84 protein-coding genes (2 of these 84 running past the window's edge) are annotated in these 115,343 nt (G+C 35.2%); 39 read left to right on the forward strand and 45 right to left on the reverse strand.

What is annotated here, in order from left to right:
* A protein-coding gene (gene ftsH, locus CLU83_RS01840) for an ATP-dependent zinc metalloprotease FtsH (RefSeq protein WP_100430042.1) crosses the window boundary here: on the reverse strand, window positions 1-1,709 show its 5' portion. Its footprint begins 214 nt before the window's first position; only the first 1,709 of its 1,923 coding nucleotides appear in the window; its start codon is at window positions 1,707-1,709; the stop codon falls past the left edge of the window.
* A gap of 15 nt (window positions 1,710-1,724) precedes the next feature.
* Entirely contained in the window at window positions 1,725-2,096 is a 372-nt protein-coding gene (gene rsfS / locus CLU83_RS01845) for a ribosome silencing factor (RefSeq protein ID WP_100430043.1), read from the reverse strand.
* A 96-nt stretch (window positions 2,097-2,192) separates the two neighbouring features.
* Here rsfS and CLU83_RS01850 point away from each other — a divergent pair, with 96 nt between their 5' ends.
* On the forward strand, window positions 2,193-2,921 hold the full coding sequence (locus CLU83_RS01850; protein ID WP_100433575.1) for a biotin--[acetyl-CoA-carboxylase] ligase: 729 nt from the start codon (window positions 2,193-2,195) through the stop codon (window positions 2,919-2,921).
* A 53-nt stretch (window positions 2,922-2,974) separates the two neighbouring features.
* On the opposite strand, the gene CLU83_RS01855 is transcribed toward CLU83_RS01850, so the two are convergent.
* Both CLU83_RS01855 and pyrE read right to left on the reverse strand, forming a co-directional pair.
* On the reverse strand, window positions 2,975-3,367 hold the full coding sequence (locus CLU83_RS01855) for an orotate phosphoribosyltransferase (protein WP_100430044.1): 393 nt from the start codon (window positions 3,365-3,367) through the stop codon (window positions 2,975-2,977).
* A 40-nt stretch (window positions 3,368-3,407) separates the two neighbouring features.
* Window positions 3,408-4,049 (reverse strand): orotate phosphoribosyltransferase, encoded by a 642-nt coding sequence (pyrE, locus tag CLU83_RS01860; RefSeq protein WP_100430045.1) that lies wholly within the window; start codon window positions 4,047-4,049, stop codon window positions 3,408-3,410.
* 7 nt (window positions 4,050-4,056) lie between these two features.
* On the opposite strand from pyrE, the gene CLU83_RS01865 reads away from it, so the two are divergent.
* The 3 genes from CLU83_RS01865 to CLU83_RS01875 all read left to right on the forward strand — a co-directional run bounded on the left by CLU83_RS01865 (window position 4,057) and on the right by CLU83_RS01875 (window position 6,823).
* Window positions 4,057-4,650 carry an NUDIX hydrolase gene (locus CLU83_RS01865; RefSeq protein WP_100433576.1) on the forward strand — a complete coding sequence of 198 codons (594 nt, stop codon included), beginning with the start codon at window positions 4,057-4,059 and terminating at the stop codon, window positions 4,648-4,650.
* A 147-nt stretch (window positions 4,651-4,797) separates the two neighbouring features.
* Window positions 4,798-6,147 carry a DEAD/DEAH box helicase gene (locus CLU83_RS01870; protein ID WP_100430046.1) on the forward strand — a complete coding sequence of 450 codons (1,350 nt, stop codon included), beginning with the start codon at window positions 4,798-4,800 and terminating at the stop codon, window positions 6,145-6,147.
* Between the two features lie 235 nt (window positions 6,148-6,382).
* Window positions 6,383-6,823 (forward strand): hypothetical protein, encoded by a 441-nt coding sequence (locus CLU83_RS01875; protein ID WP_100430047.1) that lies wholly within the window; start codon window positions 6,383-6,385, stop codon window positions 6,821-6,823.
* A gap of 101 nt (window positions 6,824-6,924) precedes the next feature.
* Here the strand turns inward: CLU83_RS01875 and CLU83_RS01880 are convergent, their stop codons facing one another.
* The 8 genes from CLU83_RS01880 to CLU83_RS01910 form a co-directional block, all read right to left on the reverse strand.
* Entirely contained in the window at window positions 6,925-7,503 is a 579-nt protein-coding gene (locus tag CLU83_RS01880; protein WP_100430048.1) for an alkylphosphonate utilization protein, read from the reverse strand.
* Between the two features lie 183 nt (window positions 7,504-7,686).
* Window positions 7,687-7,944, reverse strand: coding sequence for a hypothetical protein (locus CLU83_RS01885; RefSeq protein ID WP_100430049.1), 258 nt, complete (start codon window positions 7,942-7,944; stop codon window positions 7,687-7,689).
* Between the two features lie 542 nt (window positions 7,945-8,486).
* Window positions 8,487-8,984: a hypothetical protein gene (locus CLU83_RS01890; RefSeq protein WP_100430050.1), complete on the reverse strand. Its 498-nt coding sequence runs from the start codon at window positions 8,982-8,984 to the stop codon at window positions 8,487-8,489.
* 45 nt (window positions 8,985-9,029) lie between these two features.
* On the reverse strand, window positions 9,030-9,494 hold the full coding sequence (gene coaD / locus CLU83_RS01895; protein ID WP_100430051.1) for a pantetheine-phosphate adenylyltransferase: 465 nt from the start codon (window positions 9,492-9,494) through the stop codon (window positions 9,030-9,032).
* Between the two features lie 82 nt (window positions 9,495-9,576).
* Window positions 9,577-10,155: a TMEM175 family protein gene (locus CLU83_RS01900; RefSeq protein WP_100430052.1), complete on the reverse strand. Its 579-nt coding sequence runs from the start codon at window positions 10,153-10,155 to the stop codon at window positions 9,577-9,579.
* Window positions 10,156-10,208: 53 nt separating this feature from the next.
* Window positions 10,209-10,823: a zinc-ribbon domain-containing protein gene (locus CLU83_RS01905; RefSeq protein ID WP_157801965.1), complete on the reverse strand. Its 615-nt coding sequence runs from the start codon at window positions 10,821-10,823 to the stop codon at window positions 10,209-10,211.
* A complete protein-coding gene (locus CLU83_RS22215) occupies window positions 10,798-10,950 on the reverse strand; it encodes a hypothetical protein (RefSeq protein WP_198512231.1) in 153 nt (50 codons plus the stop codon). Before CLU83_RS22215 ends, CLU83_RS01905 begins: the two co-directional genes overlap by 26 nt.
* A 78-nt stretch (window positions 10,951-11,028) precedes the next feature.
* Complete coding sequence (locus tag CLU83_RS01910; protein ID WP_100430054.1) at window positions 11,029-12,000, reverse strand: D-alanine--D-alanine ligase; 972 nt, start codon at window positions 11,998-12,000, stop codon at window positions 11,029-11,031.
* A gap of 282 nt (window positions 12,001-12,282) precedes the next feature.
* Here CLU83_RS01910 and CLU83_RS01920 point away from each other — a divergent pair, with 282 nt between their 5' ends.
* Window positions 12,283-12,903: a PASTA domain-containing protein gene (locus CLU83_RS01920; RefSeq protein WP_100430056.1), complete on the forward strand. Its 621-nt coding sequence runs from the start codon at window positions 12,283-12,285 to the stop codon at window positions 12,901-12,903.
* A complete protein-coding gene (locus CLU83_RS01925) occupies window positions 12,893-13,936 on the forward strand; it encodes an RluA family pseudouridine synthase (RefSeq protein ID WP_100430057.1) in 1,044 nt (347 codons plus the stop codon). Before CLU83_RS01920 ends, CLU83_RS01925 begins: the two co-directional genes overlap by 11 nt.
* Before the next feature lie 244 nt (window positions 13,937-14,180).
* On the opposite strand, the gene CLU83_RS01930 is transcribed toward CLU83_RS01925, so the two are convergent.
* The 3 genes from CLU83_RS01930 to CLU83_RS01940 form a co-directional block, all read right to left on the reverse strand.
* The gene (locus CLU83_RS01930; RefSeq protein WP_100430058.1) at window positions 14,181-15,167 is read right to left on the reverse strand and encodes an SPFH domain-containing protein; all 987 of its coding nucleotides are present in this window, start codon (window positions 15,165-15,167) and stop codon (window positions 14,181-14,183) included.
* Between the two features lie 408 nt (window positions 15,168-15,575).
* Window positions 15,576-16,802 carry an ATP-binding cassette domain-containing protein gene (locus CLU83_RS01935; protein WP_100430059.1) on the reverse strand — a complete coding sequence of 409 codons (1,227 nt, stop codon included), beginning with the start codon at window positions 16,800-16,802 and terminating at the stop codon, window positions 15,576-15,578.
* A gap of 133 nt (window positions 16,803-16,935) precedes the next feature.
* Window positions 16,936-18,354, reverse strand: coding sequence for a hypothetical protein (locus CLU83_RS01940; RefSeq protein WP_100430060.1), 1,419 nt, complete (start codon window positions 18,352-18,354; stop codon window positions 16,936-16,938).
* 257 nt (window positions 18,355-18,611) lie between these two features.
* Between CLU83_RS01940 and yaaA the strand changes: the two genes are divergently transcribed.
* On the forward strand, window positions 18,612-19,370 hold the full coding sequence (gene yaaA, locus CLU83_RS01945; RefSeq protein ID WP_100430061.1) for a peroxide stress protein YaaA: 759 nt from the start codon (window positions 18,612-18,614) through the stop codon (window positions 19,368-19,370).
* A gap of 23 nt (window positions 19,371-19,393) precedes the next feature.
* On the opposite strand, the gene CLU83_RS22755 is transcribed toward yaaA, so the two are convergent.
* Both CLU83_RS22755 and CLU83_RS01950 read right to left on the reverse strand, forming a co-directional pair.
* Complete coding sequence (locus CLU83_RS22755) at window positions 19,394-19,873, reverse strand: hypothetical protein (protein WP_369828747.1); 480 nt, start codon at window positions 19,871-19,873, stop codon at window positions 19,394-19,396.
* A gap of 294 nt (window positions 19,874-20,167) precedes the next feature.
* On the reverse strand, window positions 20,168-20,608 hold the full coding sequence (locus tag CLU83_RS01950; protein WP_100430062.1) for a helix-turn-helix domain-containing protein: 441 nt from the start codon (window positions 20,606-20,608) through the stop codon (window positions 20,168-20,170).
* A 111-nt stretch (window positions 20,609-20,719) separates the two neighbouring features.
* Here CLU83_RS01950 and CLU83_RS01955 point away from each other — a divergent pair, with 111 nt between their 5' ends.
* The 5 genes from CLU83_RS01955 (at window position 20,720) to CLU83_RS01975 (ending at window position 24,901) form a co-directional block, all read left to right on the forward strand.
* A complete protein-coding gene (locus CLU83_RS01955) occupies window positions 20,720-21,520 on the forward strand; it encodes an SDR family oxidoreductase (protein ID WP_100430063.1) in 801 nt (266 codons plus the stop codon).
* A 64-nt stretch (window positions 21,521-21,584) separates the two neighbouring features.
* Window positions 21,585-22,532 carry an NADP-dependent oxidoreductase gene (locus tag CLU83_RS01960; RefSeq protein ID WP_100430064.1) on the forward strand — a complete coding sequence of 316 codons (948 nt, stop codon included), beginning with the start codon at window positions 21,585-21,587 and terminating at the stop codon, window positions 22,530-22,532.
* Window positions 22,533-22,540: 8 nt separating this feature from the next.
* Entirely contained in the window at window positions 22,541-22,924 is a 384-nt protein-coding gene (locus CLU83_RS01965) for a DUF4345 family protein (protein WP_100430065.1), read from the forward strand.
* A gap of 45 nt (window positions 22,925-22,969) precedes the next feature.
* Window positions 22,970-23,884 carry an alpha/beta fold hydrolase gene (locus CLU83_RS01970; RefSeq protein ID WP_100430066.1) on the forward strand — a complete coding sequence of 305 codons (915 nt, stop codon included), beginning with the start codon at window positions 22,970-22,972 and terminating at the stop codon, window positions 23,882-23,884.
* A gap of 12 nt (window positions 23,885-23,896) precedes the next feature.
* The gene (locus CLU83_RS01975; protein WP_100430067.1) at window positions 23,897-24,901 is read left to right on the forward strand and encodes an NADP-dependent oxidoreductase; all 1,005 of its coding nucleotides are present in this window, start codon (window positions 23,897-23,899) and stop codon (window positions 24,899-24,901) included.
* Between the two features lie 503 nt (window positions 24,902-25,404).
* On the opposite strand, the gene CLU83_RS01980 is transcribed toward CLU83_RS01975, so the two are convergent.
* From CLU83_RS01980 to CLU83_RS01995, 4 genes are all read right to left on the reverse strand, one after another.
* The gene (locus CLU83_RS01980; RefSeq protein WP_100430068.1) at window positions 25,405-26,994 is read right to left on the reverse strand and encodes an MDR family MFS transporter; all 1,590 of its coding nucleotides are present in this window, start codon (window positions 26,992-26,994) and stop codon (window positions 25,405-25,407) included.
* Window positions 26,995-27,083: 89 nt separating this feature from the next.
* A complete protein-coding gene (locus tag CLU83_RS01985; protein ID WP_100430069.1) occupies window positions 27,084-28,163 on the reverse strand; it encodes an HlyD family secretion protein in 1,080 nt (359 codons plus the stop codon).
* 14 nt (window positions 28,164-28,177) lie between these two features.
* Complete coding sequence (locus CLU83_RS01990; protein ID WP_100430070.1) at window positions 28,178-29,491, reverse strand: TolC family protein; 1,314 nt, start codon at window positions 29,489-29,491, stop codon at window positions 28,178-28,180.
* Window positions 29,481-30,107, reverse strand: a complete 627-nt coding sequence (locus tag CLU83_RS01995; RefSeq protein ID WP_100430071.1) for a TetR/AcrR family transcriptional regulator — start codon at window positions 30,105-30,107, stop codon at window positions 29,481-29,483. The genes CLU83_RS01990 and CLU83_RS01995 overlap by 11 nt, the downstream gene beginning before the upstream one ends.
* A 258-nt stretch (window positions 30,108-30,365) precedes the next feature.
* On the opposite strand from CLU83_RS01995, the gene CLU83_RS02000 reads away from it, so the two are divergent.
* The 3 genes from CLU83_RS02000 to CLU83_RS02010 all read left to right on the forward strand — a co-directional run bounded on the left by CLU83_RS02000 (window position 30,366) and on the right by CLU83_RS02010 (window position 36,529).
* Window positions 30,366-30,932, forward strand: a complete 567-nt coding sequence (locus CLU83_RS02000) for a DUF4494 domain-containing protein (RefSeq protein ID WP_100430072.1) — start codon at window positions 30,366-30,368, stop codon at window positions 30,930-30,932.
* A gap of 274 nt (window positions 30,933-31,206) precedes the next feature.
* Window positions 31,207-33,222 carry a PAS domain-containing protein gene (locus CLU83_RS02005; RefSeq protein ID WP_100430073.1) on the forward strand — a complete coding sequence of 672 codons (2,016 nt, stop codon included), beginning with the start codon at window positions 31,207-31,209 and terminating at the stop codon, window positions 33,220-33,222.
* A 385-nt stretch (window positions 33,223-33,607) separates the two neighbouring features.
* Entirely contained in the window at window positions 33,608-36,529 is a 2,922-nt protein-coding gene (locus CLU83_RS02010) for a PAS domain S-box protein (RefSeq protein WP_100430074.1), read from the forward strand.
* A 25-nt stretch (window positions 36,530-36,554) separates the two neighbouring features.
* Here the strand turns inward: CLU83_RS02010 and CLU83_RS02015 are convergent, their stop codons facing one another.
* The 9 genes from CLU83_RS02015 to CLU83_RS02055 form a co-directional block, all read right to left on the reverse strand.
* Window positions 36,555-38,798, reverse strand: a complete 2,244-nt coding sequence (locus CLU83_RS02015) for a HEAT repeat domain-containing protein (protein WP_198512232.1) — start codon at window positions 38,796-38,798, stop codon at window positions 36,555-36,557.
* 139 nt (window positions 38,799-38,937) lie between these two features.
* Entirely contained in the window at window positions 38,938-39,117 is a 180-nt protein-coding gene (locus CLU83_RS02020) for a hypothetical protein (RefSeq protein ID WP_100430075.1), read from the reverse strand.
* A 100-nt stretch (window positions 39,118-39,217) separates the two neighbouring features.
* Entirely contained in the window at window positions 39,218-39,532 is a 315-nt protein-coding gene (locus CLU83_RS02025; RefSeq protein WP_232726932.1) for a cupin domain-containing protein, read from the reverse strand.
* A gap of 187 nt (window positions 39,533-39,719) precedes the next feature.
* Window positions 39,720-40,016 (reverse strand): thioredoxin, encoded by a 297-nt coding sequence (gene trxA, locus CLU83_RS02030; protein ID WP_100430076.1) that lies wholly within the window; start codon window positions 40,014-40,016, stop codon window positions 39,720-39,722.
* A complete protein-coding gene (locus CLU83_RS02035) occupies window positions 40,013-40,216 on the reverse strand; it encodes a hypothetical protein (RefSeq protein WP_100430077.1) in 204 nt (67 codons plus the stop codon). The genes trxA and CLU83_RS02035 overlap by 4 nt, the downstream gene beginning before the upstream one ends.
* Complete coding sequence (locus CLU83_RS02040; protein WP_100430078.1) at window positions 40,213-40,806, reverse strand: methyltransferase domain-containing protein; 594 nt, start codon at window positions 40,804-40,806, stop codon at window positions 40,213-40,215. The genes CLU83_RS02035 and CLU83_RS02040 overlap by 4 nt, the downstream gene beginning before the upstream one ends.
* A gap of 81 nt (window positions 40,807-40,887) precedes the next feature.
* Entirely contained in the window at window positions 40,888-42,297 is a 1,410-nt protein-coding gene (locus CLU83_RS02045; RefSeq protein WP_100430079.1) for a rhodanese-like domain-containing protein, read from the reverse strand.
* Between the two features lie 68 nt (window positions 42,298-42,365).
* Window positions 42,366-43,151 (reverse strand): sulfite exporter TauE/SafE family protein, encoded by a 786-nt coding sequence (locus tag CLU83_RS02050; protein ID WP_100430080.1) that lies wholly within the window; start codon window positions 43,149-43,151, stop codon window positions 42,366-42,368.
* A gap of 97 nt (window positions 43,152-43,248) precedes the next feature.
* Window positions 43,249-43,875 carry a Crp/Fnr family transcriptional regulator gene (locus CLU83_RS02055; protein WP_100430081.1) on the reverse strand — a complete coding sequence of 209 codons (627 nt, stop codon included), beginning with the start codon at window positions 43,873-43,875 and terminating at the stop codon, window positions 43,249-43,251.
* A 207-nt stretch (window positions 43,876-44,082) separates the two neighbouring features.
* On the opposite strand from CLU83_RS02055, the gene CLU83_RS02060 reads away from it, so the two are divergent.
* The 5 genes from CLU83_RS02060 (at window position 44,083) to CLU83_RS02085 (ending at window position 55,475) form a co-directional block, all read left to right on the forward strand.
* The gene (locus CLU83_RS02060) at window positions 44,083-44,388 is read left to right on the forward strand and encodes a rhodanese-like domain-containing protein (protein ID WP_100430082.1); all 306 of its coding nucleotides are present in this window, start codon (window positions 44,083-44,085) and stop codon (window positions 44,386-44,388) included.
* A 66-nt stretch (window positions 44,389-44,454) separates the two neighbouring features.
* Window positions 44,455-46,035 (forward strand): NADP-dependent glyceraldehyde-3-phosphate dehydrogenase, encoded by a 1,581-nt coding sequence (locus CLU83_RS02065; RefSeq protein WP_100430083.1) that lies wholly within the window; start codon window positions 44,455-44,457, stop codon window positions 46,033-46,035.
* 456 nt (window positions 46,036-46,491) lie between these two features.
* Window positions 46,492-53,208 (forward strand): PKD domain-containing protein, encoded by a 6,717-nt coding sequence (locus CLU83_RS02070; protein ID WP_100430084.1) that lies wholly within the window; start codon window positions 46,492-46,494, stop codon window positions 53,206-53,208.
* Between the two features lie 8 nt (window positions 53,209-53,216).
* Complete coding sequence (locus tag CLU83_RS02075; protein WP_100430085.1) at window positions 53,217-54,209, forward strand: PorP/SprF family type IX secretion system membrane protein; 993 nt, start codon at window positions 53,217-53,219, stop codon at window positions 54,207-54,209.
* A gap of 864 nt (window positions 54,210-55,073) precedes the next feature.
* Window positions 55,074-55,475: a cytochrome c gene (locus CLU83_RS02085; RefSeq protein ID WP_100430087.1), complete on the forward strand. Its 402-nt coding sequence runs from the start codon at window positions 55,074-55,076 to the stop codon at window positions 55,473-55,475.
* A gap of 234 nt (window positions 55,476-55,709) precedes the next feature.
* Here the strand turns inward: CLU83_RS02085 and CLU83_RS02090 are convergent, their stop codons facing one another.
* On the reverse strand, window positions 55,710-56,624 hold the full coding sequence (locus CLU83_RS02090; protein ID WP_100430088.1) for a right-handed parallel beta-helix repeat-containing protein: 915 nt from the start codon (window positions 56,622-56,624) through the stop codon (window positions 55,710-55,712).
* Between the two features lie 737 nt (window positions 56,625-57,361).
* On the opposite strand from CLU83_RS02090, the gene CLU83_RS02100 reads away from it, so the two are divergent.
* On the forward strand, window positions 57,362-58,015 hold the full coding sequence (locus tag CLU83_RS02100; protein ID WP_232726933.1) for a TetR/AcrR family transcriptional regulator: 654 nt from the start codon (window positions 57,362-57,364) through the stop codon (window positions 58,013-58,015).
* A 100-nt stretch (window positions 58,016-58,115) separates the two neighbouring features.
* Window positions 58,116-58,928, forward strand: a complete 813-nt coding sequence (locus CLU83_RS02105) for an SDR family NAD(P)-dependent oxidoreductase (protein ID WP_100430091.1) — start codon at window positions 58,116-58,118, stop codon at window positions 58,926-58,928.
* Between the two features lie 325 nt (window positions 58,929-59,253).
* On the opposite strand, the gene CLU83_RS02110 is transcribed toward CLU83_RS02105, so the two are convergent.
* The 7 genes from CLU83_RS02110 to CLU83_RS02140 form a co-directional block, all read right to left on the reverse strand.
* On the reverse strand, window positions 59,254-59,802 hold the full coding sequence (locus CLU83_RS02110) for a transposase (RefSeq protein WP_100430092.1): 549 nt from the start codon (window positions 59,800-59,802) through the stop codon (window positions 59,254-59,256).
* 425 nt (window positions 59,803-60,227) lie between these two features.
* Entirely contained in the window at window positions 60,228-60,902 is a 675-nt protein-coding gene (locus CLU83_RS02115; RefSeq protein WP_157801967.1) for a hypothetical protein, read from the reverse strand.
* 164 nt (window positions 60,903-61,066) lie between these two features.
* Window positions 61,067-61,576: a hypothetical protein gene (locus tag CLU83_RS02120; protein ID WP_100430094.1), complete on the reverse strand. Its 510-nt coding sequence runs from the start codon at window positions 61,574-61,576 to the stop codon at window positions 61,067-61,069.
* Window positions 61,573-62,403, reverse strand: a complete 831-nt coding sequence (locus CLU83_RS02125; protein WP_100430095.1) for a DUF4747 family protein — start codon at window positions 62,401-62,403, stop codon at window positions 61,573-61,575. The genes CLU83_RS02120 and CLU83_RS02125 overlap by 4 nt, the downstream gene beginning before the upstream one ends.
* Window positions 62,404-62,704: 301 nt before the next feature.
* Complete coding sequence (locus tag CLU83_RS02130; protein WP_100430096.1) at window positions 62,705-63,793, reverse strand: efflux RND transporter periplasmic adaptor subunit; 1,089 nt, start codon at window positions 63,791-63,793, stop codon at window positions 62,705-62,707.
* A complete protein-coding gene (locus tag CLU83_RS02135) occupies window positions 63,783-67,067 on the reverse strand; it encodes an efflux RND transporter permease subunit (protein WP_100430097.1) in 3,285 nt (1,094 codons plus the stop codon). Before CLU83_RS02135 ends, CLU83_RS02130 begins: the two co-directional genes overlap by 11 nt.
* 196 nt (window positions 67,068-67,263) lie before the next feature.
* Window positions 67,264-68,649, reverse strand: coding sequence for a TolC family protein (locus CLU83_RS02140; RefSeq protein WP_100430098.1), 1,386 nt, complete (start codon window positions 68,647-68,649; stop codon window positions 67,264-67,266).
* A 162-nt stretch (window positions 68,650-68,811) separates the two neighbouring features.
* On the opposite strand from CLU83_RS02140, the gene CLU83_RS02145 reads away from it, so the two are divergent.
* The 3 genes from CLU83_RS02145 (at window position 68,812) to CLU83_RS02155 (ending at window position 71,256) form a co-directional block, all read left to right on the forward strand.
* On the forward strand, window positions 68,812-69,846 hold the full coding sequence (locus CLU83_RS02145) for a sensor histidine kinase (RefSeq protein ID WP_100433578.1): 1,035 nt from the start codon (window positions 68,812-68,814) through the stop codon (window positions 69,844-69,846).
* A complete protein-coding gene (locus CLU83_RS02150; RefSeq protein WP_100430099.1) occupies window positions 69,846-70,547 on the forward strand; it encodes a LytTR family DNA-binding domain-containing protein in 702 nt (233 codons plus the stop codon). The genes CLU83_RS02145 and CLU83_RS02150 overlap by 1 nt, the downstream gene beginning before the upstream one ends.
* A 382-nt stretch (window positions 70,548-70,929) precedes the next feature.
* Window positions 70,930-71,256 (forward strand): GIY-YIG nuclease family protein, encoded by a 327-nt coding sequence (locus CLU83_RS02155; protein ID WP_100430100.1) that lies wholly within the window; start codon window positions 70,930-70,932, stop codon window positions 71,254-71,256.
* A 332-nt stretch (window positions 71,257-71,588) separates the two neighbouring features.
* Here the strand turns inward: CLU83_RS02155 and CLU83_RS02160 are convergent, their stop codons facing one another.
* Entirely contained in the window at window positions 71,589-72,314 is a 726-nt protein-coding gene (locus CLU83_RS02160) for a DUF4386 domain-containing protein (protein WP_100430101.1), read from the reverse strand.
* 138 nt (window positions 72,315-72,452) lie between these two features.
* Window positions 72,453-73,013, reverse strand: coding sequence for a 2'-5' RNA ligase family protein (locus tag CLU83_RS02165; RefSeq protein WP_100430102.1), 561 nt, complete (start codon window positions 73,011-73,013; stop codon window positions 72,453-72,455).
* 304 nt (window positions 73,014-73,317) lie between these two features.
* Here CLU83_RS02165 and CLU83_RS02170 point away from each other — a divergent pair, with 304 nt between their 5' ends.
* From CLU83_RS02170 to CLU83_RS02230, 13 genes are all read left to right on the forward strand, one after another.
* Window positions 73,318-77,391, forward strand: a complete 4,074-nt coding sequence (locus CLU83_RS02170; protein ID WP_100430103.1) for a hybrid sensor histidine kinase/response regulator transcription factor — start codon at window positions 73,318-73,320, stop codon at window positions 77,389-77,391.
* Window positions 77,392-78,216: 825 nt separating this feature from the next.
* Window positions 78,217-79,611 (forward strand): hypothetical protein, encoded by a 1,395-nt coding sequence (locus tag CLU83_RS02175; protein WP_100430104.1) that lies wholly within the window; start codon window positions 78,217-78,219, stop codon window positions 79,609-79,611.
* 140 nt (window positions 79,612-79,751) lie between these two features.
* Window positions 79,752-82,784 carry a TonB-dependent receptor gene (locus CLU83_RS02180; RefSeq protein WP_100430105.1) on the forward strand — a complete coding sequence of 1,011 codons (3,033 nt, stop codon included), beginning with the start codon at window positions 79,752-79,754 and terminating at the stop codon, window positions 82,782-82,784.
* Window positions 82,785-82,795: 11 nt separating this feature from the next.
* Window positions 82,796-84,403: a RagB/SusD family nutrient uptake outer membrane protein gene (locus tag CLU83_RS02185; protein WP_100430106.1), complete on the forward strand. Its 1,608-nt coding sequence runs from the start codon at window positions 82,796-82,798 to the stop codon at window positions 84,401-84,403.
* Between the two features lies 1 nt (window position 84,404).
* Complete coding sequence (locus CLU83_RS02190; protein ID WP_100430107.1) at window positions 84,405-86,048, forward strand: glycoside hydrolase; 1,644 nt, start codon at window positions 84,405-84,407, stop codon at window positions 86,046-86,048.
* Window positions 86,049-86,238: 190 nt separating this feature from the next.
* Window positions 86,239-89,067, forward strand: coding sequence for a LamG-like jellyroll fold domain-containing protein (locus tag CLU83_RS02195; protein ID WP_100430108.1), 2,829 nt, complete (start codon window positions 86,239-86,241; stop codon window positions 89,065-89,067).
* 117 nt (window positions 89,068-89,184) lie between these two features.
* Window positions 89,185-90,768, forward strand: a complete 1,584-nt coding sequence (locus tag CLU83_RS02200; protein ID WP_100430109.1) for a glycoside hydrolase — start codon at window positions 89,185-89,187, stop codon at window positions 90,766-90,768.
* A 189-nt stretch (window positions 90,769-90,957) separates the two neighbouring features.
* Window positions 90,958-92,802 (forward strand): NPCBM/NEW2 domain-containing protein, encoded by a 1,845-nt coding sequence (locus tag CLU83_RS02205; RefSeq protein ID WP_100430110.1) that lies wholly within the window; start codon window positions 90,958-90,960, stop codon window positions 92,800-92,802.
* Window positions 92,803-92,820: 18 nt separating this feature from the next.
* Window positions 92,821-95,037 (forward strand): family 43 glycosylhydrolase, encoded by a 2,217-nt coding sequence (locus tag CLU83_RS02210; RefSeq protein ID WP_100430111.1) that lies wholly within the window; start codon window positions 92,821-92,823, stop codon window positions 95,035-95,037.
* Window positions 95,038-95,154: 117 nt separating this feature from the next.
* The gene (locus tag CLU83_RS02215) at window positions 95,155-97,575 is read left to right on the forward strand and encodes a sugar-binding domain-containing protein (protein WP_100430112.1); all 2,421 of its coding nucleotides are present in this window, start codon (window positions 95,155-95,157) and stop codon (window positions 97,573-97,575) included.
* A 370-nt stretch (window positions 97,576-97,945) separates the two neighbouring features.
* Complete coding sequence (locus tag CLU83_RS02220; RefSeq protein WP_100430113.1) at window positions 97,946-99,583, forward strand: DUF6377 domain-containing protein; 1,638 nt, start codon at window positions 97,946-97,948, stop codon at window positions 99,581-99,583.
* Between the two features lie 198 nt (window positions 99,584-99,781).
* A complete protein-coding gene (locus CLU83_RS02225) occupies window positions 99,782-101,998 on the forward strand; it encodes a glycoside hydrolase family 3 C-terminal domain-containing protein (RefSeq protein WP_100430114.1) in 2,217 nt (738 codons plus the stop codon).
* A gap of 217 nt (window positions 101,999-102,215) precedes the next feature.
* Complete coding sequence (locus tag CLU83_RS02230) at window positions 102,216-103,364, forward strand: acyltransferase (RefSeq protein ID WP_100430115.1); 1,149 nt, start codon at window positions 102,216-102,218, stop codon at window positions 103,362-103,364.
* A 556-nt stretch (window positions 103,365-103,920) separates the two neighbouring features.
* On the opposite strand, the gene CLU83_RS02235 is transcribed toward CLU83_RS02230, so the two are convergent.
* The 3 genes from CLU83_RS02235 to CLU83_RS02245 form a co-directional block, all read right to left on the reverse strand.
* Window positions 103,921-106,179, reverse strand: coding sequence for a GH92 family glycosyl hydrolase (locus CLU83_RS02235; RefSeq protein WP_369828791.1), 2,259 nt, complete (start codon window positions 106,177-106,179; stop codon window positions 103,921-103,923).
* Window positions 106,180-106,851: 672 nt separating this feature from the next.
* Complete coding sequence (locus tag CLU83_RS02240; protein ID WP_100430117.1) at window positions 106,852-107,055, reverse strand: hypothetical protein; 204 nt, start codon at window positions 107,053-107,055, stop codon at window positions 106,852-106,854.
* A 458-nt stretch (window positions 107,056-107,513) separates the two neighbouring features.
* On the reverse strand, window positions 107,514-108,212 hold the full coding sequence (locus tag CLU83_RS02245; RefSeq protein WP_100430118.1) for a DUF1826 domain-containing protein: 699 nt from the start codon (window positions 108,210-108,212) through the stop codon (window positions 107,514-107,516).
* A 553-nt stretch (window positions 108,213-108,765) separates the two neighbouring features.
* On the opposite strand from CLU83_RS02245, the gene CLU83_RS02250 reads away from it, so the two are divergent.
* A complete protein-coding gene (locus CLU83_RS02250) occupies window positions 108,766-109,794 on the forward strand; it encodes a rod shape-determining protein (RefSeq protein ID WP_100430119.1) in 1,029 nt (342 codons plus the stop codon).
* Window positions 109,795-110,046: 252 nt separating this feature from the next.
* On the opposite strand, the gene CLU83_RS02255 is transcribed toward CLU83_RS02250, so the two are convergent.
* Together CLU83_RS02255 and CLU83_RS02260 are read right to left on the reverse strand one after the other, a co-directional pair.
* Window positions 110,047-111,105: a DUF6600 domain-containing protein gene (locus tag CLU83_RS02255; protein WP_100430120.1), complete on the reverse strand. Its 1,059-nt coding sequence runs from the start codon at window positions 111,103-111,105 to the stop codon at window positions 110,047-110,049.
* Window positions 111,106-111,397: 292 nt separating this feature from the next.
* Window positions 111,398-115,343: the 3' portion of an HYR domain-containing protein gene (locus CLU83_RS02260; protein ID WP_157801968.1), read on the reverse strand. Its footprint extends 200 nt past the window's final position; the window shows 3,946 of its 4,146 coding nt (coding positions 201-4,146); its start codon lies off the right edge, out of view; its stop codon occupies window positions 111,398-111,400.

Consider the following 115,343-nt stretch of genomic DNA (forward strand, 5'->3'; position numbering starts at 1 on the left):
TAAGGTTTAGAAAAACTGTATTCGCTCTGTCCGGATGAATCATAATAAGTAACATTTCCTATTTTGTCATTTAAACCATAAATAGTTACCATCGCACGGGCTTGTCGTGTTACTTTTTCTAAATCACTAAGTGCTCCAGTCGAAATTCGGTCGAAAGTAACTTTTTCTGCTGCTCTTCCTCCCATAGTAGCACACATTTCGTCTAACATTTGATCAGTTCTAACGATTTGTCTTTCTTCAGGAAGATACCAAGCTGCGCCTAAACTTTGTCCGCGGGGTACAATTGTTACTTTGATAAGCGGTGCTGCATGTTCAAGCATCCAGCTTACTGTTGCATGACCTGCTTCATGAATAGCAATTGCTCTTTTTTCTTCAGGAGTAATGATTTTGTTTTTCTTTTCAAGACCTCCAATAATTCTGTCTACAGCATCAAGAAAATCTTGTTTGTCAACTGCGGTTTTGTTATTTCTTGCAGCAATCAAAGCAGCTTCGTTACAAACATTAGCAATGTCGGCACCAGAAAACCCTGGAGTTTGTTTAGCTAGAAAATCAAGATCAAGATTTTCTACTTTTTTGATAGGAGCTAAGTGAACTTGGAAAATTTCAGCTCTTTCGCGGATATCTGGTAAGTCAACAAAAATTTGTCTGTCAAAACGACCAGCACGCATCAAGGCTTTGTCTAAAACATCGGCTCTATTGGTTGCAGCTAAAACAATAACATTAGAATTAGTTCCGAAACCGTCCATTTCAGTCAGCAATTGATTTAGAGTATTCTCTCTTTCATCGTTACCGCCAGACATGTTGCTTTTCCCTCTGGCTCTACCAACAGCATCAATTTCGTCAATGAAAATAATAGCTGGAGATTTTTCTTTGGCTTGTTTGAACAAATCACGTACACGTGAAGCACCAACTCCTACGAACATTTCTACAAAATCTGATCCAGATAGAGAGAAAAATGGCACTTGAGCTTCTCCTGCAACGGCTTTGGCTAATAAGGTTTTTCCTGTTCCCGGAGGTCCTACCAGTAAAGCTCCTTTAGGGATTTTACCTCCAAGATTAGTGTATTTTTCAGGGTTCTTAAGGAATTCTACAATTTCTTGTATTTCTTCTTTAGCACCTTCTAAACCGGCAACATCTTTAAATGTAGTTTTGATGTCCGTTTTTTCGTCAAAAAGTTTTGCTTTTGATTTTCCAATATTGAAAATCTGTCCGCCTCCGCCACCTGGACCACCAGACATTTTTCTCATAATAAATATCCAAACCCCAATAATGATTATTATTGGCAATAGGCTTATCAGGATATCTGTCCAGTTACTTTTTGGTAAAAAATTGAAATCTTTCAATTTACCTTCGGCAACAGCTTTTTCTAATTTAGTTTGAAAAATCTGATCATTACCTATGTCAAAAGAATAGTGAGGTCCTTTATTAGTGTTGCCTAATAAATCTTTGGCTACTTTTTTATGTTCAGGATCGTTTAAGGCTTTAGGATTTAAAAAAACTTCGGCTTCGCTTTTGTTATAAACAATTACTTTTTCAATTTGTCCTTTTTCTAAAAAGGAATTAAATTTTGAAGATGTAAGTTGTGCTGGTTCCTGAAAGCTTGATCCTCCAGTTGCAAAACTTATTCCTAAAAAAATTAATATTATTGCAGTATATACTAACCAAGGGCTTACCTTGAAATTTGAGTTTGGATTATTTTCTTTAGCCATTAGAAGATTGTTTCTTTAGTATTTGTTTTCGATTTTAGTGATTTTGGCATCACCCCAAAGACTTTCGATGTTGTAATATTCACGAATGTGTTTTTGAAATACATGCACAACAATATGAACATAATCCATTAATACCCATTCGGCTACATCGGAACCTTCTACATGCCAAGGTTTGTCTTTTAAATCTTTTGAAACTGTTTTTTGAATTGAATTGACAATAGCATTCACTTGAGTGTTTGAGTTACCATTGCATATTACAAAATAGTCACAAACAGCAGTGTCTATTTCTCTTAAATCTAAAATATCGATATCACTTCCTTTTACTTCTTCTATTCCTTTTATGATGTTTGCCAGTAAGGCATCATTGTTTATAATCTTTTTCGCCATGTAATTTTTATATGAATTTGTAAAGTTACCATTTTTTGTGATTAATTTTGAACCTTAACATAATATTAAATTATGTTTTGCAAAAAAAAAGTACAAATGAAGTTAATCAAACTCGATGCCATAGATTCTACGAATGAGTTTCTAAAAGGTTTATCGAACAAGCAGGAGGTTCAAAATTTTACAGTTGTTACAGCTGAAACTCAATTGAAAGGGAAAGGCCAAATGGGGTCAAAGTGGGATTCTGAATCGGGTAAGAATCTTATAATGAGTATTTTGGTTAAGGATTTTCTGTTTGATAATGAAGATGTTTTTAACCTTAATGTTGTGATTTCACTTGCTGTAATCCGTACATTAAAAAAGTATAATATACCTGAATTAAGCATCAAATGGCCTAACGACATTATGTCAGCCAATAAGAAGATTGGTGGCATACTGATTGAAAACAGCATTAAAGGAGAAGGAATAATTTCATCTATTGTTGGATTGGGACTGAATGTAAACCAAGTAAAATTTCAAAATTTGCCTAGAGCTTCGTCATTGGCTTTGATTTGCAGTGTTACTTTTGATAAAGAAGAAATTCTTTTTGGTATTGTTTCAGAAATGGAAGAAATAATAGTTGATTATGCAGTAAAAGCTTCATTTTTATGGGAAGAGTATTCTAATGAATTATTTAAAATTGGTATTCCTACTGCCTTTTCTGATGAAAATGAAATTAATTTTATGGGTATTATAAAAGGCGTTTCGGCTATCGGGAAACTTCAAATTCAATTGGAAGATGATGCTATTTGTGAATACAGTCTAAAAGAAGTACAGATGTTATACTAAAAAAGCCTTTTAGCTAGACTAAAAGGCTTTTGTATTTTGTGAAAAAGTAAGTGTTACAGTTTTGTCATGTTGTTGGCCAAAGTTTCGATAAATTTAGAAATCGGACCTTTTACCATCATTGCCATCATCGCATTAAATTCGCCTTCAAAATCCAGTTTAACAGCACTTGAATTTTCAGAAACGGTGTCAATGTTTGCTATTAAGGTAAATGGAACCTTGTCGCTTGCTGCACCCAAAATAACTTTGCTTGGAGCTACTTTGTCTTTCATCTTTAATTTAATTTCGGGCATTCCTTTTAATCCAAAAATAAAAGCATCTTCGCCAGTGATTTCAAATTTTGCAATATTATCAGGCATTAATTTTTCGAAGTTTTTTACATCACTTAACAAATCGAATAATTCTTGAGCAGATTTTTCAACGGTAACCCTTGGGCTTTCTAAATTCATAGTTGTGTTTTATTTGTATTCTAAAATTAAGCAGTTTAAATTATATATTCCAAGTTGACGGATTAACATTCCATTCTCTCAAGGTTTGCTCTTCTTTTTCGGTTATATAGCTTTTTGCAACTGCCAAATTCAATAAATTTTGATAATTGCTCAGCGTGTATAAATCGATATTGGCATTTTTAAAGTTTTGGTCTGCAACATCAAATCCATAAGTGAATATAGCTGCCATTCCTTTTATAACTGCTCCTGCTTCCCGTAAGCCTTCAACGGCTTGCAGGCTACTGTTTCCAGTGCTGATTAAATCCTCAATAATTACTACGCTTTGTCCTTTCTGCAGGAAACCTTCTACTTGGTTTTGACGGCCATGTTTTTTTGGTTCCGGACGAACATACACAAAAGGCAGTCCCATGCTCTCGGCAACCAGCATTCCGATGCCTATTGCTCCAGTGGCTACACCGGCAATCACATCTGGTTTCCCAAATTGTTTTTCAATGTTCTTAGAAAATTCGTCTCTGACATAATTTCTTATGGCTGGAAACGAGAGGATTAAACGATTATCGCAATATATTGGCGATTTCCATCCAGATGCCCATGTAAAAGGATTTCCTGGATTCAATTTAATTGCATTTATTTGCAAAAGCAATTCGGCTGTTTTGTCGGCTGTATCTTTATTAAAAATCATAATACAAATGTATAAAGTTTTTGTTAACGACAAACCACTTTTTTTGACAAATCAAATTTCTAAAGAGACTGATTTTCAGCTTTTCTTGTTGGATAGTATTGATGTTAAGCAAGTTATTGTAAAAATGTTTCAAAATAAAATTAAGAAAGCCTATCTCTATCACCCAGATGAAAGCGTGATTATGAAAACCTTGAAAGCAAAAATCCCCGTTAATAAAGCTGGAGGCGGTTTGGTTTATAATAAAAAAGGTGAGGTATTGTTCATTTTTAGAAACGGAAAGTGGGATTTGCCAAAAGGAGGTACTGATAAAGGTGAGCTGATTGAAAAAACGGCTATGCGCGAAGTCGAAGAAGAAACAGGCGTAAATGAATTGCAAATTGTTAAAAAACTCCAAAAGACCTATCATGTTTTTAAACGAAACGGGAAATACAAATTAAAAATCACCCATTGGTTTGAAATGCAGTCTACATTTGAAGGAACTCCAAAAGGTCAAATAGAAGAAGGAATTGAAAAAGTTGCCTGGCTGGGGCCTGATCAAATAAAGGAAGCTCTTCAGAATTCTTATGAGAACATAAAACTTTTATTTGAAGAAGAAAATTGATTAAATAAAGTGATAAAATGGCAGACTTTTTTCTAAACAAGTATTCGTATTTAGTTTAGAATAATCGATTTTTTTTAAAGACAGTTAATTTTTTTTCATGAATTAAAGGTCTAAAAACAAAGTGTTATTTTTGATTACCTTTGCAAAATGAATAAGAAACACCATTCCAACAATATATTACTGAATTTAGGTATCGATAGCCTAAATGAAATGCAGGAAACTGCACAAGACGTCATCCTAAATGATAATAATGTTTTACTGCTTTCTCCAACAGGTTCCGGAAAAACATTGGCTTTTTTATTGCCGATTTTCGAAATGCTGCAGCCTGAAATTCTGTCTGTTCAATGTTTAATTCTGGTTCCGTCACGCGAATTGGGACTGCAGATTGAACAGGTTTGGAAAAAAATGGGAACCGATTACAAAGTAAATGTGTGCTACGGCGGGCATTCTATTGATACCGAAATTAAAAACTTGAGCAATCCTCCAGCTGTTTTAATTGGAACTCCTGGCAGAATTGCAGATCACATTGACCGAGGAACTTTTAGATTAGATAAAATCCAAACTTTAATTCTGGATGAATTTGATAAATCCCTGCAGTTGGGCTTTCACGAGCAAATGTCTTTTATAATTGGAAAGCTTTCTAAACTGAATAAACGTGTATTGGTTTCGGCTACATCAGATATTGAAATTCCAAAATATACCCGAGTTGTGAACCCGACAATCTTGGATTTTATTCCAAACGAGGAAGAACAGGAAAGTAACTTGGCTACCAAAATGGTAGTTTCCAAAGAAAAAGACAAGCTGGAAAGTTTATTTAACTTAATATGTTCTTTAAAATCGCAGCAGGCGATTGTTTTTTGCAATCATCGCGATGCAGCCGAACGAATTAGCGATACTTTAAACGAGAAAGGAATTTATTCTACCTATTATCATGGCGGAATGGATCAGGAAGAAAGAGAACGTGCGCTAATTCAATTCCGTAACGGGAGCATGAGCTATTTAATCACTACCGATCTTGCAGCACGTGGTCTTGATATTCCCGAAATGAAGCATGTTATTCACTATCATCTGCCATTAAAGGAAGACGAGTTTACCCATAGAAATGGTCGTACGGCTCGTATGCAGGCTTCGGGTACTGCTTATGTGATTGCTCATGAAAGTGAGAAAAAAATGGATTATTTGGATTATGGAATGGAAGTATTTAATGTAGAAAATACAGTGACACTGCCAAAACCTCCCGAATTTCAAACCATTTACATTAGTGGCGGAAAGAAAAATAAATTGAATAAAATTGACATTGTAGGATTCTTTTCCCAAAAAGGGAAACTCGAAAAAGGAGATTTAGGGCTAATTGAAGTGAAGGATTTTATTTCGTTTGCTGCCGTAAAATTCAATAAGGTAAAAGACTTGCTGCATAATATTAAAGAAGAGAAGATGAAAGGCAAGAAATTTAAGATTGAAGTTGCCAGAAAAGTTATCAAGAAGGAGGAAGAGTAGGTTTTAGATTTTTGTTTATTTCTTTACTCGAATGAATCAAAATTGAGAAATCAATAAATAAGGAGAGATTTGTGAAAACTTATAATTTTGTTTGCTGCTTCTTAAATTACAAACAAAAAAAAAGTTTGAATGTTAATAAAAAAAAGGAACAACAAAGGAGTTGGTTTTTTTTTATTATTATGTTTGCTGGCAAATACTTACCAAATTGAGTATATCATTAAACCCCAAATAAATTATGAAAAAAGTTATTGCGATTGCTATTTTATTTATTAGTTCTATTGGATTTAGCCAAATTAAAGTTCTTGAAACTGTGCCTGTTGAGAAATTAGGCAGAGTAAATAATAATTTTTATGTTCAAAAAATTGGTGATGAGTTTACCTTTTTTTACACAACAGTTCAATCTGATGATGCAGAAGCAGCTTTAAAAGCTTTTTCATTCAAGAATGTTGATAATGCTTATCAAAGTCTTTATGGAATCATCACAAAGGGATTTACAGCAAGTCCTTTGAATGACGTGAAATTAGAATTGCCTAATAATTTTGTTTGGCTGCACTATATCGCAAGCTCTGACAAAACTACTGTGCAGTTTATGGTTTCCAGCAAAGAAGTGGGTTCTACCCATATTTCTGAGCCATTATCAAAAGAGCAAGTTGAAAAATTATTTCAAAAAAGCTAGTAGAAGAAGAATTAAGATTTTAGAATTAAGACTAAACTAAAATTGCCTGAATAAAAAAGTCCTCGAATTTCGAGGACTTTTTTTGTATAAAAAACTGCAAACTATATTTTCTTAACGTACTGCGTGATAATCACAATCTGCTGACCATCAACTTTTCCTTCAATGTATTCTGCGTTTTCGTGGTCTAAGCGGATGTTGCGTACCGAAGTACCTTGTTTAGCAACCATGCTTGATCCTTTTACTTTTAGATCTTTGATCAAAACTACTGAATCTCCGTGGGCTAATATCACGCCATTTACATCGCGGTGGATGATTTTGTTTTCATCATCTTCTCCTTCTCCTGTGGCTTGTGCCCATGCGAGAGTGTCTTCGTCTAGATACATTTGTTCCAAAAGCTCTTGTGGCCAGCCATTTTTACGCAAACGGCTCAACATTCTCCAAGCTGAAACCTGTACTGGAATATGTTCGCTCCACATACTGTCGTTTAAGCATCTCCAGTGGTTTAAATCTTCATGACCTGGATTTTCAATTTGGTCGATACAAGTAGGACAGGCAAAAATGCTTTCGTCTAATCCGCCTTTTTTGGTAGGCAATACTTGGAATTCTTTAAGGTTTTCGGTGGCAGCGCATAATTCACATTGGGAACCGCTGCGTTTATTTAATTCTCTTTCTAAGCTCATTATAAAGTTTATGTTTTTTAGGTTGCGAAATTACGGTTAAATAGGAGGTTTTGCAAGTTTATGTTTTTTGGTTATTTTTCCATGATTTGAGAAGTTCGGGAATTTGAAACCAAATATTTTTGATTAAAAGAGTATGACTGAAATCGATAATTCAATAAAAGCTCCAATTTTGCTAAACCACTGTTATTGTATTCCTTCAGGTTTATCTAATTCTTCAAAAAGTTCATTACAATCATAATTTCTTAGGAAAAAATAAAATGTTGAATCAATTATTTTTAGAGTCCTGATACTCATATCATAATCAAATATTGGCGGAACAATTGCCCTTTTAATTTGTCCTTCCTTAATATTGTGAAGAAAATTACTCATGTCAGATGGTCTTACATCACTAGGTCTATGATGAATTAATTGAATTTTTTCTTGAATTTCTTTTCTTTTCATTCCATCAACAATATCTTCAAATTTTTCTGTTAGAATAATGGAGATGAAATAATATGCTAAATATAGTGGTGTTTTGTCAGAACTTTTTGCTTTTTGTTGGACAAAGCTCTCAATACTTCTTATATGACGACCACTATAATCTTCTAATTTTTTTTGAACAGCTTTTTTTAAATGTTCTTGTTTTAATAAGACTGTGTTAGTTTGTGTTTCAAAAACACCAGCAGCAATACATGTTTCTTTACATAATTCTTGAAAAACACCAATACTATCGAATGATTCTTTAATGAGTTGTTCAGAAATTTCATCAAAGGATACATTTAATAATGGTTCACCTTCTTTGATTACACGTTTAAAATCTTCATGTTTCCAAGGTTCAACTGGGATTTCAATTAATCGATCTTGTAAATCCCCATTATATTGAGCAAGTCTATTTTTCTCTCTCCAAATTCCCAGAATAACAAATAAGATATTGTAATCTTCAAATAAACGTAAGTGAAAGGATAAATCGCGTTGAGTTTCTTCTTCTAAATAATGAAAATTTTCTAGGACAATTCTTTTTTGAAATCAACCTTTTTTAATATCTCTGAAATATCTTGAGGAAGTTCAAGATTATATTCAATAGTTTTTGTTTTTAAGGTTTTTGTTGTTGATTTATTGCCAGATGCTTCTCCAGACGCTTCTGCATCAACAAGAAATGGAATTTTAACTTTTGCTTTTATTCCTCCTTTTCCACCAACACCAATTGTAGTTTGTGATGATTTTTCTTCTTGAAATTCAATATTTAATTGTCTTAAAAGTGATTTATATATATCAATCGGTCTTGATTCTGGAACACAATTTATCCTTACTAAAGATTGTTCTTGAAGGTGTTTATTCGTCACCGCTGTTTTTCCTTGTTTAGATGAACCAAAAATAATTATATGCTTGTTTTGTGTTAAGCCTTTTTGGAATTCATTATCTACCTCAGTTCTTTCTATATATGATGCAATCTCTTCATTTGAAACTCCAAAGACTTGTGATATTTTTTTTGAAATATTCATATTTTAATTTTTTATTAATAGCGTCTAACTAATTGATAAACAATGCTATTTATGTAATTTTACCCTTACCGCTTCCGGAACCAGCATTTCATATTCACCGTGATTTCGGATAACATCTCTCACGATGCTGGAGCTGATATAAGAAGTTCGTGCAGCGGTCAATAAAAAGACAGTTTCTATTTTGGACAATCGTCTGTTGGTATGGGCGATGGCTTTTTCAAATTCGAAATCGGCAGGGTTGCGGAGTCCTCTCAAAATGAAATCGGCTTTTACTTTTTGGCACAAATCAATGGTTAGTCCTTCGTATGTAATAACTTTAACTTTGGGCTCATTTTTGAATGTTTCCTCTATGAAGCGTTTTCTTTCTTCAAGACTAAACATGTATTTTTTTTCGGCATTGACCCCAATGGCAATTACAATTTCATCAAAAAGCGAAATGCCTCTGTTGATGATGTCTTCATGTCCCAAAGTGATTGGGTCAAACGATCCCGGGAATATGGCTTTTTTCATATTATGTTAATATTTTTTTATCTGAATATGATATCGCCATTCTTTATTCCTATTTGTAATTTGGAATCACGGCGATTTCTTTTTATAATTTATTGATTTGATTTTCAATTCTTCTGTCAGGGATAATCCATATTAATGCTACAAAAATATAAAGGATTCCCGAAATAATAGGAGAAACAAATGCAAGCGGAATGGCTGAAACGTAGCAAACCATTGATATTTTTCCTTTTTTATCGCTGTTGACTGCTTGGTGCAAAACGGATTCTTTGCCTTCGAGCTTAATGATTTTATTTTGAAGCATAATATAGGAAATGGCACACATCAATAAAATAAAACCATAACAGGCAATGGGAACTGTAGCAAAAGACTGTTCTCCCATCCAGCTTGTCGCAAACGGAATTAATGACAGCCAAAATAATAATGCCGTGTTATACCATAGCACCGATCCGTCTATTTTTTTTACTACCTGAAACATGTGATGGTGGTTGTTCCAATAAATCCCAACGTAGATAAAACTCAATACATAACTCAAACAAACAGGAATCAACGGCAATAAACTGGCTAAATCAGAATGCTCAGGCGCTTTGATTTCCAGAACCATGATGGTAATTATAATGGCCATGACGCCATCGCTAAAGGCTTCGATTCTGCTTTTGTTCATTGTTTTATGTTTGAAGATTCTGAGTTGCTAAGATTCTAAGATTCTGAGTTTTTTTATTTTCTTATAACGGAGAATATATCATCGTTATCATATAGTTTTAATAAATCCTTTTTTGAATAATTATTTTTTCTGTTTGTGTAATTTTCTGTTTTGTTTATCTCCTCAACTTCTGACTGTAAATATACTCTATAATCATTTTGCGTGGCATAAACACTGTCCTTTGTCACTTTATCTATCCTCATAGACGAATAATATCCATTTGAAGATTTTATATTATAAATATCTCCAAAAGCTGGAGCTTTCACTAAAGCTTTTGTTTCATTATCTGTTTGATATAAGCTGAAAAAATAAAATATGATGAAACAGACTAATATAATGATACCAGAAAACAGCCAAATTGGTCTTCTTTGATTTGTTTTTTTATTTTCATCGATGAGTTTTATTTTAGTGTTCTCATCTAAATCTTCAAAATTAATTTCTTTTGAACAATTGTTGCATTTTATATATACTGTATTTCCAACAGGGAATAGAGGTATGAATGTTAAAGAGGTATATTTGGTAAAAATGCTATAATCTATTGTTGAATGAATTTTGCAAGTAAGACATTCTGTATTAGGAATAGTTCCTTTTAATAAGCAAGTTTCATTTGTTCCAATCAATACCATCATAAGTTTCGAATATTGTTTTTGTTGATAATCGATTTTCCTGCAAGGTCTTTTTTTTAACCTTGTAGGTATTTGATTTTAAAAGCAAACCTACAAGGTTTTGGAAACCTTGCAGGATTGTATAAAGCATTGAAATGAACTTTTAATAATATTATTTCTTCGGTTCAGGATAAATACTAAAAGCTTAGAATCTTAGATTCTCATCAACTTAATTAATCGCCAATTCAATCGCATTGGTAAACAAATCTGTTAATGAAATTCCGGCTGCTTTTGCTTGTTGCGGAATTAAGCTTTCAGTTGTTAATCCAGGAATGGTATTCATTTCGAGCATGTGCGGTTCTCCGTTTACAAAGATGAATTCACTTCTTGAGAAACCTTTCATTTTTAGCACTTCGTAGGCACGTTTTGCAGCTTCGCTTACTTTTTGAGTCATTTCTTCGGAGATTCTGGCAGGAGTTATTTCCTGTGATTTTCCTTCATATTTGGCTTCGTAATCAAAGAAATCATTTTCAGAAACAATCTCGGTGATAGGCAAAACGATTATTTCTCCCTGATAGTTGATGACTCCAACAGAAACTTCGGTTCCGTCTAAGAAACTTTCAATAATGATTTCATTATCTTCTTTATAGGCCACTTCAATAGCGATTGGCAATTCAGCTTCTGTTTTTACTTTAGAGATTCCAAAACTGGAACCTGATTTATTTGGTTTTACAAAACATGGCAAACCAACGGTTTTTACGATTTCGGCAGTATTGATGATATCGCCTTTATTCAAATAGTAAGAAGTCGCGGTTTTTATTCCGTACGGTTTTAATACAGAAAGCATGTCACGTTTGTTGAACGTTAATGATGCTTGGTAATATTCGCAGGAAGATTGCGGCATCCCAATTAATTCGAAATATGCCTGCATTAATCCGTCTTCGCCTGGTGTTCCGTGAATGGCATTGAAAACACAGTCGAAAGTGATTTTGGTTCCGTTTACGGTTGCTGAAAAATCGTTTTTGTCAATTGGAAATTCATTGTCTTGTTCATCAACATAAACCCATTTTTCTTTGAAAATATGGACTCTGAATCCGTTGTATTTTGTTTTGTCTAAGAATTGGTAAACTACGTTTCCGCTGATGAGTGAGATCTTGTATTCGCTGGAATAGCCGCCCATGATGATGGCAATGTTTTTCATGTTTTTATTTATTTTTTTGCTGTAAATTAGATGAATTGCACAATTTTTTTGAAAGTGTAATACTGTGATTTTAATTTTAAATGCTGTTTTGAAAACTGATGCCCTAGCCCCGATAGTAGTGGAAATCCTTTTTATTTTTTCTTTAAAAATAAAAAGATTGCAACGAATAGCGGGAAATAGCTCCTTGCAAAAATGTTGCTCGGAAGGACAAATACTATTAAACAAAATTATCATTTTTTTTGAAACGAAATAGCTTTATCTTTGCGGGAAATAAAAATATTTATGAGCTTAAAAAAATATCTTACGAGTCGCGTATTTTTTGGACAAGTGGCGATTGCATTTGCAATTATTGCTGTTTTAGGTTATTTATTCATGCATTGGCTGACTTTTACTACCGATCATGGGCATGAAATTTCGGTTCCCGATTTGAGAAAATTGACCGAGGAGCAAGTGGAAGATAAGCTGGATGAATTGGATTTGGATTATGAATTATTGGATAGTGTTGATTTTAGAGGCGATTACCCAAAATACAGTGTTGTAGAGCAAGATCCTATGCCAGGAACAAAGGTAAAGGTGGGCAGAAAAGTATATATTAAGATTAATTCATCTGGGTTTTCGTCTGTGCGGATTCCAGATTTGATTGAAAAAACCTATCGTGAGGCAGTGCCTACATTAAAGGCTTTAGGACTTGAAGCCGGGACTATTACTTATGTCCCTAATTTAGGAAAAGACATGGTTTTGGAAATGCGGTATAAAGGCAGAAATCTGAAAGTAGGGGACAGAGTATTGAAAGCCTCCAAGATTGATTTGGTTTTGGGCGACGGGAAAGAGAGTTATCAAGAAGAAGCAGTGGACAGTACAGCTGTTCCAGCAGAAGAACAAATACCAGCGAATGAACAATAATATTGAACCAATTGAGGATTTAGACGAAGAGTTATTTGAGCATTATCGGTATGAAGTTCCGAAAGGACAGGCGATTTTGAGGATTGACAAATATCTGATGGGTATGATTCCAAATGCCACACGAAATAAAATTCAGAATGCCGCTGCCGAAGGGAATATTTTTGTGAATGACTTGACTGTAAAGTCAAATTATAAAGTGAAACCCCTTGATGTGATTCAGGTAATGCTCACGCATCCGCCGTTTGAAAACAGGGTAGATCCAGAGGATATTCCGCTGGATATTGTTTATGAGGATGAGGCTCTTTTGCTAATTAATAAACCGCCTGGATTGGTTGTGCATCCCGGTCATGGGAATTATACTGGGACTTTGGTAAATGCATTGGCTTTTCATTTTGAGAATTTACCAATGAACAGCAGTGAACGCCCGGGTCTGGTTCATAGAATCGATAAGGATACTTCTGGATTATTGGTTATTGCCAAGACTGAAGCTGCGATGACTCATTTGGCCAAACAATTTGAAGCCAAAACATCCGAAAGAGAATATATTGCTCTAGTTTGGGGAAATGTTGCTCAAGAAGCAGGAACTATTGAAGGAAACTTAGCAAGACACTTAAAAGACCGCATGCAAATGGCCGTTTTTGCCGATCCCGAAATAGGGAAACCTGCAATTACACATTATAAAGTATTGGAGCGTTTTGGATATGTGACTTTGATTTCATGCAAACTGGAAACAGGAAGAACACACCAGATTCGTGCGCATTTGAAACATATTGGGCATCCGCTTTTTAACGATGAGCGTTATGGAGGTCACTTGATTTTGAAAGGAACTACGTTTACAAAATACAAACAGTTTATTGAGAATTGTTTCAAAGCTTTGCCACGTCAGGCTTTGCATGCTAAAACACTTGGTTTTGTGCATCCAAATACTGGAGAAATGATGCGTTTTGATACTGAACTGCCACAGGATTTTCAGGATTGTATCGAGAAATGGAGAGGATATTCAAAATCGCACCATGTTGATGATGAAGATTAGTGATTAGTAATTAGCTCTTAGTGAATAGTTTTTCTTTAGCGGATAAAGACAAAAAAGATAAAGCATAAAAAAAGAGATACTTAAAAAAATATTTTTTAATTATCTCTTTTTTTATGCGTCCTACTAAACTAATTACAGAGTACTAATTACAGAGTACTAATTACAGAGTACTAATTACAGAGTACTAATTACAGAGTACTAATTACAGAGTACTAATTACAGAGTACTAATTACTAGTCACTATTTACTCAGTTTCAGTTGTTGGATTTGAAGTATCCGACGGATTATAATCTATTGAAGTATTATTTGTTTTTTTAACACGTGGTTTTTGTTTTTTCATTTCTTCACCAATGATGTTTGAAGCAGTAAAACTGGTTACCATACTATTTAACATATCGCTTGCTGCTTGCGGTGAATTTGGAAGCAGAATTAAATTAGAATTCGTATCGGCACCAATCGCCTGCAAAGTATCATAATGCTGTGTAATTACAATCAAAGCCGATGCTTCCTGCGAATTAATTCCTACTTGGTTTAACACTTCAACACTTTCTACCAATCCGCGCGCAATTTCTCTACGTTGATCTGCAATACCTTGACCTTGCAGTTTTTTACTTTCGGCTTCAGCTTTTGCTTTAGCAACAATTCTGATTCTTTGCGCTTCAGATTCAAACATAGCTGCGGTTTTTTCTCTTTCGGCCGCATTAATTCTGTTCATGGCATTTTTTACCTGAATATCTGGGTCAATGTCCGTAACCAAAGTATTGATGATATCATACCCATAAGCCATCATTGCCTCATTTAATTCTCTTTTTACGGCAACAGCAATATCATCTTTTCTTGCGAAAACATCATCCAGAATAAGTTTAGGAACTTCGGCACGCACCACGTCAAAAACATACGCTGTAATCTGATCATGAGGATATTCTAATTTATAAAATGCTTCGTATGCATTTTCTGGAATGACTTTAAACTGCACTGAAATTTTCATTTTCACAAACACGTTGTCTTTAGTTTGTGTTTCAATAATTACATCCAGCTGTTGAATTCTAAAGTTCACACGGCCAGCAATTCTGTCAATAATTGGAACTTTGAGCTGTAATCCAGAGTTTCGGATACTCAAAAACTTGCCGAAACGTTCTATAACAACAGCAGTCTGCTGTTTTACTGTAAAAAAGGAAGAAAAAAGAATAATTAGCCCGAAGACTAAAAGAGCAATCATAAATGGACCCATGACTTTTTTGGTTTTAAAGTTAAAGTTATTATACGTGGTGTTCGAATAAAAGTTACAAATTTTATAGAATCATTCTTACCACATAAAGTAGTAATTTTCTATTTGACTGTTGGTTTTCAGTTTTAGCATTGCCTTATTTATGGAGCGGAAGCATAAGGCATTTTTTGGTTAGATGGATTCCTGCTATCCGTTTCAATCTTTTTATTTTTTCTTTAAAAATAAAAAGGATTTCCACTTCTATCAGGGCTAAAGAGAGAGATAAGGCTTGTTTGGTATTAAATACGAATCAGGTGAAATCAAGACAAGAAAATCTGTGCGAATCAGTTTAATCCGTATAATCTGTGTACCATCTTAAGCTCATTACTGAGTTCCTCGAGATGATAACAGTGGGGTTAGATCATTAGTAATTTAAGAAATAAATGACCTTATAATCCCTTTAGATCCCATCGGACTTGAATGCAATTCTAAAACAGAATTGGGAGCAAGATTTGGCTCCATTCGATGCGAAACAAATAGAATGGTAATGTTGGTCTCTTTTTTAATCGTGTTGATAAGCTGTATTACCAATGCAACATTATGATCGTCTAATCCTTCAAGAGGTTCGTCTAAAATTAATAATGGAGGATGTTTGAGAACCGCTCGGGTAATCAGTGCAAGTCTTTGCTGACCAATGGAAAGCCGATTGAAAATTTTATTTTTCAATGGAGTCATTTCAATGAGATCAAGCCATTGAGAGACAATTTTTCGCTGTAAAGTTGTTGGCTGCCTGTACAATCCAATCGAATCAAAGAAACCCGAAAGAATCATTTCTTCCAAAGCTGTGTTCTTGCTAAATAAGTCGGTCATGGATGTTGAGAAATACCCGATTTTCTTTTTGATTTCCCAAATGCTTTCACCGCTGCCTTTTTTTCTCCCAAAGAGTTCAATATCCTGGCCATAACCCTTGGTATTATCTCCCGAAATTAATGATAAAAGAGTGCTTTTCCCAGAACCATTCGGACCTATGAGCTGCCAAAATTCTCCTTGTTTAATAGTCCAGGAAAGATTGTTAATAATAGGTCTTTCGTCATAAGAAACAGAAACTGAATTCATTTTTATTAAAACACCATCTTTAAAAATCTCTTTATGAATAGGTATTTTATATTCGTTATTTTCAAGGGAATGTTCGATTGTGTTTATATTATTCAGTTCAAATATGTTGTCGTTTATTTGCGCTTTATTAGCAATAAACGGAAGTAAATCAACAGTTCGGTTTACTAATTGAATAATGCCAACCGAATGAGAGATGGACTCAATCTCGGCAGTTAATTCGATGCGTGAAGCAATATCTAAATGATCCATAGGATTATCCAGAATAATATAATCAGGTTTTTGCTTTAGGCAATATTTTAAAAACTCCTTTTTTCGTTCTCCCGATGAAAAGGTGCGGAGGTTTCGGTGAAAGTCAGCGGTCGCTTCAATTGAGTCGTGTATGTATTCTTCTTCTATTAATTTTTGAATGGATATATCAGAAAATAAGATTCCTTTTAAATTATTGAAATCTGATAATTTTCCTTGAATTTTCCCTGATAATAAAGTGTCTATAAAGTTTTTTTTGTCAACTTGATTGGATAAAAGAATGTCCCAATGTTTCATTTTGTGTGTATTGAAAGTAAAATATCAAATTTGGTGAAATTAGCCATAATAATGCAAACCTGAAAGAGGATTTATTCATAAAAAAAGCCTCATTTTTGAGACCTTTAATAATTTCGAATTGTGCTGGACTAATTTATTTCGCTGAAAAATTAGCTTCAAAAATTTTGAAACGGACATCTAAATCCTGAAGCAATTGTTTTTTCGCCGCTGGGTCCTGAATAAAACTATAATTGATACTGTTGTAAACAAACTGTTTGATATCATCATAGGTAATGCTGCTGTATCTTTTGGCCAGTAAAACATATTGTTCGGTCATATTGGTTCGCAATATTCCGGCATCGTCGGTACTAATGACAATTGGCACGTTAAATTCTTTGTACAAGAGAATAGGGTGGCGGTTCTCTTTTACTTTCAAAATGAATTCATTGCTAACCAGATTAATTTCTACAGGAATATTATTTTTAGCCATATAACGCATTAGATCATAGCTTTTTTCTTCGTAAGCGATATCAACTCCGTGACCTATTCTATTGGCTCCAGCGGTATAAACTGCTGCGTTGATATGCCAAGTTAATTCTTCAGGGCGAACTAATCCCAAAGTAAGTTCGCCAGCATGCAGCGTATATTTTACTTTTGGAAAACGGCTGTGGCAATATTTGAACATCAGCATGTGTAATTCATAATCTTTCATCGATGTTTCGCCATCTTCGGGCGAAACGATATTGACTCCCGCCATCAGTTGACTGCTGTCAGCCGAGATAAAAGCCACGATTAAATTTTTGAATAAATCCACAGGTTCCATAAAGCGCAAAACAAAATTTTGGTAGCGCATTGTAAATTGGCTGTCATCGATTTTAAGCTCTTTGTGCATTTTGCCAACGAAGTTTACATTAAAATCTGCAGCATATTTTTTGGCTTCTTTTTGAATAAAAATAGTGTATAAAGAATCCAAAGACTGCATAACGGCTTTCTCGTTTTTGGCAACAGTCATTTTTCGTAACTGATTATTGTATTTGGCTAAATCATCTGTTTTTATGGCACAGGGAATTGTTGTTAATTGAGTTTCGATGTAGCTGACATTTTCTTTGACAGCTCTGTTTTTTAGTTCCAATAAACCAGCTTCAAAATTCCCGACAATGGCGGGTTCAAACTTCGTGAAAGACTCAAAAAACTGTTTGTCCGAAGGGTAATCTACATAGTTATAATCCTTAACGGACCACTTTTGCATTACTTTTTGTTTGTAAGCTTCCAGTTCTCCATTCTTTTGCAAAGCAGAGAATAATACCCAGTCAGTGCCAGTTTGTTTTTCTTTACTGACTGTCATGGTTTGAGTATTTAGATATAAATCTTGGGCGATGGCATGAGCCAATAAAGGTTCTGTATAAATTGAACCGGAATAATGATGGTGTAAATCGCCGCCTTTGGGCATTTGGGCAAAAAAAGCAGTAAGTTCGGCTTCGTTATTTCTGATTTTTTCAAAATATTGATTGGCAGATTGTGCTAATCCAATGTGAAACAGGATACAAAAAAGGATTGTATAAAATAATTTCATGTTCTAAATTTCATTCAAATATAACAAATATTGAGAAATTTGTTCTGTCTTGTATTGAAATTGGTTTGAAAAAAATTACCCGTCACTCTGTTTGCTGTTTTTAGAAATGGCTTTTTTTAATAGATTTCAGCAATCCGCGCAATTATTGCTTAGTATTTTTTCAATCTTAATTATCTATTATGGCATTAAACAATTCAATCTATTGTTTCTCAATTCTAGATTTCAATTTGTATTTTTGAAGCAGTAAATAGTCCTATATGAAAATTGTATTATCGCCAGCCAAATCATTAAATTTCGAAAAAGAGTTACCAGCTTCTCAATATACTTCCTCTTCTTTTTTAAAAGAATCCAGACAGGTTCATAAAGTTTTAAAACAGCAGTCACCAAAATCCTTATCCGAGCTAATGTCTATTTCAGATAAATTGGCCGATTTGAACTGGAAACGCAATCAAGATTGGAAAACTCCTTTTACGCCCGAAAATGCACGCCCGGCAGTGTATGCTTTTGACGGTGATGTGTATACAGGACTTGATGCTTACACGATTCCGATTGAAAAATTAGAATTGCTTCAAGACAGTTTACGGATTCTATCGGGTTTGTACGGTTATTTGAAACCTTTGGATTTAATTCAGCCCTATCGACTCGAAATGGGAACGAAATTACCTATTGGCGAAAGCAAAAATTTATATGAGTTTTGGAAAAAGACGATTACCAATTCACTAAATAAAGAACTCAAAAAAGGTGAACTTTTTATCAATTTGGCGAGTAATGAATATTTCTCGGCTGTGGATGTGAAGGCTTTGAAAGTTCCGGTTATTACTCCAGAATTTAAGAATTATAAGGATGGAAATCTTAAGATTATCAGTTTTTTTGCCAAGAAGGCTAGAGGATTGATGGTGCGTTATATTTTGGACACCAATGCCCAAACGCTTGATGATTTAAAAAGATTTAATTATGAGGGCTATCAATTTGACGCTAATTTGTCAAAAGGGAATAACTTGGTTTTTACAAGGTAGAATGTAGAATGCAGAAAGCTAGCTTATTGTTGCAAAATTTTAAGAAAGTTTCTAAGTCTTAATTTATTGCATTCCTGAAGAAAAATGGGGTATATGTTAAATATCGTGTTGAATAGTAATGAACAGAAAAACATGGTGTATAAATCCAAGATTAAAGTTCCAATTTGAAAAATGAGTACAAATATAAATCCGAAAAGATGGCATAGTTCGGATATTGTTATTTCATTAAGCAGTTGGTCAGCTTCATTTATGGATGGTTTTTTTGTTATTTTAATTTTTGTGTTGCAATGTCTAAAGAATGTATTCTTTACGAAGTATGTGAATAAGTCAAGCCTCAAGCGTTTATAAAAGCCAATATTTTTAGTCATTTCAAAATTCTTAACAGAATAAAAAAAAGAGCTGTTTGTTTTTCTCATGATTTGTGCGATCCATAGTCCAGGTAGACCACTATAGATAGGGATTAAAACACTGATGCATAACTGAAATACTAATTGTTCGTTCATTTTATTGTTCAGCAAGATTGTACATAATGTCAGTCATTAAAAAAAAACTTTATTTTTTGTATTCGGATTCTCCTCTTTTTTGAAAAATCTTTGTTTACACGTGTGTCACACTTGTGCCAGCGGGGGAATTACATATAATTCTAAAAATATTTAGGAGAAAAAGTTTGGAGACTTTTATCACGCTCACATCTTAAAAAAACTTTATAAAAAACGCAAGGTCATGAGATTTTACTGAGCTGGATGACAATACTGTGAGGAGCGGGGGAGTATTCCATCAGTTTATGGCGGAGTCTTCTACTCGATTAGGTGCTGTTTTTTCTCGGTAATTTTAATTTTTAATTCTTTCGTTACCTGTTTTACAAATTTGTCTTTGTCTTTTTTGGCTTCTTTGATTGTCGCTTTTAGGGCGACTGGCATTTCATAATATTTGTCCGACCAAATGTAAACTTCCATAATTATCGGCAATAAATCAATTCCTTTTTCAGTCAGTCTGTACAAAATTTTTGCCTTGCTGTCGGGGTGTGCTGATTTCTCAATAATTCCGTTTTCTTCCAATGTCTTTAGTCTTGATGCTAAAATATTGGTGGCAATACCTTCTGCCGATTTTAAAAAGTCATTGTATGTGCTTTTTTTATAAAATATTAAATCCCTGATAATGAGTAAGGACCATTTATCGCCAAACACATCCAATGAGCAACTCAATGGACACTCTGACCTTTTTTTACTTGTTTCCATAAAATAAACTAAAAATATTTCGAAATTTAACTTGCGTTTTGAAAGTTGTTTGTATATTTGCACTTGCAATTCGCAAGCAAAAATACGATTTAAATTTTAAAACAAATAAAAATGAGTAAGAATATTTTAATAACAGGTGCTTCTTCTGGCTTTGGTTTAATTATCGCAAACGAGCTACACAGAAAGGGCTATAATGTAATTGGTACAAGCCGCAACCCCGAAAAGTATGCGTCAAAGTTACCCTTCAAAATGATAGCATTAGATCTTGATTCAGACCAATCAATAAACACTTTGCCTGAAAGAATTTTCAATGAAATAGATCAGTTGGATATTCTTATCAATAATGCTGGCTTTTTAGTGTCAGGTATTGCAGAAGAAACGCCAATTGAATTAGGCAGGCAACAATTGGAAACAAACTTTTGGGGAACCATCAAGGTAGCTAATGCTGTATTGCCCTATTTTAGAAAACAAAAATTCGGTAAAATAATAACTGTGGGTTCAATTGTTGGACTCGTATCCTTTCCTAATGCTGCTTATTATGCCGCTTCCAAACACGCATTGGAAGGTTATTTTAAATCATTACGTTATGAATTGAATGAGTTTAACATCAGTGTTTCTATGATTGAACCTGCTGCTTTTAAAACAAGTATTTTAGATAATTCATCAACAACTTTAAATAAAATTGAAGATTACAATTCATTAAGGAGTAAAATTGAAAAATTCACTAACAATTTAGTAGAACAAGCTGAAGACCCTGCAATGGTTGCAGAAAAAGTGCTTAAAGTAGTTCAAACAGATAAACCAAAATTTAGAAATATTGTGGGTAAAGGCACTTCTGTCTTGATTAATTTACAGCATTTTGCTTATGGAATTTTAGAAAAAAATGTTCTAAAACAATTAAACAAAGCTTAAAACAAACTAAGTACCCAATAATAAATATATAACAATAAAAGTAAACAATTTAAAAAACAACAAAATGAAAGCAATAATTTTAAATGAAGCAGGTGGTGTTGATAATCTAAAATTTGTAGATATAGCAAAGCCAATTATTAAAAATAATGAAGTTTTGGTAAAACCAATTTCATTAAGTATAAACGTAATTGATTATAAAGTAAGGTCAAATAATGGAGCATTAAATTGGATTCTTGGTGCAGATAGACCAGCAATTATAGGTTGGGATTTGTCTGGGACAATAGTTGAAGTTGGTGATGCCGTAACCGATTTCAAAATTGGTGATGCCGTTTTTGGAATGGCAAATTTCCCTGGAAAGGGAAATGCTTATGCTGAATATGTTGCAGTGCCATCTACACATTTAACTTTAAAACCCACAAATATTTCTCATCAAGAAGCTGCATCGGCTACACTTGCTGCACTTACAGCTTACCAAGCTTTGGTAGAAAAAGCTAATGTAAAAAAAGGAGACAAAGTGTTAATTCATGCAGCATCGGGTGGTGTTGGACATTATGCAACACAAATTGCCAAGCATTTTGGAGCTTATGTAATTGGTACTTCATCAGCAAAAAACAGAGAATTTATTTTGCAAAATGGGGCAGACGAACATATAGATTATACAACAGAAAATTTTCAAGACATAGTTTCAGATGTTGATTTTGTGTTAGATACCATTGGAAGTGATACTATTTTAAAATCATTAGATATAACAAAACAAGGTGGAACAATTGTTTCAATTACAAATAGCAATATTTCTAATGAAGAGCTTGAAAAAGCAAAATCAAAAGATATTAATTTATCATTTTTGCTTGTACAGTCATCAGGTGAAAACATGTTGCAACTTTCACAGTTAATGGAAAAAGGAATACTAAAATCATTCGTATCAAAAATATTTCCTTTTGATGAAATGGCTGAGGCTCATTTGTATTTAGAAAAAGGAAGAACTGTTGGAAAAATTGTTGTGAATATTTAAGAATAGAAATGAAACAAATAATCAATATTTTAGTAGTGCTGGGGATTGTCCCTTTGTTTGTGCTAGGTGCAGTAAATGTATTTGCTCCTTTAAGTACTTTTGACTTATATGGTATTAAACCATTAGGGATAATGACTTATAGTACATTTAGAGGAGCCATAGGCGGTATGCTTATTGGTGGTGGTTTAATAATGCTTATGGGCTTAATCACCAAAAATAAAACTTGGTATCAATCTTCTTTATTGCTAATATCTGTAATACTCACTTGTAGAATTATTAGTGTACTATTTGACGGTTGGACAAATGATTTATTACCAGCAGTTATAACAGAATTGTATATAGTTGTTGTAATGTTTTTTGCCTCAAAACAAATAGATGCCTCTAAAAAGTAAATTTTTGATTCAAAACAATTCTTAAACAATTAAACAAAGTTTAAAATGAAAAAATATAGTCTTTCATTCATTATATTAGTTACGGCATTTACTAATGTATTCTCACAAACAAATAATTCTGAAATTATGACTTTTCAAAATGTAAAAACAGAAACCATATCGGTAAATGGCACAAAATTTTATTACCGAAAACTTGGTATTCTAAATGAAAGTGTTCCTGTTATTTTTCTAAATCATTTAGGAGCAACGTTGGATAACTGCGACCCAAGAATTTTGGATGGTATTGCTTCAAAGCACCAAATAATTGCCTTTGATAATCGTGGTGTAGGTGCTACCGAAGGTAAAACTCCAATTACTATTGCTGAAATGGCAAAAGATGCTATTGGCTTTATTAAAGCAATGGGATATGAGAAAGTGGATATAGTCGGTTTTTCAATGGGTGCATTTATTGCACAAGAAATATTATTGCAAGAACCACAGCTTGTACGCAGAGTAGTCATGACAGGAACTGGCCCTGCTGGCGGCGAAGGCATTAAAAATGTTTCAAAAATCACTTATTGGGATATGTTGAGAGGTTATTTAACTTTTAGAGATCCTAAATTTTACTTGTTTTTCAATCAAAATGAAAACGGAAAGAAATCTGCTAAAGAATTTTTAGCCCGAATAAAAGAACGAACTGAAAACCGTGATGAAAAAATTAATCTTAAATCTTTCAGTAATCAGTTAAAAGCCATTCATAGCTGGGGCTTACAAAAGCCACAAGATTTGTCTGTGATAAAACAACCTGTTCTAATTGCCAATGGCGATAATGATAGAATGGTTCCAAGCAGCAATACTTATGACTTGGCAAAACGCATTTCAAATTCTGAATTAATCGTTTATAAAGATGCCGGACACGGCGGAATATTTCAAAATCACGTAGAATTTGTAAAAAGGGCATTAACATTTTTGGCTAAATAAAAACTTAAAATAATGAAAGCATTCATAGTAAAAAGCTACGGAAAAAAAGAAAAATTGCATTTAACGGATTGGGCTGAACCAACAGTAAAAGAAAATGATGTATTGGTACAAGTTCATTCTGCGGGTGTCAATTTATTGGATTCACTTATTAGAAATGGCGAATTCAAATTGTTTTTACCTTACAAGCCACCATTTGTAAATGGTCATGATGTGGCTGGTGTTGTTACCAAAGTAGGGTCAAAAGTTAGTAAATTCAAAGTTGGCGATGAAGTATATTCTCGTGTATCAGATTATCGTATTGGTACATTTGCCGAATTCATTTCTATTGATGAAAATGACGTGGCTTTAAAACCAAAAAATCTTTCAATGGAAGAAGCTGGTTCAATTCCGTTGGTTGGTTTAACTTCTTGGCAGGCACTTGTCGAAATTGCGAATGTAAAAAAAGGCCAAAAGGTTTTTATTCAGGCAGGTTCGGGTGGTGTTGGCACATTCGCCATTCAGTTAGCAAAACATTTAGGAGCTTTTGTTGCTACAACTACAAGTTCAAAAAATATTGATTTAGTAAAAAGTCTTGGTGCTGATTTAATTATTGACTATAAAAAAGAAGATTTTGAAACCAAATTGAAAGATTACGATTTGGTATTGCATAGCAATAGAGACACAAAAATCTTAGAAAAGTCATTACGTATTTTAAAGTCTGGTGGTCAATTAATTTCGCTAGTCGGTCCGCCAACACCTGAATTTGCAAATGCAATTGGTTTGCCTTGGTATTTAAAATTGGTGATTAACCTATTAAGTTTTAGTGCAAGAAAAAAAGCGAAAAAAATGAATGTATCTTTTAAATTCTTATTTATGAGAGCAGAAGGTAAACAATTAGGTGAAATCACAAAATTGATTGAAACTGGGGTCATAAAACCTGTCATTGACATAGTGTTTCCGTTTGAGCAAACTAACCAAGCATTGTCTTATGTTGAAACAGGTCGGTCAAAAGGAAAAGTTGTTGTCAAAGTCAAGTAGTACTGTGTAGAGTGCTCGTTAAAGCTGCAGCTAACTTTGTATAACACGATATAAATTTTCAATATAATACATCCCAAAAGGTTTAGATTGGCGAAAGTTTTTATCGTTTTTATTCTTTTTTCAAATACAGAAAATAATAGTTATAAACCTATAAAGTGTGAATTTTGTTTGTCGTATCCGTTTTTTTTAGACTAACAAAAAAACTCCGAATCTCACTTGTTGATTAGTGAAGTTCGGAGTTCATTTTTTTGAAATATCGGCAAAAAAGCAAAATAGCTCCCTTTAGCCCCGATTGAAGTGAAAACCCTTTTGTGCCGTCTCGCCTCAAAAGACAAGAGGCACAAAAGGTTGTAATGGAAAACGGGACAAATGCCGGCTAAAAATGCCTAATGTTTCTGCTCCAAAAAGAAGCAATCTAACTTAGTCTTATATTTTGACAAAAGAAAAGGTCAGAAACTGGACTTTCCCAATTTCTGACCTTATAATTTCTAATCTCTAACTTTCTAGTGCATTGCTTCAGATGGATCTATTTTGTTTTTTCCTTTTTTGATGAAAAGAATTACCGGGATACAGCATAAAAACAGGATTCCTAAATAAAGGAAAATATCCATATAGGCCAAAACTGTACTCTGCTTCATTACGGAATAATCCATTACCTGATAGGCTTTTTGCAGTGATTCGTTGCTGGTAAAACCTTTGGACATAAAACTTCTCTGCAGGCCAATTACCCGTTGCTGTACTTCATATTTGCTGGGATCCAGATGGGCAACTAAATTTACTCTGTGTTCCTGACTCCAACGTGTGATAAAGGTGGTGATGATAGCAATACCAAATGAACCTCCTAGTTGACGCATCATTCCGGTAAAAGCGGCACCTTCTCCAATGTGTTTCCCTTTTAGGGTAGAAAGAGAGAGCGTTGTTATCGGTACGAAAAGTAAGCCCAATCCGATACCTCTTAGAATCAATGGCCAAAATAAATGTTCTACTCCAGTATCGGGAGTCATATTATTGTACATCGTAAAAGTAAAGAAGAAAAAGATTAAAAATCCAACGGCAACCATATAGGACTGCGGTACTCCTTTTTGAATCATATTACCTACTATAGGCATCATAAAAGCGGTGGTTATCGAACCCGGAATTAGTAGCAATCCAGCATCGGTTGCTGTCCATCCTAAGATTGCCTGCGTATAAATTGGGATAATTAATGTTGATCCATATAGTCCAAAACCAAGGATAAAACACATAACGGTTCCTATTCTCAGATTACCGTCTTTTAAAACACTTAAATTTACAATTGGGTGTTTGTAGGTAAGTTCTCTCCATATAAAAAGGATTAAGCCAAATACGGTTATTACGCTTAAACTTGTAATCAAGCTGTCATTAAACCAATCGTCTTGCTGACCGTGTTCGAGTACAAATTGTAGCGACCCTATGAATGTAGCCAATAGCACAATTCCCCACCAATCGACTTGGTTTGATTTTAATTTTTCTCCGTATTTTGGACTTCTTACGAAAGTAATAGCCAAAACAGTGGCAATAATTCCCAACGGAATATTGATATAAAAAATATACGGCCAAGAATAATGATCGACTAAATAACCTCCCAAAGGCGGCCCCAAAGTAGGTCCCACAATTACGCCCATTCCGTAAATAGCTTGTGCCATTCCTCGTTTGGCTACGGGATAACTCTCGGTGATAATCGTTTGTGCTGTTACTAATAATGCTCCTCCGCCAATACCCTGCACGAAACGGAAGGCTACCAATTCCCATATATTGTTTGCATTTCCGCACAGAAAGGAGCATACCGTAAAAAGGATAATTGAGGCTACAAAGTAATTACGTCTTCCAAATTGCTGTGATAACCAGCTGGTCATTGGAATCACAATAACATTTGCAATAGCATAAGCGGTAATTACCCAGGCTACGTCGGTTAGGGTAGCGCCAAGGCTTCCGCGCATATCGGTAAGCGCCACGTTTACAATGGTTGTATCAACGATTTCCAACAGTGCGCAAAGTACTGCTGTAATCGTAATAATAACGCGTCTAAAGCCGTATTCTACTAAATCGTCGTCTGTTGCTTGTACTTTTGTCATTTGTATGATTTATAAAGTAAGTATTCTAAAAAATTAAATTGATTTTTAAAAGATTTAATGGATCTTTTAAATCTGCAGTCTAAAAAATCTTACTTCAAACGTACGTCCACATCAACATTCATTCCTGGACGCAGTAATTTTACTTTCTCAGGATCATTTGTTGTATCTAAACTGATTTTTACCGGTAATCTTTGAATGGTTTTTACAAAGTTTCCTGTTGCGTTATCTGGCGGAAGCAATGAAAAACGAGATCCGGTTGCTGGTGAGAATGAAGTTAATGTTCCTTTAAAATCATAGTCAGGATAAGCATCTACTTTTATTGTTACTTTTTGACCGATAATCATTTTGTTCAATTGCGTTTCTTTAAAGTTGGCCACAACCCAAGCTTCATTGTTATTAATGATATAGAACAATGATTGTCCTTGCTGTACCAATTGACCTGGCTGGATGTCAATTTTTGAAACTTGTCCGTCAATAGCGGCAGTTACAACTGTGTAAGTCAGATTTAATTGGGCAACTTCGAGTAATGCTTTTGCTTTTTTGATATTGGCAGATGCTACTTCTGTCTGTTTATTGGTGACTCTTGATTTAGCTTCAATTGCTGATTTTTGATAAGAGCTGGCTTTTTGCTGCTGCTGTAAAATACGCACTTGGCTTTCTGCTTCTTGTTTAGCGGCCAATGCTTGTTCAAATTGCTGTTTCGTTATAGAGTGATTTTTGTATAAATTTTCGTAACGGGCATAATCACTTGCGGCTCTTCCCAATCTGATTTTTGCAGTTTCAATATTTCCTCCGGCTGATTGTACATTAGCATCCGAAACAGCAATGCTTGCCAAAGCGCTTCCAATATCTTCTTTGGCTACTTCAAATCCGCTTTCTGCCGCAATCAAAGTAGCATTTGCTTCTTCAATTTTCAATTGATAGTCTCTTTTGTCAATGGTAAATAAAGTATCTCCTTTTTTCACATAATCATTGTCTTTTACGTATACTTTGTTGATATATCCCGAAACTCTTGGGATTATCGGATTCATGTTTTTCTCTATTTGAGCATCATCTGTTTCTTCATGTCCTTGGGAATGAATGTATTTTGTTATTCCGTAAGTTCCTCCTGCAAGGATCAAAACCAATAGGATTATAATGAATTTGGCGTTTGTTTTTTTCTTTTCCATGATATTGGTAGTGGTTATATTTTTGAAAGGTTGAAGGTTTGTGATAATTGACCGGTTGCCGAAAGTAATTCGTAGTATTTTTGAATAACATCCACTTTGGCAATGGTTTCGCTTATTTTAGATTTCAGCTGTTCTACGTCGGCTTCCAGTAAATCATTGGTATCCGAAAGTCCGTTGTCGTATTTGTCTTTTACGATTCGGTAGTTTTCAGCAGCCTGTTCAACAGCTTGATTGTAAACTGTATTTTGTTTTATAGCCAAATCATAATTGGTAATTGCCTGCTGTACTTGAACTCTAATGTTGTCTTTTAAAAGTTCTTCGGTATTTTTTACCTCAAGTGCTTTGCTTTCGGCAATTTTTACCTGAGTTCCGTTTTTTAGGATTCCGCTGACGTCATACGATATACCAACACCAATGAACATTGCATTTTCCAATGTCATAATATTGTTTACGTTCAAAGCGGCATAACCGCCAGTCAAAGCTACACTAGGATAGTAATCACCTTTGGCGATTTTAATGTTGTTTTGGGTTGCTTTTTCCTGAAATTGAATTGCTTCCAGATCTTTACGGTTTTGAAATGCAGGCTGTTCATCTGTAGGAACTGAATTTGCAGAAAAGCTAATCAAATCACTTTCTGTTACTGCTAATTTTGTTTGTGAAGGCAGTTTTAGCAAAGTAACCAAATAGTAATTGATTATTTTTTCATTGTTCAACGCTTCATCAAGCGACAGCTGAATTTTAGAAACCTGAAGCTGGGATTTCAATAAATCATTACGCGGAATGATTCCGTTTTTTTCCAAAGCAATGAAATCAGTAACACGCTGTTCGGCGCTTTTTTGATTTTCTTTCAATAATTCGATGGTTCTTTGTGCTTTATACAGATTAGCATAATAGTTTATAACTCTCATGGCCACATCTTCTTTAGTTTTGGAGGCCATTGCATTTTCGGCTTGGAATAAATTATCCTGAAGCTTTATTCCGTTTTGAATTTTCATTCCTGCAAATACGGGGATTTTCAAACTCGCTTGACCTATGGCGATTCTATCTGGTGCCGGAAATGATCCTGCATCAAGTTCTAAGTGGACGGTTGGCTGCGTTAACTGAAGAAATTGCCCGGTAAGTTTTAAATCGGGGTACTGCGTGTTTTTAGCCGATTGTAATTCTTGTTTCTTGGTTTCTACTTTGGTATTCGCCAATGAGATCTCATTACTTTTTGTCCAAGCCAATTGTATAGCTTCTTCTAGCTTTAAACTGGTTTTGTCTTGGGCATTGATGGATGAAATTCCAATGAAGAACCCTCCAAAGAGCATTAAATAACTAACTTTCATATGTCAAGAGGGCTTTAATGGTTTGTTGAATGTGCATTGTTAAAGTTGTTTTTATATAGGTATTGTATTTTTCTTCGGTATCCAGATCTAACAGCGTTTGATAAAAAGGCCTGTTCAAATGAAAATGAAAATAGGTGCCCAGAATTGTTGTCGTAAGAAGCGGTACAACAATATCTTTTCTGAAAATCCCTTTATCCTGTCCATCTTGAATAATAGTTTCCAGTGATTTTAGATTCCCTTTTTTTAAGTCTGTAAAGGCCTTAAGGTTAATCACTCTTTGGCTTGAGGAAAATTCAAAGTGCATAATTTTATATATGCCTCTGTTGCTGTTTATCTTATCGATGTAAAGTTCAATAAGTTTGTGTATTTTTTGAAGCGGGTCTAAATCTTCAAGAGTCAAAATATCAATTTGTAATTTGATACCCGCTGCACGGTTCATAATGATGGCTTCCAATAATTGTTCTTTGGATCCAAAATAATAGGAAACCATGGCAACATTAATTTTGGCTTCCTTAGCAATGTCCCGTATTGAAGTACCGTCAAATCCTTTTTCTGCAAACAGCCTTTCGGCCACATGCAAAATCTGAATCTGTTTTTCGTTGAAATCCGTTTTCAAAGCTCTATTTTTAAATTCGCCACAAAATTAAACAACTGTTTAAATTAAACGATTGTTTAATTTTTCTTTAACTTATTTTTAACAAAAAATATAAAAATAAGTTTGGCATAAATTTACATAAATTAAACTATAAATTCTTATAAAATAATTGTTATTTATTTGATTTTCAATTTAATAAAAATTGTGAATATCTATTTTGTAAATTGAGCGTTTTTTTTTGTTTAAAATCTATCTTTGGCATCCTTAAAAAAAATCTTTATGAGCACAATTTGGTACGAATGCAAAGTTAAATACAGAAAAACAGATGAAACTGGGGGACAAAAGGTTACAACAGAACCTTATTTGGTAGATGCTTTGTCTTACACAGAGGCAGAGAGCAGAATTACCGAAGAAATGGCTGCTTATATTAGTGAAGAATTTAAAATCACCAATATAAAAATGGCTAATTATGCCGAAATTCATCCTTTTGAAAATACAGACCGCTGGTTTAAAACAAGAGTTTCTTTAATGGCCTATGATGAAGAAAGCGGCAAAGAAAGAAAATCGAATATGTATTTATTGATACAGGCAAACGATGTAAAAGAAGCTTTTGACAATACGGTTCATGTTATGAAAACAACTATGGGCGAATATTCAATTCCTGCTATTTCCGAATCTCCTATTATGGATGTTTTTCCTTATTTTTCGGGTGAGGATGGAGAACTGGAGCAATTAGAAAAGTTTAATGCCCGTAAGGATTCTAAACCAGTAACCGTAAAAGATTCAGATTTTGAAGATCCTATGGAATTTGAAACCGTTTTGGAAGAGGATGAACAGGATGCCTAAATAAATCAGTGCAACAGCACGTTTTTTTGAGCTATCAGACCCTTAATAATTTTTTTAGCAGCTAAGTTTTGAAATGTTTAATTGTATTTTACATTCACAAGACTTAGTTTTTTTATTTTAAGAAATGCACTAAAAAATGGATATAAATAGGGATTTGTCAGTAATAACTTGTACTATTTTTTTTGTTTTGCCATTTGGGTATTTTTTATTTTATCAGACTGTACTATATTTATAAAAAAAACGGATAAATTGGTATTCTAATAAAACTGAATATATGGTAGAGTCAAAAAATGAGTTTAGCTATCAGGAACTGCTTCAAAAAGTTAAGGAGCAGGAATTACTTATAGAAAAGTTAAATGATGAAAAGCAGGATCTGACCAATTTTGAATATTTCGTAAAAGATTCTCTTGATTTAATCTGCATAGCTGATTCCAATAGGTATTTCAAAATGGTTAATGATGCTTTTAGTGAAGTATTAGGATATACAAAAGAAGAATTGTTATCAAAATCATTTCTTGAGTTTATTCATCCGGATGATTTAGAGGCTACTTTAACCGTATTCCAATCTTTAACAGAATCGTCCCGAATAACCGATTTTGAAAACAGATATATTAAGAAGAATGGTGATTTTGTTATTCTGCAGTGGAAAGCCAATTTAAATACTGCTAATGATTTAGTTTATTCAATAGCCAGAGATATTACGGATATTAGAAAAACTCAGGAAAAATTATTATCCAGTGAAAAATCGCTGAATGAGGCTCAAAAAATCGCAAAAATAGGGAGTTGGGATTTTATTCTAATGACTCAGGAATTAAACTGGTCCAACGAATTATATGAAATTTTCGAATTTGAAAAAATACCAAATGATCCACAACTTTATAATAAATACTTATCCTGTTTTTATCCAAAAGATGTCGAAAAATTAAAAAGAAATATTGATAATACTATTGCAAATAAAATGCCTTATGAAATGGAGCATAAAATTATCCTGCCAAATCAAACCATTAAATGGGTATTCTGCACTGGAGTTTCAATAGTTGATAATAATGATAATGTAGTAGCTTTAAAAGGAGTTGTTCAGGATATCACTCAAAAAAAACAAATAGAAAACACAATAAAAGCAAAAGAAAAAGCAGAAGCATCCAATAAGGCAAAGTCTGATTTCTTAGCCAATATGAGTCATGAAATTCGTACCCCGCTTAATGGAATTATTGGTTTTACGGATTTGTTGCTGAAAACAAAATTTGATAAAGATCAGTTAGAATATCTCACTACAGTAAATGAATCTGCCAATACATTAATGGAAATCATTAATAATATTCTTGATTTTTCTAAAATTGAATCGGGTAAGCTGGAATTGATTTCTGAAGAAATTGATATTTATGAATTGTCAAATCAGATAATAAATCTATTCAAATACGAAGCCAATCATAAAAAAATTGATTTGGTGCTTTATATCGATCCTGCTGTTCCGCAATTTATAAAAGGAGATTCTTTTCGACTGAAACAAATATTAGTGAATTTATTGAGTAATGCAATGAAATTTACTTTTTCTGGGCATATCAAGCTAAATATTATACAAACAGAAGAGGATGATGTAATTTCTAAAATTAAATTTTCGGTAGTTGATACAGGAATTGGCATTGAGACACAAAATCAGCAGAAAATTTTTCAGTCGTTTATTCAAGCAGATAATACTACTACAAGGAAATACGGGGGAACTGGCTTGGGCTTAGCTATTTCGAGCCAGCTTTTGGCATTGAAAAAAAGTAAGCTAAAATTGACTAGTTCCTATGGAGCGGGCAGTGAATTCTTTTTTATTATTGCTTTTGAAAAAATCAGTCAAAAGCAAAGCAATCCGTCTGAGACAACGAATTTTGAAGAAAACAAATCCCCAGAATCATCTAATTCTCTCGACAATTATAAAATATTAATTGCCGAAGACAATAAAATAAATATGCTTTTGGCTAAAACATTAGTCAAAAAAATCGTTACCAACTGCACAATAATTGAAGCTGTAAATGGTTATGACGCTGTCGCCATCTCCAAAATTGAACATCCTGATCTTATTTTAATGGACATTCAGATGCCTGTTCAAAATGGTTATGATGCTACTATGGCCATTAGAAAATCCAAAACCATTATGCATATACCAGTTATTGCTCTGACAGCTGGAGTTCTAAATGGTGAGAAAGAGAAATGCATCAGCCATGGAATGTCAGATTACATTACCAAGCCAATAGTACACAATGATTTGGAAAAAGTACTCCATAAATGGCTGAAAAAGTAAGGCCAAAATGCTGTTTTTTGCATTACTACAAAAACGTAGGTTGCTCAAAAGAAAATAATAATAGTAACAGTTTGTTATTTTTGAGGCAATATCTTTATTAATTCTTTTTTTAAGATAAAAAATAACCTATATAAAGATTTCTATTAAAGTAAACGTTTTTTTTAAAGTAAATGGCATTCTAATTGTTTGTTAGTTACTGTATTATGTTGAATTTTTTTTATATCTTTAGTTTCTTGTTTTCCACTAAATTTTATCAAAAATCTCGAATTAGCATTTTGTTATAAATTGTGCATGCCATTTGGAATGCCACTATCTGATGCTTATTACATATACAAATGAAAAAGCGGTTCTATATATGATTTTATAACTAATACATTTTGCAGATATGAAAGAAAAATTACCATCTGTTGAAGAATTGTTACAAAAAATAAAAAAGCAAGAACATACGATTTCGCTACTGCAAAGAAAGATTGATTCTATTGCCAATTTTGAGTTTTTTACCCGAGAAACTTCAGACTTTATTTGTGTCTCGGATTTAAATAGAAATTTGAAAGAGTTTAATCTTGTATTCATTAATAAATTAGGCTACTCCAAACGTGAATTATTGCTGAATAGTTTTCTCAATTACATTCATCCAGATGATATTCCCGAAACAGAGTTGTCGATACAAGAACTTTTAAAAGAAAAGACGTCCATAATTTTTGAAAACAGAATCATTACAAAAAATGGCGAGCTTATAACGGTGCAATGGACTTCTATTATAAATCCTTCCAGAAATTTAGTCTATTCTATAGGCAGAGACATTACTGAAATCAGAAAAATTCAAAAGCAGTTATCGGCAAGTGAGAGTTTGCTAAATGACGCTCAAAAAATTGCTAAAATTGGAAGCTGGGAATTCAATATTGTAAATAGTGATCTGATTTGGACCAATGAATTGTATCATATTTTTGAAATAGAGAAAAGCCTTTGCGGTCCTTTATTTGAGAATTATTTAAATTATTTCACCGAAGAAGATAAAGAGATGCTGTATGGCAAGATAAATGAATGCATCCAAAGTAAAAAACCTTATGAGGTAACTCATAAAATACTGTTTCCAAACAATCGAATCAAATGGATTTATGGAACAGGAATTCCAGTGCTAAACGATAAAAATGAAGTTATAGCTTTGAAAGGAATTGCTCAAGATGTTACCGAAAAAAAACGAATAGAAAGTGAAATTCTGGCGAAAGAAAAAGAAGTTGAAATCATCAAAGACAAAGAGCGGGAACAAAGAAGCAATGCCAAGTTTAGAAACTATGTAGAGAATGCACCCGATGGGGTTATGGTAGTCACCAAAGAGGGACATTTTTTGGAGGTGAATCCTGCAGCATCTAAGATTACAGGATATTCAAAAAACGAATTATTAAAAAAATCACTAATTGACTTAACTCCATTTAATTTTTTGCCAAATATTAAGTCAGTATTTAGTGCTCTTTTTCTGAAAGAAACATCAAAGGATATTATACCTTTTATGCATAGTGACGGAACCATACGGCTCTGGTCAATTGATGCTGTTAAACTTTCAGAAAAGCAAGCTTTATTGTTTGTAAGAGATGTTACCGAACGGGAAAAAGCTGAAATAAAATTAAAAGAAAGTGAGCTGTTTTTAAAAGAAACTCAAAACATTGCTCAAATAGGAACCTATAGCATTAATATGTATACAGGAAAATGGACACGTACCGATTTACTGAATACTATTTTGGGGATTGATGCTGATTATGATCTGGATGAAGAAACTTGGGCGGCTTTAGTACATCCGGCTTGGAGAGAAAGTTTGGCGGCATATTTTCAAGAAGAAGTGATCAATAAAAGAAAGCCGTTTGACAGGGAATATAAAATCATAAGAGTAAACGATCAAAAAGAGCGCTGGCTTCATGGAATAGGAACTTTAAAATGGGACGAAGAAAACAAACCTTCGGTTGTATTAGGAACTATTCGTGATATTACCGAGCATAAATTATTAGAATTAGAATTGATTAGAGCCAAAGAAAAAGCCGAAGAAAGCGAAAATGATCTGTACATAAAATATATTGAACACGAAGAAATAAACGAGCAGTTAAAACAAACCAATAAAGAATTAAAAAAGGCTAAAATTCAAGCCGAAGAAGCTAATAAAGCCAAATCGGATTTTTTATCCAATATGAGTCATGAGATTCGGACACCATTAAATGGGATTGTAGGTTTTACCGATTTGCTGATGAAAGCTGAACTTGATAAAAACCAATTGGAGTATATGTCAACAGTCAATATTTCTGCCAATTCGTTAATGGAAATCATTAATGATATACTCGATTTTTCAAAAATTGAATCGGGTAAATTAGATCTTCATTATGAAGATGTTGATCTCTTTAGACTGCTGCATCAAGTAATCGAATTGTTTAAACACCAAGCGAATCTTAAAAACATTAATTTAACCCTTGCAATTGAAGAAAACATTCCCCAATATATATATGCAGATTCCATCCGGCTGAAACAAATATTAGTGAATTTAATTAGTAACGCATTAAAATTCACTTCTTTTGGGCATATTAGATTGGATGTTGAACAAATTAAAGCAGGCAAAAAAAAGGCAATTATAAAATTTTCTATTAAGGATACCGGTATTGGAATCAAGCATTACAATCAAAAGAAAATTTTTAATTCATTTGTTCAAGAAGACAGTGCCACTTCCAGAAAATTTGGAGGTACAGGTTTAGGTTTGGCTATTTCTAATTTGCTGTTGGGATTAATGAAAAGCAGCCTGCAGCTGAAAAGTAAGTACGGCGACGGAAGTGATTTTTTCTTTTTCATTAAATTTAAAAAAGTGGCTGCCCCAAAAGATACGTTTGCTGAATTGATGCCCCAAAAAACAATTCGGAAAATAGCAAACACAAATAGTTTGGGTACATCGCGCATTTTGATTGTAGAGGACAATAAAATCAATATGTTTCTGGCAAAAACATTAGTGAAAAGAATTATTCCGAATGCAATTATTTTAGAAGCTTCGGATGGGCAGGAGGGGGTTGAGCAATTTGAAATCAATAATCCTGATTTGATTTTAATGGATATTCAAATGCCTATTAAAAACGGATATGATGCCACTATTGAAATCAGGAAACATAAAAAAGGGGATAAAATTCCGATAATAGCTTTGACTGCAGGAATTATGGTTGGAGAAAAAGATAAATGTCTTGAATATGGAATGAATGATTATGTTTCTAAACCAATAATAGAAGAAGATCTGGATGCTATACTTCAAAAATGGATGCTTCAGAAACAGTTGCTATAGCTGTTCTAAAAATTCGATTTTACCGTTATTGCACACCTAAACTTTTAAACAATTCCTGATAATTTGGATTATTCGGATCCATTTGTTTCAAACGGGAAGCTGTTTGCTGTGCTTTTGTCTTATTATCTGCTTGGATATGCACAAAAGTGAGCGCATAGTATAAATCAGGTGTGTCAGAATTTATGGCAATTCCTTTCTGTAAAACAGCTTCGGCTTCTTTGAATTTTTTCCTGCTGTTCAGCATCAAGCCATAATTGTAATAAACTCTTGGATTTTGTGATTTTAAAGCTATTGCTTTGGCAAAAGAAGCTTCGGCAGCTACAGTATCATTCATTTCATTATAAAGCAAGGCTAAATTATAATAAATGCGTTCGTTGTTTGGGTCATTTTTTAAAGCTTTTTGCAATACATGCATTGAAGCATCATTTTTGCCAACGGCATTATAGAGCGAAGATAAATTGAGCAGGGCATAATTCATTAGGCTGTCTTTTTTGAGACCTTTTAGATAGAAAGACTCCGCATTTACATAATCCTGTATTCTAAGATAATAATCGGCCAGCATTATATTTCCTGTCGAAAAATCGGTTTGATATTTAAGAAAGCTAATTAACTCCTGATTGGCGCTTTCAAAAGCATTTGCATATTGGCTTGGAATTTGTTCTTTAGGAATTGTTATAAAAAGGTCAGCTGCAGCGATACGAACAGCTCTTGCTTTATCGGACAGTAAATCTCCTGTTTTTTCAATCCAATTGCTGGGCGGAAAACTGGATAAACTGCGTAAAGCTCTATAGCGGATCTGTGCATCTTTATGGCTTAAACAGGACAGGAGCGTATTTAGGCTGGTTTTGGTATTGAAACTGCCCAAATAGAAAACCGCAGTGGCCTTAATGATATTTGGAGTTGTTGGAGTATTGATTAATTGTATCAGATGAGGTTCGCTGTTATTGTCCAGTTTGCTTCCGGGAATTAAATCATCTGCAAAATGGTACTTTCGGGTAGGACCATACCATTTAATTACCGCATCGGCCAAGGCTTTTTCAGATTTGTCTTTGTGACAGTTACTGCAGGCATTCGGTGTGCCGTATTTGACCGAAAGATCGGGACGGGGAACTCTAAAACTATGGTCATGTCGCAAATCATTGCCCATGTATAATTTTCCGGGCATGTGACAGTTTACACAAAGAGAGCCTTTGGATCCGGTTATATGAAAAGTATGTTTTGGTGTGTCGTATTTTTTTGGAATATGGCATTGCACACACGTTTGATTGCTGATGTGTTTCAGTTTGATACTGTGCGGATTGTGACAATTACTGCATTTAACCCCTTTGCTGTACATTTTACTTTGCAAAAAAGAAGTATAAATATAATCTTCATCCTTTACCTGTCCGTCGGCTTGGAAAAACTCGGTATCGGGAATCTGCGGAATGTAATTATCCATTATTTCTTGGCTCTCGATATGCTTTGGGCTGATTTCGGAAACGCGTGCATGACAAGGTGCACAAGTATTGATTTGTTCCAATTGTCCCGAATTTTTGCCCAGTTTTATAAAACTGCTGGTTATTTTATTTCCAGATTTGTAATCAGAACCGTTTACGTAATTCAAATGCTTTTGACCAGCGCCGTGACAACTTTCGCAGCTTACATTAATAACGCTGTAGCTGGTTTTGTAGGTATCAGTTTTGGTGTCGTAATTTTTATGGAGGTTAGTCGAATGACAAGTGGCACACATCGTGTTCCAGTTTTGGGCATTGCCTGTCCAATGCAGCCAGTCGTGAGAAGGTATTTTTTGACCCGCATACTGATTGAACCATTTTTTTTTATTGACATCCCAACTTAATCGGGGAACCTGCATTCTTCCCCCCGGAAAATGGATCAGATATTGTTGCAAAGGTTTGTAGCCAAAGATATATTTTACTTCAAAATCATGATTTTTACCATCGGATCCTTCGGTATTGATGAAAAATTTAGAGCCTTTTTTAAAGAATCTGCTCGTAATACCATCAGCGATGAAAATTACATTATTGAAATCTCCTTTTACAGTCGAATCATTGGCAGGAAGCATTGACATATAATGGTCGGACTGTTTCCATTGATGATGTTCGGCAGTATGGCATTTTACACAGGATTTGTCACCTGTGTATGCATTGTTGGCAGAGAGAGCCTCGGTATATTCAGTATCTTTTGAACTGCAGCTGTCAACAATGAAAACTCTAAAAATTACATAGAGAATGAGAAGAACTGTTATAACAATTGATGACTTTTTGAGCATAAAAGAAAGGTTTCTCAAAAATATGGAATTATCAAATAGAAGCAAAGGGATTTTTTGCCTGTAATTGTAATAGTTTTGTAAAAAAAAGAGTGCTTTGAATATACAAAACACTCTTTCGGGGCATTATAAATTAATTACATTACGCTTTCTTTGTAGTTGTTTTAGCAGAACAGCAAGACTTTTTAGATTTGTCGCATGCTTTTTTTTCTTTGGCAGAACATTCTTTTTTAGGAGTTTCTTTTGGCTTAGTTTCTTGAGCGCTTACATTCATACCTGCTGAAAAAAGAGCTACTGCTAAAATGGTGATTAGGTTTTTCATTTTTTTGATTTTTGATTTTAAAGTGGTTCAAAAGTATTATTTTTTTTGAATCAGAATCATTAATTAACTTTTTTATAACGTAATGAAATCAACTGATAATCTATTCTTTGGGGTATTTTTGCATTACTAAATATTTCAATTCTGTGTCCCCAGCATTGCTAATTCCATGTTCTATATTGGAGGGACAATAAAAACTGGTGTAAGCTCCTGCAGTTATAGTTTTTCCATTTAAATAAAAAGTGGCTGTTCCTTCTAAAATAAAAAAGAATTCTTCTTGAACATGTTTGTGTGGGGGATGGGTAGACTGATGGGGGTTAACAATACTCATTTTAATTGTATTACCATTAGCAAAATCTTTATCAATAAAACCAGTATTGATATCCGACGTTTGTTTTTTTGGCTTTGTCCAATTCAAAATGATTAACACAGTTTTCGACGGTATATTTTTTTTCTTTTAAATCTGCCACTTTTTTTGTCTCTTGAGCAATGATTGATTGCTGTGCTGCCAAAACTATGATTAGAATTTTAATAAACTGAGTTACTCTCATGGAGTTAATATTTATTTCTTAAGTGGTATCATATCTTTATAGTTGATGCTATATTCAATACTTCTGATTTATTACTTTAATTAGCTCAGAGCTGCTTAGAACGCCAGATTGTCTCCATAACTGCTTTCCGTTTTGGAAAAGAATCATAGTAGGGACTCCACGAACCTGATATTGTGAAGCGATTTGCTGGTTTTTGTCCACATCAATTTTGATGATTGAAATCCGATCGCCCAATTCGTCTTTTACTTGTTTTAAAATAGGTGCTAATGTTTGGCAAGGGCCGCACCATGTGGCAAAAAAATCGACCAGAACTGGTTTTTCAGACTGGATTATGTCGTTGAAAGTACTCATTTTTTATGGTGTTTGTTTTTGGGAACGGCACAGCCTTTTGGTCCGCATCCTGAATTAAATAGTGCTTGAATAAAGAAAAACATCCCAAAGATAATAAAAAACCATTCGTGTGTATTGTAGGCCTGCACGAATAAAAATACGGCAAAAGCTAAACGGAAAATCCGCATGACGTGCCAGTTGCTTAACAGTAATTCTTTCATTTTTTTGGTTTATTTTTTTGAAATTCTATCCATAATTCGGATCCGGCTCTTGGTGCCACGGAGTTTAGGCAAACTTCCATTTTTAGAAAATCGAAATTGTTCTTAAAAAGCATTTCATATTCTTCTTGGCTTCCGCCAAACGGTGGGACATTTTCGAAAGTTCGGTTGAATAATAGTCCAGCGATTTTTCCTTCTTCGGCTAACAGCTGATGCATTTTTGAAACGTATTTTTTACGCATTTCGGTAGGCAAAGCACAAAAGAAAGTTTGTTCTATTATTAAATCATATTCTCCCTGATGTTCAAAAAAGTCTCCTAACAGAATATTGATATTGTGATTGTTTTTGAATTTTATTTTCAGGTTTTCGACCAAGGTAGGAGCGATATCGATAACAGTAATATTTGTAAATCCTTGTTCTAAAAGATATTCGGCTTCGTATGAGTTTCCGCATCCAGGAATTAAGATTCGAATGTTTTTATCTTTTAAAATATCAATATAACTTTTAATTGGAGGAGAAATTGTCCCGAGATCCCAACCTGTTGTATTGTTTTGATATTGATTGTCCCAAAAAGTTTGATTGCTGTTTTCCATTTTTGTTTGATGGTCTTGGGTGTTCTCGCCCTAATTATTCTTTTTATTTTTTGAAATTGCCATTGAAATTGATTTTTGCTATTACAGTTTACTTTGGCATATAAAATCGGTTCTGGGAACATCGGTTTTTGCAATGGCATTGAATCCGCCTTCGATCTCGCTGAAATTTCGAAAACCCCGCGCTTGCAAAATAGACCCTGCAATCATGCTGCGATAACCACCCGCACAATGCATGAAAAAGGGTTCGTTTGGATTGATATCTTTAATCCAATCGTTGATGTTGGCTAGTGGTTTGCAATAGGCTTCGGCCACATGCTCGGCACTGTATTCTGTTTCTTTGCGAATATCAATAATTTTGCTTTCGCCAATTTTTACTTGTTTTTGAAACTCGGCAGCGGTGATTCGGTTTATGGAGTCAATGTCTTTTCCTGATTTTTTCCAAGCTTCAAAACCTCCTTCTAAATGGCCGACCAAATTATCAAAACCTACACGGCTCAAGCGGGTTACGGTTTCTTCTTCCCGTCCCAGTTCGGTAATTAGCAAAATGGGCTGTTTAACATTGGCAATCAAAGCGCCTACCCAAGGGGCAAAATCGCCATCAATACCTATGTTTATGGACTGCGGAATAAAGCCTTTGGCAAAATCACCGTTTTTTCGGGTATCTAAAATCAATGCTCCAGTTTCGTCTGCAACTGACTCAAATTTGGCCACCGATAAAGCGTTCATACCATGTTCCAAAACTTCCTGAAAGCTGTCATATCCTTTTTTATTCATCGCGACATTCATCCCAAAATAGGCTGGGGGAGGAAGCAATCCATCGGTCACTTCGGTTATGAATTCGGCTTCGGTCATGTTGGCTCTCAAAGCGTAATTGTTAGCTTTTTGATTCCCAATAGTCGAAACCGTTTCTTTGCTCATATTTTTGCCGCAAGCACTGCCAGCGCCGTGAGCAGGATATACAATAACGTCATCTGCCAAGGTCATAACTTTGTCTCTTAGAGAATGAAATAGTAATCCAGCCAACTGTTCCTGAGTCATTGAAGCTGCCTTTTGAGCGAGATCAGGTCTTCCTACATCGCCAATAAACAAAGTATCTCCGGAGAAAACAGCATGATCTTTTCCGTTTTCGTCAATCAGTAAATAAGTAGAACTTTCCATCGTATGTCCAGGAGTATGCAGGACTTTTATTTTGATCTTACCTATTTCGAATAATTGATTATCGGTTGTAACGATAGCTTCGAATTCGGGTTTTGCTGTTGGTCCATAAACGATTGGAGCGCCAGTTTCTTTGCTTAAATCAAGATGCCCTGAAACAAAATCGGCATGAAAATGGGTTTCAAAAATATATTTCAGCTTCACGCCATCGCGGGCAATTCTTTCCAAATAAGGCTGTGTTTCTCTTAACGGGTCAATTATAGCCGCTTCGCCATTGGAAGTGATATAATAGGCACCTTGCGCTAAACATCCTGTATATATTTGTTCTATATGCATGATTTTAATTTTATGAGTTACAAAGTTACTCGTGTTTTATGATATTGTCTGTGATAAAAATTACATTATTAAAAAAACATTTCCTTGACAATGATATAAATTCCCATTACCAAAATGAACCAGCCAAAAATAGGCTTGAGTTTGTTTCCGTCTATTTTTTTTGATAATCGTGTACCAATAATCATTCCGATGAAAGCCATGCTGGAAATGCTTGCTAAAAAAAAGTAATTGATAGATGTATTAATGTATAAATCACCTAAAAATCCAATAGCTGAATTTATAAATATAATCAATAATGAAGTGCCTACTGCCTGTTTCATGGGTAAATTAGCAAAAAACAAAAGGGCAGGAATGATTAAAAAACCACCGCCAGCGCCCAGAAAACCAGTTATGATTCCCACTATTGCTCCTATTAGGGCTAATTGCCAATAATTTGTATTTGCAGTTTGTATTTGAGTTTTGGCTTTGGCAATCATCGAAAAAGAAGCCGTTATCATCAGGATTGCAAAAATGATCATGATTAGAAAACCCTTGGTAACTTGAAAATTATTTATGGTAAAAAGTAAATTTGGAATCTTCAAAATGATTACTTCCCGAATAACCAATATCGAAAATACTGAAGGAACAGCAAAATATAATGCCGATTTGATTCTGAGGTTTCCCATTCTATAATGGCTGAAACATCCAGATAAAGCTGTAATTCCTACGATGAATAAGGAATAGCTGGTCGCCAATTTGGGGTCAATCTTAAATAAATAGACCAATATGGGAATGGTCAAAATAGAACCGCCACCACCGATTAACCCTAAAGAAAGCCCTATTATGACTGATGCCAAATAACCAAAGTATTCCATGTTTTGCTTTTATTTCCGGCAAAGGTGCAAAGACTATTGCAGATGTTTGGTAACTTTTGTCACTTTAAAAAAGTTTTTGGAATTTGTTTTTTTTAATCTACATCAAAATCTCGATTTGGCTGCGGTGCAAAACGACCAAGCCTCTTTGCTCCATTTTTTTGAGCAGTCTTGAAATAACTTCTCTGGAAGTATTCAAATCAGATCCAATTTCCTGATGGGAAAGTTTTAGTTCTTTGCATCCACAGGCTTCAACTTGGCGTTTTAGATAAAATTCCAGACGTTCATCCATTGCTCTAAATGCAATGCTGTCAATTACTTCCAGCACTTCTTCAAAGCGATTACGGTAGGAGCCTATAACAAATTCGTACCAGCTTCGGTGCTGCATCATCCATTTGTCCATCATAGTCAATGGGAGCATAATGATTTCAGAATCTTCAACTGCTTTTGCCATGATTTGGCTTTTTTCATTCTTGATTGCACAAACCATAGATAAGGCGCATGCTTGTCCCGGCTGTATGTAATACATGAAAAATTCCCCTCCATCACTGTCTTCACGATAGATCTTAATTGCTCCTTTAACTAAAAGGATAGTATTTTTTATGTATTGTCCAGTGCGTATAATCACTTCTCCAGCATTAAAGGTTTTGATGATTTCACTTGCTTTGATGTCTTGAATCAATTCGTTTGAAAAGGATGGGAATGTTTTTTTTAACAGCTCTGGCATTTTGTTTTTATTTAGAAATTAGTTGGAAATGCAACAGCGTAAAAATACTAAAAATAGAAACTTAATTTATAATTGAAATTCAGTATCATATCCTGTAGAAATATTTTTGGTATCACGAAAACGTTTTCTTTAATTTATTGTATAATTCACAAAAAAGAGGTGTATTGTTTGAGGAAAATCTCGTATTTTTACGAAAAAATATATATTATGAATTTGACACAAGAAGAATGGGTTTCTCAAATGGAAGCCGATGAAAATGCAGTCCTGTTAGATGTAAGAACCGAAGACGAGTGCGATCAAGGCATAATAGAAGGTTCTATTAATATTGATATTCATAAAGGTCAGGAGTTTGTAGACGCTATTGCTGCATTAGATAAAAGTAAAAATTATTATGTGTACTGCCGCTCAGGAATGAGAAGCGCTAAAGCATGTGAGATTATGAACGAGCTAGGTATAGATAATGCCTATAACTTACTCGGCGGCATTATAGAATGGGAAGGTGATATCGTTTAACATCACATAAAGAGGCCGGCGCCTCTTTTTTAAAATTTATTAGGAAATAACCAAAATAACCAAAGAATGAATACAATACCTCAAGAATTTCAAATTACTTCTCTGCTTAATCAAGATACTTATTTGGTAAATGGCGAATTAAAAAAATGGACTGGAAAAACGACACCTGTATATTCAACGATCTCTTCAACTGAAAAGTATGAGCCAACTTTATTAGGATCTATTCCGTTTATGGGAGAAGCAGAAGCGCTGGAGGTAGCAGAATCTGCCAGAGCGGCTTTTGACAACGGACAAGGATTATGGCCAACGATGAAAGTGGTTGACCGTATCAAATGCATGGAAAAGTTTGTTGCACAAATGAAAGAAACCCGTACCGAAGTGGTTAAACTTTTAATGTGGGAAATTGGAAAAACATTGGGCGATTCCGAAAAAGAATTTGACCGTACAGTAGAATACATTCAAGATACTATTGAAAGTTATAAAGAATTGAATAGCCGTTCAGCCTATTTCTCAAAAGTTCAAGGGATAAATGCTATGGTGCGCAGAGGGCCAATCGGAGTTGTATTGTGTTTAGGTCCTTATAATTATCCTTTGAACGAAACCTTTACATTGCTTATTCCAGCTTTGATTATGGGGAATCCTGTAATCTTCAAACCGGCAAAACACGGTGTTTTATTGATATCACCTTTATTAGAAGCTTTTAAAAGCAGTTTTCCAAAAGGAGTAATCAGCATTGTTTATGGCAGAGGAAGAGAAATTGCTTCGCCAATAATGAAATCGGGAAAAGTAGATATTTTGGCTTTGATCGGAAACAGTAAATCGGCTATCGCTTTGCAGGATCAGCATCCAAACAAAAACAGACTGCGTTTAGTATTAGGATTGGAGGCTAAAAATCCAGCGATTATTCTGCCAGATGCCGATTTAGATTTGGCGATTCAAGAATGTATTGCAGGAACTTTATCTTTTAACGGGCAAAGATGTACTGCATTAAAAATTATATACGTTCACGAAAATATAGCAGCTGAATTCAATAAGCGTTTTGCAGAGAAAGTTGATGCTCTAGTTTTTGGAAATCCTTGGGAAAAAGGAGTTTCTTTAACCCCGCTTCCAGAGACCGAAAAACCAGCATATATTCAGGAATTAATTGATGATGCGATCAGTAAAGGTGCTAAAGTGATAAATGCAAAAGGAGGAGAGCATTCTGATAATTATATATTCCCAGCCATTTTGTTTCCAATTAATAAAGACATGCGTGTATATCATGAAGAGCAATTTGGTCCAGTTGTGCCCGTTTTGACTTTCAAAGATATTCAAGAGCCATTGAACGATATGGCCGAATCAAATTATGGACAGCAGGTAAGTTTGTTTGGTAAAAATATCAAAACCATTGCGCCGCTTATTGATACTTTGGTAAATTTAGTGTGCAGGGTAAACCTAAACAGTTCTTGTCAGAGAGGACCAGACGTTTTCCCTTTTACAGGAAGGAAAGATTCTGCTTTCGGGACATTGAGTATACATGATGCGCTGCGTTCTTTCTCAATTAGAACTTTCGTTGCTTCAAAAGACAATGCTTATAACAATGAAATATTGCAGGAATTGTTAAATAGCAAAGAATCGAATTTCATCAATACCGATTATATCTTGTAATCGTTTTTTATACTTTTAAAAAGCCGTCTTATTTTCAGGAATAAGGCGGTTTTTTTTGTCGAAAAAATAAAATTAATGGAGATTGTTGTCAAGCTCTTAATAATCTTCCTTACTCTATTCTGGTTGCGTTTTTTTGATTGTCCGCATTTTGGTTATTATGGATATTAATTGATTTTGAGTGTGTTACTTTAAGTTTTTGTATTAAATTGTTTTATATTTGTAGTAGCCGTCGCATTAATTAGTTTCAAATAAATAGCATTGGATTAATAATGATTGTTCGGCACTTTTGTTTGGAAGATCAAGGAATCTATTATAAATGATCTTTCTCCCTAAGTAACGATTAGAAGCATTCCCCCATTTTAATCGGAGTATCTACCCCCTATAATTTTTTGGATAGCTGTTTAGCATCTACGTACAGAATAATTACAATTAATATTAATTTTTAGTATCTAGATTATGAACCTATGGCTTAAAAACTATTTTGTTTTCTTCTTTCTTTTTCTGTTTATGACTATTCAGGCAAAAAGCTATGGTTCTTTTTTGGCTCTTGACAAAGAGTGGAATAAGTTTAGTTTTGAATTGTTAAACGGCAGCGGAATTATTGGCGATACTATAAAAAATGGAATTTCAACTCAGAAAGAAAATGATACGGTTAAGTCTTTGGTTTCAAAAAATGTCAAAATAGCTTTAGCAGACCCACCTGACGCCTCTCTCGACGGAACTGGTTCAGGTACTACTTATGAAGGTATTCCTGTTTTTAGAAATTGCCTGAATCCTGCATCGGCAATTTTTAATTTTATACAAAATTCAACAACCGCAGCAACAAATGCGAGCTATACAATTCACTGGGGTGATGGGAGTCCTGATTTTACTATTGCAGCTCCGTGGAATGCTATAGAATCTCATACTTATCAGAGAGGATCTTATACTTTGGTATTTACGGTAGTGGGCACAAATGGCGAATCAAGATCAAAAAATTATACTGTTTTTGTTGGGACGGGACCAACTCTTCAATTAAGTAATCCATCAGGGAATGCCATTTGTAAAAATAACGATCTTGCTTTTAGAATTTTTGGAATAGCAGGTAATTCTGCATCTACAATCTACAAAGTATCTTTTAATGATGTGGTTCCTCCAAGTGTGCAGACTTATTCACAACCAGCAGCTGGTGTCGATTTTATAGATGTAACGCATACTTTTGCAAATACTTCCTGCGGGACAAACAGTCAAGTTGGTAATGTTACCTATTCGGATGCATTCTATGCCTCAGTTGAAGGTTCCAATCCATGTGGTGTAGCTTCCAATTTATTAGCGCCTCTTTATGTATCAACAGCTCCAACACCCAATTTTTCGATTTCTGACCCAGCTATTTCTCCAAGTCTAGTACCAATAGGCTGTATTGATAAGACGGTTCGTTTTACCAATACTTCTTTTGGGGGTTCATTGGCAAGTTCACAGGGATGCAATACAAATTCAAAATTTATTTGGACAGTTTCAACTGCTAATTATAGAATAATTGCAGGGTCTCTGGGGAATGATCGAGGTACAATAGATACTGATTTATGGATTTCAGGGACAAAGTTATTGGATTTACAATTTACCGTTCCAGGGACTTATACCATCACTTTGAAAATAGGAAATACATGTGGCACTAGTGAAATAACTAATACCATCTGTATCGAAAGCCCATTGGTTCCCACATTTTCATTAAATACTAATTCCGTTTGCACTACAGCACCAGGTAATGGAGATATAATCGTCAATGATACAACGGATGAGAGCAAATCGTGTAATCCTCCAACGTATAATTGGTCAGTGACTTATTTAGCTTCGAATTGCGGTACGGGTTCTAATTGGAGTTTTACCAACGGAACCAATTCATCTTCCAAAAATCCATCTTTTAAATTTTTGAATCCTGGAACTTATACTTTAAAATTAAATGCAGCCAATGCTTCCTGTGGGACTTTTTCAACATCGCAAGTTATAGAAGTCAAACAGCCGCCTATTGTTACCATAAATGGGCCAGCATCCAAATGTGGAGGATATAATGCAGCATCGCCAGCTTTACCTACGGCAATAGTTCAAAACTGCAGACCAGATTCTAGTACTCTGGCTTATTCTTGGAATTTTCCCGGAGGAAGCCCCGCCAGTTCTTCAAGCCTTAATCCAGGGCCTATAGTTTATCCGCCAAGCACTACAATTCCGGTGGAATACAGTATCGATTTAATGGTAACCAATGATTGCGGAAGCACGACAGCAATAACTTATAAATTTACAATTAAGCCAGTACCACATGTTGCCAATTCCGTTCTTGAACAGACGATCTGCTCGGGTTCAACTTCTACACCAGTAGTGCTAACTTCAGATTATGTTCGAACGCCGCCTGATATTTATTCCTGGACTGCAACTGCAACTGCTGGAGTTACTGGTTTTATAGCTTCAGGAACAGGGGATATTCCGGCTCAGACAATTTCAACCGCTAATGCAAATTCAGGCAGTGTTACTTATGTCATTACTCCATTATCTTTTGGATGCCCTGGACCCGTTACAAATTATGTGATCAAAGTAGATCCCTTGCCTTATTTTACGACACAGCCTGCAGATAATAGTTTGTGTCAAGGAGGTGTAACGAATCCATTAGCCGTTGCTGTTAATGTAACTCCGACTGCTTATCAATGGTATTCGAATACTGCAGATAATACTACTACCGGAATAGCAATTTCTGGGGCAAACAGCTCAACTTTTACGCCACCAAATACATTGGGGATAAACTACTATTATTGTATTGTAACTTTCACAGCAGGAGCATGTACGAGTATAACTTCGAGAGCGGGAAAAGTTGAGGTGGTCGTTTTGCCTGCAATAGATGTGCAGCCTCTTTCGACGCAGAATTTGTGTATAGGCGGGATAACTCCAACACCATTGAAGGTACATTATATTGATGGCTCGGGTACTGCAACTTATCAATGGTACACTAATTCGACCAATTCAAATAGTGGAGGAACTCCTATTGCGAATGCAACTACAGATAGTTTATACGCATCTGCCCAAGCTGTACCAGGGACTTATTATAATTATGTCGTAATCACAATTGCAGGAAATGGATGCGGAACATTAATAAGCAATACAGCAGCAATTGTAACAGTATCCGACCCTGTATTTACTTCAGTGATACCGCTTCCAGATCAGGATGCATGTCAAAGCATTGCACCAATTTCTAATGCATTTCCTTGGAGCGTTACGGTTAGTGGCGGATTGGATATCAACGGAGGCACGACAGGTACTTTTGAGTATAATTATCAATGGTATTTGAATAATAGTTCGTCACCTGTTAATGGAGCAAATTCAGCTAGTTTTACGCCACCAACAGATCAGATAGGGATTTCTGCCTATTCTGTTGAAGTTACGCAATCGAATAATCGAGGCTGTAATATTATAACTCCTTTTACACAAGTGAAAGTCTATCCTCAAGCGGTGATTACTGCTAATCCTGCCTCTGAAAATATTTGTTTCGGAGGTGTATTTTCGCCTTTGAATGTTAGTTATACAGGTTCTTTCGGCACGCCGCAATATCAATGGTTTTCAAATATGACTGCCTCAAATACAGGAGGAACAGCAATATCAGGAGCAAATGCTTCGAGTTATACTCCAACCGATGTTACGACTGCCGTAAAATATTACTACTGTCAAATTTCTTTTCTTTCGGGTGGATGTAACACAATTTCGTCCAATTTTGCAACACTTAACGTTAGTCAGCAAACAACAATTACAACACAGCCCACACCAAGCCAAACCCTTTGCATAGGCGGAACAGCAACATTAATTGTCGTACCAGGAAATGGGGCAGGAACGCCAACCTATCAATGGTTTTCAAATACAGCCAATTCTAATAGTGGAGGAACGGCAATTCTAAATGCAAATAGTGAAAGTTACACGTCTCCTCTATTTACAACAGTGGGATCATTTTATTATTATGTTACCATTCAATACAGCGGAAATGGCTGTACTCTTGTAACGGGTACCGTAGCTGAAATTATTGCAGTTCCAGATCCAACAATAACTGCACAGCCCATAGCAAGCCAGATAATATGTAAAGATGCATTGCCTTTGAAAGTTGTCGTTAGTGGCGGTGCTGGTTCTTATTTGTACCAATGGTATTCAAATGCGGTTAATTCAAACGCAGGAGGAATACTTATAGAAGGAGCAGCTTCGGATACGTTTATTCCTCCAAACGAATCGCCAGCTGAGTTCAGTCCTATAACTAGATACTTTTATTGTGAAATAACACAATCGGGAGTTGGTTGCGGCGTGACTAGCAATACAGCGCAAGTGACAACTTATCCTCTGCCAAAAATTGATGCTCATCCACTATCGAGTGCCATTTGTTTGGGACAAAGCACACCCGATTTATTTGTAACTTCTCATGATGGGGTACGATTTACAGGTTCGCCTGCTTACCAATGGTATTCGAATATAACCAATACAAATAGCGGAGGCACTCCAATTACTGGGGCAAACAATTCGACTTATACTCCTCCTGTTGGAGTCATTAGAACAAATTATTACTATTGTATTATTTCGTTCTTAGGAGGTTGTGGAGATTTAATTTCGAATGTGTGTACAGTTGCAGTAAATCCAGTGCCAGTAATTGCTTCTAAAACAGTGAGTACCTGTGATGGTGTTGTTTTTTTGGCAGAGCCAAATAATCCAATTATAGCGGGTGATACCGTACCTCTGGGGACACTTTATACCTGGTCAAATCCCGTGATAAGTCCTGCAGGAACTATAACAGGCGGAAGCGCACAAGTAACTCCTCAGCCTAATATCAGCCAAACTCTGGTCAATACTTCTGTAAATGCAGCTACGGCGACCTATACCGTTACACCAGTTTCTGGAGCATCATGTGTTGGGGCGAATTTCACTGTTGTTGTAACTGTTAAGCCATCGATGTATGCCAATGAAGTTATTATGAACAGCAAATGCTTTAATGCTCATAATGGTTCTATTGTGACTAATATAACTGGAGGGATTCCCTTTGGCGGAGCCACACCTTATATTCTCTCATGGACTGGACCAAACGCTTTTTCGTCTTCGGCTGCAGCAATTTCATCATTGGCTCCTGGAGTTTATCATTTGAATATAAAAGACAATAGTGGCTGTAAAAATTTTGATAAAGATTACACGGTTACAGAACCTGAAGATATGCTCATCAGTACAGTCAAAGAAAAGGATGTTACTTGTTTTGGATATGGTGACGGCGCTATTGATATTAGCATTACTGGAGGAACTGCACCTTATGTTTATGTCTGGGAAAAAGATGGAGTTTCTTATTCTGTAACTACTGAGGATTTAACAGGTTTAACAGCTGGAAATTATGTGGTTTCAGTAGTGGACAGTAATGGATGTACTCCTGTAAATAATCCAAAAATAGCTTCGTTTACTATTACGCAGCCTCCAGTAATGTTAGTGAGTCTAGTGAGTCAAGTCAATGTAAAATGTTACGGTGATGCCACTGGTGAAATTGTAGTATCGGCAACAGGAGGGACACCGATTCCAGTTGCAAATTATTCCTACGCTTGGACTGGACCAAATGGTTTTACAAGCACCAGCCAGAATTTGACAGGGCTTTTCGCTGGGACTTATAATCTTGTTGTAACAGATCAATTAGGTTGTCAGGTGTTGTTGCAAGTCAGCATTGTCCAAAATAACGAAATTATCATCACGCCAACGGTATCGGCTATCAGTTGTGCGGGTAATAATAATGGTTCAATTAGTGTTGCTGTTAGGGGAGGCGTTCCTCCATATCAATACGTTTGGAGCGATTTTGGCAGTGGCTCTATACGGGATAATCTAGCTCCTGGTAATTATACCTTCACTGTCACTGATGCATTGCTTTGCGCAAAAGAAAAAATGATTAGCGTTCCAGCTCCGCCTCCATTCAATATTAATCCTGTTGTGAGCAATATTTCGTGTTTTGGAATTCACGACGGAAGCATAGTTTTGAATATAAATGGCGGTGTGTCTCCTGTAAAAGTGCTTTGGGACGATAATCCCACGGCTGGGAGCAGTAGGTTTAATTTGGCAGCAGGTACTTATTCGGTTACAATATCGGATGGGCAACCGTGCAGTATTACTGCTTCTTTTGTGATTATAGAGCCTCAGCCTTTAGCGCTTACTGCAAATTTGACGAATGCTTTTGATTGTACCAATGCCAATAGCGGCGCTATAAATCTTTTGGTTTCTGGAGGAACTCCGCCTTTTGCTTATGTGTGGTCAAATGGGGTAACAACCGAGGATTTAGCCAATATTCCTGCGGGAAATTATCTGGTCACTGTTACCGATGCCAGAGGATGCAAAAAACAATCCGAATATGTGATTTATAGACAGCCACCAATTGTAATTGCTGTTGATACCAAAACGAATTATAATTGTGATACCCATCTTGTTGCGCAGACTTTTGTAGCCAAAGTTTCTGGCGGATTACCGCCATATCAATTAACTTGGTCTAGCGGTGTAGTAAGTGGAGCTAATAATGAAATTATGAACACCAGTCAAAATGGTGTGGTTACCCTAACCGCTATAGATGGTTTAGGCTGTCAAGCTCATTATACTTTTGAGGTTAAAATTCCAGAATTGGGTTATCCTGATTTTACGACGAGCTCGTATGCTTATAGTACTTATGGTTTTTATTCTGTGGTGGATCCTATACAATTTAAGAATACTTCCAATGGTGATTTTATTAGTATAGCATGGGATTTTGGAGATGGCAGTGTTTCAAACGAAATAAATCCAACCCATTCCTATTTAACACCGGGACAGTTTACAGTTTTGCAGTCGGTGGCATATTCATTGGGCTGTGTTTATACATATTCCCAAACATTGAATATCGAAAAAGGCTATGAATTAATTTCTCCTACGGGATTTACGCCCAACGGGGATGGGATAAATGATTTTTTTACTCCTCAATTTTTGGGTATGAAGTCAATTAAATTCGAAGTTTACAACACTTGGGGAGTACTCATTTATTCAGAGGAGGGGGAAACTATACGAGGATGGAATGGCTATGTGAAAGATAGGTTTTCAGAAAATGGCAATTACTTCTATAGAATCGTGGCCATTACTTTTTATGGAACCGAAATTAAACAAGAAGGATCTTTTACTTTAATTAAATAAATGAAAACATGAAAATTAAGATACTAGTTTTACTGTCGTCATTCTTTTATACAGTTGCTGTAAGTGCACAAGATCCGGTTTTTACGCAATATTTTATGGTGCCACAGGTTTTAAATCCTGGGTTTACCGGCATGCTTGAAACCACCAATGTCGGAGTGTTGCATAGAACGCAATGGCCGGAATTGGATTTGAGAGTCGATTCGGATTTTGTTTACGCTTATACTTGGAATGAAAATATGAACAGCGGTTTTGGATTGAATGTACTAAGCCAAAGAGAAACATTTTCAGATTATAAATTTTTGGAAGCCAGCCTTGCTTATGCTTATCGGGTGCAGTTGACGGATGAATGGTACTTTCGTCCCGCTGTTGAATTTGGATTTGGATACAAGTCATATGGTTTTCAAAATTTGGTTCTTGGAGACCAAATCAATATTGGATCTGGAAGCATAAATTCAGGAAGTATTGATCCATTAGCATATAATAGGAATCTTAACTTTTTTGATATTTCTGCCGGAATGTTAGTCAATAATGAAAACGGGTGGTTTGGTTTAGCATTAAAACACATTAACAAACCTAATATCTCTTTTGAAAAAGAAGGAAATGTGCCATTGGATCGTTTTTTTTCGGCCAATTTGGGATATGAATTCCTTATTGCCGATTATGTGGATATTATCAGTTTCCCTTATGAAACAAGGCTATTAATGACTACAAATTACATGTCTCAAGGTTCTTTCGACCGTTGGGATTTTGGAACAGGTTTGATTTTTAAAAATTATTTTTTTGGAGTAGGAGCGGCTACAAGTCCATCCAAAAATTCGGTTGACAGCAGTTTTCTGATTTCTATTAATCTTTTTGGAGGATTGCAGTTTGATCATTTTAAATTTGGTTATTCCTATGATTTCAATACGACTCAAATTGGAAAAACGGGAGGGGTTTATGAAATTTCGCTGATGTATATTTTTGATACTGACAGATGCTATAGCTGCCCTAAATATTATTAATTAGTTGGGGGTAATCCATGAAATTTTTATTTAACACATAGAAACATAGGTTTTTATTTAAAAAGAATGCAAAAAAAGAAATACATTTCTTTCACATAGTGAGCTATGTGTATTTTAAAAAAGTGAAACGCCTATTTTTGAGTTTACAAAATCTATGTTTCTATGTGTTGAAAATAATTATACCCAACGGATTGATTATTAAAATAAATATATTCTCGAAAGCATAACTATTATTGCTTAAATTAGTGTTTAATTTCAAAAAAAGGAACGCTATCAAAAAGAAGATAAAAACAGCAGCCAAAACTATCCGCGAACATTTCCATCGCGAGCCTTTTTATGTGCATCCCAAACTGGATTTTATTCCAAATATTGTAATTAACCTTATTACTTTCATTATAGCTTTTGCGTTAATTGGAGGTATCCTTTATTTACTGATAAGCTTTCTTATAAAAGCATTTTATCATTTGTAAACTGTCTTTCAAAATGTTTTTTCGTACTCATCGAACCAATCAAAATGTAAGAGGTTTGTCATTTCTCTCCATGTTATTATTGTTCATAAGAGCCATTTAAAAGATATTCTGCATCAAAACGGGACTGCTCAGGCAATGAATTAACATTTACAGTAAATTCTTTAAAATTGAAAAAAAAATAAAATTCATTTTTGTTAATATTAGTGTGTTTAAGGACGTTACTTCGTTAAATAATATATTGAATAATTGATATTTTGCTTTTTTATTTAAGATTTCTTAATTTTGTCTTGTTATTTTGGTTTTTATTTAAAAAAGTATTGATTTCATGATAATTATCAGGTTTAAGACTATAACGTTTTCTTAAATTTGATGTATAATTAAACAGCACTTAGCCATGAAAACAAAATTTCAATTTTTAGCAATATTAGCTCTGCTAATTGGAACAGGAACAAAGAGTTTTGCGCAGGAAATAAGTTGGGTAGCACCAGAATATTCTAATTCATTGCAAAACCCATTTGTAGGAAATCAAAAAGCAACAGATGAGGGAAAAATAATATTTAATCAGATGTGTGTTTTGTGCCATGGAAATAAGGGGCAGGGGAATGGAGAAGCGGGTCTTACCTTACAGCCGCATCCTGCTAATTTTACTGCTCTTAATGTAATGAATCAAACTGATGGAGCTATTTTCTGGAAAATAACTAATGGTAAAGCACCAATGGCCACTTATTTTGAAATTTTAACTGATAATCAGCGATGGAAGCTGATTAACTATATACGAGAATTAGAAAAAAAATAATTTTGAATTAGTAACCGAATAATTTTTTTTTCACAAACCGTTACCGCTTAAATTTTAAGTGTTAACGGTTTTTTTTCGGATAAATATTTAAATAGATAAATATTTAAATATTAACTAAAAAAAGAAAAAGTTGAGAGATTTTGCAGTAGACAGTCATTATTATAATATGTGCTCCAAAAAAAAGAGGACGCCTAGGTATTAGGCATCCTCAATATATCCAGAAATATTTTTTAATTAATATAGACGTGTAAATAAACCTTTTCCATTTCCAGATCCAGTGCTGCCGGTAATTGTAATGTGACCTGTATTTCCATTACCATCATATCCCCATGCTAAATTATTTGTAGCGGTATTATTGGTTACAGTATGTGCGACAGTTTGTCCAGCACTTCCAAGTTTGAAACCGTTACCATCTCCATTAGTTCCAAAACCATTGTTGCTTGCTGTACAATTTTTGATTGTTACTGTATACGGTTGGCCATAAAGATCCCATCCATCATCTGAATTGTGATTAGCAGTACAGCTTTCGAATACATTATTTTTTCCAGCTGATAATTTACAAGCAAAACCATCTGCATTTTCACCTGCATTTGCAGCATCATAATTGTCATTTGATTTACAAGATTTGATGTAATTGTCATGTGATGCATTGTAGATTTGTAATCCTGAATCTCCATTGGCTGAGGTGGTTACGTTATAGACATAATTATAGCCTCCTGCTTGAAAAACTATCCCGCAATCTGGAGCGTTTTTTACTGTCATATTTGTAATGTTCCAATAGCTTCCGTTTACTTTTACTCCCCAGCTTCCTGATGGTAAGGCAGAACAATTTAAAATACCTCCAGTTAGGTTTATTTTTGAGCTTGAAGTACCGCTTTTTGCTAATTCTAAAGTTTTAGTCAAATTTATTGTGCCGCTAATTGTTATAACATCTCCAGCTGCGGCAGCAGCAACGGCAGTTCTTAAAGCTGCTTCTGTTGTAACTGTTGTCGCTTTTTTAGTAATAGAATTGCTCGAGGTACTGGCTTCCTCTGAATTAATTGTTGTATTAATTGCTGCTTCATTTTCTGTTAATGGAGTGTCGCTGTTTTCACAGGCAGTAAAAGAAATAATTGAAAATAATACTAGTAATTTAAAATTTGTTTTCATAATGGTTACAGTTTTAATTAAATAAATGATTTTTAAAAATTAATATTAGTTATTGGTTGAAAAAATAAAATCAGATTTAATATATTGATTATCAGAATGCAATCGATTACGCAAACTTATGTAAAAAAAATAATACAAACAAAATTTTATGCAAATAAAATGATAAAAAATATTTATTAATAAAATAATTTCATTTAAAAATGAGTATAAATGCAATAAATTAACTAAAAAATATTGTAATTATTAATTATAAGTATTGACCTATATTAAAAAGTAATACAATTGGAAAAAACTTTCAAACGCAGTAATAGCCTGCAATTTTTTTGACTTTGCATTTTTTAAATCATTACAAAATTTTAAATTGAAAAAATTTGTTTTGCTTTTTTTTAATTCTGAAAAAAAAAGAATTTTTAAAAGATTCACGAAAAAGAAAGGAGATTTTTATTCGCTGCATTGGAGCTTCAGAAGTAAGAGTTCCGTGCTCAATGTCATTAAGTTAAGGATTTCTTGCTAAGCTTTTTCTAAATATTGTTCTCACGAAGACGCAAAGGCGAAAAGTTTAGAGCCAATTTCTTTGCGCCTTCGCGACTTTGCGAGAAAAAACAAAGCTTAATTTAATGACATTGCGCTCGCCCCAGCGGGGCATCACTTTTGAAATTATTTTTGTATTTAAAAGACTTCGCCTATCACGGTTAAAATAACTGCTATCAAAAATAAATGATAAAAAGTTTTGATACATGACCAATCGGTCATATATTTGCACTGTAATTTTTCTGAATATAAAAAGTAAAGAAACAATTATCATGGCAAAAGGCGAAGAAACCAGACAATTCATCATAGAAAAAGCAGCTCCGATTTTTAATACAAAAGGGATTGCGGCAACGGCTATGAGTGATATTATGGAGGCTACCAAATTGTCTAAAGGAAGCATGTACGTTCATTTTGAAAATAAAGAAGTCCTTGCCTGCGCTGCTGTAGATTACAATATGAAAGTATTGGGAGATAAATTAATGGCAAGACTGACCAAAAGCAAAACAGCCAAAGAGGAGTTGTTTACGTATATCGATTTCTTTAGTAATGCTGTAAATCCACCGCTTACCGGAGGTTGTCCTTTATTGAATTTCGGAACAGAGGCTGATGACACTAATCCTATCATAAAAGAAAAAATAAATATGGGCATCAATTTAAATCAGAAGATATTAGAAGCCAGCATAAACAAAGGAATTGCCAACTCTGAATTCAGAACTGGCTGGAATGCAGTCGATTTTGCCACCGTAATCGTTGCCATGATGGAAGGCGGTCATTTAATTTCAAGAATGTCAGGCAAAAATGATAAGATGAAAATAATTACCAGTACCCTAAAATCAATGATAGAGGAAAATAGCCTCTAATTTTTTTATTATAAATATGACCGATAGGTCATATTTATAATAAAAAAGTCAAGATCAATAGTAATAAATAATAGTAATCATTTAATAAACAATAGAAAATATGTCAAAAACAATTTTAATTTCAGGAGCATCAAAAGGATTCGGAAGAGTCTGGGCAGAAGCATTTTTAGCAAAAGGCTATCAGGTAGCTGCAACAGCAAGAAATATCGACACCTTAGCCGACTTAAAAGCACAATATGGAGATGCTATTTTACCGCTAAAATTAGATGTAAACAAACGTGAAGAATCGTTTGAAGTAGTCAAAAAAGTGCAAGAGCACTTCGGGAAAATTGATATCCTGATTAATAATGCCGGTTATGCTTTAAACGGTGCTGTTGAAGAAGCCAGCGAAAGCGAAGCAAGAGCACAATTCGAAACCAATTTCTTCGGAACTTTATGGTTAACACAGGCTGTTCTGCCGATTATGAGAAAGCAGCAAAGCGGTCACATCATTCAGGTTTCTTCTATTTTAGGTATTGTCACTTTACCAGTTTTAGGACTATACAATGCTTCTAAATTTGCCGTTGAAGGTCTGACCGAAACGTTGGCTTCAGAGGTAAAACAATTCGGAATCAATGTGACTTTATTAGAGCCAAACGGTTATGCTACAGATATCTGGGGTAATGGATTCAACAGCCAGAGCATCGACGCTTATGATGGACTAAAAAAAGCAATTGTAGATGGACATGATCCTGATACTTTTGGAACAATAAGTGCTACAGTTCCAGCGGTCATTAAACTGGTTGAAGCTGCAAACCCTCCACTACGCCTATTTTTAGGAAAAGTTGCCTTGCCATTCGCTAAACATACCTACGAACAAAAAATTGCCACATGGGAAGAATGGGCTGACGTTTCTGTAGCCGCACACAGATAAATTATACCCTGATTTTTTTAAGTTCATTAAACGGGATTGTTTCTTATTAGAAATGGTCTCGTTTTTTTATGAGGAGATGTTTCCATTGAACTCTTCAGGGAGCGGGAAAATAGCGAGATGATTTTAGGAGCAGAAAATCTATTTTCATAAAGACTTTTAGTCCCGCTGTCCGTTGCAATCTTGTGAGCCGAACCCCGGCTCACAAGGATTTTCACTTCCATCGGGGCTAAACGAGAAATTTAGTTTTTCATAAAAATTTTAGTCGATTGTATTGTGACGTTCGCCTCTGCTAGCGCGAGCGTCCCGCTCGTGCCCGCAATCAAAATTAATTTATATCTATTTCCAGAATTGTATGGTCATTATTGCCATAATTTCTAGCACTGCTATATTTCCATTCTATGGGATCTGTTACAAATCCTGCTTCAACTGGGTTATTATGAATGTAATTCAGTTTTTGTTCAAATACTTTCAATGACCAAATTTCAATTGGATGATTGTTTTGTTGCCAAAACTGTCTAAAGGTTACATTGCTGTTTTTTTTGCCTGCTCTTTCAAACATCCACAACATCCATTCTTTTCTGCTTTCTTGTGGATTTTCTTCTATTAATTTTAATAGTTTTTTGGATGTAAAGCCTTTGAAATCTCTAATTAATCCTGATGGATCGCCTAATGCGGAACGGAAGATTAAATGGACATGACTATGCATAATACAATATCCATAAATTTCCATTCCTTTGTTTTTTCTGCAAAAATCTAGAGATTCTGTGATAGTCGAAAAATAAAGGTCTCTTGTAAAAACATCTATCCAATTCACTGTAGCAAAACTTATAAAATAAGCTCCCGATTTTTCTCCAAACTTGTACTTTTCGCTCATATTATTAAAATAAGTTTTCCTCAGATTGCGGGCACGAGCGGGACGCTCGCGCTAGCGTAGTAGCATTGGTGTTGGACAATCTTATACGCTTTGTTTACTTCGATTGCTGGCGCGAGCGTCCCGCTCGTGCGCACAATCCAGCAACAGTATTCTAAAATATATTTTGTGGTAAGCTATCCTTCAATTGTTACTTAATCTCCCTGTTATCTTTTTGTATTGTTTAAAATGATGTTCCTACTTTGCGTTCACGAGCGGGACGCTCGCGCTAGCGGTTGGGTTTATAGTAGAATTTTTAGAAAGATCCTATGTTCGGCTAGCTGGCGCGAGCGTCCCGCTCGTGCGCACAATGTAAGTTACCCTTCAATTGTTACTTGATCTTACTATTATCTTTTTGTATTGTTTAAAATGATGTTCCTACTTTGCGTTCACGAGCGGGACGCTCGCGTTAGCGGGGGCTTTTCTTTTCGGTTTTTATATATTAAAAAAACAATTCCACCAAAAATTATCAAATAAAAAATTACTTTGGCTGTTAGTTCACCCCACAGGAATGCTCTAGTGCTACTTTCGTAATTATTAAATTGATTTTTTATACTTAATCCTTTACGAAACTTAAATGATGAAATTATTTTCTCTTTCTGTATATTAAATTTTTCGGCATTATCGGCCGAATGGATAAATACAAGGACATATGTATAATTATTTAAAAACAACAAATAATTATCCCACAATTTTTGCTCCCCGCTTATTGACGTTTCAGTACTAAAATTTAAAAATTTTAATCCTTGAATACTTATTATCTTTTTTCTCAATAGCTTTCCTTTGGAACTGTTTAAAATTCCTTCTTGTGCACCATCATAATATTTCATCAAATCTTCTACGCTTTCAATAGTAACTATAGTATCTTTTTGTATATTTTTTGTTATTATAACAATACTATTGTCTAAGAAACCTTTGATGATTTTTTGTTGTAAGGTGTCAGATATTTCCAAATCTTGGGGCATAGCAATAGAAAAATTTTCATCGATTTTATAAGCAGCTAAATTCTGTGCAAAATTGCTAGACATAAAAAGGAGAAAGAATGATAAAATTATTTGTCTCATATCGGTATTGTTGTTTTTTCAGCATCACGCCTAACGTTCGGTTTATTTTAAAATAAATATTTGCAAGTATAATAAGTCGTGACATTTCTTATGGTTTGTCTGCTTTACTTTGAGGGCACAGAATGCAATTTTGCGCTATCGTTGCGTAGATCTGCGTGGTTGGGTTACATTTTATTATCTTCCTCTTTCTTTTTAGACAAATAAATAGAGCGATACATCGAAAACTTCAATGTATCCATAATACAAAACCATGTCGCTAACATTCCATATAAAAACAAGAATCCTAAAAAAGAAATAAAAATTTTATTTTGAAGCCATATACCTTCAGTAAAAGTTTCTAGCCAATAAGACGTGATGCTGTACAAAAAAATTGACAAAATCAAGCTAATAAAAAGAGACAGCAGAGTTATTTTAAACGACCATAATAATTCTGTAAATGTGTTACTTTCTTCCAGAAATTCAATGAAATCGTTGTCTGAAGAAGACATGATAATTGCCATTGCTGTGAAGAATAATGAGAAAATTATTGATAGAACAGTCATTGCAACATTATAAAAGGATAATGCGAACTTCATGTTTATATAATCTGGAAGCAAATAAAAGATTAAGAGATTCAACAAAAAAGAAGCTCCAAAATCCCAACATAATATTAATGATTTTATGCGTCGTTTCATTCTTGATGATTTGTTCTTTGTTTAATTTTTTCAAAAGTAAGATTAAGATACTGAATAATTTTATTCATTCCACTTTTTTCAACACTATCTGGTAAAATTTGAGTAATTTCTTGATTTCTCTTTGCTGTACTAATAGTTACAGGGTTACCTTTTTTATCAAAGCCATTTGCTTCAGCAAAGCCATAACCATCTTCTGACATTGCCATTTTTGCAATTGTTTGATCATCCAGTGAAATCCCTTTTTCATCGGAAGATTCTTGGATTTCTTTATATTTAGTTATCCTATTTGCTTGCATTCTTTCATCCGTAGTTCTCCATAAATCAGCGTTATTAGGATTTGATGGGACTAATCTTATTGATACACGTTTGATATTCGTTAAATTACGAGCCTGCTCAATAAATGAATATTTCTCACTAATACTTGAAATTGAAAATTCAAAATTTTGTCCTTTATGATTATTATTAAAAAGATTTGTAAATATTCTACAAAACATAGTTTTTGAAATCACATTTTTAATCTCTTCAAATGCAATAACCATTTCATCTGTATTAATTAAAAAGAGTGATTTAGCTATTATATTATTAACTGTTCCACCTTTTTTTACTGTGTCAGTTGATTCATCCAAAACTTCACCTCTTCCATATGGGTCATATTTTATTAGGTATCCTTTTATATAAGATCCTTTTGTTTCTACTTCAACAATTTTGTATGAATAGTTGTTGAATCCTTCAGAAGCAACACTTTTAATTCCGTCAATTATGAAAGGTTTTTTTGGTCGATTATCAGTAATATTTAGATGCAACCTATTGAAAAACATTTTAGACATTTTTTTCTATTTTAATTTAATCAAATATATTATATTTATTATAAAATTACGGAAAAGTTTACTTTATAAAATTAGATCCTGTATTTTCCAAAATATCATTTTACCACAACAACAACCATGTACTTTTAGTTGTTTATCCCTTATGAATACTAAAGCCCTAGCCCTGATAGAAGCGGTATCCTTTTATTTTTTCCTTAAAAAATAAAAGATACAAGCGGATAGCAGGAATAAGCTCCTAAAAAAAAATGCCGTAAAACCTAAGTCTTACAGCACTTTCCCCCAAATTAACCAAATTAAAAAACTATTCCTTTATATCATCACCTTCCTTAATTTCTTCGCTGGCAATTTTTACCAGTTTATCATTTGAATTCAAATCACCAAATATTTCAATTTTATCATCGATTTCTCTTCCTTTTTTGACATCGATTCGAGTGGCTTTTTGGTTAACCACTTTAATCACAAAAGTCCCTTCAGCAGCATTCACCAATGCCGATTTTGGAATTACAAATGTGCTGTCTTTTGCGTTAAGCGGTAACAGCACTTCGGCCACCATTCCAGGCAATAAGTTGCCACTGGTGTTGTGTACATCCATTTCTACACGCTCCGAACGCAGTTTCAAATCCAAAGCGCCAGACATTCTCTGAATCTTGGCTTTGAAAGTATCAGGCAGTGATTTTACATTAAAACTCATTTCGTCGCCATTGTGTAAATAGCCCGTGTACAGCTCCGGAATAGAAACCGCCAAACGCAGTTTATCCTGCTGCTGAATCGTCAGTATAGGCAGATCGGAACCTTTTCCGGAAGGACCAACATACGTTCCTAAATTCACATTTCGAGCCGCTACAACGCCGTCAAAAGGAGCGCGGATTTCCAGATAACCTCTCATAATCGAAACTTCTTTATGCGCCGCAATCGCCGCCTGATATTGTGCATAATCAGAATTCTTTTTACCGCTTGCCATTTCCAGATCGTTTTTAGAAATTGTTCCTTCAACTTTGCTTGTTTCATACAAACGGTTGTAGGTACTTTTGCTGGTGGTATAAATGGCTTCCATCGATTTTAATCTCGATTCGGCAGCAGCTAACTGCGAACTGATTTCGGGAGCTTCCAAAACAATCAAAAGCTGTCCTTTTTTGACTTCTGTTCCAATATCCACTTTTAAAATTTTGACAAAACTGCTCACTTTTGCATACAAATCCACTTGCTGAAAACCAGTTAATTCGGCGGGTAAGCGCAATTCGGTGGTTAGTTTTTCTTTTTGCAAAAGAAAAGTTTCTGTTTTAGGTTCGATTTCAGTAACAGCAGTTTCTTCTTTTTTAGAATTACAGCTGTTTAGGAAAAATAGTGCTGCAAAAAACAGCGCGGTCGGTTGTATAATTTTATTTTGCATTTTTCGGATTTATTGATGAGATATAATGGATACTTTCTTCGTCTTCCGGATCTAAAGAAACGGATTGTGTTGTGGTATGTTCCTGCGCCCAGGCAAAAATCAAAGGCAATATGAGCAGCACTGCAAAGGTCGAAAATAATAACCCGCCGATAACGGCTCTTCCCAATGGTGAAACCTGATCACCGCCTTCGCCGTGACCAATTGCCATAGGCAGCATTCCCGCAATCATCGCTACCGAAGTCATGATAATCGGACGAAGACGCAGCGCCGCAGCTTCACGAGCCGATTCTAAGGCGTTGCCATTTATTTTTCGCAATTGCTCGGCATTGGTAACCAATAAAACAGCATTTGCAATCGAAACTCCAACCGACATGATGATTCCCATATAGGATTGTAAATTCAGCGTTGAGCCTGTAATAGTAAGCATTAGCAATGAACCTAAAACTACCGCTGGAACTGTCGTTAAAATCACTAACGAAACCTTGAATGACTGAAAATTAGCGGCCAGCATTAAGAAGATTACGAAGATGGCAACTAATAATCCAACTTGTAAACTGCTTAATGTTTCTTCCAATACTTTACTCATACCAATTGGCGAAATAAATAACCCCCGAGGTAATTCGCCCAATGAGTTTATTGTTGCAGCTACATCTTTTGTCGCCGTCCCCAAGTCGGTTTGGTGGATGTTTGCTGTAACAGTAATGTATGGCATGGCCCCTAAATTGTCGTTTTCACCGCTTACAAATCCCGGCGTAATTTTTGCCACGTCGCTCAAAACAGGACGAAGAGAGTTTTTCAATACCGGAATTTCCCCGATATCGGTTTTGCTTTTCATTTGATTCAGCGGTACCTGAACCTGAACGTTTACTGATAAACCTGATTTTTCATCAATCCAAGTGTTTTTCTCCGTATATCTCGATGATGAGGTGGAAGCGATCAGTGAACGCGAAATATCATTCATATCAACTCCCAATTCAGTGGCACGAGTTCGGTCAATGTCAATATTCATCGCTGGATAATGAATTGGCTGTCCAATCTGAACATCTCTGAAATAAGAGAATTTTTGAAGTTTCTCGACAATTTGATTCGCATAAGTTTCATTTCGCTTCTTGTCTTTTCCTGCAATTCGAATTTCAATTGGAGTAGGAGAGCCTTGGCTCAACACTTTATCGGTTAATTCAATTGGTTCAAACGAAATTTTCACATCCGGCAGAATTTTTTTGATTCGAGCTCGAAGATCATCTTTAAATTCGTCCATATCAGCTTCATAATCTTTCAGACTTACTTGAAAAACGGCTTCATGAGAACCCGCCATGAACAAATAAATAGGGTTTATGGAGAACAATGACGGATGCGAACCTACATATATCGAAGAAATTCCGATGTGTTCATTACCGACCATTTTCTTCAATTCTTTCAGAACCAATATTGCTTTTTCCTCGGTGCGTTCGATACGGGTTCCATCGGGAGCGCGCATTCTCAATTGAAACTGGCTTGAATTTACTTTAGGAAAAACATCTTTCCCAATAAACGAAATAAACACAACCGCAAGAGCAGTTATTGCGATTAAATAGGTTAAAGCAGCGGCTTTTTTGAACGGAAATAATCGATCCAATGTTCTCATAAATCGGATTCTAAAACGCTCAAAAGCAACAATTTTTCCGTTATTATTAGTATCGTCTTTTTCGATATACGCTTTTTTCTGCGTAATCAATTCTTTCTCCGATTCTGGAGTTAATCCGCAGGCGTTAAATTCGGCTTCATCATCCGTGATATTTGGCTCGTGTTCGTGTTTTGGATGGTCTTTCATCAGCCAGTTTGCCATTACAGGAACAAATGTCTGCGAAAGCAAAAAGGATATTACCATCGAAAATCCAATGGCTAATGCCAAAGGTAAAAACAAAGCACCCGGAATTCCAACCATCGTAAAAGCGGGTGCAAATACGGCAAGAATACAAAGCAGAATCAATAATTTTGGCAGTGCAATTTCCTGACAGGCATCCCAAATGGCGAGTGCCTTGGGTTTTCCCATATCGAGATGCTGGTGGATATTTTCGATCGTTACGGTACTTTCATCCACCAAAATTCCAATTGCCAAAGCCAGTCCGCTCAATGACATTAAGTTGATCGTCTGCCCGAATAATTTCAAAAACAAAACTCCTGAAATAATCGAAATTGGAATCGTCAAAATTACAATCAAAGCTGCGCGTCTGTCTCCAAGGAAAAGTAAAACCATCAAACCAGTCAAAACCGCTCCGATAATTCCTTCGGTTATTAAACTTTTAACCGAGTTGATTACATAAACCGATTGGTCAAATTCATAAGATAATTTTACATCTTCGGGAAGCGTGCTCTGAATTTTAGGCAGTTCGGCTTTTAATTTCTGAACCACATCCCAGGTCGAAGCGTCTCCTGCTTTTGCAATACTGATATAAACCGAACGTTTTCCGTTTACCAAAGCGTATCCGTTGGTAATATCGGCACCGTCTTTTACAGTGGCAACATCGCCTAATTTTAAGTTCTGAACACCCCCTTTAAACAACGGAATCTGCTCAAAATCCTTAATTTCTTTGATCGTATTATTGGTAGGAGTGAGGTAGTTTGTATTTCCAATCCTAACATTCCCAGAAGGAGCCGTTTGGTTGTTCACGCGAATCGCTTCCACAACTTGATCGGGTGTCATATTGTGCGAACGCAGTAAATCAGGATCTACGTTAACCTCTACCGTTCTTGGGCTTCCGCCAAAAGGTGCCGGCGATAATAAACCAGGAATCGAAGTAAACGATGCACGAACATAAACGTTGGCTAAATCCTGTAATTCATTATTGGAACGTATTTTACTGCTCAAAACCAATTGCCCGATTGGCAGTGAAGAAGCGTCAAAACGAATGATAAACGGCGGTTGTGTTCCCGGAGGAAAAGCCGCCTGAATTCTATTGGATAATGAACTCAATTCGGCTGCAGCCTGAGCCATATTCGTATTTTCGTAATAGGTTAATTTCATAATCATTAACCCTTGAATATTCTTAGTTTCCACCGATTTTACGCCATTGGCAAAAGGTAAAATATTTACATAATTCTTAGCAAAGTAAGCCTCCATCTGGTCTGGAGTATAACCTCCAAAAGGATGCGCAATATAAATTACTGGCAAATTCATTTTCGGAAGAATATCTACTTTGATGTCTTTGATAGCACCAATTCCGAAGAAAAATAAACCTGCCACCAATACTAAGATAGAGATGGGTTTGCGGAGTGCAAAACGTATTAAATTCATATAATTTTAAATTAAAATTCCCATTTAGTTGTAAGTATTAAGAAAAAAATGAAACACATAGAGGCATAGAAAAAAAAGATTTTGATAGACTAATAATTGGTTTCACATAGACTATGCATTCTAAAACAAAGTGAAACGACTAATTAAAAATTAATACTGGCTATGTTTCTATGTGTTTAAAATATATTTCAAAATATTAAAATTCATTTGTAAATAAGTCAAAATTGCCCGTGGCAGCCACTTTCAGCAAATACGATTGCCACACATTGTTATTGATGATGTCACGATCAATTTCGGCACGATTCAGCGTAAACATGGTTTGCGTTAAATCGGTTAGATCGGTCAAGCCATTTTTATATAAAGTTGATTTTTGCAAATACGCTTTCTGTGCAGCATTGACCTGAATCGGTGCTTCGGCGTAATTTTCCAGTGTAATTTTTATTTTATCATCAGCCAATGCCAATTGCGATTTTAATTCTCTGTCCGCCTGATTGTATTCTTCCTGCAAAGCAGCAGAAACAAACTTTTGAGCGCTCACTTGTTTGCTCATTCTGAAAGGAGTCGTCAGATTCCAGCTGATACCGATTCCAACCAAATAATTAGAGCGGTCTGGATTCACGCCATCCCAATAATTTCGGGTAAAAGCAGTCTGATCGATGGCATAGCCGGTATCAAATCCAGATGCGCGGGTCTGCAGAACGCCAAATGCGCTCATCGTTGGATAATAAAAGCGTTTGTATAATTTGACCTGCTGGTTGCTGTAATCGACTTTTGTTTTATACAATTGCAATAAGGGATGCAGGCTGTCTGATGCTTTTTCGTCGAAAGCCAATTGTTTCGGTATCTGATTCACAAAAAGCGTATCGGCAATGAAATCCTGCGGGGCAACTCCCATCAAATCGACCAGTTTATTATTTTGCTCTTTGACAAAATTTCGAGCCAGATTCAATGCGATTTTAGCTTTTGAAACTTCGGCAGTTGCCAAAGTAGAATCCACTCCGGCCAATAATCCGTTTTTCACTCGGGCTACAGCTGTCTTTTTGAAAACTTCTGCACGGCTTAAATTCTTTTGCTGTGAAATCAATAATCTTTGGCTTGCCAATAAATTCAAATAAGCAGATGAAATTTTGATTTGCTGTTGGAATTTTTCTTGGTTCAAATCTTTTTCTTTAGCCAGAACATCGACTTTGGCTAAATTGATTTTTTCCTGCGTTTTTCCGAAAGTGAAAAAATCCCAGTTCATGTTGACCAAATACAAAGCTCCAAAAGCGGCGTTCCAGTTTTGTTCCGGAAGTGCAGGCCCAGATGAAGCAGTTCCTAAACCATTAAAACCGTATAAAGCGCCATTCTGCCCGTTGATTGTTCCGTAATCCTGCTGAGCCGATAGGTTTAGATTAGGCAGATAATCGCGTTTGGATTGTTTAAGCGTTTCCAGCGAAGCATTGCTGTAATTGCTTTTAGCTTTTATAGAACCATAGTTTTCAAGACCTATTTTCAGCGCTTCTTTTAAAGACAAAGTTTGTGAAAAACCAGAGCTGGCAAAAATCAGGAAAAGGAATAAAGTGATTTTTTTGAAATACATAAAACTCAAATATGAAATTATGCCTCAAAATTATTTCTCTTAAGCGGATAAATACCTCCTTAAATGACGAACGAATATTATAAATGACCAATTCAATTGGTCATTTAATGCGAATAATAATTAAAAAATTGTAGTTAATTTGTAAACTATTTAAGTATGAAAATGAACAAAAAGTTTAATGATATAATGGAGAATAAATGGTGGCAGGAAATTGCTGTCGTCACTTTTTCATTTACGATTTATACCTTGAAAAATGATTGGATGTTATTCAGTTCTTTCATTTCCATCTTGATGGGTATTTTTTTCTACTGCATTTTATACATGCATGCCCAATTCAACCGCTTTTTTATACTGCCTATATTATTCAAACAGCAAAGACCATTGACTTATATAGGTTTAACGCTGTTGGGAGCATTTGTGTTTTCGATAATTTTATATGAAATTACATATTTGGATATGTTTGCCAAATGCCATTTGTATCAAAACTCACATCAGCGAAGTTATGCCTATCAATTGGCGAGTGTTTTAGGGACATTGGTATGTATTTTGAGTCCGATAATTGTTTTTAAATTCTACCGAATTAATAAAAAGCAAACTGATGAAACATTGCTTTTCAACCAAATGCAGCTGAATTCTCTGAAAGGGCAGCTGAACCCTCATTTTTTATTCAATACTTTTAATACGCTTTACGGAATTAGTCTGGAATTTCCGGAAAGAACGCCAGATTTAATCATGAAAGTGTCGCAGTTAATGCGATATCAATTGGAAAGCAACAACAAGCAATGTGTTTCTCTAGAAGAAGAACTGGAGTTTATAAACAGTTATGTGCAGCTCGAAAAAGAGCGCGTCGGTTATCGCTGTGATATCACCTATGATTGCAAAATTGATAACGAAAACGCTTATAAAGTGTCGCCAATGCTATTGATTGCTTTTATTGAAAATGCTTTTAAGCACGGGACCTGCGCTATCGAAAAATGTTTTGTCCGCATTATTATTACGGTCGAAAACGGCTTACTGCATTTGCATGTAGTGAATTCCATTCCGAAGAAAACCGATGTGGTTTCGACCAAAATTGGTTTAAAAAATACCATCGAACGTTTGAATCTGATTTATGGTAAAGACTATAATTTGGATATTAAAGACGATAAAATTACCTATATCGTAGATTTGAAAATACAACTCAAAAAGCTTGCATAATGAAAGAACCAAAAAAATGCATTATTGTTGACGATGAACCGGCAGCGCATTATGTTTTGGCGAATTATATCAAGCAGAATCCGCAATTAGAGCTTGTTTTTCAATGTTATAACGGCATTGAAGCGATGGATTATCTTCGGGAGAATAAAGTTGATTTGATGTTTTTAGACATTAATATGCCCGAAATTTCAGGAATGGAATTATTGAAAATTATTCCCAATCACCCGAAAACCATTTTGACTACTGCTTACTCTGAATTTGCATTGGAAAGTTATGATTACGGCGTGATTGATTATCTTTTAAAACCCATTTATTTTCCAAGGTTTTTGAAGGCTGTTGAGCGTTTTTTCTCCATGGAAATTATAAAAATCGAAGCAGAAGAAGCGGTTGTTAATTTCATAAGCGTAAAAATCGATGGATATTTGACAGACATTGAATTAGACCAGCTTTTGTATGCGCAGAGCTTTGGTAATTATGTGAAACTGCATACTGTCAAAAAAACGTATTTGGCCTCGATTACGACCAGTGAATTAGAAAAATGCCTTCCCGAAAAAAACTTTATCCGCATTCATAAATCATACATAGTGGCTATCGATAAAATAGACGATGCCGACAAAGATTTTGTTTTTATTAAAAAAGAAAAACTGCCTATTGGAATCACTTATAAAAGAGAACTGATGGACCGTTTGAAGAAAAACTAGAAATAAAGTGCTTACTAACTCAATTATTTCGAAAATGAAGGCTGCTATGATTTATTTCCTGCAGGTTTTTTTTGTATCTATTTCTTTCATGTTTTGTCATTCCGAGGTACGAGGAATCGCATAAAGTTTGTGACGCGCTTTGTATTCTTTAGGCTTAACATTTGGATGAAATTAGCTATTATTGTATTAGCGGAAATATTGCAGAGTTACTTGTGTGATCCTCCTTCGTCGAGATGACAAACTTCATGCATGTTCCGTTCGTGTTTTGTCATTCCGAGGTACGAGGAATCACATAAAGTATGTCACTGAATATGAAGTCTATTTCTGTAAGTTATTATAAATTTATTAGTATTGATTGAAAGTCTTATAACGGTATAAAATTATGATTGAATATACAGAAGGTTATCATAGCTATTATGTTTATATTATTACAAATAAATATAGGTCAACTTATTATGTTGGTATGACAAATAATTTAGGGCTAAGATTGCAACAGCATAAAGAAAACATAGAAAAAGGAAATAAAACTTTTGCTTCAAAATATGGTATTAAATTTTTAGTTTATTACGAAAATTTCACATGGGTTGAGCAAGCTATAGCTAGAGAAAAAGAAATTAAAGGATGGAGAAGAGAGAAAAAGCTAGATTTAATTCGTTCGTTTAATGATAATTTTGAATTTTTAAATTACCGTTTTGAAAGTAGAATTTGATTGAAGAAAAATAGATTGCGGAGTTACTTGTGTGATCTCTCCTTCGTCGAGATGACAAACTTGGTGGATAATTAATTTACTATTTCGTATTATAATTTTAGTGGGCGACTGGTAATTTGAAAATCTTCTGTTTTATTTAGAAGAGAATTACTGAACGTGAGTTCTTAGTGTGATTCCTCGTACCTCGGAATGACAAAAAAAAATGATTAGCTGGAGTTAGCTCTAAAAATTACTATTTGTTAATTAAATTTTGAACTTATTTTATTCCCAAATCCGTCTAAAATTGATCAATTTCTAAAGAGAATTATCTGATCGATTGAAAAACACTCCTTTTATAAACTTTGATTAACTGCAGTTTTCCAGATTGGCAGATTTACTCCTTTAAAAATTAACCATAAACTAAGTGACAGTTCTGCAATAAAACACGGCATTAATAATGCAATACTTGAAAATTGTGGAGCAAGAAGAAGAGCAAAACTATTTGTCAGATAGCACAAACCCGCAATAGACATTAGAACTCCAATTGTTTTTGGGAAATAACCAGATTTAAAAAATAAATATCCTTCAAAAAGACAGACAAATCCAAAAAAGATTAATCCGATTCCAAAACCAAAATCATGTAGTTTAATCGAAAGATAGGATAAAGCATGAAGTTGGTCAGGGCTAAATGATTTTAAGTATTCGGCATCTCCTAAGAAAAATAATGCTGCCAAAAGATTTAATTTATTGATTACCAAAACAGCCGTTTGAATTAAATTAAAACACAAGTTAAGTAAGGCAAGTTTTCTGTTTACGGGTCTAAGCAGGTAATACAGAATTATCATTACAGGCAAATCGCAAATATGCATAATCAAATCGCCGCTAATGCCAAGACGCCACAGAAATTCAGAATTAATGATATTGTTTGCAGTGGCTGTTACGTCTCCATAAACAATTAATTTATTTCTAACCAAAAGTTCTCCAAATACGCCTGCTATTATAATTGTTAGATATAGTATTCCAGCTATTCTTGTATAAAGTTGTGGTGAATCTTCGAAATTTTTGAGGGAAAGTTTCATATTTGGTGGTTTAGTTCAAAGTAAGACGTTCAATATTTAAAATTGTTACTGGTAGTGTTTTTTTTAGACTTTATTCAAATGATTAGCTTGGACTAATATTTTTTTAAAGGCAAGAAAAAATGAAAAGTTAAATAGCTCCTAAAAAAGCGTTCCCTGTATTGTTTCAGGCTGTGGATTGCTGTTGAACGGAAAAGTATCGGTTACAAAAAATTGCTTTATGTTCTCATCAAATTGGCGCAAAACCACTCTGTCACAAACAAAATGCAAATCGATTGCGGTAAATAACTGATTCGCTTTTATTAGATTTTCGGGACTTAATCTTCGGGCAATGGAGAGATGCGGACTGTTGCTTTTTTTCATATCCTGAATTTGAAGAGATTTGTTAAATCGTTTCATAATGTGTTTCAAATCCTTTTTTGAATCGTTGTCAGGAGCTATAAAAAATGCGCCGTTTGAAAAGGAACCAAAGCCGTTCAAGTGTACTGTAGCGGGAATCAAAAAATCACATAGTGTGCTTATTTGCTTTTTGATGGATTCAATTGCTGTTTCGGTTGCTTTAAATTCGCAGATGGTAATGTGTCCTACGGAGTTTTTGCTATTATACCAGCCCACTTCGTTAGCCAGTTGTTCTTTCATGGATTTGACCAAAATGAGAATGTCCTCCGGAGGATGAATAACTAGGGAATATAGCTTTTCCATGTATTTTTTTTTGTAAAAATAAAAATTTCTGTCATTAAGTTAAAAATTTAAGAAAATTCTAAGATTTATTTTTTAAGTATCTTAGTATTCTTATAAAAGTATAAGACAGGATATGGAAGATTTGTTTAAAGCAGCTTTTGTTTGTTTTTAACTCAAATACCAACTAACTTAGCGTGCTTATTTTAATAAAAAAGAAACAATTTATAAGCATTTTGTTTCGCTGTTTTTATTTGTTATTGGTAAATTTGGACCGTTTAATTGTGTTTTTTACACGTATTAAAAATTAATTCTTAAACCTACTTTCTTGAAGAATTTTATACTGCTTTTTATACTGTTACTGGCTTTTTCTTTGACTGGTTTTTCGCAAGAATACTCAGTTAAATTTCTTGATATATCTGATGGATTGTCTAATAATTCGGTTACAACAATTTATCAGGACAGTGATGGTTTTATGTGGTTTGGCACTTATGACGGATTAAACCGATATGACGGTTATAATTTTAAAGTGTACCGCAATAAGATTAATGACAAAAATTCCTTGTCGTTCAATACTATTTATAATATTGAGGGCGATTCTAAAAAAAATATATGGGTTGGCGGTGCAAACGGAGCATGTGTTTTTGACAAAAGAGAATCTGTTTTTCATCCTCTTGTTTTTGTTTCAAGAAACAATACTGCTCAAGTCTTAAAAGATATAGTTCATCAGATTCGGTCTGTTTCAAAAGGACAGGTGTTAGTAGCTTCACAAAATTTCGGAGTGCTTATTTACGAAGAAGGATCCTATACCGGAAAGAATCTCCGTCTTGAACAATCCAATAAACTGCTATACAACTATAATGCTACGGTTCTTGAAAATGATCCAAAAAATAACCGTTGCTGGGTATATGTAAGAAATGTGGGTATTTGTCAGTACAATTATAATTCAAAAAGATTGAGGGTAGTGTATTCGTCTTCAATGGAAGCAAAATGCATGAAGCTTTCAGCAGATGCGGTTCTTTGGCTGGGAACAGATGACGGGCTGTATTCTTTTGACACACGTACTAATTTATTATCATCCAATTATTTGCCGGTTAACTGTACGGTGACCGATATTCATATTGACAAGAAAAAAGAAGTGTGGGCAACTACAGATGGACGCGGTATTTATAAAGTGACTGGTGAAAATAAAAAAGCAGTTCCATACAGCTTGGCCAAAGGCAAACAGCTTGTGAAGAGTAATTCGATATGGAGCCTGCATGAAGATGTTTCGGGAAATATGTGGATTGGCACTTTGCGTGGCGGTATAAGCATGATAGGCAATAGTCCAAAATACTTTAAAAATATTAGATATAATGAAAAGGACAGCGATCCTGCCGAAAATTTTATACTGTCTTTTTGCGAAGATGAAAAAAAGAATCTGTGGATAGGAACTGATGGGGCAGGTTTGAAATATTGGAACAAAAAAAATAATACCTATACAATTTATAGCACTTCAGCGGCTTCGTCTCATAAAATCAGCAGTAATTTTATTACCGGAATAATAAGGGATAATAATAATGAGATCTGGGTGTCAACTTGGGCTGGAGGTATAAACCGTATCAATCCTGTAACCAACAGTATTACACGTTTTTCATGTTATAACCCATTTACCAAACAGATTGAGAAAAATATCTGGTTTGTCTATAAAGATTTTGATGGGGATATTTGGGCCAGTGCGACCAATGAAGGCTCTTTGTATTTATTTGACAGGACTAAAAACAGTTTTGTGCTTTTTAATAAAACCATTGATAATCTGCAGTGCCTTATTGAGGCGAGTGACGGTAAGTTTTGGGGCTGTAATTATACATCGTTATTAGCTATAGATAAAAAAGACAAAAAATACAAGAAGTATCTCATTGGGAATCCTATAAGATGCATACATGAGGATAAAAACAAAAATCTTTGGCTGGGTACACAAGAAGGAGGATTACTGCTGTTTGACCGAAAAACAAATAAGTTTAAAAGACTGACTACAGATGATGGTTTGCCTTCCAATACGATTTTGAGACTGCTGGAAGATAAAGACGGGAATTTATGGATGAGCACTTACAACGGAATCTGCCGATTTGATAAAAAAAGTAAAACATTCAGGAATTTTTCGGTCAATGATGGACTGCAAAGCAATCAGTTTAGTTTTAATGCTGGTTTAAAATTATCTACAGGGGAATTTCTATTTGGGGGAATAAATGGTTTCAACTCCTTTTTTCCAGAAGATATAAAAGAGTTTAATCAGAAGAATAATTTACTGCTGACTGATTTTTATTTAAATAACCAGCCTATAGAAGAAAGTAAAAACGAATTTATTTCGGGATGGGATTCCGGCAGAATCAAAGAAGTGGATCTGCCTTATGATCAGACTACATTATCGATAGAATTTGTGGCATTGGATTATAATAATGCCGATAAAATTAATTATGCCTACTACTTAGACGGTTGGGATGACCGATGGAATTATGTGGGTCAGGCTCGAAAGGCAAATTATGCAAAACTGGCAGAAGGCAAGTATGTTTTTAAAGTTAAAACAACAAATTTTAGAGGAGGCTGGAATAAAGAGGAAAGTCTTATTACGGTTATTGTTTCACCGCCATGGTATAGATCGTGGTGGGCATACAGCTTTTATTTATTGGCGGGAGCAGGAATTATTTATGGCTACATCAGATACAATAAAAACAAAGAAAAATTAAAGTATAAAGTAAAAATTGCAGAATTAGAAAGAATCAAAGAAAAGGAAATTGCCGAGAAGCAGTCATCAATGTTCACGTACATTTCTCATGAGTTCCGCACGCCTTTGTCATTGATTATAAATCCGTTAAAAAAGGCCATTAAAAATGGTCATACCGAAAATAGTTCTTCGGTAAGTGATTTAGTAATTGCGCATAGAAATGCTAAAAGGCTTTTGAGTTTAGTAGATCAGCTGCTGCTTTTTCGCAAAGCTGAAAATGATGCCGATGAACTCAAGATGTCTGTAATAAATGTGAATAATCTTTGCTATGAAATACATCAGTGTTTTGTAAATCAGGCAAAGGACAAAAATATTGATTATACTTTCCAGATACCGGAAAACAATATTGAAATAATAGGTGATTACGAAAAAATTGAGATTTCCTTGTTTAATTTGATTTCCAATGCGTTCAAATTCACCCCAGTTGGAGGAGAAATCAGCCTTAATTTATCTGAAACTGAAACCGATGTAATTATAGAGGTTTTGGATAACGGGACAGGAATTGCAACGAATGACTTGGAAACTATTTTTGAGAAATTTAAAAGAGTGAATTCCAAGGTTCCCGTTGGCGGAAGTTCCGGTTTTGGAATAGGGCTTTACATCGTTAGATATTTTGTCGAAAAACATAAAGGGACAGTAAGCTGTACCAGCGAAATAGGAAAAGGAAGCACATTTAAATTAACTTTCTTAAAAGGGCAGGATCATTTTGATGATCTGCACATTAACATAGTTACTCCAAAATTGAGCCCGTTAGTCGAAGAATTAATGACAGACGATATTGAAGAGATTACTGATGTTGCAGTGCAATCAGTTTCTGAACATGAACTGCACAAAGTGATGCTGACTGATAAAAGAACACTTTTGATTATAGATGACAATACGGATATCAGAAATTATTTGATTCGTCTTTTTTCGGATACTCATATAATATATAGTGCAGATAATGGGGAGGAAGGTTTAAAATTGACCAAAAAACACATGCCGGATTTGGTTATCAGTGATATCGCTATGGATGTGATGGACGGACTTGAATTATGCCGAAAAATTAAAGAGAACAGTAGTCTGTCTCATATTCCTGTAATATTGTTAACCGCATCCAAAAATCCAGAAACACATCTGCAGGGAATAAGTGATGGAGCAGATGATTACATAACCAAGCCATTTGATGATGATTTGCTTGTTGCCCGTGTTGAATCATTATTAAAAAGCCGCAGTAATTTAAGAACGTATTTTTTGGACAGTATTACTTTAAAAGAGAATACCCAAAAGGTTCCTGCCGAATACCAGGAAATTCTAAAAAAATGTATTCTTATTATAGAGACCAATATTCACAAGCGTGATTTTACGATTAAAAATTTTGCTGCCGAAATGGGAATGAGCCATAGAACGCTGTATACTAAAATTAAAATCATTTCCGGGCAAACCCTAAATGCATTTATACGTTCTATACGTATAAGAAGAGCAGCGATGTTAATGCTTACCGAAAACATGAATATTGCTCAGGCAAGTGTTGAGGTAGGTTTTGAAGATCCAAAATATTTCAGACAGCAATTTGTCAAGCTTTTTGGAATAACGCCTTCAGAGTACATCAAGAAATACAAAAACTCTTTTAACTCTGATTTAAATATTATCAACTAATATTTAAATCGGAGGGGAAGTAATTCCTAATTGTATTTTTAAAGATTTCATTTCACGATTTATTTTTTGATTCCGTTAAAATAGTGATGCATCATTTAAGTATGAAGGTAATTATAACCTTGTTTTTTCAAATTTATATCATTATTTCAAAAATATGAATCTGGTGAAAGTGTAAAACAATAATTACATATCATTTAAAAATAAGCTGTTATTTTTTATCATTTCGTATTTTTATTAGTTAAAAAATATCTAATTGCAATTTTACCCTCCTTTTTTTTCCAATTTACCCCTCCTAAAACTTTGGAAGTAGTCATTACTTTGCACTTATAGTTACTACAACGTTATATTATTATCAATTTAATAAGTTTTGTTAATAGTATATTTTAGGAGTACGTTAAATAAAAATAAAAATCGTTTTCGTAACCTATAATAAATTTTGAATCGATTACCAGAATCTGTCAAAGGATGGAATATTAAAAAGGAATACTTAATTAAAAACATTATTTGTATAATCTGTTAGCAACTTAGTTTATCAGCTCTATCAAATATTTTTTTCTTAAAATTAAAAAATGTAAAATAAACACTTATAAATAACCAAAAACCCTAACAATTAATCTAAAAAAACCCGTATGAAAAAAAACAAAAAAAATTTCCTTACAGCAATAGTTTATTGCAGAATATTGAGGAACACTTAAAATCAAAAAAGTTATTGGATCCCATAATTATTTTTTGATTTATTAAATCCGACAAAAACAATCCGTCTTGTTTATGTTTAAATAATTACAAAAAAAACAAAACCAATAAATAACCTTTAAAATTAAAGAAATGAAAAAAATTAAATTTTTATTTTTTCTTGCTTTTTTTGCAGTCCTTTTTACAGGATGTCAAGATAATAAAGACGATTTTCCAACATCAGAAAAACCTACGCTAGCTGTAGGCACAACAGAAATATATGGTGCTCCTAACAGAAAATTTGAAATTAAAGCTGCTTTGGCTGATGATTTAGGATTAAGAAGTGTACGAATTCAAATACCGGAACTGTCGTTAGATAAAGTAATCTCATTAGGAACAGAGCCTTTGGTAACAACTTATGATTTGAGCTACTTTTTTGAAATCCCTGCTGATAGAGGAACATCAGAGGCTTTTAAAATTAAACTGACAGTAACAGACGTTTCTAATAACTCAGTTGATCAGGATATTAATCTGCGTTTAGACGGAGAGTTTGATGCTCCTGCCATAACAATGATAACTCCAAAAGAAGGAGCTGTTGTTTTATTGTCAACAAGCAATAAAATGCCTGTGAATTTCACTGTTAATGATAATTCAGGTATCGATTTTGTTCAAGTAAAATGTGTTGCTTTAGGTATTGATGAAACAGTACAATTAACAGGTTCGCCTCAATCATATACTTTCAATAAAACGTATACATTGCCGGTAACTGCCGCTAATTATGTATTGACAATTACTGCAAGAGATAAATTTGCGATACCAAACACAGGTACATTAAATATTAATGTGGTTGCTACCAATGAGTATCCTGCTCTTTATTTATGTGATCAGCCAAAAGGTACAAATCTTACTACAGATGCCGTTGGTGTTCCAATGTATTTCCATGACAAAAACGGACAGGATTTCGAATTTAAATATTATGCTGATGCTGATAATAAAGAAGTTTATTTCTTAGGGCAAGAGTCTGATTTTGCACCGCACTGTTTTGGATTGATCGGAGGAAACTTAAAAGATGATGTTGCTTCGGCGCCAATTGTTCTGCCTACAAAAGGATACTATAAAATAAAAGTAAATCCAAATACATTAGCTTATTCAGTTACAAAATATACGCCAACAAGTAAAGTTTGGGCTGATATTGCAAATGGATTATGGCATGATGATGAAGCGCAAAGAAGACCTTTCGTAAGTATTTGCGGAGGCGGTATCAAAGATGCTAACTGGGATACATGGAATGCTTGGGTTCAAACAGGACTGCACTTCGCTAATAATCCAAATAATCCATATCAATTAGTTGGAGAATGTACTCTAACAGGAACTATGGAAGCTACTTTTACTGGTCAATGGTGGAATCCTTCATGGAGACTGATTAAAAATGGTATTGCAACTATGTCACCGGGTGAAAACGGTAATGCGAAATATCCAGCAGCTCCAGGTGTGTATAAAGTTGTTATTGATACTGAACTGGAGAGAGCTTTCATAACAAAAAAATAATTTGTTATTGCCTTGTTATAACATTAATAAATAAAATATCAGAATATGAAATCGCCATTTAAAACAAATTTGCGGAAGCAAATACCGATAACAAAAAAGGCGACACCATATATGACCTCTAATAATTAAATTTAACATATATGAAATATAGATTTATATGGTTATTTATAGCCGTGTTGTGCAGTGCTGCAACATTTGCTCAGATAACAGTAAAAGGGACTGTTAAGGACAAAAGTGCCTTGCCGGTACCAGGTGCGAATATCATTGTGAAAGGAGCAGGAACTTCTACTTCTACTGATTTTGACGGTAAATATTCTATTGTCGTTCCAAATAAAGACGCTCAGCTTCAATTTTCTTTCATCGGTTTTACAACCAAAACAATTACAGTTGGAGACAGGACATCACTAGATGTTGTCTTGGAACAAGTGGGACAAAACTTGGATGAGGTGGTAGTTGTTGGATATGGAACAATGAAAAAGAGAGATGTAACTACTTCAATTTCTTCTGTAAAAGGGAAAGAACTTCAAACAATGACAGTAGGTAATGTTACCGAATCACTGCAGGGTAAAGTGTCTGGTGTACAAGTTACAGGACAAGGAGGTCCAGGAGCTCAGCCAAGAGTATTGATTCGTGGTATTTCTACCCTTAACCTTAGCACGGATCCTCTTTATGTTATTGATGGTGTCCCAATGGGAACCAGTATCAACTTTTTGAGTAACAATGAGATTGAATCTATGGATGTGCTTAAGGATGCTTCTGCAAGTGCTATTTATGGTTCTCGTGCTTCAAACGGTGTTATCCTTATCACTACCAAAAGAGGTAAAGTTGGAAAACCTAAGTTTAATGTTGATTTAAGCAATGGTTTCCAAATGATGGATAATCCGTATAATATGTCAAGTGCTGAAAGCTATGCGACTATTATGAACAAAGCATATACTAATTCTGGATATTCTGAGTATTTGCCAAATGCTGAGCAATACAGAGGTAAAACTACTGATTGGTGGGGTACTGGAATCAAAAAAGCTTCACCAGTGACAAATGCTTCTATAGGAGTAACTGGAGGTTCTGAAAAAAATACTTATGCTGCAAGTTTGAACTATTATAAATCGGACTCTTTTTACGGAGTTGGAGGATGGGAAAGAATTACTGCAAGAATTGCTAATGATTTCAAATTTTCTGATAAAGTTTCTGTAGGCATCACTTTAAATCCGCGTTTTGAAACTTGGGGTTCACCAGGGAACTGGGCTGATTTTGATAAAATTGATCCAATTACGCCAATTTACAAACCAGCAGATCAATTGAATGGAACGGAAAATGAATACAGCATCTATGCGCGTTCTCCATCGTTTGTTTGGAATCCTGTTGCCTCAGTAGCGAGATACGATGACTATACCGATCAGTATAATTTGAATACCAATGCATATTTACAATATGAACCAATTAAAGGTTTGGTTTTCCGTACACAAGGATCTATTGAAGTAGGTGATAAAACACAAAGTATTTTTAGACCGGACTTCGTAATTGATGCAGCACACGAAAAAGCAGAAATCAATAGTGTTGAAAGAAAAAACACTACTAATCATGACTGGACTTGGCAAACGACAGCGACCTATAACAAAACATTTGCAGAAAAACACAATGTTTCTTTGATGGTAGGAGCTACAATGGAAGAGTACAATGGGAATGATGTTTGGGGTTATGGAGAAGGAGTGCCAAATAATTCTGATTTGATGAGAGAGGTTAATGCAGCTACTAAAAACCGTAACAGTGGAGGAAATAGCTGGTCTAGCTCTTTGCAGTCATATCTTTCACGTCTTTCTTATAACTACGACAGTAAATATTACTTGACTGGTTCATTCAGACGTGATGGTTCTTCAAAATTTATGGCTAATAACAAATGGGCAAATTTTCCTGCTGCTTCTGCCTCTTGGAGAATTTCTAATGAAGGATTTATGGAAAACACAAAGTCTGTAATAAATAATCTTAGTTTAAAAGCAGGATGGGGTAGAGTAGGAAATCAAAATTTACCAGACGCTGTTTATCAGTCAAATATTGGGCAAGGTTATTATGTTATTGGAGGTGAAGTTGTAGATACTTCTTATCCTTCTTCTATGGCTAACAAAGATATCAAATGGGAAACTGTTGAAGATATGAATTTTGGTCTTGATTTTGGATTGTTTAAAAACAAATTTTCTGGAACATTAGAATACTATGAAAAAACAACAAAAGATATGTTGTTCAAGAAACAGTTTCCAACTTACAGTGGATTTCCAGATTATTCAACTATGTGGACAAACGTTGGTTCTATGAAATCTAATGGTATTGATTTGCTTTTGTCTTATAAAGATAAAAAAGGTAATTTCTCTTATGGTGCAGATTTTACTTTTACGACTGTTAACGTTGATATGATTTCATTATCAGCTGATGGTGAAAAGTTATATGGATCTAGTAACAGAACCTTAACTGTTGAAGGTGATGAACCTGGATACTTTTACGGATATGTAGCTGATGGTTTGTTCCAAAATCAAACAGAACTGAATTCTCATACAGATAATCATGGAACTAAATTGCAACAGTATGCTCAAGTGGGAGATATCCGTTTTAAAGATGTTAACGGTGACGGTAAACTGGATGATAAAGACAGAACAAAAATTGGTTCTCCATGGGCGAAATACACAATGGGATTGAATTTTAATTTTGCTTATAAAGGGTTTGATTTGATTGCTAACTTCTATGCAAGTATTGGAAATGACATTGTAAATCAAAATATTTCTGACTTATATAATGGTGCTAGCTTGACTAACAAAGTTGCAGGACTTGAAGATATGGCTTGGCATGGAGAAGGAACATCTAATTATGTGCCTCGTCTGTCTAAAAATGACAACAACGAAAACTTTACAAAATTCTCATCATTGTATGTTGAAGACGGATCATACATGCGTATGAAAAACCTTCAGATTGGATATACATTCCTTAACCAATTTGGATTGGACAGACTTAGATTGTCTATATCAGGTCAAAATTTATGGACTGTAACAAATTATACAGGTGTTGACCCTGAAGTTGCAGGAGGAGATCCTGATAAAGGAGACAGAGTTAAAGGAGCAGGTTTTGGAGGATGGAATTATCCAGTGCAGCCAACAATATTGATGGGGCTTAATGTAGGATTTTAATAAAAAAGAACATGAAAAAAATAATATTATCAGTACTAGCTTTTGCTGTATTTGCAGTTTCTTGTGAAGATTTTATCGATAAAGAACAAAGAGGAAAGCAAACTTTAGAGAACTACTTTCAAACAGCAACAGAATGCGAAAACTATGTAAATGAATTAACGCACAGATTATTGCTGACAAATGATTGGTATGCATTACTCGCGCCAAGATTGACAAACGAAACAGCTACAGATGATGCTTGGATGGGTAATACAGGACAGGACAGCGGTGCTTTCAGACCTTGTGCGCAGTACATTGTTACGCCTGAAAACATGGGATCGATGAACAGTATTTATACAGCTCATTATTATACCATTCAATCGGCTAATACTGGTTTAGAAAAAATGGCTTTGTCACCGCTTTCTGATACGCAGAAAAATCAATATGTAGGTGAATCATTGTTTATTCGTGCCTATTGCTACTATGAATTGGTAAATCTTTTTGGAGATGTTCCATTATATACAACATCTCTTGGAACTGCTGATTTGAAATTACAGCGCAGTCCTGCTGCTACTGTTTATGCTCAAATTGAGGCCGATCTTAAAGAATCTGCAGCAAAATTAGAAACTATTCCAGTTGACAGAAACGGAAGAGTAAACAAATGGGCAGCTTATGCTTTATTAGCTCGTGTATCTTTGTTTCAAGGAAAATGGGCCGAAGCAAAACAATATTCAAACAAAGTTATTACTGAAGGGCCTTACGCTCTTGAAGCAGATTTCTTGAACATCTGGAATGTGAATAATCACAATGGTGTTGAATCAATTTTAGAGGCTCAATCATCTTCTGTACAGGATAAGAATTTAGGATCCATGTTACCTACTTTCTCAGGAGCAAGAGGCGAAGACAAGAAAAATTTCCCAAGCAATGATGCTAAAGATGTTATTGACGGCTGGGGATGGTGTATGCCAACCAGCGACTTGGAGAATGCTTATATTTCTGAAAATGATGTGATACGCCGCAGAAGCACAATCACTAAATGGGGTGAAGCTGCTTATGGTGATGAGGTGCTGAACCCAACGCATAAATTCAGTTTGAACGATAATAAATCAGGACGTATCTGCCGTAAATATTATATTCCTATAGCGACTCGCCGTGCTTTGGACAAAAAAGACGGTAAATTACCATTGAATGTGCCATTGATTCGTTTGGCCGAAATGTATTTGACAAGAGCAGAAGCAGCTTATCAATTAGGTGATGCTGGAGGAGCTTTGGCAGATATCAATATTATCAGAGCCCGTGTAAAACTTGACGCTAAAGTAGGTATGGCAGGTCCAAATTTATTGCGACAAATCTATAAAGAGCGTCGTTTAGAATTGGCTTTCGAAGGATTACGTTTATTTGATATCCGTCGTGAGAAAGATCCAAGCACTGGAAGACCGGTTATAGAGTCTTTGATGGGAGCCAACGGAACTTTTGTTAAATACAACTTGAGTTCTACTGATCCTTATGAAACTACTAATTTGAAAGAAGCGCAAGACAAAGGAATCAATTTTAACCCTGCTAAAAATTTATTATGGCCAATTCCTCAATTGGAAATAGATTTAAGTGGTGGTTTAATTACACAAAATCCTGGTTACTAATATGAGTAATATTAAAAACTATAAAGTAAGCCTGCTATTTGCGGGCTTGCTTTTAATCAGTTCACCGTTCATTAGCTGCAGTTCTTCTGATAATACAGATGATCCACAGCCTGTTAATCCTACCACAAGAGATCTGAATGTGAATCTTGATGCAAATCTTCAGACAATGGAAAGTTTTGGAGCATCTGATGCTTGGCAGTGTAATTTTATTGGTAAAAACTGGCCTCAGGATAAAAGAAACAATATCGCTGATTTATTATTCAGTAAAGATGTAGATGCTGATGGAAATCCAAAAGGAATCGGATTGTCATTATGGCGTTTTAATCTTGGTGCTGGAAGTACAGAGCAGGGGGATGCAAGTGATATTGGAGATGAATGGAGACGTACCGAATGTTTTACTGCTGATGGTGTTACTTATGATATGACCAAGCAGGCTGGACAAATATGGTTTATGAAAGCGGCTAAAGCACGAGGAGTTGAAAAGTTATTGGCTTTCGCCAATAGTGCTCCTGTTTATTTAACGAATAATGGTAAAGCACACGCAAGCATTAAAGAGTTTTACAATCTGAAAGACGGTAAAATGCCTGAATTGGCAGATTTTTGGGTGAATTCAATTGATAAATTGAAAACAGTTCATGGTTTGACAATCGATTATATCAGCCCTTTCAATGAACCGCAATATGAGTGGGACGGAACAAACCAGGAAGGTTCGCCTGCTACAAACGCAAATATTTACAATTTGGTATCTGTTTTATCTCCAAAACTGCAGACAAAAGGACTTAGTTCCCAAATTGTTGTAGGAGAAGCAGGAGCTTATGAGCCATTGTATAAAACGGTGAGCAGTACAGCCAGCAGATCGGGTCAGATTGATTATTTCTTTGGACCAAATTCTACAAAAAATATTGCTTCAATGAGCAATGTGAAGAAAACAATATCTGGTCACAGTTATTGGCAGGCTTGGCCATTGAATGAGCTTATTACATCAAGACAATTGGCCGCTTCAAAAATTATGACAGCTCCGGGACTTAGTCTTTGGTCTTCTGAATATTGTGTTCTTGAAAGCCCTGGAACTTCTGAATTGATAGGCGGTGGTGGTCCTGGAAGAGACTTGGGAATACAGTTAGCGCTGTGGACAGCCCGTATTATTAGTACAGACATTTCTATTGGAGGTGTTACTTCATGGCAGTGGTGGACAGCAATTAGCCGTGGTGATTATAAAGACGGTCTGATTCACGTAGATGACGGCGCATCGAAAGGAGCCGGAAATGCTAATTATTGTAAAAATGACGGTTTCGTTAGGGAATCCAAAACTCTTTGGGCTTTAGGGAATTTCTCATTCTTTGTCAAACCGGGAATGGTACGAGTTCAGATCCCAGGATTGGATAATGCTGCAGCAGCTACTGATGTAATGCTCACTGCTTACAAAGATGCAACTGCTAAAAAACTGGTAATCGTTGCTGTAAATTTCAGCAGTACTGCCAGAACGTACAAACTGAATCTTTCAGGAGGGACTCTGACTAACAATAAATTTACACCATATACGACTTCAGATACCAAAAGTCTGAAAAAAGGAACTGATGTAGATGCGACAAGTTTTGAGATAGGAGCAAGATCAGTTGTAACATACGTTGGTAGCTACAAATAAAATGTTTTTTGGATAGAACTTTGTTTTGCTTTTTTTACCCCTAATTTCATGAATTAGAGTTGTTAGGGGCAAAAAAGGCAGGGCAAAAAAAAAGATATATAATTAGCTGTCATATTGTACATGCTATTTGTGAGCTGCAATTTGCATGGATCTGATATAAGTTAAAATAAGTGAAAAACAATTGACAATCATGAGACAAAAATATTTCCTATTAGGGGTTTTATTGTTAGGATTTGGAATAATAAACATAAATGCACAATCTAGCACAAGTGATAACTTAATAGCACAGCCTATTACAGATAACACAGTGCCATTTAGTGTTTTGGATAATGGTATTTCAGCTCCTGTTACATGGGGACTTGATACCGCTTGGCCTGATGAAAATAATATGCGTAGAGGCGTATCTTTTATGGGCAAAGAAAATGTTGATATTGTAAGAATATCATTTCAGCCTACTCGTGAACTGGTTAATGGTGAATTTCAAAGCGGAAACTATGTAGGATCGGATGGAAAAACGTACAGCAGTCAAACAGATTGGCTGGACAAACGTCTTGCTCTTGTGGCTTTGACAGGAGAAAACACAAAAGTGGCATTCAATTGTGACCATCCTTTTGTAGCTTCTTGGTTTAGTCCTGCAGACCGTGCTGTGTATGCTGCACGCTGGGAACAGCTGATTTACGCAAGTACAAAATATGCTCAGGGAAAAGGGAGAACCGTAGTATCTGTAGCGCCCTTTAATGAACCAGATAATGGATGGGGGCAGGGTACTGTTTCAAACTTTAATGATATTGCTGCTCGTCTAAAGACTAACCCTTATTTTTCTGCTATCCGTGTTTCGGGAGGAAATACGCTCAATTGCGATCTGGCTCATAATTGGTATGACCAGTTAAAGTCTAATTTAGATGAAGGAAACACCCATCAGCTTGCCGGTGGATTTGATGGTTATGCAAGTTTTTTTGAGAAAGTCCGAAGTGACGGCAAGCATGCTACCGCAGATGAATTACACAATGTAATGGAAGCAATAGTTGGTATCCAATACGGTATGCAGACTGGAATATGGTGGGGTACTGCCGAACTTGCAAGAGGTGAATTTGTAAAAGCAAGCCGAAACGGAAAACGATTGGCTTATGCAGAAAATCGTCCAAAGTGGACAGCCGCCGCAGTTTATAAAACAAGCCAAGGCAACGTACAGGCATTTGGAGGAACTTCTGAACGACAGGCTGTAGCCACTTCGTACCGTTTTATATCAAAAGACAAAGAGGTTTATTTTGATGGTTATGGCCCACAACGTGAATATACGATGCAACTGCCCGGGGGTACTGGCTACCAAAAGGGACAAACCAATGCCGAAAGAGTTGTTAATATTACTTGGGGTGATGATATACAGCCGGTTATTAATGGCCGTTATATATTAGTAAATCGCAAAAGCGGAAAAGTATTGGAAGTAGAGAATGGCTCTTATAATGCAGGCTCAAACATTCGGCAATACAATTATAATTCAAGTGTAGCATATCAGCAATGGAATGTAACTCCAGTCGATTCTAGGATTGGCGGTGATTTCAGCTATTTTACAATAACTGCACAGCATAGTGGCATGTCTCTGGATATCTATAATTTTTCGTTAGAAGATGGGGGAAATATTGTTGTTTGGAATGATCTTAAATCGGCAAACCAGCAATGGTATTTGGATTATGTCGAAGATGGATGGTTTTATATTCACAGCCGATTCAGTGCAAAATGTCTGCAGGTTGCTAGTACAGGCGATAATATTGAACAATCCGAAAAATCTGGCGGGACTCAGCAGCAATGGCGTTTAATCCCTATTGGTGTTCCTATAGATTTTGTATCTCCTAGTGCTCCAGGTAATTTGACAGCCACAGCTAATACAGCATCTATTCGGTTAGACTGGACGCCTAGTACGGATACAGATGTTGCTGGCTATACAGTTTTTAGAGCCGAATCGAAAGGTGGATCTTATAATACAATAGCTCGAAATATAAAAACAACTTCTTTTGTTGACAATACGACTGCTACAGGGAAGCCTTATTTTTATGTAATCAAAGCAATAGATAATTCGTTGAATCGTTCTGTTTATTCGAATGAAGCTTCGGCTACAGCCACAGGCAATAAAGATATTATAGCACATTTTCAATTTGATGATAATACATTAGACAAAACTATTCAATTAAACCACAGTGCTTCATACGGTGATATTGCCTTTGTTGAAGGAAAAATAGGCTCAAAAGCAATTTCGTTGAAAGGCACTAATGGTTTCCTGCAGCTTCCAGCTAATGTGGCTAATCATGATGACAGTACCATCGCAGCATGGGTAAACTGGAAAGGCGGAAATGAGTGGCAGCGAATTTTTGACTTTGGAAATGGTGTGGATGAAAATATGTTTTTAACTACCAATGCTTACGGCGGTAATTTACGTTTTGTAATCAAGAATGCAAATGGTGAGATCCAAATGGAGACTGCCAAGTTAGCCACCTCTACTTGGGTACATGTTGCTGTAACAATAAGCAAAACACAAGGTTTAAAAATGTATGTTGATGGTAAATTAGTAAAACAGCTGGATAACTCCACTGTCAGTCCAAATGATTTTAAGCCAATTCTTAATTATATCGGCCGCAGCCAATATACTGCTGATCCATTATTTAATGGCTCTATAGACGATTTCAGGATTTACAATTATGCATTATCTGAAAACGAAATAGCAGCTCTGGTTACTAACAATTTAGGTGTAGATTCTAATGAGATGAACAAAGGCGGGTCGGCGAATGTGTCGTTATGGCCTGTTCCTGCTAATGAGGTGCTATCTATGGGGCTTGCAGAAATGAATAGTACTGCATCAGCTCTTGTTGTATATGATATGCAAGGAAAAATTGTTATGAACAAAACGTATAGTGATAGTAAAAATATTGAACTGGATACTTCTTATCTTCCATCTGGCACTTATATACTGAAATTGAAAAATGACGAAAAATCAGTAGTCAAACAATTTATTGTAAGGCATTGATTTTTGCTCAGATTATGATATTTTTTACAGATTCTCCCGCAAGTTAAAAAGCAAAATCTCCTGCCGGTTATCGTAAAAACTAATAATAGTTATAATATTAATACAAAGAATAAAAAAATGAAAAAGGTATATGTTTCGCTTGTATTGCTAATGAGTATGCACTCTTTTGCACAGCGAACAATTAGCATTAGTACCGATAATGTAGTACAGACCATGGATGGATTTGGTGGTTCAGATGCTTGGAGATGCCAATTTGTTGGCAAAAACTGGCCAGAGCAAAAAAAGAACGCCATTGCCGATTTACTGTTTAGCAAAGAAATTGATGCCGAAGGTAATCCTAAAGGAATCGGACTTTCTATCTGGAGATTCAATCTCGGGGCAGGGAGTACTGAACAAGGGGAAAACAGCAGGGTATCTGATGAATGGAGACGTAGTGAATGTTTCCTGAATGCAGATGGAACCTATGATTTTTCAAAACAGGAAGGGCAAAGATGGTTTTTGCAGGCGGCCAAAAAACGCGGTGTGGAAAAGTATCTGATTTTTACAAACAGTCCTCCGGTTTATATGACAAACAACGGATTGTCTTTTGCAACTCAAAAAAACAAACTGAATCTGAAAGAAGGATCAATTCCAAAATTCGCCGATTTTTTTGTAAAAAGCATTCAGGGATTAGAGAAAAAGGAAGGAATTAAGTTTGACTACGTGAGCCCAATAAATGAGCCTCAATGGGAATGGATGCCCAATAATGGCGATAAAAACAGCCAGGAAGGAACGCCTGCTACCAATCAGGAAATTTACGATTTGACAAAGGCGCTTTCTGAAAAATTAAAAGCTCAAAAAATGAGCACAGAAATTGTTATTGCCGAGGCGGGACAAATCAATTATTTGTATGAAAATGTAAATGGAGAAAATCGTGACAATCAGATCGATTACTTTTTTGGTGATTCAAAAACCAATATTTCAAAATTGCCGAATGTAAAAAATTCCATTTTGGCTCACAGTTATTTTACAACTTGGCCTGTTGATAAACAGGTTTTAAGCCGAAAATTGATTGCTGCAAATGTTAAGCAGCATCCGGGTTTAAAATATTGGCAGTCGGAATACTGTATTTTAGAAAATCCTGGAGAAGCTGAAATCCCAGGCGGAACTGGAGGCGGCAGGGATTTAGGTATGCAGACAGCTTTGTTTGTGGCTCGTTTGATACACAATGATATTGCCCTTGCTAATGCGGCTTCATGGCAATGGTGGACATCAATTACCCGTGTAGATTATAAAGACGGCTTGATTTATCTCGATGATGGAAAAAGCAAAGGAGGAACAACACCTGATTATGTTCGAAATGATGGAGAATTTCATGATTCAAAACTGCTTTGGGCTTTAGGAAATTATTCATTGTTTGTGCGCCCGGGAATGCTAAGAATTGATGTTCCTAATCAGGATGAATTGGGAGCTGCTAATGATGTGATGCTTACAGCTTATAAAGATACTGCAAATAAAAAACTGGTTGTTGTTGCTGTAAATTGTGGCAAATCGGATCAGAAGTATGCTTTTAATTTAACAAAAGGAACGCTGAAAAATAATGAGCTGACTCCGTATGTTACTTCCGAAAGTTCCAATTTAAAAAGATTCGATATTCAAAAGATTGATAATTTGGTAGTTCCGGCGAGATCAGTTGTAACATTCGTGGGAGAATTCAAATAAGGTATAATTTAAGTTTATTTTAAAGTTTTCAGATAATTGAGGGATTCATAATTTGTAGACTTTTTTTATAATGTTGGTTTGTTTGGATATATTTTTTCAGGTACATTTACAAATGTATAAAAAACACTTATTTAATAATTTTTTTGCTTGAAATCAATATTTAAACAATTACAATAAAAAATAGCACTAATGATTCGATATAAATTTCATAAAACGGCAGTTTCTGTTTTGTTTTTTTTAATAATTGGCCACATTGTTCAATCCCAAACTAAAACCGAATTCCATAGTTGGGCCCCCCAACCACCTATGGGATGGAACAGTTGGGATTGCTTTGGGCCTACAGTTACTGAAGCAGAGGTAAAGGCAAATGCCGATTATATGGCTAAATATTTAAAACCCTATGGCTGGGATTATATTATAGTCGATATCCGATGGTATGTAGGGAACGACAAAGCACACGGATACAATGAAAAAGATCCTGATTATGTGATTGACCAATATGGCAGATTTATGCCTGCCGTAAACCGTTTTCCATCCGCTGCGGGAGGAAAAGGGTTTAAACCATTGGCAGATTATCTTCATAAAAAAGGATTGAAATTTGGAATTCATATCATGAGAGGTATTCCGGTAATTGCTGTAAAACAAAACATTCCTATAAAAGGGACAAAGCTGACCGCCAGAGATATTTATTCGGATAAAGACCAGTGCAGCTGGTTGCATGATATGTACACCATTGTTCCTGATAAACCGGGAGCTCAGGAATATTACAATTCTCTTTTTGAATTATATGCTTCTTGGGGACTTGATTTTGTGAAGATAGATGACCTTTCTTCACCTATTTATTTTGAAGGCGAAATCGATATGATCCGTAAAGCGATTGACCGTACCGGACGCAAAATTGTATTGAGTACTTCGCCAGGCGAAACTCCTATTGCACATGCTGATCATGTTCAGAAAAATGCCAATATGTGGCGTACCGTTGGTGATTTTTGGGATAGCTGGCAACAGTTAAAAGATCATTTTGAAGTATTTGAGCGTTGGAATGCGTGGCGTACTTTTGGAGCCTATCCTGATGGCGATATGCTGCCCATGGGCCGTATTGGCATTAGAGCCGAAAGAGGAGACCCGCGTATGACTTCTTTTACTAAAGATGAACAATATACTTTAATGACCTTATGGACAATCTTTAAGTCACCATTAATGTTTGGAGGGAATCTTCCTGATAATGATCCTTTCACACTTTCTTTACTGACGAATAAAAATGTCCTAAAAGTTCTTAACGAAAGTACTAATAACAAACCTCTTTTCACGGACAAAGACAAAGCCGCTTGGATTGCAGATGAACCAGGAACAGGAGCTAAATATTTAGCGGTTTTCAACACAGCCGATCAGCACTTGATAACTGATGAAAAAGCAGTTTGGAACAGCGGATTGATTTCCAAAACAACTTCAGGTCAAAGTACCACAGTTGATATTAATATCTCGGGTGCTAAAAAGTTGTATTTGGTTGCAAATGACGGAGGTGATAAAACCGACTGGGATCACGCCAACTGGATAGAGCCAACTTTATATAATGATAAAGAATCGATTAAGCTTACTGATATAAAATGGAACAGAGCAACAGCCGGATGGGAAAAACCAAGAGTTGGCAAAAGTGTTTCAGGCAATACGCTTACCGTGAATAAAGTTAAATATGAAAACGGAATTGGCACACATTCTAATTCAATTATAGAGTTTGATTTACCGGAAGGCTATACTCATTTTAAGGCTCTTGTAGGATTGGATGAAGCTTGTGTGACCCAAAATACCGGAGCAACGGTTAACTTTTTTGTATTTACAGAAAATCCTTCGGGACCGATGCCTCCGCCAAGTGCAAAAATTTCTGTCAATCTCAAAAACATTGGACTTTCTGATGAATATATAATCACCGATTTATGGTCGGGTAAAGTGCTTGGTAAATTCTCTGGTGAGTTTGCACCTGAAATTAACAGACATGGAGCAGGGTTATACAAAATTGTCAAAGTATCAAAATAGTAATTTCATAAAAAAAGCATGAACTATATTTCAAAAATAGCTCCGAAAAAAAGAAATCCATACCAATGCATTGTTGTGTTATTGGCACTGATAACTCTGGGAACAGCCAATGCGCAGCAGACTTCCAAAAAGAAATCTGCTAAGACGGAACTAAAGAGTTCTAAATTAAAAACAACTGCCTATTTATTTGCCTATTTTACTGGTAATTCAGGTAATGAAGAAGCAATCCGTTTTGCGGTGAGTAATGACGGCTATAATTTTAGAGCATTAAATGACAATCAGCCTGTAATCGATTCTAAGCAGATCAGTTCCACTGGAGGCGTGCGTGACCCTCATATTTTGCGGTCTGAAGATGGTAAAACATTCTATATGGTTGCCACAGATATGACTTCGGATAAAGGCTGGGATTCTAATAGAGCAATGGTTTTATTAAAATCAGCTGATTTGATAAACTGGAGTTCTGCTGTTATTAATATTCAGAAAAAATATCCAAACAATGAAAATCTAAAACGGGTTTGGGCACCGCAAACTATTTACGATTCCCAAAAAGGAAAGTACATGATTTATTGGTCGATGCAGCACGGAAACGATATTGACAAAATTTATTACGCTTACGCAAATGCTGATTTTACTGATTTGGAAACCGAACCAAAGCAATTGTTTTTCAGCCCGACAAACGGAGCCTGTATCGATGGTGATATTGTTTTCAAAGACAATAAATATCATTTGTTTTTCAAAACCGAAGGAGCAGGAGCAGGCATAAAAGTTGCCGTATCCAATAAACTTACTGAAGGTTATGTTTTGAGAGATAAATATGTGCAGCAGACCAAATATCCAGTAGAGGGCGCCGGAGTTTTTAAACTAAACAATTCCAACGATTATATCTTGATGTATGATCTTTATACCAAAGGGAAATATCAGTTTACAAAAACGAATGATTTTGAAAATTTCTCAGTGATTGATAATGCAATTTCGATGAATTTTCATCCGCGTCATGGAACGGTTATGCCAATAACGGCAAATGAATTGGCACGATTGGAAAGCAAATGGGGAAGTGCAAAAGATATTTTGAGTTCTGTTGAAGCTATAGCTATTAAGAAAACCAATATCAAAGCAGATGATGACGCAAAACATGTTCATCTGCCTGTAAAATGGGGAACAAATCTATCGTCATTTAAACCTGATTTTACAAAGTTTTCCGGAGTTACTGTAGAGCCAAAAACAGCTCAGAATTTTACAAAAGGAGCTGTGAAATATACAGTTGCAATAGAAGGACAGCAATCAGAGATTTGGTCAGTTACCGCTGCAATTGCCAATAATCCTGTTTTGAACGGTTTTTATGCCGACCCAGATGTTATGTATTCTGAAAAAACATCCAAATATTACATCTACCCAACAAGTGATGGATTTAATGGCTGGTCTGGAACTTATTTCAAAACATTTTCTTCGCCTGATTTGGTGAATTGGACAGATGAAGGGATTATTCTGGATCTCGAAAAAGATGTGACTTGGGCAAATAGAAACGCTTGGGCTCCTTGTATTACTGAGAAAAAAGTTGGAAACGATTATAAATATTACTTCTATTTTACCGCAGCTCAAAAAATTGGAGTCGCAGTTGCTGATAAGCCTGAAGGGCCATTTGTTGATTCAGGAAAACCATTGGTAGACAAATTGCCTAATGGAGTTTCAGGAGGACAGCAGATAGATCCGGATGTATTTACCGATCCTCAAACGGGCAAAAGCTATTTGTATTGGGGTAACGGCTATATGGCTTGCGCTGAACTTAACGAGGATATGATTTCGATTAAATCTGAATCGGTTACCGTGATGACTCCTGATGATACTTTTCGTGAAGGTACTACTGTCTTTTTTAGAAATGGAAAATATTATTTTTTATGGTCAGAAGAAGATACCCGCAGTGAAAATTACCGTGTGCGTTATGGAATTTCCGATTCTCCTACCAGTAAAATCACTATCCCGAAAAACAATTTGGTCATAGCCAAAAACAAGGAAGCCGGCATCTATGCAACTGGTCATAATTCAATTCTTCAGATTCCTGGTAAAGATGAATGGTATATCGTATATCACCGCTTTAATTATCCAAAAGGGATTACCATGGGGGATGCAGCGGGATTTAACAGGGAAGTCTGTATTGATAAAATGGAGTTTGACAAGGACGGAGCAATTCTTCCTATAACACCGACTCACGAAGGGATTAAGCCTTTGAAAAAATAGCTTTCTCATAAAAAAAACATGATGATTTAACTGAATAGAGGAACTCTCTAATAGGCTTTTTATGCAAAAAAAAGCGTTAGATATCATAAACGAATGAATAATTAAAATAAATACACAATGACTATTAAAAAACTCGCATTGCCAATTCTCATTTTTTCCTGCTTATCTGCTTTTAGCCAGATATCGTTTGGAGATTCCAAAAAAATTAATGACAACTGGAAGTTTACGTTACAAGATGCTTCAGATGCTCAAAACACAACTTACGATGATGCTAATTGGCAATCGGTAAATGTACCTCATGACTGGAGTGTAGAGGGGAGATTGAGTCCCACTTTGGCCAGCTGTATGGGATATTTGCCAGGGGGCATTGGGTGGTATAGAAAAACATTGAATATTCCTCAAAATAAGCGTGGAGAAAAAGTCTATTTGTATTTTGAAGGAGTCTACAATAGAAGTGAAGTTTTTATAAACGGACATTCTTTAGGAAAACGTCCTAACGGATATATTTCTTTTGCTTATGATGCGACTCCTTTTGTAAAATATGGAGAGGACAATATCATTGCAGTGCGTGTTGACCACAGTAAGAGTGCTGATTCCCGCTGGTACTCAGGCTCTGGTATTTATCGTAATGTGTGGCTGGTTTATTCAAATCCAGTGCATATTGAGCAATGGGGTGTTTATACCTATCCGGAAGTTGCTAATGGAACAGGAACTTTGAATGTAGAAGTAGCTTTGGAAAATGGTTCAGCAGTAAAAACAAATCTTACCGTTGTTAATGAGCTTTTGGATAACAGCGGAAAAACAGTTGCCAAAAGTTCTCAAAAAGTTTCTGTAGAGGCTAATGCAGTCAATAAAACTGCTGTCAAAATAAATGTAAAGAATCCTCAATTATGGGATTTAGAGCATCCGAATCTGTATCAGTTAAAAACAACTGTTTTAAAAGATGGCAAACCAATTGATAAAACGGTAACATCAACAGGTTTCAGAAATTTTACTTTCGATGCAAATAAAGGTTTTGCCCTTAATGGCAAATGGATGAAGATGAAAGGAGTTTGTCTGCACCATGATGCCGGAGTTTTAGGATCGGCAGTGCCTAAAGATGTTTTAAAATCAAGATTGAAAACACTGAAAGAAATAGGGGTAAACGCTATTCGTACCAGCCACAATCCACAAGCACCCGATTTTTATGCGCTGTGTGATGAATTAGGAATCTTAGTTCTTAATGAAGCGTATGACGAATGGGAATTTCCTAAACGCAAATGGTTAACAGGATGGAACGTAGGTACTCCTGGTTTTGAAGGCTCTAATGATATATTTGTTGATTGGGGCGAAAAAGATTTGGAAGATATGGTACGCCGTGACCGTAATCATCTTTCTGTATTTGGTTGGAGCATTGGTAATGAAGTTGATTATCCAAATGATCCATATTCGCACCCTGTTCTGGATAAAGGAACAGAAGGTTTTGGACAAGCGAATTATGGTGGCTACAAAAAAGATGCACCAGATGCTATGCGTCTTGGTGGAATAGCCAAACGTCTTGTAGCAGCTGTGAAAAAATATGATAAATCTCGCCCAACGACGGCTGGATTGGCTGGAGTTGCTATGTCTAACGAAACAGAATATCCAGGAGCTTTAGACATTACAGGATACAATTATACAGAAAGCAAATATGCTTCAGATCACAAAAAATACCCAAACAGAGTGATTTTTGGAAGTGAGAATGTTCATGATATGGGACCATGGCTGGCAGTAAAAAATAATGAACACATATTTGGACAGTTTTTATGGACAGGTATTGATTATTTGGGTGAATCTAATGCCTGGCCATCAAGAGGATTCTATTCTGGATTGGTTGATTTTGCTGGGATTATTAAGCCAAGAGGATATTTCCGTCAGTCATTATGGTCGGATAAACCGATGATTTTTGCTGGAACTTACATAAGCAATAATAAAAAAGAACTTTCTAAAGACGCTTGGCCTATCTGGAATAATTACAATGAAGGCGAAATGATTCGAGTAGTTTGTTATACTAACGCTGCCAAAGCCCGTTTGGAATTAAACGGAAAAGTGGTTGGCGAAGAAAAAAATTACGATGAAAAAACAGGTGTTATTTATTGGGACATTCCTTTTGCTCCAGGCAAATTAGAAGCAATCGGACTTAGTAATGACAACAAAATAGAGAGCCGATATTCAATTGTTTCTTCTCAGCAGCCTTATGCTTTAGTGATTAATGATAAAAACATCACTGTAAACAAAGATGGCGTTGCCAAAGTGATAGTACAGGTATTGGATGAAAAAGGACTGCCAGTAATGCTTTCTGACAACGAAATTACTTGTACAATAAGCGGTTCAGGTACTTTATTGGGATTGGAAGCTGGAAATAACAGCGACATGGGCGATTATACCGATAATGTTCAAAGAGCATTTCACGGACATCTTGTTGCTTATATTCAGGCAACTGAAGGCAGTGAGCCTATAAAAGTTAAGTTTACCAGTACTTGGCTAAAACCGACAGAGGTTAGTATTCAGGTAAAATAAACTGCAGAACTTTCAATAGTTTCTAAGAGATCAAAAATAGTTTCAATTTGGTTAGTTTGCAAAGGCTGTTTCCCGCATAGGAACAGCCTTTGTTTTTTTATAGATCTTAACTCGATTATTATTTTTTGGAGCAGAAAGATTATGCATTTTCAGCAAGCATCGTCCCGTTTTCCGTTATAATCTTATGTTCCGAACCCCGGACCATAAGGATTTCCACTTCAACCGGGGCTAAAAGAAAACATTTTGCTTTTTTGCCATTATTCAAAAAAATAATCGAGTACGGGTTATCTGTAAATAGAAATCGAAAACCGTACTATTTCGTAGCCACTTTATTATATTTGTAATCCATATCATTTAGCCATTATTCAGTTTGAAAAATTGCCTGCTGTTTTTTTTATTTGCGATAAGTCATTCGGGTTATTCATCGGGTGCTGATTCTATTTTTGATAAGTTGAATGACGCAATAAAAAACAAACAGCACTATGTTCTGTTAAAAGAAGAGCGCATTCTGAACTTCAAAAAAATTAAATCAGAAGATTTATCTAAGGAACAGGAATACAATTACAACAAAACTTTATATGCGGAATACCAAAAATTCAATTCTGATTCGGCGATTTTATATGTCAAAAAGAATCTTGTAATTGCCTCCGAACTTCAAAATCCAGCTTTATCAGATTTGGCTAAACTGCAGTTAGCCAACTTATATTCTTCATCGGGAAAATACAGGGAATCTGAATCTATTTTAAAAAGCATCAGCAAAAAAACATTGGCAAAATCACTGCTTCCCAATTATTATGTGGTTTATAGGGAGTTTTTTGAGCATTACAATGCAAACAGTAACAGTAAAATATATATTGAGCAAATAGGGAAATACAGAGATTCTTTGTTAGGCATATTAAATCCTAAAACATTGAATTTTAAAATTAACCAGATTCAGAAAAATATTTTTGATAAAAAATTTACTGCTGCCTTAAAGCAATTATCGGTTTTATTGAAGTACACAAAAGAGGAAGATCCGCAGTATGCGATGATTACATACCTTTTTGGAAAAATTTATGAAGCTGAAAATCAATTAGAATTAAGAAAAAAATATTATGCGCTTTCTGCCACTGCAGATATTAAAAATGCAAATAAAGACAACGCTTCACTTCAGGAATTGGCATTGGTTTTTTATGAAATTGGCGATGTCGATATGGCTTATAAGCTCACGCAATCGGCAATTGAAGATGCGCTTTACTGCAATGTTCAGTTTCGGACACTGCTGATGTCTGAGATTTATTCGATTATAAATACAGCTTATCTAGAAAGAGAGGCCCAAAGAAAAACCGAACTGCAATTGTATCTGATATGCATCAGTCTGCTTTCGGCATTCTTGATTATGGCTGTTATTTATGTGTACAGACAAATGAAAAAAGTATCCAGAATACGCGGCGAACTTTTTATAACCAGCCAAAAATTAGCCGAATTAAACAAAGATATTACCGAAACAAACAGCCAGTTACAGGAACGGAACGCTCAATTATCTGAATCCAATCATATTAAAGAAGAATATATTGCACATTTTTTTAGTCTGTGTTCCAGTTACATCAATAAGTTAGAAAATTACCGTGTTATTTTAAACAAAAAAGCGGCTCTCAAACAGTTTGATGAAATTTACAAGATGCTAAAATCGACCACCTTGGTTGAAAAAGAATTGGAAGAATTGTATGAGAACTTTGATGTGATTTTTTTAAATCTGTATCCGACTTTCGTAAAAGACTTTAATACACTGCTTATTAATGAAGAGCAGATTGTATTGAAACAAGGAGAGTTGTTAAATACAGAACTCCGCATTTTTGCACTGATCCGTTTGGGAATAACTGACAGCGTAAAAATTGCAGCATTTCTTCGTTACTCTTTAAGCACAATTTATAATTATCGTACAAAGGCTAGAAATAAAGCGGCAGTTTCCCGAAATGATTTTGAAGAAACGGTCATGAAAATTGGATTATTACCGTTGAAAGCCTGATTTTTTATTTTAAAACCACTACTTTTTTTAGCTTTTTATTTGTTTTAATTTTTTGATAATTAGTGAATTGACTTTTTATTTTACTACTTTTTTCGTTTAAAAATTAATTGCAGACGATAACGTTTTAGCTTTACAATATTATTAAGATTTACTCAAAGTGTCTTGATAGTATTTTAATGATTTAATAAATTAAGAGGTATGTTTAAAAATGTTAAAACAACTGTTCTTTTACTGTTGTTAAGTTCATTCGCAATGAATGCACAAAATAAAGTTCCAGTTTATCCAGATGATAAAAAACCTATTAATGAGCGTGTAGAAGATGCGCTTTCTAAAATGACAACGGAAGAAAAAATTGCTATGATTCATGCGCAGTCAAAATTCAGTTCGCCAGGTGTTCCGCGTTTGGGAATTCCAGAAAACTGGATGACTGACGGACCACATGGAATTCGTACCGAAGTTTTATGGGACGAATGGAATCAGGCAGGCTGGACAAATGATTCCTGTATTGCATTCCCGGCACTTACCGCTTTATCTGCAACTTGGAATAAAGAAATGGCCTCTTTGTACGGAAAATCAGTTGGAGAGGAAGCCCGTTACCGAAATAAAAATGTATTGTTAGGACCTGGTGTAAATATCTATAGAACACCATTAAACGGCCGAAACTTTGAATATATGGGAGAAGATCCTTTTCTTACTTCAAAGATGGTGGTGCCTTATATTAAAGGGGTGCAATCTAATGGAGTGGCAGCCTGTGTCAAACATTTTGCATTAAACAATCAGGAAACAAATCGTGGTGCCGTAAACGTAATTGTTGATGATCGTGCGTTATATGAAATTTATCTACCGGCATTTAAAGCGGCTGTTCAGGAAGGAGATGCTTGGGCCATTATGGGTTCATACAACAAATACAAAGGACAGCACTGCTGCCATAATGAGTTTTTGTTAAATAATATTCTTCGCGGGGAATGGGGATTCAAAGGAGTTGTAATTTCCGATTGGGGAGGAGTCCATGACACAAAACAAGCGATTTATAATGGTTTGGATTTGGAATTTGGCTCTTGGACTAACGGACTTTCATGGGGAACCAGTAATGCATACGACAACTATTATTTAGCTAAGCCGTATTCAAATATGATTGCAAAAGGTGAAATCGGGACTAAAGAATTAGATGAGAAAGTGCGTCGTATTTTGCGTTTATCTTTCTTAACAACAATGAATAAAGAAAGACCTTTTGGGTCATTTGGAACAAAAGAACATGCTGATGCCGGATTAAAAATCGCTGAAGAAGGAATTGTACTGCTTCAAAATAAAAACAATATTCTTCCAATTGATTTGAACAAAACAAAGAAAATTGCAGTTATTGGAGAGAATGCCATCAAAATGATGACTGTTGGCGGAGGAAGTTCTTCGCTTAAAGCCAGATATGAAATTACACCGCTGGAAGGATTAAAGAAAAGAATCGGTAATCAGGCTGAAGTGGTTTATGCCCGCGGTTATGTAGGAGACCCAACAAGTAATTATAATGGAGTGATTGCAAAAGTGAGTCTGGGGGACAAACGTTCTACTGCTGAATTAACCGCTGAAGTTTTAAAAGTTGCCAAAGACGCCGATGTAGTATTGTTTTTTGGAGGTTTGAACAAAAGCGATAATCAGGATGCTGAAGGAGCAGACCGTAAAGACTTAGGGCTTCCATACAATCAGGATAAATTAATCAGCGAATTGGTTAAAGTAAATAAAAATGTGGTTTTTGTAAACATTTCTGGGAATGCTGTTGCGATGCCGTGGGTAAATGAAGTTCCGGGAATTGTACAAGGATGGTTTTTAGGTACTGAAGCTGGAACTGCTCTGGCTAAAGTTTTGGTTGGAGATGTGAATCCGTCTGGTAAACTGATTTTTACTTTTCCAGTAAAATTAAATGATAATGGAGCACACGCTTTAGGCGAATTTCCAGGAGGTGATGAAGTAACCTACAAAGAGGGAATTTTTGTTGGATACCGCTGGGCTGACAAACAAAAGATAAAGCCTTTGTTTTCTTTTGGTCATGGTTTAAGTTATACGACTTTTGAATATGGAAAAGTAACCGCTGATAAAAAACAAATGGCAGCCGGAGATAAAATTACATTTTCTGTTAAAGTTAAAAACACTGGAAATCGTGAAGGATCAGAAGTGGTGCAACTTTATATCAGCGATTTAAAATCTTCTTTGGTTCGTCCAATAAAAGAGTTAAAAGGTTTTGAGAAAATTTCGCTTAAAGCCGGTGAAGAAAAAACAGTAACATTTACAGTAGACAAAACTGCCTTGAGTTTCTTTGATGATAAAAAACACGATTGGGTTGCCGAACCTGGAGTTTTTGAAGCTTTAATTGGAGCATCGTCTACGGATATAAAATCTAAAGTGAGTTTTTCACTTCAATAAAAAAAGTTATCTGAAAAGGCTGGAGATAAACCTGCAATTGTCAAAAGTTGCAGGTTTATTTTTTACCATTAAGATATTAAGAAAAATTAAGTGTTGTGTTTGCTAATTTAAAAGATTTTAGCCGTTATTGCGTTAGGCTTCATTTTCTTAACATCTCCTATGTTTGCGAAGTTATTGATTAGAATTATAAAATTCACTTTTAACAAATAACCATTTTATGAGTTCCATTTCTACAGATATTAAGCCAAAAAAGCATTATGAAATTTTAGACGGTTTACGTGGAGTAGCGGCAATTTTGGTCGTTGCTTTTCACATTTTTGAAACTTTTAGCGGCGGGAATCGTTTTAAGCAAATTATCAATCATGGCTATTTGGCAGTTGATTTCTTTTTCCTTTTATCAGGATTTGTTGTTGCTTATGCGTACGATGACCGTTGGGGGAAAATGACGCAATGGGAGTTTTATAAACGGCGTTTAATTCGTTTGCAGCCTATGGTTATTATGGGAATGATTATTGGAGCCGCATTATATTATTTTCAGGCTTCGGATATTTTATTTCCGCAGATCGCAACAATGCCATTATGGAAATTACTATTGGTTATGTTTGTTGGTTTTACGTTAATTCCGTTAACGCCATCAGCAGAAATAAGAGGCTGGGGCGAAATGCATCCGCTTGACGGTCCTGCCTGGTCGTTATTTTTTGAATATATCGCGAATATTTTATACGCTTTAATCTTTCGAAAATTCTCTAACAAAGTGCTTTCTATTTTTGTTTTGATATTTGCAGGAATGCTTATTAATTATACTGTTTTTGGTCCAAAAGGCGATGTCATTGGCGGATGGTCGTTGAATTTGGAACAGATGAATATTGGTTTTACCCGTTTGTTATATCCATTTTTTGCTGGGATTTTACTTTCACGTTTAGGGAAATTAATTAATGTAAAAGGAGCTTTCTGGGTTTGCAGTTTATTGATTGCAATTGTTCTTATCGTGCCAAGAATTGGTGATGAAAACAGTTTATGGATGAATGGTATATATGAGTCATTTTGTATTATTCTTGTTTTTCCTTTAATCGTCTCAATTGGTGCCGGCGGTGAAATTAAAAACCCGTTTTCTCTAAAAATCTGCAAATTGCTGGGCGATATTTCATATCCAATTTACATCACTCATTATCCGCTTATTTATTGGTACACCGCTTGGGTTGTTGATAATAAAGTTTCGTTAGAAAATGGTTATACATTAGGAATATGTGTTTTAATTGCAAGTATTTTAATTGCCTATTTATGTTTGAAATTATACGATGAACCAGTACGTAATTGGCTCCAGAATAAATTTCAGAATAAAAAAAATGCTGCAGCAAATAATTAAGTTCATGTTTAAAAAAAAAGCAGCCTTTGAGTTCTATTGAATCAAAGGCTGTTTTTTAAAATTAAATCATTCTATTGGGTTTAATATTTTCTTGATGTTTCAAAAAAACAGAGTTATTTCATTTTGGACTTTAATCCATATAAAAGCAGTTTTTGAGCTAGTGGTCATAAAGTAGGATTTATGAAAGAATTATTTAAAAGTATCCCTGTTTTATTTAAACCAAAAAGTTGATGCAGTGGCATTAGAAATAAGTTCTACAACTTCTAACTGTAGCACAATATACTTTAAATTTTTCTTTATCAGATGCTTTCATAAATTGTTCAATAGGTTCAGTCAAGCTGTGTTGTGCCAATGCAAAACCTGCCTAATGTACGGGCATTATAGCTTTGACTTGAGCATCAATTGCAGCTTGAATACTTTCATGGAAACGTATGTATTTGATTCTAATATTTATTGTATTGGCTTCTATTCTCATTTAACTAAATGGCAGCCACATAGCTTCATGCTCACAATATCAGATAAGACACATTTAAAAAAAAGATCGTTCCTTAGATTTTTATTTTTTGTTACTAGAATACGAATAAGGATAACTACTAGGAGAAGTTCCTCTTTGGATATTTGGTTTTGCAGTCATATCAAAATCCAAAACAGCTCCTTTAAGTAAATCTAAATGATTGATGTAGTTTTTTGAATAGGTTGAATTGTCCCATTTTAATTCATTTACATATTTATTTGTATCTGAATTATTAGATGCATTTATTATTAATTGTTTACCATTCTCTAAATTCAAAGTTACTTTTTTAAATAAAGGAGCTCCCAAAACATATTCATCAGAAGCCGGACAAACAGGATAAAAGCCCATAGCAGAAAAGATATACCAAGCCGAGGTTTGTCCATTATCCTCATCTCCGCAATATCCATCGGGAGTTGGTTTATATAAACGATTCATTACTTCTCTAGACCAATACTGTGTTTTCCATGGCTGACCAGCATAATTATACAAATAAATCATATGTTGAATTGGCTGATTACCATGTGCGTATTGTCCCATATTCATGATCTGCATTTCACGAATTTCATGAATAACGCTGCCATAATAACTTTCATCAAAAACAGGCGGCGTATCAAAAACAGAGTCCAGTTTATCTGTAAATGCATTTTCTCCCCCCATCAAATTTATTAAGCCATTAATATCATGAAACACACTCCAGCTATAATGCATACTGTTTCCTTCGGTAAAAGCATCTCCCCACTTAAATGGATTAAAGTTAGCAGGGAAAGAGCCGTCTTTATTCCTTCCGCTCATCCATTTAGCTGATGGATTAAAGACATTTTTATAATTCATCATTCGTTTTTCGTAGAAAGCAATTTCATTTTTTGGACGATTTAGTGCCTTAGCTAATTTCCAAATTGCAAAATCATCATAAGCATATTCCAAAGTCCTTGCTGCATTCTCGTTGATTTTTACATCATAAGGTACATATCCTAATTCATTATAATACTTAATTCCTGCTCTTCCAACGGCCTCCATTGGTCCTTCGTTATTAGCTCCATTCAATAAGGCTTTGTATAATAGATCAATATCATACCCTCGTAATCCTTTTATATAAGCATCAGAAACAACTGAAGCCGAATTATTCCCCACCATTATGTTTCTAAAGCCAGGACTAGACCATTCGGGTAAAAAGCCTCCTTCTTTATAATCATTTATCAAACCTTCCTGCATTTCTTTGTTTATGGAAGGATAAATTAAATTTAACAATGGGTATAATGCCCTAAAAGTATCCCAAAAGCCTGTTCCTGCATACATATAACCAGGTTCAACCCCGCCATTATATGGACTACGATGAATTGTCTTTCCTGCAGCATCTATTTCATAATGCTTTTGTGGAAAACATGCTGCTCTAAACAGCGAAGAATAAAAAGTTTTTAATTGTTCATCAGTTCCGCCTTCAATTTTTATTCTCCCTAATATTTTATTCCACTCATTTTTTGACTCGGTTACTAAATTGTCAAAAGATTTATTTCCTAATTCTGTTTTTAAATTCAACTCAGCCTGCTCAAAACTGATAAAAGAAGAAGCTGTTTTCACATTTATGATTTCTCCTTTTTTGGTTTCAAAATTAACTACAGCCCCAGAATGATCAGTCGCTATTTCTAATATGTCTTTTTGGAAATTTCCATCGGACCAACAAGCGGCGGATTTAAATGGTTTGTCAAAAATTAAAACAAAATAGTTTTTAAAATCAACCGTTTTGCTCTTTTTTGAAAGTACGGTATACCCAATTACTTTATTTTCATTTGGGATTATTTTTATATATGAACCTCCTTTAAAAGCATCAATTACAATAGAAGACTGTTTGCTTTTAGGAAAAGTAAATTGAAAATCTGCTGCTCTCTCAGTAGTTGTCAATTCAGTAACGACATCATAGTCTGCTAAATAAACACTATAATAATAAGGTTTTGAAATTTCAGCCTTGTGACTGAACCAACTTGCCCTATCATCATCGTTAAAAACTATTTTATTGGTTACTGGCATTATAGCGAATTGACCGTAATCATTCATCCAAGGAGAAGGTTGATGAGTTTGTTTAAAACCTCTAATTTTATTAGCAGTATAAGTATAGCACCAACCATCACCCATCTTACCGGTTTGGGGAGTCCAAAAATTCATTGCCCAAGGTCTGGCTATTGCAGGATAAGTATTTCCGCTAGATAGTTCATCAGTTGATTGGGTTCCCATCAAAGGATTTACATAATCAGCTAAATTCTCTGTCTTGGTTTGACCTCTGGAAATTAATACATAGAATAACATTCCTATTATAAATGTCTTGTTTTTCATGTTTTTATTTTAATAAATTTTTCTAATATCAAATTTATTTATTTTTTTGGCTTTGACCCCATATAAAAAATTATTTTCGATCCATTAGTTATAGCGGCATGGCTGATTCTGTTGTCAAGATGTTCAGTATTCAAACCTCTCATTGAACAAGATCTGAGCTGGAATTCGGTTACCTGAAAATTGATATTTTTTAGGTAACTGAATTTGCACCCTTACGATTAGATTTAATGATGGATTTTGTGAGCAGTAAAAACAAAAAAGCCTTTAAATCCTAAGATTTACAGGCTTTTGATTTCTTCCAAAAAAAGTATTTAAATTTTGGATGTCAGGAACCCACTTGTTCATTTGTTAGGAAGGTAAATCTCCTCTGATGCGGGTTTCATTTGAAAATGAATTTGTTGAACTTTCGCCGGGAATCGAACTCTACCATAAATTCCTTTATTTTCAAGGGCTTTGGAGAGGCTGAATTAATCAGGTAACCGAATTTGCACCCTCTAAAAACGCATTAAATCATTTAAAATTTAATGACGTAGATATATTTTTTTAATAATTGATTTATGCAATAGTTACACCATTATTTAGTCTGCTTTTTGAACTGGTATAGTTGTATTATGGCAATGCACAAGAGGTCTTTATGCTCTTAAATTATCCGATTATACAGCGTAAAACATGCTCTAACTTTAGGCCTGAATACGAACAAAATTCCTCTATGGAAATTAACTGATGCGGTTCTTTGTTCAAGCTGTCTTTAATTTTGTTTAAATACAGCCTTGCCTGTCTGTATGTTTTGCCGGTAATACGCTGTACATCTTTTGGATAAAAACATATCCTGATATTTCCTGCTATCACACTACTACTTTTAATACATTATCCATGACATTGGGGGCACTCTTTTCGGTCAGCGCGCAAATCTTTACCGCTATTTGTCTTTAAAAATATAAGGGTTGGGAAGGAGTAAAGAGTAAAGAAAAAAGAAGCAAGAGGAGAGGGAGAACCGAGTTGCAAACGCTTCATGTGATCCTTAAATAAGTAGGCGTGAAGAGTGAAGAGTAAAGAGTAAAGAGTAAAGAGTAAAGAGTAAAGAAGCGAGAGGAAAGGGGATTAGAACTGCGCTGCAAACGCTTCATTTATTTTCTATAAATAAGTAGGCACTCGTTACAAACGAGCGCCAGAGGAGGAGCTATCGGGATCATGTTCTAAATACATTAACATAATAACCCCTGTAGCCTTTTATCACATTTTTAGTTGTCAAGAACTTTAAAAAAAAACGCAAAGTTATCAGGCATTTGCCAGCGCAGCGTTTTTTTTTAGCAAATCAGCAACAAACGATATTCTCCTTCATTTTCTATTGGTGCTCTGTGAATGCAAGGCAGCGCAAGTTGTTGCGGATGATCCACTGCCAAACGCCAAAGATGTCCTAATCCTAAATTAACAGGCACTGCATGGGCTTGCGCCTGATAATGCAGATCAAAATAATTTTCCTTTAAAAAGTTTTCAAATTCCTCCGATGAACCGTTATGCAGCTCTTTGAGTTTTTTTCGAATTTCAGGAATTAGAATTTTTTGCTCCGCTTGCTCATTCGAAATAATATCGCTTGCCGCTCCGTAATAGGTGCATAAAAAAGTATCCGCTGCAATGGGCGAGCGATCAACATGATATGAATACACATCAGTGGATATGAAATCAAATTCATCATCCCGTTCATAACACTTAAGTAAATTAAGAGAGGGGGAAGCTCCGAAATCGGTTAATAATCTTAAATCGTTTAAGATAATTTCCCGTGCTATAATCCCCTTTTCTGATAGCTGGAGAGCCAATAGATCTTTAGGATAAACTTCCGTTATATTTTCTTTTATCTTCAGTTTACTTACAATCTCTTTAAAATCGCCTTCCAAATTTCTGTACCAGCATAGTGCATTCATTTCTCCCTTAAAATCGGTATTTACAAGTTCATAAAAAGTGGATACCGTTCCAATTTGGCTGCTGTCAGAAAATGTATTGCTCATAGTATGATATCAAGAAGCTAGTTATACCAGAATATTTTGGACTTAAAAATAAATGCAATTGGTATTATTTAATGCACTGCAAAATTATGCAATTCTGAACCATCGGGCTATACTTTTACAACTAAAAAAAGTAAACATGAAAGGGGATTAGAACCGCGTTGCAAACGCTTCATTTATTTTCTATAAATAAGTAGGCACTCGTTACAAACGAGCGCCAGAGGGGAGTCGCGAAGGCGCAAAGAAAGGGTCTTGAAGATGTTGTTGCCTGCGGACATTTCCCCACCCCCAGCCCCTCTCCAAAGAAGAGGGGGAGTTATTGGATAAAAAAAGCTTATTTTTCGAAACTTATATTTTGTTTTACAACTTTACTAACTTTTACGTTTAGGTAAATTGAGATTGGAAAAGAATTTCCGATGGTTCCGGGTTAGTTTAAGGTTTAAAATCGTTTGTTCATGGACTATTAATATTTTCATAAATCTATGCTGTTCAGCCAGTGTATTCATTTTATTTAGAATAAAACCGTAATACTATCGTTTTTATATAAAACGATAGTATGGGCTTATTTAATTTTATGATAGTGGAAATAGCGATGGATTTAGGAACAGCTAATACTTTAATAATTTATGATGGAAAGATCGTGGTGGACAGTCCGTCTATTGTTGCCAGGGATATTAGAAACGGTAAAATTATCGCCGTAGGTAGAGAAGCCAGTTTAATGCAGGGAAAAACACATGAAAATATTAGAACAATCCGGCCGCTTAAAGATGGGGTTATTGCAGATTTTGATGCTTCAGAAAAAATGATCAGCTGGTTTATAAAAAATATACCTGAATTAAAGAAAACTTTTTTTACTCCCGCACTCCGAATGGTAGTATGTATTCCAAGTGGTATTACCGCTGTAGAAATGAGAGCTGTAAAAGAGTCCTGTGAACGTGTAAACGGAAAAGAAGTGTTTTTGATTCATGAGCCTATGGCGGCGGCTATTGGAATTGGTTTGGATGTAATGCTGCCTAAGGGGAATCTCATAGTGGATATAGGGGGAGGGACTACAGAAATTGCTGTTATAGCACTTGGAGGAATAGTTTGTGACAAATCCATAAAAATTGCTGGTGATGTGTTTACCAACGATATATTGTATCATATGAGAACTCATCATAATCTGTATGTAGGGGAAGCTTCTGCAGAAACGATAAAAATTGAAGTTGGCGCTGCAATGGAAGAACTCGAAGAGGCTCCTAATGATTTAACAGTTCGTGGAAGAGATCTACTTACCGGGAAGCCTAAAGAAGTTTTGGTTACCTTCAAGGAAATTGCAAAAGCTTTGGATAAATCAATACAAAGAATTGAAGACGTTATTATGGTAACGCTTTCACAGACACCACCTGAACTGGCAGCAGACATTTATCATACGGGTCTGTATCTCGCCGGAGGAGGCGCCTTGCTTCGTGGTCTTGATAAAAGGATTTCGCAGAAGACGGATTTACCAGTATATATTGCAGAAGATCCCTTAAGAGCCGTGGTTAGAGGTACTGGTATCGTTTTAAAAGACATGAATAAATATAAAAGGGTATTGATAAAATAAGTCTGTTATTACCACATAATGAATTATTTAGATTGATTTTTAGAAGGTAATTTTAAATAGAATTTACCCTCGTATTCTTCGTCAGTTCTCTTCGTTCGTGTGCAAATCCGATCGAGTGAAGAGTAAAGAGGAAGGGGGGATGAGAACCGCGTTGCAAACGCTTCATTTATTTTCTATAAATAAGTAGGCACTCGTTACAAACGAGCGCCAGAGGGTGTGATGAAGTAATTAAATTCACTGGTGTTTAACTTATTAATCATTTTTTTTCTGCTTTTGTTGTTGTTTAACTTGTGGATCATTTCGTTGTTGTTGCATTTGTTGCTGTTTGACCTGCTGATCTTTAGTTTGCTGTTGCATTTGTTGCTGTCTGCTTTGTTGTTCTTTAGCTTCCTGTTGTCTCGCTGACTGATCATCACGCTGCTGTTGAATTTGTTTGTCATTACGTTGCTGTTGAGGCTGTTGCTGTCTTGCTGGTTGATTTTCTCTCTTTGGTTGAGTTCTTTCCCCAGCTGGTTGTCCAGCTCTCGATTGCACGATTTTAGACGGAGCTGGTTCTCGTTCGGTAGCCCTGTGTTTTTCAACGCGCGGTCTGTATATCTGAAGTTCTCTATTGCTCAGATTCTGACCTGGTGTATTTTTTTCCCTTAGAGTTACTGGGGAGATTGTTCTACCGGTTCGGCTTTGTATCTCAGTTCTATTAGGTCCTGCATTGTATCTTACCTGAGTTGAATAATCTCTCTGAATGTTATTAATCACTGTGGAATTGTTAATGATTGTAACATTATTTGATGAAGGAACATAATAATTATAAATGTTCGTTCTACCAAAGTCTCTGTCTCTTACACATGTCCAATAATTGTAGGGCAAACGATACCCACTGCCATAGGCAATAGTAATGCTAATACCAGGTCCTATTGGCGCCCATCCGTAATAATCTTCGGATCTTCTCCAGATAACCCATCCCGGTCCCCATTCATAACTCGGAATCCAAATCCATTCATAATAGGGATCATAGTACCAGCGTCCATAATGAAAAGGCGCCCAACCCCATGAATAATTAGAAACCCAAGTCCAGCCAACATTGGTGTATATCCAATAACCGTTAGTTCGATAAGGGGTAAACGAAGCTGATACATCGGGAACCCAAGCATATCCATATTCTGGGGTATCGATCCAATAACCGTATGGACTTAAATCATCATAAAAAATCTGGAAGTTAATGGATACCTGCGCAGTTGCTTTTTGTGGTGACATCAAGATAACCGAATTGACAGCAAGGAACATAATAAAAATTTTAGCCGTTGCTTTCATAATAGTAATTGTTTAATTATCTGTTGATTAAAAAAATACAATTAAAATTGTATCACATTAAAGATAAGTATTTTACGGCTTTGATGCTGTTAAATAACTTTTAAAAAATAAGATAACGAAATTACCTTATTACAAAATAATTACGGTTCTGTCGCATCTAAGAATAAGATTAAATTTTATTACTTATATTTTTTGCTCCACAGATGCGACAGAACCTTTAAAAGTTATAACATAAAAAATGCTAGACTCTTGGAACGGAATCTAGCATTTTAAACAATTAGGAAAACTTATTTTATTTTTTGACTATTTTATCAATAAATAGTATTTCATTTCTAGTACTTAAAGTGTAAATGTAAACACCTCTATAAAGTTTGCTTATATTTATTTGTGTTGTGTTTTCAGTTGTGTTTCCAATTATTTCTACGGGTTTCTCAACCAAAATTCCAAAGATGTTATATAATCTAAAAGTTATATTAGTCTGGGTATTGGTTTTTATGGCAATGTTGACAAAATCAGCTGCTGGATTAGGATATGTTTTTACTGAAAGTCCGATGGCTTCGCACCAGTGTTTTGGGGACAAAGCGTTTACGACATTTACGGTAAAGGAACAGCTTGTTGTATTTCCTGCTGCATCAGCCACTTTATAAGTGTTTGTTGTAATGCCTATTGGAAAAACACTTCCTGAAGCAAGTCCCGCCGTTTGCGTGACTGTCGCCCCAGAACAATTATCAGTTCCTACTGGTATGGTATACGCCACTATTGCTCCATGTAAGTTTCCTTCTTTTTTCTGAATGATATTAGCCGGACAGGTTAGCGCAGGCAATTCATTGTCAGTTATCGTTACGGTAAATGAACAGTTTGCCGTCTTGCCAGATGCATCTGTTACTTGGAATGTATTGGTTGTTGTTCCTATCGGGAATACAACACCTGAAGGCAATCCAGCAGTTTGAACTGTGGCTGCTCTTGGGAAATTATCAGTACCGATTGGGGGTGCATACGTAATTAGTGCTCCGCATATTCCTGTGTCATTACTTTTTGTGATCGAAGCTGGCGGTATGATAACAGGTAATTCATTGTCAGTTATCGTTAAAGGTTGACTAACATCAGCAGCCGCTAAATAATAGTCGTTTCCTGATTGAGAGGCCGTGACTGTAACAGTCCCTGCGCTAATTATTTGGAGTTTTCCGCCATTAATTTTTGCAACAGCTTCATTTGAACTTGCATAAGCAACTTCTAAACCAGATGCAGCCGTAGCAGTCAGGTCATAAGAAGTAACTCCATCGGTAACACTTATTGATGGGAAGTTAATGCTTTGTTCCGCTTTTTTAAGATCAAAACGAGCAATAACAGGTCCGTGATCAGATGTTGTGTTGACATAATTAGAAATATCTAAACGCGGATCATAAACAGCAGCTGAGTTCGGTACATAATCGCTCGTTAGCTCGTTTGAAACAATAATGTGATCCAAGAAACCTCCAGATGATAAGTAGCTAAAGGCTCCTGCTTTGCTGATATCCAAAGTTAAAGTGTTATAACGAGCCGTATCTTCCACTATTTTTTGGTATGATGAAGGGTTAGGAGTAATAACAGATGCATCCACATCATCATTATAGTCCCCTAAAATCATAAAGTTGGCATTTGGATATTCGGCGTCCAAACTGTCTTTTAAAACTTCAGCGTCGTACTTACGCATATTGTATTTTGAAATATCAGTTCCGCTATTGGCACGACCGTGAAGATCAATAATGTTTATTTCTTTTTTAACTCCTTTAATATTGGTTTCAATGTTTACTAAATAAGGTAAACGCCCTGAAGCAAAGAAACTGGAACTATTGCCGCCAGGATAATTAGGCAGGCTTGCGTTTCCGGCACGAATGTTATCGTACAATTTATCAAAAAGGACACGTGTTTTATTTACTTTGGCTGTTTGGGTATTGTAAAGAACGACCAATTTTTGAGGAGGAAAAAGCGGATCCGGCGGCGTAAATGAATAGGACCAGACTGGTGAAATACTTTTATCAAATGTCTTGCCGTTAACACTTATTTTTTGAATCAAACTATCCAAAGCAGCCTCATCAGATACTTCTTGAACCACATAAACATCAGCATTTAATTTATTCATTACTTTGGCTACATTATCAACTTGCAGAGCATCGTCGATTGGACCAAATTCACTTCCAGATGAATCGACCACATTGCTTCCAAAAAACTCCAAGTTGTAACTTACAATATCAAAGGTTTCCGATTTTGGGAAAGAAGAACCAGTAAAGGAACCTATCTGCTGATTTAGTCCAGTAGCAGTAACAGTCAGTGAACCTTCTAAATTTAAGGCTTTTACAGCAGGGGCAAAACGAGCATAAACAGTTTTGCCCGCTAATGCATCGGCTGCAGAAATAACCACACTTGATTGAAAATTGATGTTATCAAGAGCTAATTGATAGTTTGCAGGTGCCGAGATTGTGAAATCACCATAACCTCCTGCAGTAAAAATAAATGATTGGCTGTCGGAAGCTGCATTTTGGATTATTTCGCCAAAATTTAAATTAGGATTAGAGGCTAAAAATGCTGTCTCATTAGTAATACTCACATCATCAATTGTCCATTCAGCGGCATTGTCTCCCCCTGAAGCGGTAGTTTCATACACCCATGCCACATAAGTGCTGCTGGACTTAAAAGCGTTTAAATTGATGTATTTAGATTGTTTGAATACACCAGTGGTTGATGGAAAATCTCCCTCAATCTCTGTCCAAGTGGCTGTTTCTGGACTGCTTATTCCATCATAATCAACAGAAACCATTAATTTTAAGTTTGGACCTGCGTAGAATTTACGGGAGTAAAATGACAATAATGGAAATTTATCGAAACTATCCAAGCGCAATTTAGGTGAAATTAACCAATCCTTGCTTGCTCCATTTTCCGCGTAACCATTAATTAATACTGCAGCCGGAGAACTATTAAAACGACTGCTTGTACTAGCCCATTTAATTTTATCGCCTGCTACACTGTAAGCCGTCCAGCCACTGTTTGTCAATACATTTACATCGTTGAAATTTTGAGAATAAGGATTGATCCCCACACCGGATAATCCTACTATTTTAGTACTTGCCCCCGACGTTTGATGGGTTATTTGTCCCGAAAAATTCCCAGTGGTATTCGGCGTAAATCGTACATAAACCGCAGGAGTGCTGCCGGCATCAAAATCTGGTGCGGCAAAAACCAAAGAAGATTGGAAATTATCGTTTGGATTTTTTGAAATTGTAAAATTATTTGATGCGGTTACCGTGACCACATCGGTAAGATGTGATGCCTGAATTTGATAGCTGATTGTTTTTGATTCAAAATTTTGTTCTGAAAAACCAAAATTTAAATTGGTTTTTGTTGCTGACAATGATGGAACTACAAAACTGGATGTCTTTACATTCAATTGATTGCTGTCCGTTTGAAGATTGCCATAAAAATCCTCTGAGACAGCGTAAAGAACATAATTAGCATCAATAGCCAACCCGGAAATATTTTTAGTATAAGTCAGGTTTTTATCTATAACATCAAATATATCAGATTGCAAAGCAGTATTTCCATTGGCATCTAACCCTGCTTTTATTTGGGCAGCACTAGGTTTTGAACTTCCCGAGTCTAGTAATACAAAATATGTTTTTCCAATTTCGTTTAATTGAATTGAAAAATCAAAACCATTAGACAGAATGTTTTCTATTTTTGGATACCCATTAGTATATGCAGGCGGGGTAAGATCATTTTGAATGCTTATATTATCAATGGCAAAGGAAGGGCGTGAGCCAGCTCCTGAATTTTGTTTAGAAATCCATCTTATTTGAACGAGCTCCTGATTGTCACATTCAGTTGGTAAAATTACTTTGATAGTTATTGGGTTTAAAGGAGCAGTTACACCTGAAGCAGTTTGCTTATCGGTGTTGCTTAAATAGGAAGCTGCGGGCAATGTATTAAAAACAGAAGTATTGCCTACCCGATATTGTAAAACCATTTCGTTGATACGGGTATTAGCCGTCCCGTCATAAGGGTTACGGATTACCATAGCATCATATTGAACTTCGATACCAGATTTTCCTAGAGTGTTAATGGCCAACCCAATTGTTAAGTCTAAAGAACCTGAATTCAAAAATCCAATTTTTCCATTGTAATTGTGGAAATTTCCACTCGTGGTAGAAGCCGAACTGCCTGCAGTTAAGAGTCTGTCTCCCACTAAAACGGCGTTTGTGTTG

This window comes from Flavobacterium sp. 1 (assembly GCF_002797935.1).
Taxonomy (GTDB): Bacteria; Bacteroidota; Bacteroidia; order Flavobacteriales; family Flavobacteriaceae; genus Flavobacterium.

Excerpts from the sequence above, each read along its gene's own strand:
- CLU83_RS02165 (WP_100430102.1), bottom strand. The coding sequence starts at position 73,013 with ATGGAAAAGCTATATTCCCTAGTTATTCATCCTCCGGAGGACATTCTC.
- CLU83_RS02035 (WP_100430077.1), bottom strand. The coding sequence starts at position 40,216 with ATGAAAGAATTACTGTTAAGCAACTGGCACGTCATGCGGATTTTCCGT.
- CLU83_RS02050 (WP_100430080.1), bottom strand. The coding sequence starts at position 43,151 with ATGGAATACTTTGGTTATTTGGCATCAGTCATAATAGGGCTTTCTTTA.
- CLU83_RS02200 (WP_100430109.1), top strand. The coding sequence starts at position 89,185 with ATGAAAAAGGTATATGTTTCGCTTGTATTGCTAATGAGTATGCACTCT.
- CLU83_RS02145 (WP_100433578.1), top strand. The coding sequence starts at position 68,812 with ATGAACAAAAAGTTTAATGATATAATGGAGAATAAATGGTGGCAGGAA.
- CLU83_RS02020 (WP_100430075.1), bottom strand. The coding sequence starts at position 39,117 with ATGAAAAACCTAATCACCATTTTAGCAGTAGCTCTTTTTTCAGCAGGT.
- CLU83_RS01955 (WP_100430063.1), top strand. The coding sequence starts at position 20,720 with ATGAGTAAGAATATTTTAATAACAGGTGCTTCTTCTGGCTTTGGTTTA.
- CLU83_RS01870 (WP_100430046.1), top strand. The coding sequence starts at position 4,798 with ATGAATAAGAAACACCATTCCAACAATATATTACTGAATTTAGGTATC.
- CLU83_RS01960 (WP_100430064.1), top strand. The coding sequence starts at position 21,585 with ATGAAAGCAATAATTTTAAATGAAGCAGGTGGTGTTGATAATCTAAAA.
- CLU83_RS02000 (WP_100430072.1), top strand. The coding sequence starts at position 30,366 with ATGAGCACAATTTGGTACGAATGCAAAGTTAAATACAGAAAAACAGAT.
- CLU83_RS02250 (WP_100430119.1), top strand. The coding sequence starts at position 108,766 with ATGGGCTTATTTAATTTTATGATAGTGGAAATAGCGATGGATTTAGGA.
- CLU83_RS02055 (WP_100430081.1), bottom strand. The coding sequence starts at position 43,875 with ATGCCAGAGCTGTTAAAAAAAACATTCCCATCCTTTTCAAACGAATTG.
- CLU83_RS02175 (WP_100430104.1), top strand. The coding sequence starts at position 78,217 with ATGAAAAAAATTAAATTTTTATTTTTTCTTGCTTTTTTTGCAGTCCTT.
- pyrE (WP_100430045.1), bottom strand. The coding sequence starts at position 4,049 with ATGATTTTTAATAAAGATACAGCCGACAAAACAGCCGAATTGCTTTTG.
- CLU83_RS02245 (WP_100430118.1), bottom strand. The coding sequence starts at position 108,212 with ATGAGCAATACATTTTCTGACAGCAGCCAAATTGGAACGGTATCCACT.
- CLU83_RS01965 (WP_100430065.1), top strand. The coding sequence starts at position 22,541 with ATGAAACAAATAATCAATATTTTAGTAGTGCTGGGGATTGTCCCTTTG.
- CLU83_RS01850 (WP_100433575.1), top strand. The coding sequence starts at position 2,193 with ATGAAGTTAATCAAACTCGATGCCATAGATTCTACGAATGAGTTTCTA.
- CLU83_RS02085 (WP_100430087.1), top strand. The coding sequence starts at position 55,074 with ATGAAAACAAAATTTCAATTTTTAGCAATATTAGCTCTGCTAATTGGA.
- CLU83_RS02195 (WP_100430108.1), top strand. The coding sequence starts at position 86,239 with ATGAGACAAAAATATTTCCTATTAGGGGTTTTATTGTTAGGATTTGGA.
- CLU83_RS01990 (WP_100430070.1), bottom strand. The coding sequence starts at position 29,491 with ATGAAAGTTAGTTATTTAATGCTCTTTGGAGGGTTCTTCATTGGAATT.
- CLU83_RS02110 (WP_100430092.1), bottom strand. The coding sequence starts at position 59,802 with ATGAGCGAAAAGTACAAGTTTGGAGAAAAATCGGGAGCTTATTTTATA.
- CLU83_RS01905 (WP_157801965.1), bottom strand. The coding sequence starts at position 10,823 with ATGATGGTATTGATTGGAACAAATGAAACTTGCTTATTAAAAGGAACT.
- CLU83_RS01950 (WP_100430062.1), bottom strand. The coding sequence starts at position 20,608 with ATGGAAACAAGTAAAAAAAGGTCAGAGTGTCCATTGAGTTGCTCATTG.
- CLU83_RS02210 (WP_100430111.1), top strand. The coding sequence starts at position 92,821 with ATGAACTATATTTCAAAAATAGCTCCGAAAAAAAGAAATCCATACCAA.
- CLU83_RS02180 (WP_100430105.1), top strand. The coding sequence starts at position 79,752 with ATGAAATATAGATTTATATGGTTATTTATAGCCGTGTTGTGCAGTGCT.
- CLU83_RS01930 (WP_100430058.1), bottom strand. The coding sequence starts at position 15,167 with ATGGGTCCATTTATGATTGCTCTTTTAGTCTTCGGGCTAATTATTCTT.
- CLU83_RS02215 (WP_100430112.1), top strand. The coding sequence starts at position 95,155 with ATGACTATTAAAAAACTCGCATTGCCAATTCTCATTTTTTCCTGCTTA.
- CLU83_RS01920 (WP_100430056.1), top strand. The coding sequence starts at position 12,283 with ATGAGCTTAAAAAAATATCTTACGAGTCGCGTATTTTTTGGACAAGTG.
- CLU83_RS02185 (WP_100430106.1), top strand. The coding sequence starts at position 82,796 with ATGAAAAAAATAATATTATCAGTACTAGCTTTTGCTGTATTTGCAGTT.
- CLU83_RS02135 (WP_100430097.1), bottom strand. The coding sequence starts at position 67,067 with ATGAATTTAATACGTTTTGCACTCCGCAAACCCATCTCTATCTTAGTA.
- CLU83_RS02045 (WP_100430079.1), bottom strand. The coding sequence starts at position 42,297 with ATGCATATAGAACAAATATATACAGGATGTTTAGCGCAAGGTGCCTAT.
- CLU83_RS01910 (WP_100430054.1), bottom strand. The coding sequence starts at position 12,000 with ATGAAAAACATTGCCATCATCATGGGCGGCTATTCCAGCGAATACAAG.
- CLU83_RS02105 (WP_100430091.1), top strand. The coding sequence starts at position 58,116 with ATGTCAAAAACAATTTTAATTTCAGGAGCATCAAAAGGATTCGGAAGA.
- CLU83_RS02235 (WP_369828791.1), bottom strand. The coding sequence starts at position 106,179 with ATGTTATTCTATGTATTAATTTCCAGAGGTCAAACCAAGACAGAGAAT.
- CLU83_RS01855 (WP_100430044.1), bottom strand. The coding sequence starts at position 3,367 with ATGAATTTAGAAAGCCCAAGGGTTACCGTTGAAAAATCTGCTCAAGAA.
- CLU83_RS02100 (WP_232726933.1), top strand. The coding sequence starts at position 57,362 with ATGACCAATCGGTCATATATTTGCACTGTAATTTTTCTGAATATAAAA.
- CLU83_RS02140 (WP_100430098.1), bottom strand. The coding sequence starts at position 68,649 with ATGTATTTCAAAAAAATCACTTTATTCCTTTTCCTGATTTTTGCCAGC.
- rsfS (WP_100430043.1), bottom strand. The coding sequence starts at position 2,096 with ATGGCGAAAAAGATTATAAACAATGATGCCTTACTGGCAAACATCATA.
- yaaA (WP_100430061.1), top strand. The coding sequence starts at position 18,612 with ATGAAAATTGTATTATCGCCAGCCAAATCATTAAATTTCGAAAAAGAG.
- CLU83_RS22215 (WP_198512231.1), bottom strand. The coding sequence starts at position 10,950 with ATGCTTTATACAATCCTGCAAGGTTTCCAAAACCTTGTAGGTTTGCTT.
- CLU83_RS01970 (WP_100430066.1), top strand. The coding sequence starts at position 22,970 with ATGAAAAAATATAGTCTTTCATTCATTATATTAGTTACGGCATTTACT.
- CLU83_RS02075 (WP_100430085.1), top strand. The coding sequence starts at position 53,217 with ATGAAAATTAAGATACTAGTTTTACTGTCGTCATTCTTTTATACAGTT.
- CLU83_RS01865 (WP_100433576.1), top strand. The coding sequence starts at position 4,057 with ATGTATAAAGTTTTTGTTAACGACAAACCACTTTTTTTGACAAATCAA.
- CLU83_RS02225 (WP_100430114.1), top strand. The coding sequence starts at position 99,782 with ATGTTTAAAAATGTTAAAACAACTGTTCTTTTACTGTTGTTAAGTTCA.
- CLU83_RS02120 (WP_100430094.1), bottom strand. The coding sequence starts at position 61,576 with ATGAAACGACGCATAAAATCATTAATATTATGTTGGGATTTTGGAGCT.
- CLU83_RS02160 (WP_100430101.1), bottom strand. The coding sequence starts at position 72,314 with ATGAAACTTTCCCTCAAAAATTTCGAAGATTCACCACAACTTTATACA.
- CLU83_RS02130 (WP_100430096.1), bottom strand. The coding sequence starts at position 63,793 with ATGCAAAATAAAATTATACAACCGACCGCGCTGTTTTTTGCAGCACTA.
- CLU83_RS02150 (WP_100430099.1), top strand. The coding sequence starts at position 69,846 with ATGAAAGAACCAAAAAAATGCATTATTGTTGACGATGAACCGGCAGCG.
- CLU83_RS01900 (WP_100430052.1), bottom strand. The coding sequence starts at position 10,155 with ATGAACAAAAGCAGAATCGAAGCCTTTAGCGATGGCGTCATGGCCATT.
- CLU83_RS02090 (WP_100430088.1), bottom strand. The coding sequence starts at position 56,624 with ATGAAAACAAATTTTAAATTACTAGTATTATTTTCAATTATTTCTTTT.
- CLU83_RS01880 (WP_100430048.1), bottom strand. The coding sequence starts at position 7,503 with ATGAGCTTAGAAAGAGAATTAAATAAACGCAGCGGTTCCCAATGTGAA.
- CLU83_RS02190 (WP_100430107.1), top strand. The coding sequence starts at position 84,405 with ATGAGTAATATTAAAAACTATAAAGTAAGCCTGCTATTTGCGGGCTTG.
- CLU83_RS01890 (WP_100430050.1), bottom strand. The coding sequence starts at position 8,984 with ATGAATATTTCAAAAAAAATATCACAAGTCTTTGGAGTTTCAAATGAA.
- CLU83_RS01875 (WP_100430047.1), top strand. The coding sequence starts at position 6,383 with ATGAAAAAAGTTATTGCGATTGCTATTTTATTTATTAGTTCTATTGGA.
- CLU83_RS02255 (WP_100430120.1), bottom strand. The coding sequence starts at position 111,105 with ATGAAAGCAACGGCTAAAATTTTTATTATGTTCCTTGCTGTCAATTCG.
- CLU83_RS01975 (WP_100430067.1), top strand. The coding sequence starts at position 23,897 with ATGAAAGCATTCATAGTAAAAAGCTACGGAAAAAAAGAAAAATTGCAT.
- trxA (WP_100430076.1), bottom strand. The coding sequence starts at position 40,016 with ATGAGTACTTTCAACGACATAATCCAGTCTGAAAAACCAGTTCTGGTC.
- CLU83_RS02230 (WP_100430115.1), top strand. The coding sequence starts at position 102,216 with ATGAGTTCCATTTCTACAGATATTAAGCCAAAAAAGCATTATGAAATT.
- CLU83_RS02010 (WP_100430074.1), top strand. The coding sequence starts at position 33,608 with ATGAAAGAAAAATTACCATCTGTTGAAGAATTGTTACAAAAAATAAAA.
- CLU83_RS02060 (WP_100430082.1), top strand. The coding sequence starts at position 44,083 with ATGAATTTGACACAAGAAGAATGGGTTTCTCAAATGGAAGCCGATGAA.
- CLU83_RS02205 (WP_100430110.1), top strand. The coding sequence starts at position 90,958 with ATGATTCGATATAAATTTCATAAAACGGCAGTTTCTGTTTTGTTTTTT.
- CLU83_RS01940 (WP_100430060.1), bottom strand. The coding sequence starts at position 18,354 with ATGAAATTATTTTATACAATCCTTTTTTGTATCCTGTTTCACATTGGA.
- CLU83_RS01980 (WP_100430068.1), bottom strand. The coding sequence starts at position 26,994 with ATGACAAAAGTACAAGCAACAGACGACGATTTAGTAGAATACGGCTTT.
- CLU83_RS02040 (WP_100430078.1), bottom strand. The coding sequence starts at position 40,806 with ATGGAAAACAGCAATCAAACTTTTTGGGACAATCAATATCAAAACAAT.
- CLU83_RS02065 (WP_100430083.1), top strand. The coding sequence starts at position 44,455 with ATGAATACAATACCTCAAGAATTTCAAATTACTTCTCTGCTTAATCAA.
- CLU83_RS02125 (WP_100430095.1), bottom strand. The coding sequence starts at position 62,403 with ATGTCTAAAATGTTTTTCAATAGGTTGCATCTAAATATTACTGATAAT.
- CLU83_RS02005 (WP_100430073.1), top strand. The coding sequence starts at position 31,207 with ATGGTAGAGTCAAAAAATGAGTTTAGCTATCAGGAACTGCTTCAAAAA.
- CLU83_RS02115 (WP_157801967.1), bottom strand. The coding sequence starts at position 60,902 with ATGAGACAAATAATTTTATCATTCTTTCTCCTTTTTATGTCTAGCAAT.
- coaD (WP_100430051.1), bottom strand. The coding sequence starts at position 9,494 with ATGAAAAAAGCCATATTCCCGGGATCGTTTGACCCAATCACTTTGGGA.
- CLU83_RS01885 (WP_100430049.1), bottom strand. The coding sequence starts at position 7,944 with ATGAAAAGAAAAGAAATTCAAGAAAAAATTCAATTAATTCATCATAGA.
- CLU83_RS02155 (WP_100430100.1), top strand. The coding sequence starts at position 70,930 with ATGATTGAATATACAGAAGGTTATCATAGCTATTATGTTTATATTATT.
- CLU83_RS01985 (WP_100430069.1), bottom strand. The coding sequence starts at position 28,163 with ATGGAAAAGAAAAAAACAAACGCCAAATTCATTATAATCCTATTGGTT.
- CLU83_RS01925 (WP_100430057.1), top strand. The coding sequence starts at position 12,893 with ATGAACAATAATATTGAACCAATTGAGGATTTAGACGAAGAGTTATTT.
- CLU83_RS22755 (WP_369828747.1), bottom strand. The coding sequence starts at position 19,873 with ATGAACGAACAATTAGTATTTCAGTTATGCATCAGTGTTTTAATCCCT.
- CLU83_RS02070 (WP_100430084.1), top strand. The coding sequence starts at position 46,492 with ATGAACCTATGGCTTAAAAACTATTTTGTTTTCTTCTTTCTTTTTCTG.
- CLU83_RS02015 (WP_198512232.1), bottom strand. The coding sequence starts at position 38,798 with ATGCTCAAAAAGTCATCAATTGTTATAACAGTTCTTCTCATTCTCTAT.
- CLU83_RS01935 (WP_100430059.1), bottom strand. The coding sequence starts at position 16,802 with ATGAAACATTGGGACATTCTTTTATCCAATCAAGTTGACAAAAAAAAC.